Raw genomic sequence first — 112,739 nt, forward strand, 5'->3', positions numbered from 1 at the left:
CGCAGGACACGCTGAAGCTGCTGACGGAAGCACGCGGCGGCTACGTCGAGGTCGACACCTCCGAATCGCTCGACTGGACGTCGCTGCGTTCGCGGATCGCCGCGCACGGCATGCGCAACTCGAACTGCGTCGCGATCGCGCCGACGGCGACGATCTCGAACATCATCGGCGTGTCGGCCTGTATCGAGCCGACCTTCCAGAACCTGTACGTGAAGTCGAACCTGTCGGGCGAATTCACGGTGGTGAACGAGTACCTGGTGCGCGACCTGAAGGAGCGCGGCCTGTGGGACGAGGTGATGGTCGCCGACCTGAAGTACTTCGACGGCATGCTGTCGCGCATCGACCGCATCCCGGCCGACCTGCGCGCGATCTACGCGACCGCGTTCGAAGTCGACCCGACGTGGTTGGTCGAAGCGGCATCGCGTCGCCAGAAGTGGATCGACCAGGCGCAGTCGCTGAACATCTACATGGGCGGCGCGTCGGGCAAGAAGCTCGACGAGGTCTACAAGCTCGCATGGCTGCGCGGCCTGAAGACGACCTACTACCTCCGCACGATGGCGGCGACGCACGTCGAGAAGTCGACGGTCGCACACGGCGCGCTGAACGCAGTGCCGACGGGCGGCGGTTCGAGCAGCGGCGGCGCGCAAGGCGCGGCTGGCGGCTTCGGTGCGGCAGGCGGCGCGGCGTCGTCGGGCGCGGTCAACGCGGCACCGGCACTCGCACCGGTCGAGGCAGATGGTCCGGTGTGCACGATGCGTCCGGGCGATCCTGGCTTCGACGAATGCGAAGCGTGCCAGTAACGCAGTGCGCCTGACCTGAGAAGAAGGTCAGCGCGGCGCACACGACGACCGATCGAGGTTGAAGTGTGCGCCGCTCTCAACTAAAAAAATGATAAGGAATCTGTAACGCGGCACTTGCGTTGCAGGCAGTGACAAGCGATCGAAACATCCCCGACGACGTCGCGTTTCGATCAGCGTTCGATGCGTCGAGCGCACCTCGCGATACACGCGCGGCACACGTCGCGCGCTGCATGAACGACGATGCGTTGCTCAAAGTGTTGTATCGAGGTCGCAACGCGAATCGAAAAAAGGATTTTTCGTGAGCGAACCCTTTTATCGCTCAGGAAAAGATGGTACAAACCGTTCTAAATTGATGGTGAGAATTTATGCTCAACTGGGATGAAGAGAAGACTGCCGTAACTCCCGCGAGCGGAGCGCAGCAAAACGCGATGCGCACCTCCGCAGGAACGGCTGTCGGACTGCAGGCTGCAACGCCTGCCGCCCATCAGGTCCGCGACATTTTCGAAGGCGATCTTGCGGTGCCGCCGCAAGCATCGGCCGCTCCCGCCGGCGGTTCGGAAGCGCGGGTCAATGTCGCCGACAAGCGCATCATCAACGGCCAGACTGACGTCAATCAGCTGGTGCCGTTCAAGTACAAGTGGGCGTGGGAAAAGTATCTGGCCGGTTGCGCGAACCACTGGATGCCGCAGGAAATCAACATGTCCCGCGACATCGCTCTGTGGAAGGACCCGAATGGTCTGACCGAGGACGAGCGCCGCATCGTGAAGCGCAACCTCGGCTTCTTCGTGACGGCCGATTCGCTCGCGGCGAACAACATCGTGCTCGGCACGTACCGCCACATCACGGCGCCCGAGTGCCGGCAGTTCCTGTTGCGCCAGGCGTTCGAAGAGGCGATCCACACGCACGCGTACCAATACATTGTCGAATCGCTCGGTCTCGACGAAGGCGAGATCTTCAACGCGTACCACGAGGTCGCGTCGATCCGTGCGAAGGACGAATTCCTGATCCCGTTCATCCACACGCTGACGGACCCGGCCTTCAAGACCGGCACGCTCGAAGCGGATCAGAAGCTGCTGAAGTCGCTGATCGTGTTCGCCTGCATCATGGAAGGCCTGTTCTTCTATGTCGGGTTCACGCAGATCCTCGCGCTCGGCCGCCAGAACAAGATGACGGGTGCTGCAGAGCAATATCAGTACATCCTGCGCGACGAGTCGATGCACTGCAACTTCGGCATCGACCTGATCAACCAGATCAAGCTCGAGAACCCGCATCTCTGGACCGCCGAATTCCGCGCCGAGATCCGCGAGCTGTTCAAGCAGGCTGTCGAACTCGAATACCGCTACGCCGAGGACACGATGCCGCGCGGCGTGCTGGGTTTGAACGCGTCGATGTTCAAGAGCTATCTGCGCTTCATCAGCAACCGTCGTTGCCAGCAGATCGGCCTCGACCCGCTGTACCCGAACGAGGAAAACCCGTTCCCGTGGATGAGCGAGATGATCGACCTGAAGAAGGAACGCAACTTCTTCGAGACGCGTGTGATCGAGTATCAGACGGGCGGCGCGCTGTCCTGGGAATAACCCGCAGCAGCGAACCCGTCACATGATGGAGCAGCCGGCGGCCTCTTGGCCCCGGCCCAAGGTTTAGGAGCAAGAACGCCTGATGCAAAGCACGCCCGGTGCCTTAACGGCACGACGACACGACAGGCACTTTGCGAACCCTTCAGTGGGATGGGCAAACTTCCCTCCGGAAAAAGCGGACGGCTGTGTGGCGGTCCGCTTGATCAAGCGATTAGGGGTAGCGGCGCGAGGTGCGCCGGCTACCGACTTGATTTGGCGCGCGAGGCCGGGTGGTCACGCGCGCCATACCGTATTCATTAGCGTAAGCGCGTGGTATCCGCGTACGCCGATGAATAGCCCGCTTCGAAGCGCACGTCCTGAACAGCGTCCGCGGGAAGCGGGTTTTGACGAAGGGTGTAGTTTGAACTGACTCTCATCTGAACCTGAAGGAGAACAACATGGCTACCGCCAAGAAGAAACCGGCTGCTAAGAAGGTTGCTGCAAAGAAGACCGTTGCGAAGAAGGCTGCTGCGCCGGCGAAGAAGGCTGCTGCAGTGAAGAAGGTTGCTGCGAAGAAGGTCGCGGTGAAGAAGGTTGCCGCGAAGAAGGCAGCACCGGCCAAGAAGGCCGCAGCGAAGAAGGTTGCAGCGAAGAAGGTCGCAACGAAGAAGGTTGCAGCCAAGAAAGTCGCAGTGAAGAAGGTTGCTGCGAAGAAGGCCGCACCGGCCAAGAAGGCCGCAGCGAAGAAGGTTGCAGCCAAGAAAGTCGCAGTGAAGAAGGTTGCTGCGAAGAAGGCCGCACCGGCTAAGAAGGCTGCTGCGAAGAAGGCCGCGCCGGCGAAGAAGGCTGCTGCGAAGAAGGCTGCGCCTGCCAAGAAGGCTGCCGCGAAGAAGGCTGCGCCTGCTGCGAAGAAGGCTGCCGCTCCCGCGACGAAGGCCGCTGCTCCTGCGAAGAAGGCTGCCGCTCCGGCCAAGAAGGCTGCGGCTCCGAAGAAGGCCGTCGTGAAGAAGGCAGCGCCGGCAACGACCGCGTCGACCGCATCGGTTGCGCCGGCATCGGGCGTGAAGACCGCGCTCAACCCGGCAGCGGCATGGCCGTTCCCGACCGGCAGCCGTCCGTAATCGAGGCTGACCCGCACTACCCGGACACTCATGCGGTGTCCGTGGGTTGAGTAGCGCTACTCAATCAGTCCCGCCATCTGGTTCAGGTGGCGGGATTTTTTTCGCCCGTCCCTGCGGATGTGCGGGACGTCGGGTGCCCGTACCGGCACCGGCGAGTACGGACGAAAAAAAACGCATGTGCAGCTTCGCACATGCGTTCGACCGCGGCTTGCGCCGCGTGCTGAGGTACCCGTTAGTGCGTGACGCGCGTGATGCCGCCGCTCGACAGCAGTCGCACGCGCTCGCCGGCGCGGAACGCTTCGCCGCTTGCCGCCTGCGTGATCGAGCGCAGATCGCCGTTGTCGAGGCGCACGGTGATTTCGACACCGTTCGCCGTGCTGAGGTTTTCGCCGACCGCGTTGCCCGCGACCGCGCCGACGAGACCGCCGGCGATCGCGGTCAGGATCGACCCCTTGCCGCCGCCGATCGCGCTGCCTGCCACTGCGCCGAGTGCGCCGCCGCCGAGCGTGCCGATCGCGCTGCCGCCGCCGTCGGACTGGATGCGCACGGCGCGGACGCTTTCGACCGTCCCCATGCGAACCGTTTGTTCCCGCTGCGCCTGGCCGACGCTATAGACATCCGCCGAACCGGGTGCGGTGAAGCAACCGGTGAGCGTCAGCGAGGCCGCCAGCATGGCCGCGAACGTGAGGGTCTTTTTCGTCAACATCTTTGCTCTCCCACAAAATTCATTTGAGACTGTAACCGAATGCAGTCTCGAAGCGCGCGTCGATCTCGGCGCGCGTCAGTACGTAAGTCTGGGGCCCCTGGTGGGCGATCTTGATCGAGCCCATCAGGCTCGCGAGGCGGCCCGTGGTTGCCCAGTCGAGGCCATGCTCGATGCCGTACAGCAGGCCACCCCGGAAGGCATCGCCGCAGCCGGTCGGATCGGAAATGCGCTCCGCCGGTACGACAGGAATCTGCTCCGTGCCCTGCTTGTGGCGGATGGTCGCGCCGTGCTCGCCACGCGTAATGACGAGCGCGTCGACCCGGCTGGCGATTTCATCTTCGGACCATCCCGTCTTGTCGCTCACCAGCTTGGCCTCGTAGTCGTTGACCGCCACATAGGTCGCAAGTTCAATGCTGCGTCGCAGCGTCGCGCCGTCGAACAGCGGCAGGCCCTGGCCCGGATCGAACACGAACGGTACACCGGCCTGGGCGAGTTCCTCGACGTGCTGCACCATCCCGTCGAAGCCGTCGGGGCCGACGATCGCGAGCTTGATGTCCGGCGCGTCGCCCGCGTGGTTCAGGTGCGACTGCATCATCGCACCCGGGTGGAACGCCGCGATCTGATTGTTGTCGAGATCGGTCGTGATCATCGCCTGCGCCGTATACGTGTCGGGCAGCACGCGCACGTGGTCGCGGCGCAGGCCGAGCTGGTCGAGCCGGTCGAGATACGGCTGCGCGTCGAGCGCGCCCATCGTCCCCATCACGCGCGCATCGCCGCCGAGCAGGTGCAGTGCGTACGCGATGTTGCCCGCGCAGCCGCCGAATTCGCGACGCATCGTCGGCACGAGGAAGCTCAGGTTGATGAGGTGCACCTGGTCGGGCAGGATGTGCTCGCGAAACCGCCCTTCGAAGGTCATGATGGAATCGTAGGCGATCGAGCCGCAAATCAACGTAGCCAAGGTGTGCGTTCCTGTAGAAATGAGGGGCCCTGCGCGACAACGCCGCGCGAAAGGCGCGGCGCGGCAGGGGAAAGCGAAAGAAAGCTTACTTCAGTGCGGCGAGCGCTGCATCGTAGTTCGGCTCGTCCTTGATTTCGCCGACGAGTTCCGCGTGGATCACCTTGTCCTGCGCGTCGAGCACGACGACTGCACGTGCGGTCAGGCCGTTCAGCGGGCCGCTCGTCACGTCGACGCCGTACGCGTTCGCGAACGCGCGGCCGGTGCGGAACGTCGAAGCCGTCACGACATTCTCGAGGCCTTCGGTCGTGCAGAAGCGCGTAGCAGCGAACGGCAGGTCGGCGGACACGACGATGACAACCGTGTTGTCGAGCGACGATGCGGCTTCGTTGAACTTGCGGGTCGACGTCGCGCAGGTCGGCGTGTCGAGGCTCGGGACGATGTTCAGCACCTTGCGCTTGCCGGCGAAGCTGGCGAGCGACAGGTCGGCGAGGTCCTTGCCGACCAGCTTGAAATCGGCGCCTTGTGCGCCGACGACCGGGAACGTGCCGGCGAGATCGATCGGGTTGCCACCCAGCGTAACTTTGCTCATGTTCGTGCTCCGAAATAGCGCGCCGCTTCGGCGCGCGGGTTGAGACGGACGCGCAGGCGCGCGCCGCGGCGCGTCACGGATAGAAAATCTGGACGCGGAAATTCGAGGCGGGCGTGCCGTTCGTGTCGACGCGGACGACCATCGTCTGCGTCGTGCCAGGCGGCAGCCCGGCGTCGATCGGCGTGCCCGGGCGCACGTAGTCGCGCGGCGCAAGTACGCGGCGTACGGTCACGTGGTTGGTGTCGTCGAGCAGCGTCAGCTCGAGCGACGGATAGGCGAGTGCGACACGGTAGCGGTTCGTCAGCGGCACCTTCAGCTCGAGCTCGCGCGGGCCGTCGAGCTGGCGCAGGTCGGTCGCGTCGAGCCGCAGGCCGTCGATCGCGCGCGGCGGCGCAACCGTGCAGCCAAGCGGCGCACAGGCCTGCCGGAACCAGCCCTGTGTGACGGGCGCGTAGATCATCAGCGTTTCGCGCTGCCACCATGCGAGTTGCGCGACGAGCAGCACGGCGAGCACGGCGGCGACGAGGCCACCGAAAAAGCCGCCGAGCATTCCGCGTCGCTGCGGCGCGCGCGTCTCGCGCGTGACGGCGAAATGCGGACGATCGTCGTCGGTCAGCGCAGCGGGGAACGGCGCGGCCGGTGCGCTGGCCGCGGCGGAGCGCGTCTCGTCATGCCGTGTGGTGCCGGTATCAGGCTCGGCTTCGGCTTCAGCTTCAGCTTCGGTGACGGCTGACGCAGGAGCGAACGCAAAACGCGGTTCGCGCGGCGCGCGTTCGTCGTCCGGCACGGTGAAGCGTGCGGTGCCGACGGGTTCGGCGGCATCGCGAGCGGTCTCTGGGTCCGACGGAAGGTGGGCGACGAAGCGGGGCTCACGCGGGTCGCGTTCGACGGGTGCGGCCGATGGTCCGGTGTCTTGCTGCGTCTGCAGCGATTCGGCGGGTTGCGCGACGGCCGTGGAGGTGTCCAGCTCGGCCGGGGAGGGCGCGAACGGTGCGGGCGTACCCGACAGGTGAACGACGCCGGCTTCGGTGGACGGAAGTGCGAGCGGGATCAGCGGCTCGGTGCGCAGGGTCTGCACGCTGTGCTGCAGCGACGGGTCGACGCCGGCATCGAGCCACGGCGCCCACATGTCCCAGCCTTCCGGCTTGTAATCGGTGCCGGAAGGTAGTCCGGCCGGCGCTTCGGCAGTGAACAGCCGAGGCAGGGCCGGATGATGCGCGTCGCCGTCATCCGGCGCGGCAGCCGGTTCGGTCAGGGCCGGCTCGGGCTGCTGCGCGTGCTCGGGAACGAGCGACTCGGATGCGTTGAAGACTTCGTGGCAATGCCCGCAGCGCACGAGCCCTTGATGCAGCGAGAGCTGTTCCTGCTGCAGCCGGAAGACGGTTTCGCAATGAGGGCAGCGCGTCGCAAGAAGCATGTCGAGCCGGGCGGCCTGCTGGCCAGAGTGAAGGACAGCGCTATTCTAATGGCTTTCGCGTCGGGTTCCGGCGAGGCATACCCAACCTTCGTGCTCGCGCCAGACCGAAATGTCGACGTAGCGTGCGTAGACGGCCGCAACTTCGTCCGCCTGGCGCGCGAGCACGCCCGACAGCGCGATGCGCCCGCCCGGCTTGACCTTCGATGCGAGCATCGACGCCATCAGCTTCAGCGGATTCGACAGAATGTTCGCGACGACGATGTCGAATTCACCGTCCGGGCATGCATCGGGCAGCCCGTACGTGACATCCGCGCGGTTGCGTTCGCTGTTCTGCCGCGCCGATTCGACCGCCTGCGGATCGATGTCGATGCCGATGACGGGGTTCGCCCCGCATTTCTTCGCGAGGATCGCGAGAATGCCTGAGCCGCAACCGTAGTCGAGCACCGACTGGCCGGGCTTCACCGACTGCTCGAGCCATTCCATGCACAGGCGCGTGGTCGGGTGGCTGCCGGTACCGAATGCGAGGCCAGGATCGAGTTCGAGGACGAGCGCATCGGGATCGGGTGCGTCGTGCCACGACGGCACGACCCAGATCCGCTCGCCGATCGGGATCGGCTCGAACTGCGATTGCGTGAGCCGCACCCAGTCCTGTTCCTCGACTTCGCGGACGGTGAACGCCGGTGTCTCGGCGACGCCGATCTCGTTCGCGGCGGCCGCGAGCAGGACGGCCGGCTCGTGGTCGGCCGCGAGCAGCGCGACCACGCGCGAGTGCTGCCACGCGGTGCGATCGGGCACGAGGCCCGGCTCGCCGAAGAGCGGCTGTTCGTCGGGCGTGTCGGCGTCGGCGTCTTCCACGGACACCGACAGCGCGCCGAGTTCGAGCAGCGCGTCGGACAGCGCCTCCGCATGCTCGCGGGCCAGTTCGACGACGAGTTCGCGATAGCTCATGCTTACGCTTCTTCCGGTGCGACCTGCTGCTTCTGGGCGAGCCGGTTTTCGAGGTAGTGGATGCTGGTGCCGCCTTCGACGAACTTCGAATCGATCATCAGCTCGCGGTGCAGCGGGATGTTGGTCTGGATGCCTTCGACGACCATTTCCGACAGCGCGATGCGCATCCGGCTGATCGCCTGCTCGCGCGTCGCGCCGTAGGTGATCAGCTTGCCGATCATCGAATCATAGTTCGGCGGCACGAAATAGCCATTGTAGGCGTGCGAATCGACGCGCACGCCAGGACCGCCCGGCGTATGCCACGACGTGATCCGGCCCGGCGACGGCGTGAACTTGAACGGATCTTCGGCGTTGATCCGGCATTCGATCGCATGTCCGCGGAACTGGATGTCGCGCTGGCGCAGCGCGAGCTTCTCGCCGGCCGCGATGCGGATCTGTTCCTGCACGATGTCGACGCCCGTGATCAGCTCCGATACCGGGTGCTCGACCTGCACGCGCGTGTTCATCTCGATGAAGTAGAACTCGCCGTTTTCATACAGGAATTCGAACGTGCCTGCGCCGAGGTAGCCCATCTTCTTGCAGGCGTCCGCGCAGCGGTCGCCGATGCGGTCGATCAGGCGGCGCGGAATGCCGGGTGCCGGCGCTTCCTCGATCACCTTCTGGTGGCGGCGCTGCATCGAGCAATCGCGCTCGCCGAGCCAGATCGCGTTCTTGTACGCGTCGGACAGCACCTGGATTTCGATGTGGCGCGGGTTCTCGAGGAACTTCTCCATGTACACCTGCGGGTTGCCGAACGCACGGCCGGCTTCCTCGCGAGTCATGTTGACCGCGTTGACGAGCGCAGCCTCGGTGTGCACGACGCGCATCCCGCGCCCGCCGCCGCCGCCCGCCGCCTTGATGATGACCGGATAGCCGACCGCGCGCGCAATCTTGACGATCTCCTTCGGATCGTCCGGCAACGCGCCATCCGAACCCGGCACGCACGGCACGCCGGTCTTGATCATCGTCTGCTTCGCGATGACCTTGTCACCCATCATGCGAATCGTTTCCGGGCGCGGGCCGATGAACGTGAAGCCCGACTGCTCGACGCGTTCCGCGAAATCGGCGTTCTCCGACAGGAAGCCGTAGCCGGGGTGGATCGCCTCGGCGTCGGTGACTTCAGCGGCGCTGATCAGCGCCGGCATGTTCAGGTAGCTCAGGTTCGACGGGGCCGGGCCGATACAGACGGCTTCGTCCGCGAGGCGCACGTACTTGGCTTCCTTGTCGGCTTCCGAGTAGACGACCACCGTCTTGACGCCCAGTTCGCGGCACGCACGCTGGATGCGCAGCGCGATTTCACCGCGGTTGGCAATGAGGATTTTTTCAAACATAGCGAGTATTCGTCTCTTCGAGGGGCGCGCGAACGGCGCCTGGCGGGCATCGGCGGCGCGCGGCCCGCAGGCCGCGCGGCGGACTTAGCCGATCACGAAAAGCGGCTGGCCGTATTCGACGGCCTGGCCGTTCTCGACGAGGATTTCCTTGATCACGCCGGCTTTGTCCGACTCGATCTCGTTGAGCAGCTTCATTGCTTCGATGATGCAGATCGTCTGGCCTTCCTTGACCGTGTCGCCCACCTGGACGAACGGGTCGGCGCCCGGCGACGGCGCGCGATAGAACGTGCCGACCATCGGCGACGTCACGACGTGGCCCTGCGGGACAGCCGGAGCGGCTGCACCGCCTGCGGCCGGCGCGGCAGCGCCTTCGATCGGCAGCGCGGCCGACGGCGCGGGCGCGCTGACTTGCGGGGCATACCCAGCCGTCGGCTGCACGTAGACCGGCGGCGCGTTCTTGACGATGCGCACCTTGCCTTCGCCTTCCGTCACTTCCAGCTCGGAGATGCCGGATTCGGAAACGAGGTCGATCAGAGTTTTCAGCTTACGAAGATCCATCGGGAATTCCCCTTTCAATACGTGAAAGCGCCGGTTAGGGGCCGGCGCTGAATCTAGATCGCGAAATCAGCCGCGCGACGCGCCTTGCAGCTTGTCCAGCGCGTACTCGAGCGCGTACAGATAACCTTTCCAGCCGAGCCCGCAGATCACGCCTTCGGCCTGGTCGGAAAAGTAGGAGTGGTGCCTGAACGCTTCGCGGCGATGCACGTTCGACAAGTGAACCTCGACGAACGGGATGCCAACGCCGGCGATCGCGTCCCGGATCGCGACGCTCGTGTGCGTATACGCGGCCGGATTGATCAGGATGAAATCGGTCTGTTCCTCCCGTGCGGCCTGGATGCGGTCGACCAGCGCGCCTTCATGGTTGCTCTGGAACGACGACAGTTCGGCGCCGGCTTCCCGGGCACGCGCGGCAAGCGCCTGATCGATCTGGGCGAGCGTGACGCGGCCGTACACCTCCGGTTCCCGGGTGCCGAGAAGGTTCAGGTTGGGGCCGTGCAGCACCAGCAATCGTGTCATGGTCGCTTCTATTTCTGCGGAATTGCGCGAACTTTAGCGCTATTTAGAGAAATTTGTCTAGTTTTGCCGAACGGTCGAGCGCGCCCGACTTGCAAGAATTACCGGTGCGCACGCAAAGTATCGGCGAATTCACGCCAAATTGCGGCGATCCACGGGCAAATCGTCGCCAACTTGCGTGCCTTCGTCCGGGCCGGTTACAGCGCGTCGAGCGTCTTTTTCAGCTCGGTCGGTTGGATTTGTCCCAATTTTGTCTCGCGAATCTTGCCGGTTTCGTCGATGACGACCGTAAACGGCAGCGCGCCGGCGGTATTTCCGAAATTACGGGCCAGATCGGCGCCCGCATATCCGCTGATGAATACCGGATAGTCGACCTTCACCTTCTGCAGAAAGTTCTTCACGTTCTGTTCCGAATCGACGCCGATCCCGATGAAACGGATGCCCTTCTGCTTGTATTGATGCGACAGCGCGACGAGCTCCGGCATCTCCTCGACGCACGGGCCGCACCACGACGCCCAGAAATTGACGACGACCTTCTGGCCCTTGAAGGCGGACAGCGTGGCCGGCTTGCCGTCGGTGCCCGTCAGCGACGCCGCCCACAGCTGTTCGACCGGGCTGCCGTGTGCGGCGGGCGCGGCGACGGCGACACCGTCATCGGCAGTGCCGCGGAACCAGTGGCCGGCGGCGAGCCCGCCGGCAACGGCGGCGGCCGCGACCACCGCGAGCGCCAACATGCGTTTCATCATCATCGTTGAATCATTCCGGTTCGGAAGGGGTCTTGCCTGCTTCGACGAGCGCACGCAGTGCGGCGGCATCCGCACGGGCGACCCGGCCGCGCGCGTCGGCCTTGACCGCGCCGCGCAGGTCGTCGCTCGCATAGAGCGCGAGGTGGATGCCGATCGCGTCCACGTCGCGCCGCGGGCGCCACAGGAAACTGAGCGTCTCGACGTCGGCGCGGCCCGCGAAGTGCCGCGTCTCGGATACGTCGTACTGGATATTCTGGTTCAGCAGGTAGATCGCGACGTCCTTCGGGTTGTCGGTGAATGCCTGCAAATGGATATCCGAATGCGCGTTTGCGGTGCCGTTCAGCACGGCACCCGTCACATAAGGATGGAACTCGGCGAGCCGGCGCATCCAGTCGAGCGCGACTTCGCGCAGGCGGCGCAGTTCGTCCGGCTGCGTGTCACTCTGGAACAGGGCGAGGTACTCGCGCAGTTCTTCCTCGATCTGGTCGTTATCCGGCAGCCATTCGCCGGCAACGCGCGTATCGCCCAGCAACTGGCGTGCGGCCTTGCGTTTCGCGCCGGCATAGTCCAGGCCGTCCTCCGCGATCAGGCGCGCGGCGGACTGGGCGATTTCCTCGCGGACGCGCCGCGGGTCGAGAAGGGTTTTGCGAGACATGATCCGGCAATCATACTCGATCGCCGCAGGCCCCGAGCGCGGGTGCGGCGGCCTGCCGCCCGGCGTGCCGGCGCCGTTCGCGCGCAGCGTTCGGGCCGCCGGGCACGGCGGGCCGTCAGTTACAATAGTGTCCTTTGTGTCGCGGCAAAGGCCGTTGGCCGGGCGCCGGCCGCACGGCTCGTCCGGCGCGCCGCACCCACATCCTTTCCGAATCGACGGCGCCCGGCGGCGCGAAAGCATTCATCTATGCACATCCACATTCTTGGCATCTGCGGCACCTTCATGGGCGGTCTCGCCGTACTCGCGCGCGAGGCGGGCCACACGGTGACGGGTTGCGACGCGGGCGTCTATCCGCCGATGAGCACGCAGCTCGAGGCGCAGGGCATCACGCTGATCGAGGGCTACGGCGCCGAGCAGATCGACCTGAAACCCGACCTGTTCGTGATCGGCAACGTCGTCACGCGCGGCAATCCGCTGATGGAGGCGATCCTGGATCGCGGCCTGCCGTACGTGTCGGGCCCGCAGTGGCTCGGCGAGCACGTGCTGGCCGGCAAATGGGTGCTCGCGGTCGCGGGCACGCACGGCAAGACGACCACGTCGTCGATGCTCGCGTGGCTGCTGGAGGACTCGGGCCTGAATCCGGGCTTCCTGATCGGCGGCGTGCCGCTGAACTTCGGCGTGTCGGCGCGGCTCACCGATTCGAGCTTCTTCGTGATCGAGGCCGACGAATACGATACGGCGTTCTTCGACAAGCGCTCGAAGTTCGTCCACTACCGGCCGCGCACCGCGGTGCTGAACAATCTCGAATTCGATCATGCCGACATCTTCCCGGATCTCGCGGCGATCGAGACGCAATTCCACCATCTCGTGCGTACCGTGCCCGGTGTCGGCCGGATCGTCACGAACGGCCGCTCGGATGCGCTCGAGCGCGTGCTGGCGCGCGGCTGCTGGAGCGAGGTCGAGCGGTTCGGCGTCGACGGCGGCTGGCAGGCGCTGCCGGCCGAGGACGGCGTGCCGGTCGACGAGCGTTTCGCGGTGTATTCGCACGCGGAACGCGTCGGCGAAGTCGCGTGGCAGGTGCAGGGCGATCACAACCGGATGAACGCGCTGGCGGCGATTGCGGCTGCGCGCCATGTGGGCGTGCCGCCCGCGCAGGCGGCCGAATCCCTCGCGTCGTTCCGTAATGTGAAGCGCCGCATGGAAGTGCGCGGCAGCGTGGACGGCGTGACCGTCTACGACGATTTCGCGCACCATCCGACCGCGATAGAAACCACGATCGCCGGCCTTCGTGCCCGCATCGGCCGCCAGAATGCCCGCATCCTCGCGGTGCTCGAGCCGCGTTCGAACACGATGAAGCTCGGCGTGATGAAGTCGCAATTGCCGGCGAGCCTGGCCGACGCCGATCTCGTGTTCGGCTACGGCGCGCCGACCGGGCGCGACGCGCTCGGCTGGAACCTGGCCGAGGCGCTGGCGCCGCTGGGCGAGAACGCGCACGCGTTCGACGACCTGCACCTGCTGGTGAAGTCCGTCGTCGCAGCCGCGCGCCCGGGCGACCACGTGCTCGTGATGAGCAACGGCGGCTTCGGCGGCGTGCACCAGAAGCTGCTCGATGCGCTCGGGAGCCGCACGTGATCCTGTATCTGCACGGCTTCCGGTCGTCACCGGAATCGCAGAAGTCGCGCCAGCTCGCGGCGCGCATGGCCGAACTCGGCCGCACCGAAGAGTGGCGGTGCCCGTCGCTGTCGGTGTCGCCGCTCGAGGCGATCGCGGTCGCCGAAGCGGAGGTGGCCGGCGCGCGCGACGTGACCGTCATCGGCAGCTCGCTCGGCGGCTATTACGCCACGTGGCTGGCCGAACAGCACGGCTGGAAGGCCGTACTGCTGAATCCAGCCATCGTGCCGCAGCGCGATCTCGAGCAGCATCTCGGCGAACAGCCGCTGTACCACGGCGGCGGCACGATCGTCGTCGAGCGCCGGCACCTGCATGAACTCGATGCGCTGCGCGTGCCGGCGATCACGCGTGCCGAACGCTACTATCTGTTCGCGGCGACCGGTGACGAAGTGCTCGATTACCGCGAGATGCTCGCGCATTACCCGGGCGCGAAAACGCGCGTGATCGAAGGCAGCGATCACGGGATCAGCGAGTTTGCCGACTATGTCGACGACGTTCTCGCGTTTTGCGACGGAAAGACGTCTTAAACCGGCCATGTGCCGATCGAATTCCCATCATCATGCGGCGCCGCCGACGCGGCGCCCGGCAGTCTGAACGAGAGTACTGAGTGAACGTTTTCTTCGAGGAATCGGGCAGTTTCAAGGCGGGCAGCGTGCTGTCGCGCCAGGGCGACGCGTTTCAGGTCGAGTTGCCCGGCGGGCGGCGTGCGAAGGTGCGCGCGAAAGACGTGCTGATCGAATTCGACAAGCCGGCCGCAAGCGAACTGATGCAGGAGGCCGACACGGCCGCGCAGCAGATCGATCTGGATTTCCTGTGGGAATGCGCGCCGGCCGACGAGTTCGCGTACACGGCGCTGGCCGCGGAATACTTCGGCGCGACGTACGGCCCGGTCGAGCGTGCGGCGCTGGTGTTGCGACTGCACGGCTCGCCCGTCTATTTCCGCCGCAAGGGGCGCGGCCAGTACCAGCGCGCGCCGGAAGACCAGCTCAAGATGGCGCTCGCGTCGCTCGAGCGCAAGCGCCAGCAGGCGCTCGTCCAGGTGCAGTATGAAGAGGAACTGAAGGCCGGCAAGCTGCCGGACGCGTTCGTGGGCAAGGTGCTCGGGCTGCTGACGCGGCCGGACAAGAACGCGATCGAATACAAGGCGATGGAAGCGGCGGCCGGTGCGCGCGGCGTGTCGCCGGCGCGGCTGATGCTCGACTGCGGCGGCATCGCGTCGCCGCGTGCGCTGCATGAGGCACGCTTTCTCGCGGAGTTCTTCCCGCACGGCACGGGCTTTCCGCCCGTCACGGTCGGCGCGCTGCCCGACGACCTGCCGCGCGCGGACGTCCAGGCGTTCTCGATCGACGACGTCACGACGACCGAAATCGACGACGCGTTCTCGGTCGAGCACCTGGCCGACGGCCGTGTGCGGATCGGCGTGCACATCGCGGCGCCGGCGCTCGGCATCGTGCGCGGCGACGCGGTCGACGCGATCGCGCGCACGCGCCTGTCGACCGTCTACATGCCGGGCGACAAGATCACGATGCTGCCGGATGACGTCGTCGACGTGTTCACGCTGAAGGAGGGCGATTACCGCCCGGCGCTGTCGCTGTACATCATCGTCAACCGCGAAACCCAGGAGATCGTCGCGAACGAGACGCGCGCCGAGCTCGTGTTCGTGAAGAGCAACCTGCGCCACAACCACCTCGACGAGCTCGTCAACGAAGAGACGCTCGCAGCCGGCACCGGCGACTATCCGCACAAGGACGACATCGCCGTGCTGTGGCCGCTTGCGCAGGCGCTGTTCGAGAAGCGCCAGGTCGCGCGCGCGGGCTACGGCCTGAAGCGCGAGGTGCAGCGCAACACCGACTACAACTTCTACGTCGACGGCGAGCACGTGTCGATCACGCCGCGCCGCCGCGGCTCGCCGCTCGACCTGATCGTGTCGGAACTCGCGATCCTCGCGAACTCGACCTGGGGGGCATTCCTGCACGACCACACGGTGCCGGGCATCTACCGCTCGCAGCGCGGCTTCGGCGCGCCGGGCCCGAAGCGCACGCGGATGCAGACGACGGCCGCGCCGCACGAAGGCCTCGGCGTGGCGCAGTACGCGTGGAGCACGTCGCCGCTGCGCCGCTACGTCGACCTCGTGAACCAGTGGCAACTGCTCGCGTGCGTGCAGCATGGTGTCACCGCGAAGCTCGCCGCACCGTTCAAGCCGAAGGACGCCGATCTTTATGCGGTCGTGCAGGGCTTCGACGACACCTACACGGCCTATGCCGACTACCAGCGCCGGATGGAGTATTTCTGGTGCCTGCGCTGGCTTGCGCAGGAGCAGAAGAAGCAGGTCGTCGCGAGTGTCGTGAAGGGCGATCTCGTGCGCCTCGAGGAAATTCCGCTGCTGCTGCACGTGCCGGGGCTCGGCGTGCATGCGCGCGGCACGCGCGTGCTGCTCGACGTGATGTCGCTCGACGAGCTGACGATCGAGGCATCGGTGCGGTTGGTGAAGGTGCTCGACGCGCCGGCCGTGACGAGCGGCGACGCGGCCGAGGAAGAGGATGACGCCGAAGGTGGCGACGACACGCTGATCGACGCCGAAGACGCGACGGCCGAAACCGAGGCCGAAGCGATGGCGGAAGCGGAAGCGGAAGCGGAAGGCGCGGCGGCCGGTGAAGGCGGCGAAGCCGCGAACGGCAACGCCGGCGAAGAGGGGCGCGCATCATGAGCGCGGCTGCGTCGACGAGCGGCGCCGACCGCTATGTCGTGTTCGGCAACCCGGTGGCGCACAGCAAGTCGCCGTTCATCCACGCGCAATTCGCCGCGCAGACGGGCGAGCCGGTCGAGTATACGCACCGGCTCGCGCCGGTCGACGGCTTCGACGCTGCCGTGCGCGCGTTCGTCGCCGAAGGCGGGCGCGGCGCGAACGTGACGGTGCCGTTCAAGCTCGAAGCGCATGCGCTCGCCGACACGCTGTCGCCGCGCGCGGCGGCGGCGGGTGCGGTGAATACGCTGCGCTTCGACGCCGACGGCCGCATCCACGGCGACAACACCGACGGTGTCGGCCTCGTGCGCGACATCGAAGCGAATCTCGGCGTGTCGCTGGCGGGCGCGCGCATTCTGCTGCTCGGTGCGGGTGGCGCGGCGCGCGGCGTCGTGCTGCCGCTGCTCGACCGCGCGCCGCTGTCGATCACGATCGTGAACCGTACCGCGAGCAAGGCCGAGGCACTCGTCGGGCAGTTCATGCAGGCCGCGCACGATGCGGGCTGCACGCTCGCCGGTGGCGGCCCCGATGTCGTGCGCGCGGAGCCGTACGACGTGGTGATCAACGCGACGGCCGGCAGCCTCGATGCCGCGCTGCCGGAGTGCGACGCGGCCGCGTTCGGCGCGGGCACGCTTGCGTACGACATGATGTACGGCGCGCAGCCGACGGTGTTCATGCAGCATGCGGCGTCGCTCGGCGCGCGCACGGCCGACGGCCTCGGGATGCTCGTCGAGCAGGCGGCCGAATCGTTCTTCATCTGGCGCGGTGTGCGGCCGGACGGCGCACCGGTGCTGGCCGCGCTGCGCCAGGCGCTCGCGGCGAGCTGAACGGAGCGCGGCACGTGGTGGCGGTGAGCGGCACGCAGCCCACGCGGACGGTGAGCCCGATCCGCTGGATCGTCTATGCAGGCTCGGTGTTCGCGGGCGCGTGGTTCGCGACGCAACTGTTCTATCTCGTGCAGATCGCGTTGTGGTCGTTCGTGAACCCGGGCTCGACCGCGTTCATGCGTACCGACGCGTGGTGGCTGTCGCACGACAAGCCGCCCGCGCAGATTCAGCATCAATGGGTGCCGTACGACCAGATCTCGCGCAACCTGAAGCGCGCGCTGATCGCGTCGGAAGATTCGACCTTCGCGACCAACAACGGCTACGACGTCGACGCGATCCTGCAGGCGTGGGAGAAGAACAAGGCGCGCGGCCGGATCGTCGCGGGCGGCTCGACGATCACGCAGCAGCTCGCGCGCAACCTGTTCCTGTCGCGCGAGAAGAGCTACATCCGCAAGGGGCAGGAGCTCATCATTACGTGGATGCTCGAAACGGTGCTCGACAAGGAGCGGATCTTCGAGATCTACCTGAATTCCGTCGAGTGGGGACGCGGCGTGTACGGCGCCGAGGCAGCCGCACGCTATTACTACAGAATTCCCGCCAGCCGGCTCGGCGCGTGGCAATCGGCGCGTCTCGCGGTGATGCTGCCGAAGCCGCGCTGGTTCGACGCGCATCGCGGCTCGGCCTACCAGGCGCAGCGCGCGGCAGTCATTGCCCGCCGGATGGGTGCGGCCGAACTGCCGCAATCGGAGTGAACGGCGCGCTCGCGCCGTCGCATTGACCGTTTCGCCATCCGTGCGCCGCTCGTGCGTCGTTTGTGCGCTGCAGCGCATTCGTGTCGCGCGCATTTCGGGCCACATCCTTTAGACGAATTCGTCTATTTCGTTTTGCCGAGCAATGCCGCGCGCCGCGCGACTTTGTTAGCCGATATGGCACGAAATTCTGGGATTTTTAGTATTTCAGACTAAACGGGAAAGCAGGCGAAAGGTATGTGAAATGCAACGTTTCACGAACCGAAGCATTCCTGAAAGGTGTGCGCTGCACCGGCCGCGAGCCAAATATTTCAAAATTTTTCAAAGCTGACGGGCTCGCGTATATTGGCCAGCGCCTCGGCTTATCGGCCGCAATCGAGGCGGGGGGCGGCTTATCCGGCTGCTCGATACAAAAAACATCCGAGAGAAGGAAAGCAAACGATGCCAGCGAGCAAAGCGAAGCTGTTGTTGGGAGTGGTGTTTTCTTCGCTGATTCTGACGGCCTGCAACGACGACGTGACATCGTCCGCTGCTGCCAGCGCCGACAGCTCAGCCGATCCCGCCAGTCAGGTGGACAGGGCGTACAACGATCCGAACAGTTATTCGTCGAGCGCGAATGCGTCGCTCGACGCCTCCGCCGCGGTTGAAAAAGCCGCCGTCACGCATCACCAGATCACACTGAACGGCAAGACGATCCACTACACGGCCACGGCCGGCCACCTCGTCGCGCGCAATCCGCAGACCGGCGCGCCTGAGGCATCGTTCTTCTATGTCGCCTATACGGCCGACAACCAGCCCGCGGCGAAGCGGCCCGTCACGTTCCTGTACAACGGCGGCCCCGGCTCCGCATCGGTGTGGCTGCACCTCGGCTCGTTCGGCCCGCGCCGGATCCAGACGGGCGACCCGAATGCGAACACGTCGACGTTCCCGTTCGTCGACAACCAGGAAAGCCTGCTCGACACGACCGACCTCGTGTTCGTCGATGCGATCGGCACCGGCTTCTCCGAAGCGGTCGCGCCGAACACGAACCAGACGTTCTGGGGCGTCGACCAGGACGGCGGCGCGTTCCGCGATTTCGTGATGCGCTACCTGAGCGTGAACCAGCGCAACGATTCGCCGAAATACCTGTTCGGCGAGTCGTACGGCACGCCGCGCACCGACGTGCTCGCGAACCTGCTCGAGACGGCCGGCGTGAAGCTCGACGGCATCGTGCTGCAGTCGTCGATCCTGAACTACAACACGAACTGCGACATGGCGAGCGACTACATCGGCAACTCGAACAACGGTTCGAGCCCGGTGAGCTGCGCGGGCTTCGTGCCGTCGTACGGCACCGTCGGCGCGTACTACCAGCTCGACAATCCGAATCCGTCGAGCCTGCCGCAGTATGCGGACCAGATGCGCCTGTTGACGGCCGGCAGCTACGCGCCCGCCGTGAACGCGTACCTGGCGAGCCATACGCCGCCGCCGCCGACCCTCGTCACGACGATGGCGAATTCGACCGGCGTGAAGCAGTCGTTGTGGAATGCGAACTTCAACGTGATCCCGACCTTCTTCGACAACAGCTTCCAGCTGTCGCTGATCCCGGGCACGCTGATCGGCCGCTACGACGCGCGCGTGAACGTGCCGGTGTCGAGCCCGCTGGCATCGGGCGGCGACCCGTCGAGCACGTACATCACGCAGCCGTTCACCGACACGATCGGCAAATACCTGCCGAACGAGCTGAAGTACACCGCGCAGTCGGCCTACTCGTTGAGCAGCAATGCGATCAACACGTGGGACTGGACGCACGACGGCCTCGCGATGCCCGACACGATCCCCGATCTGGCCGCGGCGCTGTCGCTGAATCCGCAACTGAAGGTGCTGTCGCTGAACGGGTATCACGACATCGCGACGCCGTTCTACCAGACCGAGCTCGACCTCGCGCGGCTCGGGACGCAACCGAACCTGACGATCAAGGACTATCAGGGCGGACACATGGTCTATCTCGACGATACGTCGCGTCCGCAGGAGAAAGCCGACCTCGTGACCTTCTACAACGCGGCCGCGCACTGATGCGATGCGCAAGGCAGGCGACGCGCGCCCACGGTGGCGCCGCGCCTGCCGTCGACGACCTCATTCCAGACTGGAGCCTGATATGAAGAACCGTTTCATCGTCGTTGCCGCGGCGCTCGCATGCGTCGGCGCCGCAGCATCCGTATCCGCGTTCGCACAGGCGAGCGACGCCGCCGCGCCGGTGCGTGCGCGCCAGGCGCAGCTCGGCGACCCGTACGTGCCGCCGGCCGCACGCAAGCCGACCGCCGGCACGCAGACGACGGGCGCCGCGCTGCATGCGCAGGTGGTGCGCAAGCTCGCGCGGCAGTTCAGCGCAGCCGACGCGCAGAACACGGGTTCGATCACCGAATCGCAGGCGCGCGCGGCCGGCCTCGGCTATGTCGCGAACCACTTCCGGCAGATCGACTCGGGCGGCAGCGGCCGTGTGTCGTTCGCGGACGTCCAGCGCTACATGCAGGCACGCAGCACGAGCCAGCAGTAAGCGCGGCGCGCGGTGAGCAAACGGGGGCGGAACCTGCTGCGCAGCGGGTTCCGCCCCCGTTCACATGAAGCCGCCGTTACGTCGCGTACACGGCGGATTCGCACCGAATTCTCATTATCTGGGCAACGCATTCAAATATTGGAGGCGAGTGCGTGCGCTCCTACAATCCGAAGCACATCGACAGCTTCGGACCCATGCATCGCGCGGCGCCCGACGCACACGGAGACACCTTCCATGACGTTCGCCGGGCGCTTTATTCGGTGCATCGACCGCCGCCTCGTCGCGACGCCGGACGCAGTTCCGGCATCGTGCGAACGGCTTCACCGGTTCCGTTGAAGAAGCCCGCCCCATGACCAAGATGCCCGACACACTTGCCCTCGACGCCCGGCGCGCGACGCCGGACGATGCGTCGCTGACCGACAGCATCGGCGCGACCAGCACGCCGCTCGATCTCGCTGCGCAGCAGGCCGGCACGCAGACGCTGCTGCGCGGTCTTGCGATCCTCGAGGCGATCGCGAACGGCGCGCGCGACATGCGCGCGATCGGCGCCGCGCTCGGCACGACGCGCAGCACCACGCATCGCCTCGTGAGCAGCCTCGTGCAGGCGCGCTACCTGCGCCAGGTGCAGGGCGGCTACCTGCTCGGCCCGAAGCTGATCGAGCTCGGCACGATCGCGCTCGAGCAGATGCCGCTCACCGCGGTCGCGCGCCCGCACCTCGAAGCGCTCGCGGAAGCGACGCTCGACACGATCCATCTCGGCGTGCGCGACGGCGACGACGTGCTGTACATCGACAAGATTCCCGGCACGCGCGGCCTCGAGATGCGCTCGCGCGTCGGCCACCGGATGCCGCTCGCGTCGACCGGCATAGGCAAGGCGATGATGCTCGACACCGATCCCGACACGTGGCGCTCGCTGTTCGAGGCGGCCCGGCGTGCGCTTGCCGGCGTCAATTTCAAGCCGGACAACCGGCCCGAGACGAGCGCGTTCCTGCAGCGCATGGCGCATTACGCGGCCGGCGGCTATACGTTCGATCTCGAGGAGAACGAGGCGTCGATCCGCTGCGTGGCCGCGCCGATCCGCGACGCATCGGGCGCGATCGTCGCGGCCGTGTCGGTTGCGAGCACGATTCCGTACATGCCGCACGACCGGATGGACGAACTGATTCCGCTCGTGCAGCGCGAGGCGCGAGCCATTTCCGCGGAGCTGGGCTGGAGCCCGCCGCAGGGTACCCGCAGGATCAAACGATGACGACTTCGACCCGGCCCGTTCCGGATGCCAGCACCGCCACGCCGTCGCTGATCGCGCTCGACTGGGGCACGACGTCGCTGCGCGCTTACCTGTACGACGCGCACGGCGCGCTCATCGACACGCGCAGCCGCCCGGCGGGCGTGATGCACGTGCCGGGCGGCGGCGCGCGCGCGTTCGACGCGGTGTTCGAGGACGCGTGCGGCGACTGGCTCGACCGCACGCCGGGCCTGCCGGTGCTCGCCGCCGGAATGGTCGGCAGCGCGCAGGGCTGGCGCGAGGCGCCGTACGTCGCGGTGCCGGCCGGCGCCGATGCGCTCGCCGCGGGCCTCATCACGGTGACGACGTCGCGCGGCACGACGATCTCGATCGTGCCGGGCGTGATCGCGACGGGCGAACTGCCCGACGTGATGCGCGGTGAAGAAACGCAGATATTCGGTGCACTCGCGAGCGATCCCATGCTTGGCACCGATCGTTCAGGGCTACTGATCGGCTTGCCGGGCACCCACGCGAAATGGGCGTGGGTGAGGGAAGGGTTGATCGAGCGCTTCCAGACCTTCATGACGGGCGAGTTGTTCGCGGCGCTGCGCGACCACACGATCCTCGGCCGCACGATGCGAGCCGGCGCGTCGCCCGATCGCGCGGCGTTCGTGCGCGGCGTCTCGGTCGCGCGCGGCGCGCAGCGCACGGGGCTGCTCGCGACGATCTTCAGCACACGCACGCTCGGCCTGACCGACCGGCTCGCGCCCGATGCGCAGGGCGACTACCTGTCCGGGCTGCTGATCGGCCATGAGCTCAACGCGCTCGACGCGATGCTCGCGGAGCGCGGCATCGCGCTCGCGGACCAGCCGCTGCTGCTGATCGGCGATGACGGTTTGTGCGCGCGCTATATCGATGCGCTTCGCGTATTCGGCCACATGCACGCGCGGGTCGTCGCGCATGCGACCGAGCGCGGTCTGTGGCGGATCGCGTCGCGCGCCGGGCTCGTGCGCGCGGACGGCGAACCCGTCCTGGCCGACCAATGAACCGATTGCAGAGGAATCCCGACATGCCGTCCGACCTTACGTTGCCCGCGCCATACACGCCTCATGCCGCACTGATGCGCGCGTTCGACGCGTGCCCGCTGATCGCGATCCTGCGCGGGATCGCGCCTGCCGAAGCGGCCGACCACGGCCATGCGCTCTATGAAGCCGGCTTCCGGATCGTCGAGGTGCCGCTCAACTCGCCCGATCCGTTCGACAGCATCGCGGCACTGCGGCGCGCGCTGCCCGACGATGCGATCGTCGGCGCGGGTACCGTGCTGCGCGCCGAGTATGTCGACCGCGTGCAGGATGCGGGCGGCGCGCTGATCGTGATGCCGCACAGCGACGCGGCCGTGATTCGCCGCGCACGCGAGCGCGGCCTCGCGAGCGCACCGGGCGTCGCGACGCCGACCGAAGCGTTTTCGGCGCTCGCGAACGGCGCCGACGTGCTGAAGATGTTCCCGGCCGAGCAGCTCGGCGTGACGGTCGTGAAGGCGTGGCGCGCGGTGATCGACCGCGCGGTGCCGCTGGTTCCGGTCGGCGGCATCTCGCCCGACAACATGGCGCCGTTCCTCAACGCCGGCGCGAGCGGTTTCGGGCTCGGCTCGGCGCTGTACCGCCCCGGCCAGTCGGTCGACGCGACCGCGGCGAACGCGCGCGCGTTCCAGGCCGGCTTGCGCATCGCGCGCGGCGGAGCGGCATGATGGGCCGCCTCGCGGACAAGGTCGCGATGGTGACGGGCGCGGGCCGGGGCATCGGCGCCGCGATCGCCCGCGCGTTCGTTCGCGAGGGGGCGGCCGTCGCGCTCGTCGATCTCGATTTCCCGCAGGCGCAGCGCACGGCCGCCGAGATCGTGCACGAGATCGCCGGCGCACGCGTGCTGCCGCTGCAGGCGGACGTCGCGCGGCAGGATGCGGTGCGCGATGCGCTCGCGCAGACCGAGGCGGCATTCGGCCCACTCGACGTGCTCGTGAACAACGCCGGCATCAACGTGTTCGCCGATCCGCTGACGATGACCGACGACGACTGGCGCCGCTGCTTCGCGGTCGACCTCGACGGCGTGTGGCACGGCTGCCGCGCGGCGCTGGAGGGGATGGTCGAGCGCGGCCGCGGCAGCATCGTGAACATCGCGTCGACGCATGCGTTCCGGATCATCCCGGGCTGCTTTCCGTACCCGGTCGCGAAGCATGGCGTGCTGGGGCTCACACGTGCGCTCGGCATCGAATACGCGCCGCGCAACGTGCGCGTGAACGCGATCGCGCCGGGCTACATCGAGACGCAGCTCACGCGCGACTGGTGGGACGCGCAGCCTGATCCGGCCGCCGCGCGCGCCGCGACGCTCGCGCTGCAGCCGATGAAGCGGATCGGCCGGCCGGAGGAGGTTGCGATGACGGCCGTGTTCCTGGCGTCCGACGAGGCGCCGTTCATCAATGCCGCGTGCATCACCGTCGATGGCGGGCGTGCGGCGCTGTACCACGACTGACGCAACGATTCGAAAGACCGCACGTGCGACGGCCGCGCGCACGCTGCGTCGAAACCAACAAGCGGCCGCATCCTGTTCGATGAAGACAAGGAGACACTGGAGATGAAACGCAGAACGTTCGTAACGCTGGCCGCCGCGGCCGCGGTGGTGATCGGGAGCCCGGTCGTGCACGCGGCCGATCCGGTCAAGATCGGCTTCCTCGTCAAGCAGCCGGAAGAGCCGTGGTTCCAGGACGAGTGGAAGTTCGCCGAGATGGCGGCGAAGGACAAGGGCTTCACGCTCGTGAAGATCGGCGCGCCGTCCGGTGAAAAGGTGATGAGCGCGATCGACAACCTGTCCGCGCAGAAGGCGCAGGGCTTCATCATCTGCACGCCCGACGTGAAGCTCGGGCCGGGCATCGTCGCGAAGGCGAAGTCGCACAACCTGAAGATGATGACGGTCGACGACCGCCTCGTCGACGGCGCGGGCAAGCCGATCGAGTCGGTCCCGCACATGGGGATCTCCGCGTACAACATCGGCAAGCAGGTCGGCGACGGCATCGCGGCCGAAATCAAGAAGCGCGGCTGGGACATGAAGGACGTCGGTGCGATCGACATCACCTACGAGCAACTGCCGACCGCGCACGACCGCACGAGCGGCGCGACCGACGCGCTGGTGGCCGCCGGCTTCCCGAAGGCGAACGTGATCGCGGCGCCGCAGGCGAAGACCGACACCGAGAACGCATTCAACGCGGCGAACATCGCGCTCACGAAGAATCCGCAGTTCAAGCACTGGGTGGCGTACGGCCTGAACGACGAAGCCGTGCTCGGCGCGGTGCGCGCGGCCGAAGGGCGCGGCTTCAAGGCGGACAACATGATCGGCATCGGCATCGGCGGTTCCGATTCGGCGCTGAACGAGTTCAAGAAGCCGCAGCCGACGGGCTTCTACGGCACCGTGATCATCAGCCCGAAGCGCCACGGCGAGGAAACCTCGGACCTGATGTACGCGTGGATCACGCAGGGCAAGGCACCGCCGGCGCTGACGCTGACGACCGGCATGCTCGCGACGCGCGACAACGTGTCGAAGGTGCGCGAGGAGATGGGGCTCGCGTCGAAGTAAGCGGCCCGCCGGCTGCCGCGGCGATGCGGCGGCCGGCGGTCGATCGATCCGGAAGTGGGGAGACGACGTGTCAGCGGCACTGCGTTTTGACAATATCGGCAAGGTCTTTCCTGGCGTGCGCGCACTCGACGGCATTTCGTTCGACGTGCATGCGGGCGAGGTGCATGGCCTGATGGGCGAGAACGGCGCGGGCAAGTCGACGCTGCTGAAGATTCTCGGCGGCGAATACCAGCCCGATGCGGGCAGCGTGCTGGTCGATGGCCAGCCCGTGCAGTTCGCGAGTGCGGCCGCGTCGATCGCGGCCGGCATCGCGGTGATTCACCAGGAGCTGCAGTACGTGCCCGACCTGACGGTCGCGGAAAACCTGCTGCTCGGCCGCCTGCCGAATGCGTTCGGCTGGGTGAAAAAGCGCGAGGCGAAGCGCCACGTGCGCGAGCGGCTCGCCGCGATGGGTGTCGATCTCGATCCCGACGCGAAGCTCGGGCGGCTGTCGATCGCGCAGCGGCAGATGGTCGAGATCTGCAAGGCGCTGATGCGCAATGCGCGCGTGATCGCGCTCGACGAACCGACCAGCTCGCTGTCGCATCGCGAGACCGAGGTGCTGTTCAAGCTCGTCGACGACCTGCGCGCACAGGGCCGCGCGCTGATCTACATCTCGCACCGGATGGACGAGATCTACCGGCTGTGCGATGCGTGCACGATCTTCCGCGACGGGCGCAAGATCGCGTCGCACGAATCGCTGGCCGACGTGCCGCGCGAACGGCTCGTCGCCGAGATGGTCGGGCGCGAGATTTCGGATATCTACCATTACGCGCCGCGTGCGCTCGGCGACGTGCGCTTCGCGGCCGAAGGCGTCGACGGCCCGGCATTGCGCGAACCCGCGAGCTTCTCGGTGCGCGCGGGCGAGATCGTCGGCTTCTTCGGGCTCGTCGGCGCGGGCCGCAGCGAGCTGATGCGGCTCGTGTACGGCGCGGATCACCGGCGCGCGGGCGTGCTGACGCTCGACGGCGCGCGCATCGACGTGAAGCGCACCGGCGACGCGATCCGCCACGGCATCGTGCTGTGCCCCGAGGACCGCAAGGAAGAGGGGATCATCGCGATCGCGTCGGTCGCGGAGAACATCAACATCAGCTGCCGCCGCCATTCGCTGCGCGCGGGGCTCTTCATCAACCGCAAGGCGGAAAGCGAAACGGCCGACCGTTTCATCCAGCGGCTCAAGATCAAGACGCCGAACCGGCGGCAGAAGATCCGCTTCCTGTCGGGCGGCAACCAGCAGAAGGCGATCCTGTCGCGCTGGCTCGCGGAGCCCGACCTGAAGGTCGTGATCCTCGACGAGCCGACGCGCGGGATCGACGTCGGCGCGAAGCACGAGATCTACGACGTGATCTACCGGCTCGCGGAACGCGGCTGCGCGATCGTGATGGTGTCGTCGGAGCTGCCGGAAGTGCTCGGCGTATCCGACCGCATCGTCGTGATGCGCGAAGGCCGGATCGCGGGCGAGCTGCCGCGCGAACAGGCGAACGAACACGCGGTGCTGAGCCTCGCGCTGCCGCAGACGAGCGCCGTCGAGGCGGCTTGACGCAGGACACGACAATCGAATCGGACACGCGCGGCGCGGGCCGTGCAATGCAGGAGCAGGAGACACAACCATGCAAGTCAACGAAAACCTTGGCAGCGCCGCCGTGAAGCGATCGGCCGACGCGCCGGTGCCGCAGCAGAGCGACCGCCAGAAGTGGTGGCAGCATCTGACCGAATACAGCCTGATCGCGATCTTCGCGGTGATGTTCATCACGATGTCGCTCACCGTCGATCACTTCTTCTCGATCGACAACATGCTCGGCCTCGCACTGTCGATCTCGCAGATCGGCATGGTCGCGTGCACGATGATGTTCTGTCTCGCGTCGCGCGACTTCGACCTGTCGATCGGCTCGACCGTCGCGTTCTCGGGCGTGCTGTGCGCGATGGTGCTGAACGCGACCGACAACACGTTCGTCGCGATCGTCGCGGCGGTCGCGGCCGGTGCCGCGATCGGCTTCGTGAACGGCGCGGTGATCGCGTACCTGCGTATCAACGCGCTGATCACGACGCTCGCGACGATGGAGATCGTGCGCGGGCTCGGCTTCATCGTATCGAAGGGGCAGGCGGTCGGCGTGTCGTCGGATACGTTCATCGCGCTCGGCGGGCTGTCCCTGTTCGGCGTGTCGCTGCCGATCTGGGTCACGCTGCTGTGCTTCATCTCGTTCGGCGTGCTGCTGAACCAGACGGTATATGGCCGCAACACGCTCGCGATCGGCGGGAACCCGGAAGCCTCGCGGCTCGCGGGGATCAACGTCGAACGCACGCGCGTGTACATCTTCCTGATCCAGGGCGCGGTGACGGCGCTCGCCGGCGTGATCCTCGCATCACGCATCACGTCGGGCCAGCCGAACGCCGCGCAGGGCTTCGAGCTGAACGTGATCTCCGCGTGCGTGCTCGGCGGCGTGTCGCTGATGGGCGGCCGCGCGACGATCTCGGGCGTCGTGATCGGGGTGCTGATCATGGGCACCGTCGAGAACGTGATGAACCTGCTGAACATCGACGCGTTCTACCAGTACCTCGTGCGCGGCGCGATCCTGCTTGCTGCCGTGCTGCTCGATCAGCTGAAGAACCGCGGCGTTCGCGACTGACCGATCTGCTCTTACGGAGACGAACCGCATGACCATCGACACTTCCGCGCGCGACCCGCACACCGCGAGCCACGCACGCTATGCACGGTATCCGAGCCTCGAGGATCGCGTGGTGCTGATCACGGGCGGCGCGACCGGCATCGGCGCGGCGTTCGTCGAGCACTTCGCCGAACAGGGCGCGCGCGTCGCGTTCGTCGACCTCGACGCGGCGGCCGGTACCGCACTGGCGGAAAGCCTTGCGCACGTCCGTCATGCGCCGCTGTTCCTGCCGTGCGACCTGACCGACATCGGCGCGCTGCGCCATGCGATCGACGCGATCCGCGCGCGCATCGGTGCGATCGCGGTGCTCGTGAACAATGCGGCGAACGACGCGCGCCACGCGATCGGCGACGTGACGCCCGAATCGTTCGACGCGGGCATCGCGGTGAACGTGCGGCACCAGTTCTTCGCCGCGCAGGCGGTAATCGACGACATGAAGCAGCAAGGCGGCGGCGCGATCATCAACCTCGGCTCGATCAGCTGGATGCTGAAGAACGGCGGCTATCCCGTCTACGTGATGGCGAAGGCGGCCGTGCAGGGGCTGACGCGCGGTCTCGCGCGCGACCTCGGCCCGTTCGGCATTCGCGTGAATTCGCTGGTGCCCGGCTGGGTGATGACCGACAAGCAGCGCCGGTTGTGGCTCGACGACGCGGGCCGCGCGGCGATCAAGGCCGGCCAGTGCCTCGATGCCGAACTGCTGCCGGCCGATCTCGCGCGGATGGCGCTGTTCCTGGCAGCCGACGACAGCCGGATGATCACCGCGCAGGACGTGATCGTCGACGGCGGCTGGGCCTGACCGTTCGCACGACCTGCATCGTTTCTTCGACGAAGGAAAGGAGTTCACCATGACCGCCACGTCCTCGCACGCATCGTCGTCCACCAGCCAGTCGCGCCGCGCGCGCCTGGCCGCCGCCGCGCAGCCGGTCAGCCCCGGCCCGCAGACGGCTGCCTTCGCGCAGGGCGTCGGCGCCGCGCATGCGGCGGCCGTCACGCTGTCGAACGCGTCGCTGCGGCTCGACGTGCTGCCGCATCTCGGCGGCGGCATCGCGCGCTTCGACTGGCGCGGCGACAACGGCGCGCTGATGCCGGTGTTCCGCCGCTGCGAGCATCCGGAGATGGCGACGGACCCGAACGAACTCGCGTGCTATCCGTTGCTGCCTTACTCGAACCGGATCGGCGACGGGCGGTTCGAGTGCGACGGGCGCAGCGTCGCGGTGCCGCGCAACCGCCGCGACGAGCCGATGCCGATCCACGGCGACGGCTGGCTCGCGCCGTGGCAGGTGGACGATGCGACCGGCACGTCGCTGCAACTGTCGCTCGATCGCACCGCCGGCGCGCCGTATGCGTTCCGCGCGATCCAGTCGTTCGAGCTCGACGACGCAACGCTGTCGATCGCGCTGACGATCGAGAACGCGGGGCGCACGCGGCTGCCGTTCGGGCTCGGCGTGCATCCGTTCCTCGTGCGCGATGCCGCGACCGAGCTGGCCGCGGCCGCCGGCGGGCTGTGGCTGTCGGGCGCCGATTTCCTGCCGGTGCGGCACGTGAGCGTGCCGCCGGCCTGGCAGTTCGGCGTCGCGTATCCGCTGCCGGCCGTGCTCGTCAATCATGCGTTTACCGGCTGGGGCGGCCACGCGACGGTGAGCTGGCCGCGCCGCGGGCTGTCGCTGACGGTGGCGGCCGACGCCGACGCGTACGTGCTCTATACGCCGCCCGGCGAGGATTTCTTCTGCTTCGAGCCGGTCGATCATCCGATCAATGCGGTGAACCTGCCGGGCGGCGCGGCCGCCCACGGGATGACGCTGCTCGCGCCCGGCGAGCGGCTCACGCGGCGTTTCGCGTTCACCGTCGAGCGCGCCGATGCGCGCGGCAATGCCGCGACACGCGAGGCGCGCCGGCGACGCGGGTAAAATACGCGGTCTACCAACGGTTTGCCGCGAGTACCCGCCATGTCTTCCCCGCTTACTTTCATCGAATCGCTGCGCGCCGCGTGGCAGCGCACGAACTCGCTGCTGTGCGTCGGCCTCGATCCCGAGCCGTCGCGTTTCCCCGTGCAGTTCGACGGCCAGCCCGACGCGATCTTCGAATTCTGCCGGCAGATCGTCGACGCGACCGCGCAATACGCGAGCGCGTTCAAGCCGCAGATCGCCTACTTCGCCGCGCATCGCGCGGAAGACCAGCTCGAGCGGCTGATCGCGCACATCCACCTCCAGCATCCGGGCCTGCCCGTGATCCTCGACGCGAAGCGCGGCGACATCGGCAGCACCGCCGAGCAGTACGCGCGCGAAGCGTTCGAGCGCTACCGCGCGGACGCCGTCACGGTGAATCCGTACATGGGCTACGACTCGGTCGAGCCGTACTTCGAGCACGAAGGCAAGGGCGTGATCGTGCTGTGCCGCACGTCGAACCCGGGCGGTTCCGACCTGCAGTTCCTCGACACGAACGGCCGGCCGCTGTACCAGGTCGTCGCGGATCTCGCGGCGAACAAGTGGAACGCGAGGAACGGCCAGCTCGGCCTCGTGGTCGGCGCGACGTTCCCGAAGGAAATCGAGATCGTGCGCGGGATCGTCGGCGACATGCCGCTGCTGATTCCGGGCATCGGCGCGCAGGGCGGCGACGTGCAGGCGACTGTCAACGCGGGCCGCACGGCCGACGGCACCGGCATGATGATCAACTCGTCGCGCGCGATCCTGTACGCGAGCAAGGGCGAGGATTTCGCCGAAGCCGCGGCGCTCGCCGCGCAGAAGACCCGCGACACGATCAACGCGCATCGTTGATTGGCCGCATCGGCTGCCCGCCCGGGCAGCCGGTTCCGGCGGGCTCCCACGCGCGAGCCCGTCGCTTCCCTGCCGCTTTCCCGCTCCTCCCGCCGCCCGGCCCGCACTGGCGCACGCGGACAACTTCCCGTCGCTTGCGCACCGCATCCCCGCGCGCCAATCGCGCGATGCTGCCGCTTGTCATCGATCCGTAACGAAAATGTCAAGAAAGGAGCGACGCCATGCCCAAGTTGTCCCGATGTCTTCTGAGTGCGCTTGCCGCGTCGCTGTGCGTGAGCTTCGCCCATGCGGCGGATCTGACGCACTGGCCGGCCGACAGCGCGAAGGCGCTGAACGCGATGATCGCCGCGCACGCGAACCGTGGCGACTACGCGGTGTTCGACGCCGACAACACGACCTACCGCTACGACCTTGAGGAGTCGCTGCTGCCGTACCTCGAGAACCGCGGCGTGCTGACGCGCGACACGCTCGACCCGTCGCTGAAGCTGATCCCGTTCAAGGATTCCGCCGACTACCAGGAATCGCTGACGAGCTATTACTACCGGCTGTGCGAGATTGACGACCTGGTCTGCTACCCGTGGATCGCGCAGGCATTCGCCGGCCAGTCGCTGGCCGACCTGAAGCGCCACGTCGACGCGATGCTCGCCGACGGCAAGCCGATCCCGATCCGCTACTGGCAGGGCGACAAGGTGGTCGACGGCACGGTGAACCCGCCGCGTTTCTTCCGCGGGATGCAGGAGTTGTACAACGCGCTCCGCGAGAACGGAATCGAGGTCTACGTGATGACGGCCGCGCACGAGGAGCTCGCGCGGCTCGTGCTGTCCGACCCGAAGTACGGCTACAACGTGAAGCCGCAGAACGTGATCGGCGTGACGACGCTGCTGCGCAACCCGGCGACGGGCTCGCTGACCACCTCGCGGCTGCAGATCAAGGCCGACAAGTACGACGAGGCCGCGAACCGCGGTCTGGTGATCACGCCGTTCCTGATGAACCCGATGACGTGGTACGAAGGCAAGCTCGGCTCGATCGTCGGCTGGATCGACCAGTGGAAGAAGCCGGTGCTCGTCGCGGGCGACACGCCGACGTCCGACGGCTACATGCTGCTGAACGCGACCGACGTCGCGCGCGGCGGCGTGCGCGTGTGGGTGAACAAGAAGGACAAGCAGATGGCGCAGATCCGCGCGTGGTCGGATGAATCGGCCGCGCAGCAGAAATCGCTCGGCCTGCCGGTGACGGCGGACAAGAACTGGATCGTCGTGAAGCCCGACGCGATCCAGTAAGCGGGCAAGCGGGGGTGCGCTGCGCGCCCCCGGCTCGATCAGCCCTCGCGCTCGTCGAGCAGCTTCAGCAGCCCGCGCAGCGCATGCGCGGCCGCCTGCGTGCGGATCTGCTCGCGGTCGCCCTTGAACACGAGCGTCTCGACGTCGGTATGCAGCCGGTTGCTCCAGCCGAACGACACGGTGCCGACCGGCTTCTTCTCGCTGCCGCCGGCCGGGCCGGCGATGCCGGTGACGGACAGCGCGACCTGCGCGCGGCTGTTGCGCAGCGCGCCTTCGGCCATCGCGCGCGCGACGGGCTCGCTGACGGCGCCGTGTTTGTCGATCAGGTCGTGCGGTACGCCGATCATCTCGATCTTGGCCTGGTTCGAGTACGTGACGAAGCCGCGCTCGAACCACTGGCTGCTGCCGGAGATGTCGGTGATCGCCGCGGCGATCATGCCGCCGGTGCAGGATTCGGCGGTGGCGAGCGTCAGGTGCTCGTCACGCAACTTGTTGCCTGCGCGGATCGCAAGCTGGTGGACGACGGAATCGGTTGGCATGCGCGTCGGGAAACGGGAGTCGGAAAATCGGTCAGCCGACGACGGAGCGCCACAGGGCGATCACGAGCAGCGTCATGAACGCGGCGACCAGGTCGTCGACCATGATGCCGAGCCCGCCTTTCAGGCGGCGCTCGAAATAGCGGATCGGCGGCGGCTTGAGCATGTCGAAGCAGCGGAACGCGACGAACGCCCACAGCTGGCCGACGAAGGTCGCGGGCGTGACGAACAGCATCACGAGCCAGATCGCGACGATCTCGTCCCAGACGACGGCGCCCGGATCGGCCGAGCCCATCTTCCTCGCGGTGAAACCGGTGAGCCACGTGCCCGCCACGAAGCCGACCGCGATCAGCGCCCACCATTCGGGCACCGTCAGGTAGCGGTTGAGCACGACGAACGTGAGCCAGCCGAACAGCGAGCCGAACGTGCCGGGCATGATCGGCGCGAGCCCGCTGCCGAAGCCGAGCGACACGAGGTGCGCCGGGTGCGACAGCATGAAGCGCGCGGTCGCGCGCCGCGGCGCGTTGCCGCCGGATGCGGCGCCGGGCTCGGCCGCGGCGTGCGCGGGCGTCGGGTCAGTCTGCATGGAAGTGGTCGAAGCCGTGCAACGTGAGAGCGAGGGGCGCGCCGGCGGCATCGCGCCACGCGATCGCGGGCTGCTCCGACGGCGCGGACAACGCGCGTATTGTACCGATTCGGGTGACCGGCACGCCGGCCGTCACGCCGGCCGCTTCGACCGCCGCGCGGGCCGCCGCCGGCGCGGTGAAGCACAGTTCGTAGTCGTCGCCGCCGGCCAGGGTGCAGCGGCGCTGCACGTCGGGCGGCAGCGTGGCGAGCGCGGCCGAGCGTGGCACCGCGTCGGCATCGATTTCGGCGCGCACGTTCGAGCGGGCCAGGATGTGCTGCAGGTCGCCGGCGAGGCCGTCCGAGATGTCGAGCGCCGCGTGCGCGACGCCCGCGAGCGCCAGGCCGAGCGCAATGCGCGGTTCGGGGCGCTCGAGCGCCCGCCGGAACGCGGCTGCTTCGTTTGCGCCGGCCGCCCATTCGTCGCGCGCGACGCCGAGGCCGGCGCGCGCATCGCCGAGCGTGCCGGACACCCAGACGTCGTCGCCGTCGCGCGCGGCATCGCGGCGCAGCGCCGCGTCGGGCGCGACTTCGCCGAATACGGTCACGCACAGGTTCAGCGGGCCGCTCGTCGTGTCGCCGCCGATCAGCTCGCAACCGTAGCGCTCGGCGAGCGCGAACAGCCCGTTGCTGAATCCTTCCAGCCACGCCGCGTCGGCACGCGGCAGCGCGCACGCGAGCGTGAACGCGCGCGGCTCGGCGCCCATCGCCGCGAGGTCGGACAGGTTGACCGCGAGCGTCTTGTGGCCGAGCGCGTCGGGCGCGACGTCGGGGAAGAAGTGGCGGCCTTCCACCAGCATGTCGGTCGAAATGGCCAGCAATTTCCCGGATCGGGGCGTGATCAACGCGCAATCGTCGCCGATGCCGAGCGTCGACGCGCGTGCGCCCTGCGCGGCGCGGCGCGTGAAGAAGCGTTCGATCAGCGAAAACTCGGAGAGGGCGGCTGGCACGGCGGATGGATCCGAAACGATTGAGGAACGGCATTGTACGAGGCGAACGGCGGCGTTCCCGCACCGTTCGGCGCATTTTTGTCGCGGCTGTTGTACCCGAATCGCCGGTCTTGCGGCCGATGATTGGCGCTACAATGCCGTCGAAGAGTTATTCTAATCCGCCCGTCAAGAGACACATGTCCACCCAAGCCTCCTCCAAAGCCAAGCTCCGCGAAGCCGCGCTCGACTATCACGAATTCCCGACCCCCGGGAAAATCGCGATCGCCCCGACCAAGCAGATGATCAACCAGCGCGACCTCGCGCTCGCGTACTCGCCGGGTGTGGCGTACGCGTGCGAGGAGATCGTCGAGAATCCGCTCAATGCGGCGCGCTTCACCGCGCGCAGCAACCTGGTCGGCGTCGTCACGAACGGTACGGCGGTGCTCGGTCTCGGCAACATCGGCCCGCTCGCGTCGAAGCCGGTGATGGAAGGCAAGGCCGTGCTGTTCAAGAAGTTCGCGGGCATCGACGTGTTCGACATCGAGCTGAACGAGTCGGACCCGCACAAGCTCGTCGACGTGATCGCCGCGCTGGAGCCGACCTTCGGCGGGATCAACCTGGAAGACATCAAGGCGCCGGACTGCTTCATCGTCGAACGCGAAGCGCGCAAGCGGATGAAGATCCCGGTGTTCCACGACGACCAGCACGGCACCGCGATCGTGGTGGCCGCGGCCGTCACGAACGGGCTGAAGGTCGTCAACAAGGACATCAAGAAGGTCAAGCTCGTCGCGTCCGGCGCAGGCGCGGCCGCGCTCGCGTGTCTCGACCTGCTGGTCGACATCGGCCTGCCGCTCGAGAACATCACGGTGACCGACCTTGCCGGCGTGGTCTACAAGGGCCGCACCGAACTGATGGACCCGGACAAGGAGCGTTTCGCCCGCGAAACGGACGCCCGCACGCTGGCCGAAGTGATCGACGGCGCGGACATCTTCCTCGGCCTGTCGGCCGCCGGCGTGCTGAAGCAGGAGATGGTGAAGGGCATGGCCGAGCGCCCGCTGATTCTCGCGCTCGCGAACCCGACGCCGGAAATCCTGCCGGAACTCGCGCTCGAAGTGCGCCCGGACGCGGTGCTGGCTACCGGCCGCACCGACTACCCGAACCAGGTCAACAACGTCCTGTGCTTCCCGTTCATCTTCCGCGGTGCGCTCGACGTCGGCGCGACGACGATCACGCGTGAAATGGAGATCGCGGCCGTCAATGCGATCGCCGAGCTCGCGCAGCACGAGCAGAGCGACATCGTCGCGACCGCGTACGGCATCCAGGACCTGTCGTTCGGGCCCGAATACCTGATTCCGAAGCCGTTCGATCCGCGCCTGATCGTGAAGATCGCACCGGCCGTCGCGCAGGCCGCGATGGACGGCGGCGTCGCGACGCGCCCGATCGAGGACATGGAGGCGTACTGCGTCCACCTGCAGCAGTTCGTGTACCACAGCGGCACGACGATGAAGCCGATCTTCCAGATCGCGCGCGCAGCGCCGGAAGAGAAGAAGCGCGTGGTATTCGCGGAAGGCGAGGAAGAGCGCGTGTTGCGCGCCGTTCAGATCATCGTCGACGAAAAACTCGCGACGCCGATCCTGATCGGCCGTCCGGGCGTGATCGAGCACCGTATCCAGCGCTACGGCCTGCGGCTGAATCCGGGCGTCGATTTCACGGTCGTCAACACCGAGCACGACGCGCGCTACCGCGACTTCTGGCAGACGTACTACAAGATGATGGCGCGCAAGGGCATCAGCGAGCAGCTCGCGCGCGTCGAGATGCGCCGCCGCACGACGCTGATCGGCTCGATGCTGGTGAAGAAGGGCGAAGCGGACGGGATGATCTGCGGCACGATCAGCACCACGCACCGCCATCTGCACTTCATCGACCAGGTGATCGGCAAGCGCCCGGGTTGCAGCGTGTACGCGGCGATGAACGGCCTCGTTCTGCCGGGCCGCCAGATTTTCCTCGTCGACACGCACGTGAACGTCGATCCGACCCCGGAAGAGCTGGCCGAGATCACGATCATGGCGGCGGAAGAAGTACGCCGCTTCGGCATCGAGCCGAAGGTCGCGCTGCTGTCGCACTCGAATTTCGGCACGAGCAACGCACCTTCGGCGAAGAAGATGCGCGATACGCTCGCGATCCTGCAGGAACGTGCGCCGGAGCTGAAGGTTGACGGCGAGATGCACGGTGATGTCGCGCTCGACGCGGCGCTGCGCAAGGAAATCCTGCCGGAGTCGACGCTGGAAGGCGACGCGAATCTGCTGATCCTGCCGAACATCGACGCCGCGAACATCGCGTACAACCTGCTGAAGACGGCCGCGGGCAACAACATCGCGATCGGGCCGATCCTGCTGGGTGCCGCGCAGCCGGTGCACGTGCTGACCGAATCGGCGACCGTTCGCCGCATTGTCAATATGGCGGCGCTGCTGGTCGCCGACGTGAACGCCGCGCGCTGAGCCAAAACGAACGCGCCAGGCGGGTCGAACCGGCCTGGCGCGTCGGGCGAAATTGTAAACAAAAGCAAAAAGAGGCGTGCCCGCCATGGGCACGCCGTCGGGCAGGGCGCAAACGCGCTTCCCTCAAAGCAACAGCAGCATCTCTCCACTCCGGGTAGCGAGCGCGGCAAGGAGGCAGGGTCTTGCCGTACGAGAGATGCCGCCCGTATTTTATCCTATGTAAGATAAATGTAGTGTTATTTGGGTAAAAAATGCGCCATTCCGGGTATCGCGACACTTTCGATTCCCAAACGGACATTGATTCGCGCGGCCAATAACGCTACGCTAACGCCTTTGTTGGTCGTCAACTACTTGATTTAACAGCGGGAACCCTGGTTCATGGCACGCAAGTGGCTCCGCAACGGCGCGCTCGCGTCCGTCTTCGCGATGTTCGCGATGGGTATCGTCGGCACGCCGACGGGCAGTCTGGTTTCCGCCGCTTACGCACGGGAGGCCGTTTCGGCCGACGTGGCCGCCAGCGGGCTCGATACGATCCCGACCGCCCGTCTTCCGCGCGAGGCCGTGACCACGCTGGGCCTGATCGGCGCGGGCGGCCCCTATCCGTACGAGAAAGACGGCGTCGTGTTTGGCAACCGCGAGCGGATCCTGCCAAAAGCGAAGCGCGGCTACTACCATGAGTACACGGTGCCGACGCCGCGTGCCCGCAATCGCGGTGCGCGCCGGATCGTCTGTGGCGGGCCATTGCGCCGGATCGACAACTGTTATTACACGGGCGACCACTACAACAGTTTTAAACGTATTGTTGAATGACTTCGGGACGAATGGCATGAGCGACTCCATCTACGCGCACGATACGGCGGCGGCGGAACTGTTCGCGGCCGGCGATGGCAATCTGTTTCAGCGCGTGATCCAGCTGCACGCGGCGGCGCAGGCTGGCAGCACGCCGGAGCAACAGGAAGCCGAGCCCGGGCTTTCATCGAACGAGGAGCCTATGAGCCTTTTCACGACCGTGCGACCCAATCTCGTGCAGTCGATCCGCGCGTTCCGCGTGCAGGATCTCGCCGACGAAGCCGGTCGGCTCGGCCAGCATTTCCTGTATGCGTATTGCGGCGCCGCGCAGTCGAAGCAGGAAGTGATGGAAACGATCGCGACGTCGTTCCTGTTCCCGAAGCATTTCGGGAAGAACTACGACGCGCTGTACGATTCCCTGACCGACCTCGTCGCGAAGGCCGGCGCGCAGCCGGGTTTCGTGATCGTCCTCGAAGGGCTGCCGATCGCGCAGAAGTTCGACAAGGAAGGGCGCGAGACGCTGCTCGACGTGTTCCGCGAGGCGGCCGAATTCTGGGCCGAGCGCAAGGTCGCGTTCCGCGTGTTCTACTCGTTCGCGTAAGCACGCGTCGGCCAGCGGCCGATTCGACAACATTTCTAAGAGCCCGCTTCGAGCGGGCTTTTTTGCGTCCGCGCGATGCGCGCAGGCCGGCGCGGCGCTTCGCTCCCTGACGTCCGCCTTTTATCCGGCACCGTTTTCGAGCGCGACCGGGTGGCGTGCGGTCAGGGCGTGTCGCGCCGTCTTGCGGCGGCGCGACTGCCCGTCACCATCCGCCCCAACGCGCCGCGAGCGCCGCGAGCACGGCCGCGCCGGCCGTCTCGGTGCGCAGCACGCGGGGCCCGAGCGACAGCGCGGTGAACCCGCGCGCGCGGGCCGCGTTTTCCTCGTCGGGCGACAGCCCGCCTTCCGGTCCGATCAGCAGCGTGACGGTCGCAGCCGGCGGTGCGTCGGGCAGCGACGCGAACGGGATGCTCGCGCGCGGCGACAGCAGCAGCCGCAGCGCGCCGTCGGCCGGTGCGGCCGGCAGCGTATCGAGCCATGCGTTGAAGCCGGCGATGGGCGCGACGTCGGGTATGCGGTTGCGCCCGCATTGCTCGCACGACGCGCGCACGACGCCGCGCCAGTGCGCGACGCGCTTGTCCGCGCGCTCGCCGGAAAGCTTCACGACGCCGCGCGCGGTCGACAGCGGCACGACCGCCGCCACGCCGAGCTCGACGGCCTTCTCGATCACCCAGTCCATCTTGTCGCCGCCGGCGATGCCTTGCGCGAGCGTCACGCGATAGGGCGGCTCGGCTTCGGCCGGTTCGAACGCGTCGATCTGCGCGAGCGCGCTGCGCTTGTCGATCTCGACGAGCCGTGCGCGGTACTGGCCGCCGGTGCCGTCGAACAGGGCGAGCGCGTCGCCGGGCTGCAGGCGCAGCACCTGCGCGTGGCGCGCGACGTCGGCCGGCAACGCAAGCGTGGCGTCGGCGCGCAGTGCCGCGTCGACGAAAAAGCGCGGCACGGCCGCGGTGGTGGTGGCTTCGTTCATGCGTGTAACGGTTTGGGTCATGTGTCGAGACGGCGGCCGAGCGCCCATCGGTAGCCGTCGAGATCCTCGATCTGTGCGAACCGGTCGCCCCAGAACTGATCCTGCGGCGCGCTCAGCGATTTCGCGCCCGCGTCGAGCGCGCGCTGCCAGGTGGCGTCGACGTCGTCGACATACAGATAGAACGATTGCGGCGCGGTGGCGTTCGCACTCTTCGGGGTGAGCGCGGTCGAGCCGAATGCACCTTCGGGCGCGAACATCACGATCAGCTGGCCGCGATAGGCCATCTCGACGTGCATGATCGCGCCGTCTTCGTCGTGCACGTCGCGCAACTCGAAGCCGAATGCGGCCTTGAAGAAATCGATGGCCGCACGTGCATTGCGTACGGCCAGGTAGGGCGTCAACCAAGGCACGTTGGCCGGACGTGGATCGGTCATGAGAATCTCCTGTGGGGGCGCCTGGGCACGTGCTCTGATTCCATGCCTGGGCGTTCGTTCAGGGGGCGGCGCGGCGTCCGGGGCATTTCGCCGCGGTGCCGTGCATCACGAATCCTGCGAAGTCGTGAAGAAAAAACGGAAGCCGGGCGACCGCGCGGACGCTCAGCGGCGGACGCCCAGTGTATCGCGCAGCGCGCGCGGCAGGGCAAAGAGGGATGCATGCAGCCGCGCGTCGTAGTAGCGCAAACCCTGGACGCGGCGGGCCGCGAGCCGTTCGTCGATGTCGTGTGCGAACAGCGCGGCCGCGTCGAGCGTATCGCTCGCGATCGCCATCAGCCACTGCGAGCCGTACAGCGGCACGTGCGCGGACAACGGATCGACGACCGCGAAGCTCGCGCGCAGGTCGTCGAGCAGCGCGGCGATGCGCGTCGGGTGGAACACCGGCGAGCCGAGGTGCATCGAGATCGCGCCGCACGGCGTCAGGATCCGCTTGAGCCGCGCATAGAACGCGCGCGTATAGAGGCCGGCCGCCGGCGAATCGGGCGGCGTGAGGTCGAACACGACGAGATCGAAATGCTCGACGGTCGACTCGACGAAATGCGCGGCGTCGCCGATCACGACCTCGACGCGCGGGTCGTCGAGCGCACCCTGGTGCACGTCGTCGAGATAACGGCGCGCCATCCCGACCACTTCGTCGTCGAGTTCCGCGATCACGATCCGCTCGATGCATGCATGCTTGAGCAACTGGCGCGCCGCGCCGCCGTCGCCGCCGCCGAGCACGAGCGCACGGCGCGGCGACGGATGCGCGAGCGCGGCCGGGTGCGTCATGCACTCGTGATAGACGTACTCGTCGCCGACCGACGTCATCGGCCGGCCGTCCAGCGTAAACAGGCGGCCGAGCTGGGGGGTTTCCCAGACCTCGATCTGCTGGTGCGGGGACGCGACGTGCGCGAGCCGCCGCGCGTTCGGGAAGCCGTAGGCGGCATCGGGCGTAGGGTGAAAGAGAAGCGTCGTGCTCACGGGTGGGCCGCTCAGGGCTGGCAGTTCCGACGTCTGAATTATAGGAGGCGGGCGGTTTGACGGAAAACCGTGCCGGAACACCGTGCATGGACAAGGGAAATGTCAGCCCATCTGTTAAAATGACGAGCTTTGCAGCCCCGTCCGTAGGCTCCGTCCGCTTCGCGTCCGTCAGGCGCCGCACCGCGCGCCGGGAACGATTGACGCTCGAGCTTCCGGATGCCGCCGTGCCCCCGTTTCCTCGACTCGTTCTCCGGACTCGACATGACGACTTCGTCTCCCGCCTCCACCACCCTGATGGCCAACGCGATCCGTGCGCTCGCGATGGACGCCGTCCAGCAAGCGAACTCCGGCCACCCCGGCATGCCGATGGGCATGGCCGAAATCGGCGTCGCGCTCTGGTCGCGCCATCTGAAGCACAACCCGACGAACCCACACTGGGCCGACCGCGACCGCTTCGTGCTGTCGAACGGCCATGGCTCGATGCTGCTGTACTCGCTGCTGCACCTGACCGGCTACGACCTGCCGATGGAAGAGCTGAAGAACTTCCGCCAGCTGCACTCGAAGACGCCGGGTCACCCGGAATACGGCATCACGCCGGGCGTCGAGACGACCACCGGCCCGCTCGGCCAGGGTCTCGCGAACGCGGTCGGCATGGCGCTCGGCGAAGCGCTGATGGCCGACGAGTTCAACCGTGACGGCGCGAAGATCGTCGATCACCACACGTACGTGTTCCTCGGCGACGGCTGCCTGATGGAAGGCATCTCGCACGAAGCCTGCTCGCTCGCCGGCACGCTGAAGCTGAACAAGCTGATCGCGCTGTACGACGACAACGGCATCTCGATCGACGGCGACGTCGTGAACTGGTTCCACGACGACACCCCGAAGCGTTTCGAAGCCTACGGCTGGAACGTGATCCCGAACGTGAACGGCCATGACGTCGACGCGGTCGACGCAGCGATCGCGAAGGCGAAGCTGTCGGACAAGCCGACGCTGATCTGCTGCAAGACGGTGATCGGCCAGGGCGCGGCGACCAAGGCAGGCGGCCACGACGTGCACGGCGCGGCGCTCGGCGCGGAAGAAATCGCGAAGACGCGCGAAGCGCTCGGCTGGACGTGGGCGCCGTTCGTGATTCCGCAGGAAGTCTATGCGGCGTGGGACGCGAAGGAAGCCGGCAAGCGCGCGGAAACCGAATGGAACGCGACGTTCGCTGCCTATCGCGCGAAGTTCCCGGCGGAAGCCGCCGAATTCGAGCGCCGGATGGCCAACCAGCTGCCGGCCGACTGGGCCGAGAAGGCCGCGGCGATCATCGCCGGTGCGAACGAGCGCGGCGAGACGGTGGCGACCCGCAAGGCGTCGCAGCAGGCGATCGAAGGCCTGGCTGCCGCGCTGCCCGAACTGCTCGGCGGCTCGGCCGACCTGACCGGCTCGAACCTGACCAACTGGAAGGCATCGAAGGCGGTCCGTGCGAATCCGGAAGGCCCGGGCGTCCAGCTGGGCAACCACATCAACTACGGCGTGCGCGAATTCGGCATGAGCGCCGCGATCAACGGCCTCGCGCTGCACGGCGGCCACAAGCCGTTCGGCGGCACGTTCCTGACGTTCTCCGACTACAGCCGCAACGCGCTGCGCGTGGCCGCGCTGATGAAGGTGCCGTCGATCTTCGTGTTCACGCACGATTCGATCGGCCTCGGCGAAGACGGCCCGACGCACCAGTCGATCGAGCACGTGTCGAGCCTGCGCCTGATCCCGAACCACGACGTCTGGCGTCCGGCCGACACGGTCGAGACGGCCGTTGCGTGGACCCACGCGATCGCAGCCGACCGTCCGTCGAGCCTGATCTTCAGTCGCCAGAACCTGGCGTTCAACCCGCGTACCGATGCGCAGATCGCGAACATCGAGAAGGGCGGCTACGTGCTGAAGGACTGGGACGAAGAGATCGTCGCGCGCAAGATCATCCTGATCGCGACGGGCTCGGAAGTCGAACTCGCGATGAAGGCCGTCGAGCCGCTCGCGCAGCAGGGCATCGCGGCACGCGTCGTGTCGATGCCGTCGACCAACGTGTTCGATCGCCAGGACGCCGAGTACCGTGAGCGCGTGCTGCCGCACGGCGTGCGCCGCGTCGCGATCGAAGCGGGCGTGACGGCCTTCTGGCACAAGTACGTCGGCCTCGAAGGCGGCGTCGTCGGGATCGACACGTTCGGTGAATCGGCGCCGGCCGGCGTGCTGTTCAAGCACTTCGGCTTCACTGTCGAGCACGTCGTCGAGACCGCCAAGGCCGTGCTGGCCTAAAGACATACGCGACGCGCGCCGCCTCTCGCGCGCGTCGCACCGTGAAGCTGCACGAAACGAATTTTTTCAGCCATCAGGAGATAGACCATGACGATTCGCGTCGCAATCAACGGCTACGGCCGTATCGGCCGCAACACGCTGCGCGCGTTTTATGAAAACGGCAAGAAGCACGATCTCGAGATCGTCGCGATCAACGATCTGGGCGACGCGAAGACCAACGCGCACCTGACCCAGTACGACACCGCGCACGGCAAGTTCCCGGGTGAAGTGTCGGTCGACGGCGACTACCTCGTCGTGAACGGCGACAAGATCCGCGTGCTGGCGAACCGCAACCCGGCCGAACTGCCGTGGGGCGAGCTCGGCGTCGACGTCGTGATGGAATGCACGGGCTTCTTCACGACCAAGGAAAAGGCGAGCGCGCACCTGAAGGGCGGCGCGAAGAAGGTGATCATCTCGGCGCCGGGCGGCAAGGACGTCGACGCGACGATCGTCTACGGCGTGAACCACGACGTGCTGAAGGCCGAGCACACCGTCATCTCGAACGCATCGTGCACGACGAACTGCCTCGCGCCGCTCGTCAAGCCGCTGAACGACAAGATCGGCCTCGAAACCGGCCTGATGACGACGATCCACGCGTACACGAACGACCAGGTGCTGACGGACGTCTACCACGAAGACCTGCGCCGCGCGCGTTCGGCCACGCACAGCCAGATCCCGACGAAGACGGGCGCCGCTTCGGCCGTCGGTCTCGTGCTGCCGGAACTGAACGGCAAGCTCGACGGCTACGCGATCCGCGTCCCGACGATCAACGTGTCGATCGTCGACCTGTCGTTTATCGCGAAGCGCGACACGACGGTCGAGGAAGTCAACGCGATCATGAAGGAAGCATCGGAAGGCGCGCTGAAGGGCATCCTCGGCTACAACGACGCACCGCTGGTGTCGATCGACTTCAACCACAACCCGGCTTCGTCGACGTTCGACGCAACGCTGACCAAGGTGTCGGGCCGCCTCGTCAAGGTGTCGAGCTGGTACGACAACGAGTGGGGTTTCTCGAACCGCATGCTGGATACGGCTGTCGCATTCGCGAACGCGAAGTAATCCCGCACGTTGCGCGGCCGCCGCAACGCGGCCGGCGTAGCGAACGAGCCCGGCCCGGTTTTCCGGCCGGGTTTTTTTATTGCCCGCCGTTGTTGCCTGATGCTGGCGCCACCTCTTCGAGCGCGGCGACGAACGCGCGCTTGAGCGGGCTGTCGAGGTCGGTCCACGCGAGGCCGATGCCCGTTCGGTGCCCGGCCAGGTCGAGCGGCCGCGCGAGTACGTTCGGCGGCAGCGCGCTGGCGGCTTGCGCCGGAATCAGCCCGATTCCCATCCCCGCCGCGACGAGCGCCAGCATCGTCGTGAATTCCCCGAACTCCTGCGCGATCTCGAGCGTCGTGCCCGCGCGGCTCAGCGCGAGCAGCATGTCGTCGTGAAAGCCCGGCGCGTAGCGGCGCGCGAGCACGAACGCGGGCTGGCCGCGCAGCAGGGCCGGCGCGATCGCATCGTGCGCGGCGAGCGGATGGTCGAGCGGCAGCGCGACGACGAAGCCTTCCTCGAGCACCACGCGCGTGTCGATACCCGCATACGCGGCCGGCAGCCGGATCATCCCGAAATCGATCCGCCGGTCGCGCAGCGCGGCGATCTGGTCGGGCGTCGGCAGGTCCTTCAGTTCGAGCGTGATCAGCGGATAGCGCTCGCGCATCGTGCGCAGCACGGCCGGCAGCAGCACGGGCAGCACCGACGACACGAACGCGATCCGCAGCGTGCCGATCTCGCCGCGGCTCGACAGCCGCGCCATCTGCTCCGCGCGCGCGGCCTGCTGCAGCGTGGCGCGCGCCTCGGGCAGGAACACGCGCCCCGTATCGCTCAGTTCGACCTTGTGCCGGTCGCGCTCGAACAGGCGCGCGCCGAGTGCTTCCTCGAGCGCCTTGATCTGCATGCTCAGTGCGGGCTGCACGATGAACAGGCGCTGCGCGGCGCGCCCGAAATGCAGCTCTTCGGCGAGCGTGACGAAGGCGCGCAATTGCTTGAGTTCCATGGGCGGCGGGCCGAATTGGGCGGTAATCAAATTTCATGATAACCGGATCAAAAAAGACCATTGGCGCGGCAAGCGGCCGGTAGCCGAAGATACCGTCAACGCGAGACCGGCCGCGATGGGCCGCCGGCTCGACTGGCACGAGGAGGCACGCATGACCCACGCGCTTGAACGGTTCCGCCTCGACGGCCGCCGCGCACTGATTACCGGTTCCGGACGCGGGATCGGGCTGACGCTCGCCCGCGGGCTGGCCGAAGCGGGGGCGGCGATCGTCATCAACGATCGCAATGAGGAGAAGGCCGCGACGCTCGTGCGGCAGCTGCGCGAGGAAGGCTACACGGCCGACTACGCGGTATTCGACGTCGCCGAGCACGCACAGGTGCGCGCGGCGATCGACGAATTCGAGGCGCGCGTCGGCGCGATCGACATCCTCGTGAACAACGCGGGCATCCAGCGCCGCGCGCCGCTCGACGCCTTCGAGCCCGACGACTGGCATGCGCTGATGCGCGTGAACCTCGACGGCGTGTTCAACGTCGCGCAGGCCGTCGCGCGGCACATGATCGCGCGCGGCCATGGGAAGATCATCAACATCTGCTCGGTGCAGAGCGAGCTCGCGCGGCCGACGATCGCGCCATACGCGGCGACCAAGGGCGCGGTGCGGATGCTGACGAAAGGGATGTGTGCCGACTGGGCTCGCCACGGCATCCAGGCGAACGGCCTCGCGCCCGGCTATTTCGAAACCGAACTCAACCGCGCGCTGGTCGACGACGCAGCGTTCTCGGACTGGCTGTGCAAGCGCACGCCGGCCGGGCGCTGGGGGCGCGTCGACGAGCTGTGCGGTGCGGCGATCTTCCTCGCATCGGCTGCGTCCGATTTCGTGAACGGCCAGACGCTGTTCGTCGACGGCGGCCTGACCGCCGCCGTTTAGGACAGGGAGGAATGTCATGCGTATGCGTTGCATGTGTGTCGTGATCCACGGGCCGAACGACTTGCGGGTGGAAGAGCAGGACGCGGGCGAGATCGGCCCGGGCCAGGTGCGCGTCGATGTCGCGATGGGCGGCATCTGCGGCTCTGATCTCCATTACTTCCGGCACGGTGGCTTTGGCGCGATCCGGCTGCAGCAGCCGATGGTGCTGGGCCACGAGGTGGCCGGCACGGTCGCGGAAGTGGCGCCGGACGTGACGTCGGTGAAGGTCGGCGATCGCGTCGCGGTCAATCCGAGCCGGCCGTGCGGCGCGTGCCGCTACTGTCTCGAAGGGCTGCCGAACCAGTGTCTCGACATGCGCTTCTACGGCAGCGCGATGCGGATGCCGCACGTGCAGGGCGCGTTCCGCAACGCACTCGTATGCGATGCGGTGCAGTGCGTGAAGGTCGCCGATCACGTGCCGCTGTCGCTCGCGGCGCTCGCCGAACCGTTCGCCGTCGGGCTGCATGCGGTGTCGCGCGCGGGCCCGCTGCTCGGCAAGCGCGTGCTCGTGTCGGGCTGCGGGCCGATCGGCGTGCTGGCGGTCGCGGCGGCGCGCGTGCACGGCGCGGCGGAGATCGTCGCGACCGACGTCGTCGAGGCGCCGCTGGCAGTGGCGAGCGCGCTCGGCGCCGACCGCACGATCAATGTGGTGGCCGATGCCGGCTGGGTCGAGCGTTACGGTGCCGACAAGGGCACGTTCGACGTGATGATCGAGTGTTCGGGCAATGCGCGCGCGCTGCGCGACGGGCTGGACGTGATGCGTCCGCGCGGGGTCGTCGTGCAACTCGGGCTTGGCGGTGATGTCAGCCTGCCGCAGAACGTCGTGGTCGCGAAGGAGTTGTCGATCTGCGGGTCGTTCCGTTTTCACGCGGAGTTCGCGCTTGCGGTGCAACTCATCAATGCGGGGCGCGTCGACCTGCGCCCGGCCGTCACGCGCGTGTTCCCGATGCGCGATGCGAACCTTGCGTTCGAACTGGCCGGCGACCGCCAGCGCGCGATGAAGGTGCTGATCGACTTCGCGGACGAGGCTGCGTGACGATCGCGGTCACGCGCTAGCGCGCGACGGTCTCGACCCCATCGGAAAAAAGGCACGCCCGCGATTCGCGGGGCGTGCCTTTTCTCATGGTGGCAAGGAATCGACTGACCGCATTACTGCGTGACCTGCCGCGCGCCGATGCGCTGCGACACGAGCCACAGCGCGATCAACACACCGGCAAGCGCCGCGCCCGCGACGCACACGCCGCGCCAGCCGTCGACGCCGTACGCGACGCTCGCCGCGAACGACCCGAATGCGCCGCCGATGAAGTAGCTCGTCAGGTAGATCGTCGTCACGCGGCTGCGCGCGTTGCCGGCCAGCGCATAGATCACGCTCTGGTTCGAGATGTGCATGCCCTGCACGCCGACGTCGAGCAGCAGGATGCCCGCGATTAGCGCTGCCAGGGCGTGCGCGCCGGTCGCGATCAGCGCGAACGACGCGAGCACGGCCGCCGCGAACAACCCCGTCGCCGCATTGCCGTGCCCGCGATCGACGAGCCGGCCGGCCGACGTCGCCGCGAGCGCGCCCACCGCGCCGACGACGCCGAACAGGCCGATCTGCCCTTCGGAATAGCTGTACGGCGGCTGGCTCAACAGGAACGTGAGGCCCGTCCACAGCAGGCTGAAGCACGCGAACACGAGCGCGCCGTAGGTGGAGCGCAGTGCGATCAGCGGTTGCGCGCGCACCAGCGCGACGAGCGACTTCATCAGCGCCGCATAGTCGAGGCGCGCCTCGCGGCGATCCTTCGGCAGCTTCATGGCGAGCACGACGGTCAGCGCCGCCACCATCACCGCCGCGACGCCGTACACCGCACGCCAGCCGAACCCGTCGGCGATCGCGCCGGCCGCCACGCGCGCGAGCAGGATGCCGAGCAGCAGCCCGCTCATCACGGTGCCGACCGCGCGGCCGCGCGAGCGTGCATCGGCGAGCGATGCGGCGAACGGCACGAGCAGCTGCGTCGAACAGGTGACGAAGCCGACCGCGACGTTCGCGACGACGAACATCGTGAAGTTCGTGCTGAACGTGACCGCGACCAGCGCGACGACGTTGAGCATCAGCAGCCGCACGATCAGCGTATGACGGTTGACCGCGTCGCCGAGCGGGACGATCAGCAGCAGGCTCGCCGCATAGCCGAGCTGCGTCAGCGTGACGAGATAGCCGAGCTCGGCCGGCGCGCGCCCGAAGCTGCGCGCGATCGCGGCGAGCAGAGGCTGCGCGTAGTAGATGTTGCCGATGACGATGCCGCATGCGCAGGCGAACAGCAGCGTCATGCCGCGGGTGAGGGGAGGATGGGTGTCGTGATGCGGTTCCATGGTCGCGAAAAACGGCGGCGCCGTCCGGCGGCACGGGGCCGCCGGCTGCGCGGGGGGACGGAAATCGGGGCCGGCGTCGACGGATCGGCGGTGAGCCGATGCGCGCCGGGCGGATCGCGGCCGGGCCCGGATCGGGCGGGCGGCGGATCGTCGTGCGGCGGGCGGAGGCAGGGCGGGCCCGGGCGAGCCGTTCCGGTGCGGTGACAGCGGCGATGCAGCGGAACGGATGTGCGTATGATGCGGGAGTCGAACCATAGCGTCCAAGACTGGATCGTTATGGTCTCCATAGGTCAAACCAATACGTCGGCCGCCATGCTACTCCGCCACATCCGCTATTTCCTGGCCGTCGCCGAGCAGCGCAGTTTCACGCGCGCGGCCGACGCGCTGCACGTTTCGCAGCCGACGCTGTCGCAGCAGGTACGCCAGCTCGAGGAAACGCTCGGCGTGCAGTTGTTCGACCGCTCGGGCCGCACGGTGCAGCTCACCGAATTCGGCGAGGTCTATGCGCGCCATGCGCGCGCCGCGCTGCACGAGCTCGATACGGGGCGGCGCGCGCTGCACGACGTCGCCGATCTCGGCAGCGGATCGCTGCGGCTCGCGATGATGCCGACCTTTGCGGCCTACCTGAGCGGCTCGCTGATCGATGCGTTCCATACCGACTATCCGAACGTCACGCTGGCGATCGATGCGATGCCGCAGGAACGCATCGAGGCGCTGCTCGCCGACGATCGGCTCGACGCGGGCTTCGCGTTCATGCCGCCGCGCGCGCCGGACATCGACGCGTTGCCGCTGTGGGACGAGCCGCTCGCGCTCGTGACGGGCCGCACGCATCGTCTCGCGCGGCACCGCCGCGCACTGACGCCGGCCGAGCTCGGTGGCGAGCCGCTGGTGCTGCTGAGCCGCGCGTTCGCGACGCGCGAGCGCATCGACCGGTATTTCATCGAGCACGGCGCGCGGCCGAAGATCGCGATCGAGACGAATACGATCAGCGCGGTGCTGGCGCTCGTGCGGTGCGGCCGGCTCGCGACGGTGCTGCCCGACGCGGTCGCGCGCGCGAGCGCTGACCTGTGCGCGCTGGAGATCGATCCGCCGCTGCCCGCGCGCACGGCCGCGCTGCTGACACGCAAGGGCGCGTACCGCAGCGTCGCGGCGCGCGCGTTCATCGAGCGTGCGCTTGCGTATCGCGATCCGTCGGGAGCTTGACGGGTACGACCGGCCGGCGTGCGCGGCGGGTAGCCGCCCGAGCGCCCGGCCGCCCGGCCGCATTACGTGCGCGGCGTCGGGAAGAAGATGCCCGCGCGCTGCGCGGCGTTCGCGATGTGCGTTTCGATCGCCGTGCCGGCGGCGGCCGCATCGCGCGCGATCAGCGCGTCGACGATCGCGCGGTGCTCCTGCCACGTCGACAGCAGCAGCTCGCGCCGGTAGAACGGCATGCGCTGGCTTTCCTTCATGATGTCCGCGCTGCTGCGCAGTATCGATTCGATCGCCGCGTTGCCGGCGAGATGGATGATTCGCATGTGGAAGTCGAAGTCGAGCTGCGACGCCTCGTCGAGCGCGCTTTCGGTGAGCGCGACGTGCAGGTCGGCGAGGTTGTCCTCGAACCACGCGATGTCGTCGTCGCTGACGACGTGCGCGGCCATCCGCGCGGCGAACCCTTCGAGTGCATAGCGCATCTGGTACGTGTCGGGCGGCGACGACTCCTCGGCGAACTGCCATGCGTGCGCGGCCGTGGCCTGCGCGCTTTCGACATACACGCCCTTGCCGGCGCGGATGCGCAGCATCCCGAGCGCCTCGAGCGTCGAGAGCGCCTCGCGCAGCGATGCACGGCTGATCTCCAGCTCCTCGGAGAGCTGGCGCTGGGCCGGCAGCAGGCTGCCGACCGGATAAACGCCTGCCTCGATCCGGTCGCGGATCGTCGCAATGGCGGCGTCGGTCACGGTATGCGGAACGTTTTTCATGATGTGAACTTTGGCCGGTCTGACCGGCATTGTAATCCGCACGCAGGCGGTGCATGGCCGGCCTACGGGAAAGCCACGATCTGCCCCTGTCCGGTGCATCGAAACCCGGCGGGGCAGGGGCGGGAAATCCCTATTTTGTCCGTCCTTGACGCCACTATATCGGCTTCCTACTATCCCCCATAACATCACTGGTCTTACCAGTATGAACAGACGAAACTGCAACCGTTGGATCGGGAGAGCGCCGTGTCGAAATTCCTCAATTCGCTGTTTGGCCGGGTAGTCGTCGCACTTGTCCTAGGGATCGCGCTGGGCGCGTTCTTCCCGCATTTCGCCGAGTCGCTGCGACCGCTCGGCGACGGCTTCCTGAAGCTCATCAAGATGGTGATCGGTCCGATCGTGTTCTGCGTCGTGGTCAGCGGGATGGCCAACGCGGGCGACCTGAAGAAGGTCGGCCGGGTCGGCCTGAAGGCCGTCATCTACTTCGAGGTCATGACGACGCTCGCGCTCGGCATCGGGCTCGTGCTTGCGTGGCTCACGCGTCCGGGCGTCGGGATGAACATCGACCTGCGTTCGCTCGATGCGTCGTCGCTCGCGTCCTATGCGAAGAACGCCGAAAGCCTGAAGGACACGGCCGGCTACCTGATGAAGATCATCCCCGAGACCGCGATCGACGCGTTCGCGAAGGGCGACATCCTGCAGATCCTCGTGTTCGCGGTGCTGTTCGGCTCCGCGCTGTCGCTGCTCGGCGACAAGGCGCAGCGCGTCAACTCGCTGATCGAGGAACTGTCGCACGTGTTCTTCCGGATCATCGGCTTCATCATCAAGCTCGCGCCGCTCGGCGTGCTCGGCGCGATCGCGTTCACGACCGGCAAGTACGGCGTCGCGTCGCTCAAGCAGCTCGGCTATCTGGTCGCGGTGTTCTACCTGAGCTGCTTCGTGTTCGTCACGGTCGTGCTCGGCATCGTAATGCGGCTCGCGGGCTTCTCGGTGTTCAAGCTGATCCGCTACCTGCGCGAGGAACTGTCGATCGTGCTCGGTACGGCGTCGTCGGATGCGGTGCTGCCGCAGGTGATGCGCAAGCTCGAATACATGGGCGTGAAGGATTCGACGGTCGGCCTCGTGATCCCGACCGGTTATTCGTTCAACCTCGACGGCTTCTCGATCTACCTGACGCTCGCCGTGCTGTTCATCGCGCAGGCCACCAACACGCCGCTGTCGACGCATGACCTGATCGTCGTGCTGCTCGTGTCGCTCGTCACGTCGAAGGGCGCACACGGGATCCCGGGCTCGGCGATCGTGATCCTCGCGGCGACCCTGTCGGCGATTCCCGCGATTCCGGTGCTGGGCCTCGTGCTGATCCTGCCGGTCGACTGGTTCGTCGGCATCGCCCGCGCGCTGACCAACCTGATCGGCAACTGCGTCGCGACGGTGGTCGTCGCGGTGTGGGAGAACGACATCGATCGTGCCCGCGCGAACCGCGTGCTGAACCGCGAGCTGCGCTACGTGCCGGCCGAAGAGGAAGACCGCGCGGCGCCGGTCGCCGGCGACCAGGCTCACGCGCTCTGAGCGCCACCGCGCGGGGCGGCTTCCCCTGGTCGTCCCGCGCAACCGGAATTCATGCGGCCGGCGCCTCGATGCGCCGGCACGCCATCAAATATCAGGAGACGACATGGCAGCCCCCATCCTCGACCCGAATGCGCCGGCCTTCACGCGGCGTTACATGAATCTTGCCGACCCGCGCCTCGGGGCGCAGGCGCTCTTCGCCAGCGATGAATTCTTCGCGCCGAAGGAGCGCATGCTGAATCCCGAGCCGGCCGTGTTCATTCCCGGCAAGTACGACGACCACGGCAAGTGGATGGACGGCTGGGAAACGCGCCGCAAGCGCACGACCGGCCATGACTTCTGCGTGGTGCGGCTCGCGCGGCCGGGTGTGATCTACGGCGTCGACCTCGATACGAGCCACTTCACCGGTAACTTCCCGCCGGCCGCGTCGATCGACGCGTGCGTCGCCGAAGGCGACACGCCGCCCGACGACGCCGAATGGCGCCCGATCGTCCCGGCGACGACGCTGCAGGGCAATTCGCATCACTACGTGAGCGTCGACGATGCGCAGCCCTATACGCACCTGCGCGTGAACCTGTACCCGGACGGTGGCCTCGCGCGGCTGCGCGTGTACGGCTTGCCGCAGCGCGACTGGCGCGAGGTGCCCGCTGGCGAGCTCGTCGATCTCGCGGCAATCGAGAACGGCGGCTACCTGGTGGCCGCGAACAACCAGCACTTCGGCCCGGCGTCGCAGATGCTGATGCCGGGGCGCGGCGTGAACATGGGCGACGGCTGGGAAACGCGGCGCCGCCGCGAGCCCGGCAACGACTGGGCGATCCTCGCGCTCGCGCGGCCGGGCATCATCCGGCGCGTCGAGGTCGATACCGCGTTCTTCAAGGGCAATTTCCCCGACCGCTGCTCGCTGCAGGCCGCGCGGGTCATGGGCGGCACCGACGATTCGCTCGTCACGCAGGCGATGTTCTGGGCCGAACTGCTCGGCGAGCAGAAGCTGCAGATGGATCACGTCCACACGTTCGACCAGCTTGCCGCGCTCGGCCCCGTCACGCATGTGCGTTTCAACATCTTCCCGGACGGCGGCGTGTCGCGCCTGCGTCTGTGGGGCGAGCCGGCTTGAGGGAGGGCAACGGCATGAGCGAATCCCCCATCCTGCGCGTCGAGCGCCTGACGCGCGAAGCGTTTGCGCCGTTCGGCGACGTGATCGCGCTCGAAGGCGCGCGTCATTTCCCGATCAACGGCGGCACGACCGAGCGCTTCCACGATCTCGCGACGATCGACGTGTGCGCGGACGGCGGTCGCCCGCTCGTCAGCGTGTTCCGCGCGCAGCCGCGCGCGCTGCCGGTCGCGCTCACGCTGATGGAGCGCCATCCGCACGGCAGCCAGGCGTTCATTCCGCTCGCGGCCGTGTCGCGCTACGCGATCGTCGTCGCGCCGGCCGGCGAGTTCCGGCCCGACGCGATGCGCGCGTTCCTCGCGCAAGGCTGGCAGGGCGTGAATTATGCGAAGGGCGTCTGGCACCATCCGCTGCTTGCACTCGATGCGGTCAGCGATTTCGTGATCATCGATCGCGGCGGCACGCAACCGAACTGCGACGAGATCCCGCTCGAGCGCGCCTGGGCGCTCGAGTTCGAGCCGGCCTGCGCGGCCTGACGCAAGTGCAATGCCGGGCTCCGGCTGCCTGACGGCAGCCCGGGCGGACGTGTCGAAGGGTTGTCGAAAGCCTGGGGCACACGACGCACGCGCCGCCGCGCCGCCGCCATCCCGAAAAGAACACGGCCCGGGCGGCGAGATGCCGGCCGGGCCGTGCTGCGTGCGCGGAGCGCGAATCAGTGCTTGCGGTGCGGGCAGTTCTCGGTCGTGCAGGAACCGTACATCGCGAGCGAGTGCTCCTGAAGCCGGAAGCCGCGCTCCTTCGCGATCGCCTGCTGGCGGCCTTCGATCTCGGCGTCGAAGAATTCCTCGACGCGGCCGCAATCGAGGCACACGAGGTGGTCGTGGTGCGAGCCTTCGTTCAGTTCGAACACGGCCTTGCCGGATTCGAAGTTGCTGCGCGAGAGCAGGCCTGCCTGCTCGAACTGCGTCAGCACGCGGTAGACGGTGGCCAGCCCGATGTCGAGCTGCTCGTTGAGCAGGTTCCGGTAGACATCTTCTGCCGTCAGGTGGCGCACCGGGCTTTGCTGGAAGATCTCGAGAATCTTGAGGCGCGGTAGGGTGGCCTTTAGCCCGATATTCTTGAGATCCGTCGGATTGGTCATGGCTAGGCATCCCTAGAGTACAATGCAGGGCTTCAATGTTACCGGCTTTTCGCCGTTCCAGAAACACGCGCGGCCTGCGACGCGGGCCTGCACGGTGAGGGAAATGATTCCAGAATCTCTTTCGCACTTTCAGAGGAGCCGCATGCGGAGTGTCATCATCGCTGCCGCCGCCGTTGCCGCGCTGGCTGGTTGTTCGTCGTACGACAGCGTGACGCAGCGCATCGCGCAGAGCATCACCCCCTACCGGATCACCGTCGTGCAAGGCAACTTCGTGTCGCAGGAGAAGGCCTCGCAACTGCAGGTCGGCATGTCGCGCGAGCAGGTGCGCGCGCTGCTCGGCACCCCGTTGCTGGCCGACATGTTCCACGCCGACCGCTGGGATTACCTCTTCTACTTCAAGCGTGGCTCGACGGCAGTCGTCCAGCAGCGCGATCTCGTCGTGACGTTCGCGGGCGATCGCCTGGCGGGCTGGACGGGGGCGGACAACCTGCCTTCGGAGCTCGACCTGCTGGCCGATATCGACGGCGACCGCGGCGGCAAGAAGGCGAAGGCGGCCGCAGCGGCGAAGAAGGCCGCCGAGGCTGCCGCAGCCGCGAGCGCCGCGCAAGCGGCGGCGAGCGCGCCGGCACCGGAGGCTGTCGCGCCGGTGTCCGGGGCGGTGGTCGACCAGGATGCGAACGCGCAGGCCGCCCGTGCGGCGAACCGCGCGACCAACCAGGTGTCGGGTCAGGGCTCGAACGCGCGCCGCTTCGCGCCGGCCGCGCAGGCTGCCGGCGGTGCGCCGGTGCCGGGCGGCCAGCCGCCGGGCGCGGTGCCGGCGATCCAGCCGCAGTTCCAGTTCCATCGTCCGCCGCCGCCGAACGCGTCGAACGAGGCGTCGCCGCCGGTCGGCCCGCAAGGCTCGGATACGCTGCAGAACCAGCCGATCACCGCGCCGGCGCAGTAAGTCCGCGTGCGGAAACAGGGCGGCATGCGCCGCCTGCCTTTAGACCTGTCGTGTAGAAAGCCATGAAGATTGCGATTGCCGGGGCATCGGGCCGAATGGGCCGGATGCTGATCGAAGCCGTTCTCAACGATGCCGACGCGCAGCTCGTCGGCGCGCTCGACCGCGCCGATTCGCCGTTCCTCGGCCAGGACGCCGGCGCGTTCCTCGGCAAGGAAACCGGCGTCAAGCTGACCGCCGACCTCGACGCGGTGTTCGCGCAGGCCGACTACCTGATCGATTTCACGCGTCCGGAAGGCACGATGGCCCATATCGAGGCCGCGCTGCGCCACGACGTGAAGCTCGTGATCGGCACGACCGGCTTCACCGCCGAGCAGAAGGCCGCGTTGCAGGCCGCGGCGGGCAAGATCGGCATCGTGTTCGCGGCGAACATGAGTGTCGGCGTGAACGTCACGCTGAAGCTGCTCGAATTCGCGGCGAAGCATTTCTCGCACGGCTACGACATCGAGATCATCGAGGCGCATCACCGTCACAAGGTCGATGCACCGTCGGGCACCGCGCTGATGATGGGTGAAGCCGTCGCTGGCGCGCTCGGGCGCTCGCTCGACGATTGCGCGGTGTACGGCCGCCACGGCGTGACGGGCGAGCGCGATCCGTCGTCGATCGGTTTCGCTGCGGTGCGCGGCGGCGACATCGTCGGCGACCACACCGTGCTGTTCGCCGGGATCGGCGAGCGCATCGAGATCACGCACAAGTCGTCGAGCCGCGTGTCGTACGCGCAGGGCGCGCTGCGCGCGGTCCGCTTCCTGTCGGCCCGCGGCGCCGGCCTGTTCGACATGCAGGACGTGCTCGGCCTGCGCTGACACCACGGGGAAACTCCGATGGCGATACCCACCGGCGTTGTCCACTACCTCGAAAGCGGCGATGCGATCACGCATGCCGTCGCCTATGTGCTGCTGGCGATGTCCATCGCCAGCTGGTGCTTCCTCCTCATGAAAGCCTGGCTCCTGATCCGCGCGAAGCGGCAGGGGCCGCGCGCGCTCGCCGCGTTCTGGCGCGCGCCGTCGCTCGACGCGGGCATTGCCGCGCTCGCCGGCGCCGATCGCGAGCGTGTGTTCGTGCCGCTCGCCGAAGCCGCGCGCGATGCGGCGGACGATCACGACCCGGCCGCGCTGGCCGCGCGTGTCGAACGCAGCGAACGCGTGCTGCGCGCGTTGCGGCACGCGATGCTGCGCTCGCAGCGGCGCCTCGAATTCGGCCAGGTGCTGCTCGCGTCGATCGGCAGCACCGCGCCGTTCGTCGGGCTGCTCGGCACCGTGTGGGGCATCTACCACGCGCTCGGCAGCATCGCCGCGAGCGGGCAGGCGCAGATCGAGAACGTCGCGGGGCCGGTCGGCGAGGCGCTGATCATGACCGCGTTCGGGCTCGTCGTCGCGATTCCCGCGGTGCTGGCCTACAACATCCTCGGTCGGCTCGTGCGGCAGCTCGCCGAGGAACTCGACGGCTTCGCGCGCGACCTGCACGTATTCTTGTGCGCGCAGGAAGCCTGACGCGCGCATTCCGGAGGAGCGACCATGGCATTCGGCGGACTCGAGCACCACAAGACGTCCGCGCCGATGGCGGAGATCAACATGACCCCGCTGATCGACGTGATGCTGGTGCTGCTCGTCATCTTCATCATCACCGCGCCGCTGATGACGCACGCGATCCGGCTCGACCTGCCGAAGGTCGCGGCCAGCGTCGCGCGCGACACGCCGCAATCCGTCACGTTGTCGATCGACGACGCGGGCAAGCTGTACTGGGACGACGCGCCCGTGGCGCTCGATGCGCTGCCGGCGCGCTTCCGGGCCGCCGCCGCGGGCGGCGCGCCGCCCGAGCTGCGGCTGCGCGCGTCGCGTGCGACCCGCTACGACGTGATCGCGCAGGTGATGGGCGCCGCGCAGGCCGCCGGCCTCACGCGGATCGGCTTCGTGACCGACGTGCCGCCGCAGGCGGGCGGTTCCGCGGCGGCGCCTGCCGTGCCGGCCAACCGCTGAGCGGATCCGGCGGCCAGCCGCTGCCGCGGGATCGGGCCACACGCCGCAAGACCGGTCGAATGGGCCGGCGCGGGCGGTATAATCAACGTTTTTCCCGGTTGGCAGGCTTTTTTCAGGTAACCCGGAATTTTCCAGGCTACCCGGGCATGCTGCGGGTTACCCGGAAAATGCCCGGAAACCGCGAACAGGTCCGGCAACAGCGAACCTGCAGGTCCGCCGGGCAAGCACGATTTTCGATCCACTCCTGCGCGCGCGCCGTCGCGCCGCTTAAAGCCTAGTCCGAACCACACCATGCACGAGAGATACGTACCCGCCGACGTCGAAGCCGCCGCCCAGGGCGACTGGCGCGCAGCCGATGCCTACAAGACGAAGGAAGATTCGCAGAAGCCCAAGTTCTACTGCGTATCGATGCTGCCGTACCCGTCCGGCAAGCTGCACATGGGTCACGTGCGCAACTATACGATCAACGACGTGATGTACCGCTATCTGCGGATGAACGGCTACAACACGCTGATGCCGATGGGCTGGGACGCGTTCGGGATGCCGGCCGAGAACGCCGCGATGGCGAACGGCGTGCCGCCCGCGAAGTGGACCTACGACAACATCGACTACATGAAGGGCCAGATGCAGTCGATGGGCCTCGCGATCGACTGGTCGCGCGAGATCGCGACGTGCAAGCCCGACTACTACAAGTGGAACCAGTGGCTGTTCCTGAAGATGCTCGAGAAGGGCATCGCGTACAAGAAGACGGGCACCGTGAACTGGGACCCGGTCGACCAGACCGTGCTCGCGAACGAGCAGGTGATCGACGGCCGCGGCTGGCGTTCGGGCGCACTCGTCGAGAAGCGCGAGATCCCGATGTACTACCTGCGCATCACGCAGTACGCGGATGAGCTGCTGAACGACCTCGACGGCCTCGGCTGGCCCGAGCGCGTGAAGATCATGCAGCAGAACTGGATCGGCAAGAGCTTCGGCGTGAACTTCGGCTTCCCGTACGAACTCGACGGCGAGAAGAAGCTGCTGCGCGTGTTCACGACGCGCGCCGACACGATCATGGGCGTCACCTTCTGCGCGATCGCGGCCGAGCATCCGCTGGCCACGCGTCTGGCGCAGGACAAGCCGGAACTGCTCGCATTCATCGACGAATGCAAGCGCGGCGGCGTCGCCGAGGCCGACGTTGCGACGATGGAGAAGAAGGGCGTCGCGACGGGCTTCTCGGTCACGCATCCGCTGACGGGCGAGCCCGTCGAGGTGTGGATCGGCAACTATGTGCTGATGAGCTATGGCGAAGGCGCGGTGATGGGCGTGCCGGGCCACGACGAGCGCGATTTCGCGTTCGCGAAGAAATACGACCTGCCGATCAAGCAGGTGATCGCGGCCGAAGGCCAGCAGTACTCGCTCGACGCATGGCAGGAGTGGTACGGCGACAAGGAAGTCGCAGCCTGCGTGAACAGCGGCAAGTACGACGGCCTGCGCTACACGGAAGCCGTCGACGCGGTCGCGGCCGACCTGAAAGCCGGCGGCTTCGGCGACAAGCAGGTCACGTGGCGCCTGCGCGACTGGGGCGTGTCGCGCCAGCGCTACTGGGGCACGCCGATCCCGATCATCCACTGCCCGTCGTGCGGCGACGTGCCGGTGCCGGAGAAGGATCTGCCCGTCGTGCTGCCGGAAGACCTCGTGCCGGACGGCTCGGGCAACCCGCTCGCGAAGTCGGAAGCGTTCCTGAACTGCACGTGCCCGAAGTGCGGCGCGGCCGCGAAGCGCGAAACCGACACGATGGACACCTTCGTCGATTCGTCGTGGTACTTCTCGCGCTACACGGCGCCGGATGCCGAGACGATGGTCGACGCGCGCACTGATTACTGGATGCCGATGGATCAGTACATCGGCGGCATCGAGCACGCGATCCTGCACCTGCTGTATTCGCGCTTCTGGACCAAGGTGATGCGCGACCTCGGCCTCGTGAAGTTCGGTGAACCGGCGAAGAACCTGCTCACGCAGGGCATGGTGCTGAACGAGACGTTCTACCGTGAAGACGCTTCCGGCAAGAAGACCTGGTACAACCCGGCCGACGTGACGGTCACGCACGACGACAAGGGCCGCCCGGTCGGCGCGACGCTGAACACGGACGGCCAGCCGGTCGTGCTCGGCGGCATCGAGAAGATGTCGAAGTCGAAGAACAACGGCGTCGATCCGCAGGTGCTGATCGACCAGTACGGCGCCGATACCGCGCGCCTGTTCACGATGTTCGCCGCGCCGCCCGAGCAGCAGCTCGAGTGGTCGGGTGCGGGCGTCGAGGGCGCGAGCCGCTTCCTGCGCCGCGTGTGGAGCTTCGGCGCGGCGAACCGCGAAGCGCTCGCCGCGCGCGCGGGCTTCGACGCGGCCGCGCTCGGCGAAGCCGACAAGGCGCTGCGCCGCGAGATCTACAACGTGCTGAAGCAGGCCGATTTCGACTACCAGCGCTTGCAGTACAACACGGTCGTGTCGGCTGCGATGAAGATGCTGAACGCGATCGACGGCGCGAAGGGCGCGACGCCCGGCGTGCTGCGTGAAACGTACGGCGTGCTGCTGCGCGTGCTGTACCCGGTCGTGCCGCACGTCACGTTCGAGCTGTGGAAGGCGCTTGGCTACGCGGACGAATTCGGGCCGCTGCTTGACGCACCGTGGCCGAAGGTCGACGAGGCCGCGCTCGAGCAGGCCGAGATCGAACTCGTGCTGCAGGTGAACGGCAAGGTGCGCGGCGCGCTGAAGGTGGCGAAGGACGCGAGCCGCGAGGCGATCGAGGCCGCGGCAGTGGCCGACGACGCGTTCGCGAAGTTCAGCGACGGCAAGCCGGCGAAGAAGATCGTCGTCGTGCCGGGCCGCCTCGTGAACATCGTCGTCTGACGGCCGTTGGCCGTCGGACGTACCCAGAAGGAGCGAAGGTGATCCGCAGATCGTTTTTGATGCTCGCAGTCGGCAGCGCGGTTGCGCTGTCGGCATGCGGCTTCCAGTTGCGCGGCCAGCAGGACTACGCGTTCAAGCACCTGCTGATCGCCGGCGCGCCGGCGCCGGTCGAGGCGCGCCTCGTGCGCCTCGTCGAGGCCGGCAGCGACACGAAGATCGTCAAGTCGGCGGACGACGCCGATGCCGTGCTGCGCATGTGGGAGTCGCGTGGCCAGAACACGCTGACGCTCAACAAGTACGGCTCGGCGCAGGAATACGCGCTGTTCTACACGCTGAACTACACGTTGACGAGCAAGGACGGCACGGTGCTGATCCCGCCGAGCGCGATCGCGCTGAACCGCGCGATGACGTACAGCGACCAGTACACGAACGCGAAGGCGCAGGAAGCCGACATCCTGTACGGCGACATGCAGAACGATGCGGTCGACCAGCTGATGCGGCGTCTCGCGATCGTCCATTCGCTGACGCCGGCACCGGAAGACGTGGTACCGGGCGTCGCACCGCGCGCGCCGTTGCCGCCGCCGCCGCTCTGATCGACGGCGCACGTATCGATGCAACTGCGACTTGATGCACTGGAGCCGCACCTCGCGAAGGGGTTGGCCGGGCTCTATACCGTCTACGGCGACGAGCCGCTGCTCGCGCAGGAAGCGTGCGACCGCATTCGTGCGGCCGCGCGCGCGGCCGGTTTCACCGAGCGTTCGGTGCATACGGTCGAGCGCGGCTTCGACTGGAGCGTGCTGCTCGGCGCAACCCAGGCGATGTCGCTGTTCGGCGAGCGCCAGCTGATCGAGCTGCGCATTCCGTCGGGCAAGCCCGGCAAGGAAGGCGCCGATGCGCTGAAGTCGCTCGCGGCCACGCCGAACCCCGACGCGCTGATGCTCGTCACGTTGCCGCGCCTCGACGCGGCCACGCAAAAATCCGCGTGGTTCACCGCGCTGCAGAACGGCGGTGTCGCGCTGAAGATCGATCCGGTCGACCGCGCGCAGCTGCCGAACTGGATCGGCCAGCGCCTCGCGATGCAGGGCCAGCGCGCCGCGCCCGGCGAGGACGGGCGGCGCGCGCTGCAGTTCATCGCCGAGCGCGTCGAAGGCAACCTGCTTGCCGCACACCAGGAAATCCAGAAGCTCGGGCTGCTGTATCCGCAGGGGACACTGTCGTTCGAGCAGGTGCACGACGCGGTGCTGAACGTCGCGCGTTACGACGTGTTCAAGCTGAACGAAGCCATGCTCGCCGGCGACGCTGCGCGGCTCGCGCGGATGATCGACGGCTTGAAGGGCGAGGGCGAGGCGATCGTGCTCGTGATGTGGGCCGTCGTCGAGGAATTGCGCACGCTGCTGCGGATCAAGCGCGGCACGACGGCCGGCAAGCCGCTGGCGACGCTGCTGCGCGAGAACCGCGTGTGGGGGCCGCGCGAGCGGCTGATCGGCCCCGCGCTGAATCGCGTGTCGGAAGCCGTGCTCGAGAAGGCGCTGGCGTTTGCCGCGAAGCTCGACCGTCAGGTCAAGGGGCTCACGGCCGTCGCGCCGGGCCGCCGCACGCAGGACGAACCGCCGCCCGATCCGTGGGACGGGCTGTTCCAGCTCGCGATGACGGTGGCCGGTGCCCGCGGCGAGCGACCGCCGACCGCGGGGCGCGTGCGACGCTAAGTCCCGTTCGGGCCTTCAGCGCGCGCTGCGCAACCCGCTTACAATGTTTCGATAGCTGGCGCGGCTCTCCGGCCGCCGCCGCTCACGCTTCCCCACGAATTCATGCCGCCCAGCGCGGCGCGCTTCTCGAGTCACACGATGGATATCGATCAGTACATGACCGACCTGGGCCGTCGCGCCCGGCACGCTTCCCGCGCGATGGCGCGCGCCAGCACGGCCGCGAAGAACGCGGCGCTCGACGCCGTGGCGCGCGCGATCGAACGCGACGCGCAGGTGCTGAAGGACGCGAATGCCCGCGATGTCGCCCGTGCCCGTGAAAAGGGGCTCGATGCGGCGTTCGTCGATCGCCTGACGCTGTCGGACAAGGCGCTGAAGACGATGGTCGAGGGCTTGCGCCAGGTGGCGTCGCTGGCCGATCCGATCGGCGAGATCGGCAACCTCAAGTACCGCCCGAGCGGGATTCAGGTCGGCCAGATGCGCGTGCCGCTCGGCGTGATCGGCATCATCTACGAATCGCGCCCGAACGTCACGATCGACGCGGCTGCGCTGTGCCTGAAGTCGGGCAATGCGACGATCCTGCGCGGCGGCTCCGAAGCGCTCGAATCGAACGCGGCGCTCGCGAAGCTGATCGGCGAAGGGCTCGAGGCAGCCGGCCTGCCGCAGGACGCGGTGCAGGTCGTCGCGACGGCCGATCGCGCGGCGGTCGGCAAGCTGATCACGATGACCGAATACGTCGACGTGATCGTGCCGCGCGGCGGCAAGAGCCTGATCGAGCGCCTGATCAACGAGGCGCGGGTGCCGATGATCAAGCACCTCGACGGCATCTGCCACGTGTACGTCGACGAACGCGCCGATCTCGCGAAGGCGCTGACCGTCTGCGACAACGCGAAGACGCACCGCTACGGCACCTGCAACACGATGGAGACGCTGCTCGTTTCGAGCGGTATCGCGGCGACGCTGCTGCCGCCGCTCGGCAAGCTGTATCGCGACAAGCAGGTCGAACTGCGCGTCGATGCGGCCGCGCGCGCGGTGCTCGCCGATGCGGGTGTCGGCCCGCTCGTCGATGCCACCGAGGAAGACTGGCACACCGAATATCTCGCACCGGTGCTCGCGATCAAGGTGGTCGACGGCCTCGACGCCGCGATCGAGCACATCAACCATTACGGCTCGCACCACACGGACGCGATCGTCACCGAGGATCACGACCGCGCGATGCGGTTCCTGCGCGAGGTCGATTCGGCGAGCGTGATGGTCAACGCGTCGACGCGCTTCGCGGACGGCTTCGAATTCGGCCTCGGCGCGGAAATCGGCATCTCGAACGACAAGCTGCACGCACGTGGCCCCGTCGGCCTGGAAGGGCTGACGTCGCTGAAGTACGTCGTGCTCGGACACGGCGAAGGCCGCCAGTAAACAGCGAGGCACTCAACCGATGGCGATGCTCTGGGTCAAGACGTTCCATATCGTTCTGATCGCCGCGTGGTTTGCAGGATTGTTCTACTTGCCGCGCATCTACGTGAACCTGGCCATGGAAACCGATCCGGCCGCCGTGCGGCGCCTGCTGCTGATGGCGCGCAAGCTGTTCCGCTTCATGACGATGATCGCGGTGCCGGCGCTGGCCTGCGGGCTGTGGCTCTGGCTCGCGATCGGCATCGGGCAGGGGCAGGGCTGGATTCACGCGAAGGTGACGGTCGTGCTGCTGCTGATCATCTATCACGCGTATTGCGGGCACCTGCTGCGGGTGTTCGAGCGCGGCGAGAACCGCCGCACCGACAAGTGGTATCGCGTGTTCAACGAGCTGCCGGTGCTCGGCATGCTCGCGGCGGTCGCGCTGGTCGTGATCAAGCCGTTCTGAGCGGTTTGGCCGGAGAGGTTGCCGGCACCGCCCGATGTGCAACGGCGCCCCGCGGGGCGCCGTTTGTCGTTTACGCGCGGTCGGCAGCGGTGCCGGCTCAATCCTTCGCGCCGTCGTCGATCCGGCGGCGCGTGATCGCCTCCTTCGCGCGGCCGACCCGCTCCATCAGCGCCGGGCCGCGCGACAGCGCGACGCCGACCGCGAGAATGTCGCCGATCGCGAGATGCGACATCCGCGACGTCATCGGCGAGAACACGTCCGTTTCCTCCGCAACGTTCGACGCGAGGCTCACCGTCGCGAGCTTCGCGAGCGGCGAATGGCTCTGCGTAATCGCAACGACCTTCGCGCCGCACGCGAGCGCGGAGCGCGCGGCGTCGACGATGTCGCGCGTGCGGCCGGTGTTCGAGATCGCGACGACGACGTCGTGCGGGCCGAGCAGCGCCGACGACATCGAGAACGTGTGCGGGTCCGAATACGCGACGCTCGGCACGCCGAGCCGGAAGAACTTGTGCTGGATGTCCTGCGCGGCGATGCCCGAGCCGCCGGCGCCGTAGAACTCGATCCGCGATGCGTTCGACAGCAGCGCAATCGCCTCGGCAACGCTGCCCGCGGACAGGCTGTTGCGCACCTCGATCAGCGCCCCGATCGTGCGGTCGAACACCTTGCCGATGATGCCGGGCGCCGGTTCGTCGGGCTTGACGTCGCGATAGACCGACGACACGCCCGGCGCGACGCTCTGCGCGAGCCGGATCTTGAATTCGCGAAAGCCGCTGCAGCCGAGCGCCTGGCAGAAGCGGGCGATCGTCGGCTGGCTGACGCCCGCGCGCGTCGACAGCTCGGTCATCGCGAGGTCGAGCACCTCGCGCGGCGCGGCGAGGATGTAGTCGGCGAGCTTGCGCTCGGACGGGCGCAACTCGGCGCGGATTGCTTCAATGCGGGGCAACATGGGACGGCAGGCAGAAATCGGGTTCGGATGAGCGAGTGTATCGCAATCAAATTGTAGAAAATCTACATAAAAATACTAGCGTTATCACGGTGCTCTCGGCGCAGCGATGGCGAGGGTAATTAGGGTTTTTACTAGGTGAAGCCTTGCTGGTAGCGGGAATAAGGATTGCGCGCGAATCGATCGGCATTGCATGCTTGTAGTTTTTCTACTAGACTGGCTTCGTTCTGTCGATGCATTCGACCGTCCCCACGATTCCAACCGCCGGTGTCGGCCGGCATACAGGAGCGCCCAGCATGACGTCGCTGCACCCCACCCTGGCGAAGGTCACCGAACGCGTGATCGCCCGCAGCCAATCGACCCGTTCCGCCTATCTGCAGCGCATCGACGGCGCGCAGGGCAAGTTCCCGGCGCGCGGCGCGCTGTCGTGCGCGAACCTCGCGCACGGCTTCGCGGGCCTCGAAGGCAACGACAAGTTCGCGATCAAGGCGATTCGCGAGCCGAACATCGGCATCGTGTCGTCGTACAACGAGATGCTGTCCGCGCACGCGCCGTACAAGGATTTCCCCGACATCATCAAGGCCGCCGCGCGCGAGAACGGCGGTGTCGCGCAGTTCGCGGGCGGCGTACCGGCGATGTGCGACGGCGTCACGCAGGGCAACCCGGGGATGGAGCTGTCGCTGTTCTCGCGCGAGGCGATCGCGATGGGCACGGCAATCGCGCTCACGCACAACATGTTCGACGCGGCGCTCTGCCTGGGCATCTGCGACAAGATCGTGCCGGGCCTGCTGATCGGTGCGCTGCAGTTCGGCCACCTGCCGACGATCTTCGTGCCGGCCGGCCCGATGACGAGCGGCCTGTCGAACGACGACAAGGCGAAGATCCGCCAGCAGTTCGCGACCGGCCAGGTCGGCCGCGACGCGCTGCTCGAAGCCGAATCGGCCGCATATCACGGCCACGGCACCTGCACGTTCTACGGCACCGCGAACAGCAACCAGATGCTGATGGAGCTGATGGGGCTGCACCTGCCGGGTTCGGCGTTCGTCCACCCGCACACGCCGCTGCGCACCGCGCTGACGGCCGAGGCTGCGCGCCGCGTACTCGACCTGACCGTCGAGCGCGGCCACTATACGCCGATCGGCCATGTAATCGACGAGAAGGCGATCGTCAACGGGATCGTCGCGCTGCTCGCGACGGGCGGCTCGACCAACCACACGCTGCACCTCGTCGCGATCGCGCGCGCGGCCGGCATCCTGATCGACTGGGACGATTTCGACGAACTGTCGGCCGTCGTGCCGCTGCTCGCGAAGATCTACCCGAACGGCAAGGCCGACGTGAACCATTTCCACGCGGCGGGCGGCGTCGCGTTCCTGGTGCGCAACCTGCTCGAAGGCGGGCTGCTGCACGAGGACGTGACGACGGTGGCCGGCAAGGGACTGTCGCACTACACGAAGGAGCCGAAGCTGATCGACGGCAAGCTGACGTGGGTCGACGGCGCGGCCGAGAGCCACGACACGAAGGTGCTGCGCGGCATTGGCGACCCGTTCCAGCCGGACGGCGGCCTGCGCCTGATGCAGGGCCGGCTCGGCCGCGGCGTGATCAAGATTTCGGCGGTCGCGCCCGAGCACCGCAAGGTGAGCGCCCCCGCGATCGTGTTCGATTCGCAGGAAGCCGTGCAGGAAGCATTCGATCGCGGCGAGCTGAAGCGCGACTTCGTCGCGGTGGTGCGCTTCCAGGGCGCGCGCGCGAACGGGATGCCCGAGCTGCACCGTTTGACGCCGCTGCTCGGCGTGCTGCAGGATCAGGGCTTCCATGTCGCGCTCGTCACCGACGGCCGCATGTCGGGCGCGTCGGGCAAGGTGCCGGCCGTGATCCACGTGTCGCCGGAGGCGCTGCTGGCCGGCCCGCTCGGCAAGGTGAAGACGGGCGATACGCTCGTGATCGACGCGGAAGCCGGCGTGCTCGACATCGAGGTCGACGCCGCCGAGTGGCAGGCGCGCCCGGTCGCGCAGCCGCTGCACCAGGCCGAGAACGAGGTCGGTTTCGGGCGTGAACTGTTCGGCGTGTTCCGCGCGGCCGCCGCGCCGGCCGAACAGGGCGCATCGGTTTTCGGCGCGCTGGTCGGCGAAACGGCCGCCCACGTCGCCGCATGAATTTCAAGGAGCCAATTCAATGAAGACGATTGCTGAAATCGTGAAGCTGGGCCCGGTCATCCCGGTGCTCGCATTCGACTCGGTCGAGCAGGGCGAACACGTGTCGCGGGCGTTGCACGCGGGTGGCGTGAAGGTGCTCGAGATCACGCTGCGCACGCCGGCCGGCCTGGAGGCGATCCAGCGTGCGAGCCAGCTCGCGGACGACATCGTCGTCGGCGTCGGCACGATCACGAAGCCGGAGCATTGCGAGCAGGCGAAGCGCGCGGGCGCGAAGTTCGGCGTGTCGCCGGGCCTGACGAAGGAGCTGCACCTCGCGTCGCTCGACGCGGGCCTGCCGCTGCTGCCGGGCGTGATGACGCCGAGCGACATCATCCAGGCGCTCGAATTCGGCTACGAGATCGTGAAGTTCTTCCCCGCGCAGCAGGCGGGCGGCGTACCGATGCTGCAGGCGTTCCACGGCCCGTTCCCGGCGCTGAAGTTCTGCCCGACCGGCGGCATCACCGTCGAAACGGCGCCGAATTTCCTGAAACTGCCGAATGTCGTGTGCGTCGGCGGTTCCTGGCTCACGCCGAAAGCCGCGCTCGCCGCGCAGGACTGGGCCGAAGTCACGCGTCTTGCGCAAGCCGCGAGCCAGCTCCCCCGTTAAGACTTGTACGAAATGAAGGTTTGACCCTCGGAAAGCGAGCCTTAGTGCTTGTTTTGCCGAGGGTTTTTGCTGATGGAACCGGTTCTATCCGCGAACCGTAAAGATAAGTAAAATTCAGCGTCCTGACGGGGTGGGTACCCCCCGTGTTTCGGAGACCTGCTTAGCCGGGCATACTCGCAACAACTCGCCCGGCTCGAACAATTCTAGGAGGAGTGCCACATGGGGGCTGTCCAAGGCAGCATGCTGCTCGTATTCACGCTGATCGCGATCGCCGCGCTGATCCTGATGATCGCGCGCTTCAAGATCTACCCGTTCCTGGTGCTGATCATCGTCTCGCTCGGCCTCGGCCTGGTCGTCGGCATGCCGATGGACAAGATCGTCAAGTCGTTCGAGGCGGGCACCGGCGGCACGCTCGGCCACATCGCGATCGTCGTCGGCCTTGGCACGATGCTCGGCAAGATGATGGCCGAATCGGGCGGCGCCGAACGGATCGCGACCACGCTGATCGACTGGTTCGGTGAAAAGAACATCCACTGGGCGATGATGTTCGTCGCGATCATCGTCGGCCTGCCGGTGTTCTTCGAAGTCGGCTTCGTGCTGCTGATTCCGATCGCGTTCAACGTCGCGAAGCGCACCGGCAAGTCGCTGCTCGTCGTCGGCCTGCCGATGGTGGCCGGCCTGTCCGTCGTGCACGGCCTGATCCCGCCGCACCCGGCCGCACTCCTGGCCGTTCAGCAATACGGCGCCGATATCGGCAAGACGATCGCGTTCGGCCTGATCGTCGGCGTGCCGACCGCGATCATCGCGGGCCCGCTGTTCGCGCTGACGATCTCGAAGTTCGTGAAGCTGCCGGAGAACAATCCGCTCGCCGCCCAATTCGTCGACACGCACACGGATGGCCGCAAGCGTGAACTGCCGAGCTTCGGCATCACGCTGTTCACGATCCTGCTGCCCGTCGTGCTGATGCTCGTCGGCAGCTGGGCCGACCTGCTGTTCGCACCGAAGTCGCTGCCGAACAACCTGCTGCGCTTTGCCGGCAACTCGGACGTCGCGCTGCTGATCGCCGTGCTCGTGAGCTTCTTCACGTTCGGCAAGCTGCAGGGCTTCAACCGCGACCAGATCCAGAAGTTCTGCGGCGAGTGCCTGGCGCCGATCGCCGGCATCACGCTGATCGTCGGCGCGGGCGGCGGCTTCGGCGGCGTCCTGCGCGACAGCGGGATTTCGCAGCAGATCGTCGAAACCGCGAAGCACGCGCACCTGTCGCCGCTGCTGCTCGGCTGGTTCGTTGCCGCGCTGATGCGTCTCGCGACGGGTTCGGCGACGGTCGCGATGACCACGGCCTGCGGCATCGTCGCACCGATCGCGGCGGCGGCCGGCACGACGGTCAGCCCGGAACTGCTGGTGCTCGCCACGGGCTCGGGCTCGCTGATCTTCTCGCACGTGAACGACGGCGGCTTCTGGCTGATCAAGGAATACTTCGGGATGACGGTCGGTCAGACGTTCAAGACCTGGTCGTTGCTCGAAACCATCATCTCGGTGCTTGGGCTTGGCTTCACGCTGCTGCTGAGCATGGTTTTGTAACAAGGGGTAGTCAATGATTCTGATCGCAATGGGCGTGTCGGGCGCGGGCAAGTCGCGAATCGGCGAAATGCTGGCGGAACGCCTGTCGTGCAGCTATACCGATGGCGACGCGTTTCACAGCGCGGCGAACAAGGAAAAGATGCACAACGGCATTCCGCTGACCGACGACGACCGCTGGCCGTGGCTGCGCACGATTCGCGCGGCCATCGAGGAAAAGCAGCGGGCCGGCGAGACGGCCGTGTTCACGTGCTCGTCGTTGAAGCGGTCGTACCGCGACGTGCTGCGCGGCACCGATACCGACGTGCGGTTCGTGTATCTGAAGGGTTCGTTCGAGGTGTTGCACGAGCGCCTGAAGAGCCGCACCGGCCATTTCTTCGATCCGTCGCTGCTGAAGAGCCAGCTGGACACGCTCGAGGAGCCCGGCCCGGACGAAGCGATCGAGGTCAGCATCGAGCTGACACCCGAGCAGATCGTCGATCAGGTCATGCTGAAGATCGGCCTCGCGCAGCAGCACTGAGCGCGGTTCACGGCAATCGCCATGCAAAAGGCGCCCTGCGGGGCGCCTTTTTCGTTGGCGGACCTGGGCCCGCGGGCCGGTCAGGCCGCGCGTGCCTGCTTCGCGATGCCGTCGAGCAGCACGTCGAGCATCGTGTCATGCACGGCTGCCGGATCGAGCTGCGCATAGAGCGGGGCGGCTGCCTTGACGAGCGGATGCGCGGCGTCGGACAGCGCTGCCATTTCCGCGAGCTCGACGTCGTTCGCGGCGCGCGTGAGGCCGCCGGCTTCGGCCGCGGCAAGCCCGATCACGCTGGCATACCAGCCGACGCACACCGCCGGCAGCGCCGCGCGCGGGATGCCGGCGTCGGCCAGCGCGCGATGCACGGCCTCGATGTGCGCGAGATCGGCCGGCCCGGTACTCATGTGCCGCTGCAGCAGCGCGAACGCCGCCGGGTAGCGCAGCGCGAGCGCGCGGTACTGGCGTGCGAGGTCGCGCAGCCGTTCGCGCCACGGCAGCGCGGCGTCGACCGGCACGAGCGAGCGCGACAGCGCGTTCGCGATCGCGCGGCTCAGGCCTTCCTTCGACTTGAAGTGATACAGCACGCTCATCGGGTCGCAGCCGACCGACTGCGCGAGCTTGCGTACGCTGAACGCGGCTTCGCCGACGTCTTCGAGCAGCGCGAGCGCGGCTGCAACGATTGCATCCTTGTCGAGGCCGCGCGGGCCCTGGGCGGGTTTGTCTTTCATCGATGCGGGCTGGCGTGCCGATACGGCGCCGACTGGAAACTTGACGAAAGGATATTCTACACTGTAGAATTATTTCTGCGGTGTAGAAATTGGGTGTCCCGGCACCTTTCAAGACGTGCTTTCGCACAGTCCGGGATCCAGGCGGCACGAGCGTGCCCGCCGTCAACACGGGCCATCACGCCCCTTTTTTTCGTTGACACCCAAGTGGAACCGGCTGCCCCACCCGCGAAGCCAGAAGGCTCTTCGACAGGCGGCCCAAGACCATGCAAGTGCAATCATGACTTTCAACCATCAACCCCTGATCCAGGGCGAATCGCGTTTCGAACAAACGCAACTGAACATCGAAAAAGACAACTGGAACTGGTGCGAGCCGGCCCGCTACGATGGCGAGCGCCCGGCCAACTGGTACGAGGCGTCTCTGTCGCGTCACGCGAACAGCGCGCCGCTCGCGCACGATGCCGAATGCGACGTGCTCGTGATCGGCGCGGGCCTGCTCGGCGCGTCGGCCGCGCTGCATCTCGCGGAAGCGGGCGTCGACACGATCCTCGTCGACAAGCATCACGTCGGCTCGGCCGCATCGGGCCGCAACGGCGGGCAGCTCACGCCCGGCCTCGCGCGCTGGGAAGCCGCCGACATGATCGACTACCTGTCGCATGACGACGCGAAGCGGCTGTGGCGCTTCGCATCGGCCGAATCGATGGACCTGATCGATGCGATTGGCGCACGTTACGCGCTCGAACTCGACCGCAAGCGCGGCCACATTACGGCGGCGGTGCACCCGGGCCACATGAGCGCGCTGCTGGACGGCGCGGATGCGCGCCGTCATCTCGGCGATGCGGGCGTGACGCTCGTCGGCCGCCATCAGCTGCACGACGAATACGTGCGCTCGGGGCTGTACCACGGCGCGGCGATCGACGCGCTCGGCGGCCAGATTCATCCGCTCGCGCTGGTGCGCGGCCTCGTGCACGGCTTCCGGCTGAACGGCGGTGCGCTGTTCGAGGGCACCGAGGTGCTCGAACTCGACGAGACGCCGAACGGCGTCGTCGCAACGACGCCGGGCGGCACGATCACCGCGCGCAAGGGCGTCGTGCTCGCGCTGCACAACACGACGTTCCGGCTGCTCGACGACGGTGCCGCGACGACCGTGCCGTTCTTTACCTACGTGAGCGTGACGGCGCCGCTCGACGTCGATGTCGCGACGCTGATGCCGGCCGGCATGCCCGTGTACGACACGCAGTTCCAGATCGACTACTACCGTCCGGTACGCGGCAACCGCCTGCTGTTCGGCGGGCAGGGCACCGGCACGTGCTGGGCGCAGCCCGACGTGAACGCGTACCTGCTGACGCGGCTGAACGCCGTGTTCCCGCAGCACGACGGTCGGTTCGCGCTCGACTACTGCTGGAGCGGCGTCAGCGACTTCACGCTGAACGGCGCGACCGATAGCCGCAAGACCGACGGCCGCGTGCCGATGTACATGGTGCAGGGCTGGAGCGGTCACGGCGTCGCGCAGACGGTGCGGATCGGCAAGGCGATCTGTGACGATTTCGTCGGCCGTAACGACGATTTCTCGATGCTGACCGGCATCGACCATCGCGCGATTCCGCTCGGCCGCCAGTTGTCGCCGATCGCGATTCCCGCCGCGAAGGCCGCGATGAGCGTGATGAGCGCGCTCAACCCAGGGCGGATGATCTCGTTCTGACCGGCGGCTGCAGGCAACGAAAAAGCCCGATGCGATTGCTCGCATCGGGCTTTTTTACGTGCGGCGGCGGTGGCGCTTACGCGATCCGCTTCGCGAGTTCGACGGCCTTGCCGATGTACGACGCAGGCGTCATCGCGAGCAGGCGATCCTTCGCATCCTGCGGGATCGCGAGCGTGCCGACGAATTCCTGCAGCGCTTCGCGCGTGATGCCCTTGCCGCGCGTCAGCTCCTTCAGCTGCTCGTACGGGTTCTCGATGCCGTAGCGGCGCATCACCGTCTGCACCGGCTCGGCGAGCACTTCCCAGCAGTTGTCGAGGTCTTCGTTCAGGCGCTGCGGGTTCACTTCGAGCTTGTCGAGGCCGCGGATCAGCGAATCGTACGCGAGCAGCGAGTAGCCGAGCGCGACGCCCATGTTGCGCAGCACCGTCGAGTCGGTCAGGTCGCGCTGCCAGCGCGACACCGGCAGCTTGTCGGCGAGGTGGCGCAGCGTCGCGTTCGCGAGGCCGAGGTTGCCTTCCGAGTTCTCGAAGTCGATCGGGTTGACCTTGTGCGGCATCGTCGACGAGCCGATTTCACCGGCCTTCGTCTTCTGCTTGAAGTAGCCGACCGAGATGTAGCCCCACACGTCGCGGTCGAGATCGAGCAGGATCGTGTTCGCGCGCGCCACGGCGTCGAACAGCTCGGCCATGTAGTCGTGCGGCTCGATCTGGATCGTGTACGGGTTGAACGTGAGCTTCAGGCGATTCTCGATCACGTCGCGCGAGAACGCTTCCCAGTCGAATTCCGGATACGCCGAGAGATGCGCGTTGAAGTTGCCGACCGCACCGTTCATCTTGCCGAGGATCTCGACCTTCTCGATGCGCACGATCGCACGGGCGAGACGGGCCGCGACGTTCGCGAGTTCCTTGCCGAGCGTCGTCGGGCTGGCCGGCTGGCCGTGCGTGCGCGACAGCATCGGCTGCTCGGCGTGTGCGTGCGCGAGTGCGACGAGGCGCTGGTAGACCGTGCGCAGTGCCGGCAGGATCACGTGTTCGCGCGCGCCGGCGAGCATCATCCCGTGCGACGTGTTGTTGATGTCTTCCGACGTGCACGCGAAGTGGATGAATTCGCTGGCCTTTTCGAGTTCTTCCTGGCCCTTCACCGATTCCTTCAGCCAGTATTCGACGGCCTTCACGTCGTGGTTCGTCACGCGCTCGATTTCCTTGATGCGGGCGGCGTCGTGCGCGGTGAAGCGCTCGGCGAGCTGCAGCAGGAATTGTTCGGACGCATCGGAGAAGCGCGGGACTTCGGCGAAGCCGGCGCGCGACAGCGCGATCAGCCAGTGCACCTCGACGGTGACGCGGTGGCGCATGAAGGCGGCTTCGGAGAGCCAGTCGCGCAGCGCTTCGGTCTTGCTGGCGTAGCGGCCGTCGATGGGCGAAAGCGCGGTGAGGGCGAAAAGCGTATCGGGACGAGTGTCGGACATGATCGGGCGGGCCTTGGGGCCGGGTCGAGCGAGGGGAAGGAGAATCCGGCATTTTACCATCGGCGCGGGACAATCCCGGTCGCGCGCGGCCGGCGGGTGCTGCCGCGTGCGGACACCGCGCCGGCGCCCGTTCGCGGCGGGGCGCCGGGCCGCTCGCCGCACCGCCGGCCGGGCCGGCGCGCCGGTAGAATGCAGGCTTCTTCCCGACCGCCGCCCGCCGCGCCCGCCTGCATGGAACTGAAATGGCTCGAAGACTTCGTCTCGCTCGCGGAAACGCGCAGCTTTAGCCGGTCCGCCGAGCTGCGGCACGTGTCGCAGCCGGCGTTTTCGCGGCGCATCCAGGCGCTCGAGGCATGGCTCGCGACCGAACTGATCGATCGTTCGGTCTATCCGACGCGGCTCACGCAGGCCGGGCAGATCTTCTACGAACAGGCGCTGACGATGCTGTCGCAGGCGCACGAGGCGCGCACGCTGCTGCGCGGCCATGTCGGCGCGCCGGTGCCGACGATCGAGTTCGCGGTGCCGCACACGCTGTCGCTCACGTATTTCCCGCGCTGGCTGCAGCGGATCGAGGCGAAGATGGGCCAGGTCCACACGCGGCTGCGCGCGCTGAACGTGCACGACGCGGTGCTGTCGCTCGTCGAGGGCGGCTGCGATCTCGTGATGGGCTACCACCACCCGAGCCATCCGGTCGCGCTCGACCCGGCGCGCTACGACATGCTGATCCTCGGCAGCGAGCCGATCAGCCCGTTCTCGGCGCCGGGCCGCGCGGGGCGGCCGCGCTATACGCTGCCCGGCACGGCCGACGCGCGCGTGCCGTACCTGTCGTATACGCCGAACGCGTATCTCGGCCGGATGACGGAAGTCATCGTCGCGAATGCGTCGACGCCGCTGTTCCTCGATCGCGTCTATGAAACCGACATGGCCGAAGGGCTGAAGGCGATGGCGCTCGCGGGCCACGGCATCGCGTTCCTGCCGCACAGCGCGGTCGAGGATTCGGTCGCGGGCGGCCGCCTGATCCGGCTCGACCGGTCGGTGCGCGGCGGCGCGCATCCGTTCACGCTGACGATGGAGATCCGGCTGTACTGCGACAAGCTCGCGCTGCAGGGCGACGATCCGCGGCAGAAGCTCGTACGCGCGCTGTGGGACGTCGTGCGCGACGAACTGCGCGAAACCGCGGGTTAACCGTGGGCGGTTAACCGCGACCGCGCGGGCCGGCCGGCTGTCGTCCAGCTTGCGCCGCCTGTCGGGTGGCTGTCCGCTAGCCCTCCCGCATCCTGGAAACACGACTTTTCACGCACGCGATGCACGATCGATCGCGTGCGTTCTTGCGCAAATCGACTGCGGATTTGCGAAAAATCGCGATCATGCAAGAAACGCATAATCGAATAAGCAAACGGCATTGGATAAAAAAAACGGGTTTTTCGACAATGTGCGCACCTGTTGACCGTTGGAGCATCCATGTCTTCGCAATTGCAGTCCATCCCGTCCTACCTGCACGCCGACGATCTCGGCCCGTGGGGCAACTACCTTCAGCAAGTCGATCGCGTCGCGCCGTACCTCGGCTCGCTGTCGCGCTGGCTTGAAACGCTGAAGCGCCCGAAGCGCATCCTGGTCGTCGATGTGCCGATCGAGCTCGATAACGGCACCGTCGCGCACTTCGAAGGCTATCGCGTGCAGCACAACGTGTCGCGCGGCCCGGGCAAGGGTGGCGTGCGTTACCACCAGGACGTGACGCTGTCGGAAGTGATGGCACTGTCCGCATGGATGTCGGTCAAGAACGCGGCCGTGAACGTGCCGTACGGCGGCGCGAAGGGCGGTATCCGCGTCGACCCGCGCAAGCTGTCGCGTGGTGAGCTCGAACGCGTGACGCGTCGCTACACCAGCGAAATCGGCATCATCATCGGCCCGAACACCGATATTCCGGCGCCGGACGTCAACACCAACGAACAGGTGATGGCGTGGATGATGGATACCTTCTCGATGAACCAGGGCCAGACGTCGACCGGCGTCGTGACCGGCAAGCCGATCGCACTCGGCGGTTCGCTCGGCCGCAAGGAAGCAACGGGCCGCGGCGTGTTCGTCGTCGGCTGCGAAGCGGCGAAGAAGAAGGGCCTCGAAATCGCGGGCGCACGCATCGCGGTGCAGGGCTTCGGCAACGTCGGCGGCATCGCGGCGAAGCTGTTCCAGGAAGCGGGTTCGAAGGTGATCGCGGTGCAGGATCACACGGGCACGATCTACCAGCCGGCCGGCCTCGATTCGAACAAGCTGCTCGACCACGTCGCCCGCACGGGCGGCGTCGCGGGCTTCGAAGGTGCGGAGCCGATGCCGAATGACGAGTTCTGGACCGTCGAAACCGACATCCTGATCCCGGCGGCACTGGAAAACCAGATCACCGAGAAGAACGCAGCGAAGATCCGCACGAAGATCATCGTCGAAGGCGCGAACGGCCCGACGACGACGGCGGCGGACGACATCCTGACCGCGAACGGCGTGCTCGTGATCCCGGACGTGATCGCGAACGCGGGTGGCGTGACCGTGTCGTACTTCGAATGGGTGCAGGATTTCTCGAGCTTCTTCTGGACGGAAGACGAGATCAACCACCGTCTCGAGCGCGTGATGCGCGAAGCGTTCTCCGGCGTGTGGGCAGTCGCGGAAGAGCACAAGGTGTCGGTGCGTACGGCAGCGTTCATCGTTGCGTGCAAGCGCATCCTGATGGCGCGTGAAATGCGCGGCCTGTACCCCTGATCGGCGGTTGCCGATTTCAGATCGGTTGACTACGATCAATCCATGACGCAATCCATCCGGTTGCGTGCATGAACCCTCGCGGGCGGTGCCGAATCCGGCACCGCCCGCGTGCGCATTCAGGCGCCGGAAGGGGGGCGAAGCCGGGAGGAAGGCTTCGCGCGGCGCGATTCGCCGTGCGGTAAACAACCAGTACTTTCAAAAATATTACTTTGATACACTGGCGCGGGTTTTAGCCAAGGAGATGACCAAAATGAAATACCAAAAGGCAGTCCTGATGTTCGCGGCGCTTTGCGCGTTCGCAAGTGGCGCACATGCTCAGGAGACGGGCACGCTGAAGAAGATCAAGGACACGGGCGTGATCGCGCTGGGACACCGCGAGTCGTCGATTCCGTTCTCCTACTACGACGAAAAGCAGCAGGTGGTCGGTTATTCGCGCGACTTCCAGATGAAGGTGGTCGACGCGGTGAAGAAGAAGCTGAACCTGCCGAACCTGCAGGTGAAGAACATCCCGGTCACGTCGCAGAACCGCATTCCGCTGGTGCAGAACGGCACGGTCGACATCGAGTGCGGCTCGACGACCAACAACACCGAGCGCCAGCAGCAGGCCGCGTTCTCCGACACGATCTTCGTGATCGGCACGCGCCTGATGACGAAGAAGGATTCGGGCGTCAAGGATTTCGCGGACCTGAAGGGCAAGACGGTCGTGACCACCGCCGGCACGACGTCCGAGCGCCTGCTGCGCAAGATGAACAACGACAAGCAGATGGGCATGAGCATCATCAGCGCGAAGGATCACGGCGATTCGTTCAATACGCTGGAGTCGGGCCGCGCGGTCGCGTTCATGATGGATGACGCGCTGCTCGCGGGCGAACGCGCGAAGGCGAAGCAGCCGGGCGACTGGGTGATCGTCGGCACGCCGCAATCGGAAGAGGCGTACGGCTGCATGATGCGCAAGGGCGATGCGGACTTCAAGAAGGTCGTCGACGACGCGATCTCGCAAGTCGAGAAGTCGGGCGAAGCCGCGAAGATCTACACGAAGTGGTTCGAGAACCCGATCCCGCCGAAGGGGCTGAACCTGAACTTCCCGTTGTCCGATTCGATGAAGAAGCTGTACGCGAACCCGAACGACAAGGCGCTCGACTGAGCACACGGCCGTTGATGCAGAAATGACGCTAATGAGACGGAAGAGGCCCCGCTTCTTCCGTCTCTTTTTGCTGGAGTCTTGCCCATGTCTTACCACTGGAACTGGGGCATCTTCCTGAGCCCCGTGTCGACCGGCGAGCCGACGACTTATTTCGGATGGCTGATGTCCGGCTTCTGGGTGACCATCGAAGTGTCGCTCGTCGCCTGGGTCATCGCGCTGATCGTCGGTTCGCTGTTCGGCGTGCTGCGCACGGTGCCGAACAAATGGCTGTCCGCGATCGGCACCGTGTACGTGTCGATCTTCCGGAACATTCCGCTGATCGTGCAGTTCTTCGTCTGGTATCTCGTGATACCGGAGCTGCTGCCTGCGTCGATCGGCACCTGGATCAAGCAGTTGCCGCCCACCACGCAGTTCTTTACCGCGTCGATCATCTGTCTCGGCTTGTTCACGGGCGCGCGCGTGTGCGAACAGGTGCGCTCGGGGATCAACGCGCTGCCCAAGGGCCAGCGCGCCGCCGGCCTCGCGATGGGCTTCACGCAATGGCAGACGTACCGCTACGTGCTGCTGCCCGTTGCGTACCGGATCATCGTGCCGCCGCTCACGTCGGAATTCCTGAACATCTTCAAGAACTCCGCCGTCGCGTCGACGATCGGCCTGCTCGACCTGTCCGCGCAAGCGCGCCAGCTCGTCGACTACACCGCGCAGACCTATGAGTCGTTCATCGCGGTCACGCTCGCGTACGTGCTGATCAACCTCGTCGTGATGGCGTTCATGCGCTGGATCGAAGGCCGTACGCGGCTGCCCGGCTATATCGGAGGCAAGTGATGCATCAGTTCGACTGGAGTAGTATTCCCGGCGCGCTGCCGACGCTGTGGACGGGGGCCCTCGTCACGTTCCAGATCACGCTGATCGCGATCGTGGTCGGGATCGTCTGGGGCACGCTGCTGGCGCTGATGCGGCTGTCGGGCGTGAAGCCGCTCGCGTGGTTCGCGCAGGGCTACGTGACGGTGTTCCGCTCGATCCCGCTCGTGATGGTGCTGCTGTGGTTCTTCCTGATCGTGCCGCAGCTGCTGCAGGGCGTGCTCGGGTTGTCGCCGACGATCGACATCCGTCTCGCCTCGGCGATGGTCGCGTTCTCGCTGTTCGAAGCCGCGTATTATTCCGAGATCATCCGCGCCGGCATCCAGGCGGTGCCGCGCGGGCAGGTGAACGCCGCGTTCGCGCTCGGCATGAACTACGCGCAGGCGATGCGCCTCGTGATCCTGCCGCAGGCGTTCCGCGCGATGGTGCCGCTGCTGCTCACGCAGGCGATCGTCCTGTTCCAGGATACGTCGCTCGTGTACGTGATCAGTCTCGCCGACTTCTTCCGCACGGCGGCCAACATCGGCGATCGCGACGGCACGACCGTCGAGATGGTCCTGTTCGCCGGCGCATGCTATTTCGTGATTTGCTCGTTGGCGTCTGTTCTCGTCAAGAGTCTCCAGAAAAAGGTCACACGATGATTTCCATCAAGAACGTTTCCAAGTGGTACGGCCAGTTTCAGGTCCTCACCGACTGCACGACCGAGGTCAAGAAGGGCGAAGTGGTCGTCGTGTGCGGCCCGTCGGGTTCGGGTAAATCCACGCTGATCAAGACCGTGAACGGCCTCGAGCCGTTCCAGCAGGGCGAGATCCTCGTGAACGGCCAGTCGGTCGGCGACAAGAAGACGAACCTGTCGAAGCTGCGCTCGAAGGTCGGGATGGTGTTCCAGCATTTCGAGCTGTTCCCGCACCTGTCGATCACCGAGAACCTGACGCTCGCGCAGGTCAAGGTGCTCGGCCGCGGCAAGGACGAGGCGAACGAGAAGGGCATGAAGCTGCTCGACCGCGTCGGCCTGAAGGCGCATGCGCACAAGTTCCCGGGCCAGCTGTCGGGCGGCCAGCAGCAGCGTGTCGCGATCGCGCGCGCGCTGTCGATGGATCCGATCGCGATGCTGTTTGACGAGCCGACGTCCGCGCTCGACCCCGAGATGATCAACGAAGTGCTCGACGTGATGGTCGAACTTGCGCAGGAAGGGATGACGATGATGGTCGTCACGCACGAGATGGGCTTCGCGAAGAAGGTCGCCCATCGCGTGATCTTCATGGACAAGGGCGCGATCGTCGAGGACGACCGCAAGGACGATTTCTTCTCGAATCCGAAATCGGAACGCGCGAAGGACTTCCTCGCGAAGATCCTGCACTGAGCGTTCGCGCGCGTCGGCGCCGCATGCGCGCCGATACGAAAACCGCCCGGCCGAGCGCCGGGCGGTTTTTTTTCGTCCGCCGCCAGCAGGCGTTACCAGCTGTAGCGGTAGCCGACCTGCCCGACGATGCCGCGCCGGTAATCGCCGCCGATGTTGCGCGCGATCTTCGCGTTCGCGTACAGCTCGCCCGACTTGCCGAAGCCCGCGGTCACGCCGACGCCGAGCTCGTACCACGTGCGGCCGAGATGCGTGGCGAACGGTGTGCCGCCGACGACGGTCTGGCCCGGCGACAGGAAGTCGTGCAGCACGTCGGCCGTGAAGTACGGCGTGGCGGCACCGCTGCCCGAATCCGACTGGAGGTTCGGCCGGAAGATGCGCACGCCGACGCGGCCGCGCAGCGCGTTCGTCGTCGTGCCCGATACCGCCGACACGTTGTCGTTGAAGCCGTTCAGCTTCAGGTACTGATACATCAGCTGCGCCTGCGGCTCGACCGCGACCGGCAGCGCGCCGATGGCGAACGGCTTGCCGACTTCCTGCGACAGCGCGACGCCGAAGCCGTTCTGCGACGCCTCGTTGCCGTAGCTGTCGCGATAGCGGTTGCCGTAGTGCGTGACCTGCCCGACGCTGTCGAAGTACGTGCCGTCGGACCGATACTTCGTCCAGTAGCCGCCGATGCTCTGCGCGTGCATTTCGACCGAGCCCGTCGAGGTCGACAGGTTGGCCGAATCGGCGCGCGCCATATCGCTGAAGCTTGCGTTCGATACGCCGATGCTGGCCGTCACGCCCGCATGCGTGCTGCCGCCGCCGTTCGGCGCCTGGTCGAGTGTCCAGTCCTTGCCGAACTGCGCGAAGAACGTGCGCTCGTCGGCCGCGAAGCGGCCCGCGTTCGCGTCGAGACTCTGGCCGCCGATGCGCCCCCACACGCCGTCGCGATTGCCGGGCTGCTGCTTTTCGAGGTTGGTGATGTCGCCGACGCGTTCGTGCAGCTTGCCGAGCGTCGAGAAGCCGTAGTCGGCGTTGAGCAGCGGCGTGAGTGCATAGCCCGAGACACCGGGGCGATACGCGAGCGGGCCGCCGTTGTTGCCGTTCCCGGTGTTGCCGCCGTCACCGCCGCCGGACGGGTGGATCGGGTCGCCGGGGTCCGAGGGATCGAGTTGCGAGCGCAGGTACCAGCCGTTCGCGTCGCCTTGCCCGCCGCGATAGAGCCGGTATTCGTACGCGCCCGCCTGCACGGGGCCCGCGAGCTGGAATGCCGATGCGGTGGTCGTGCCGCCGTTGGCCGTGACGACCACCGGAATCCCGTCGCCCTTCGTCTGCGCGCCGGTGCCGGCCGTGTTGGCGATCTTCAGGCCCGTCGTGCCGCTCGCGGCGCCGCCATTCACGATCACCTGATCGGTTGGCGACGCGTCGGCGCCGAGGAACGTGTTGAGCGCGATCGTGCCGCCGTTGCCGACGTAGCTGCCGGTCGTCAGCGTCTTGTAGCTGCCCGCGAGCGTCGGCGAACCGGTCGGTGCGGCGAATGCGACGAGGCCCGCGTTGTTCAGGCTGCTCAGCACGGAGCTGCCCGTCATGCGCCACGTGCTGGTGTTGTCGACGGTCAGCGCGACCGGATCGATCTTGCCGGTCAGCGTTGTGCCGTTCGCAAGGAACACGTTGCCGGCGCTCGATGCGTCGGAGACGATGTCGCCGGTGAGGTTCACGGCCGATGCGGTGAAGGTGGCGTTGCTGCCGTTCGACAGGTCGAGCAACGTGCCATTGCCGGCCGTCACGACCGTGCCGTTGCGCACGGCGATGTCGGCCGTGCCGCCGCGCACGGCGAAGGCCGGCCCGGTGGCGGACGTGATGCTGCCGCCGTCGACGAGTACCGAGCTCGTCGCGCCGTTTGCGAGCGTATCGGACGCCAGTATGCCGGCCGTCGCGCCCTTGAGCGTCGTGCCGGTCAACGCGAGCACGCCGCCGCTGTCGGCGGTTGCGCCGTTGCCGGCGGCGCTGGCGACCGTCGAGCCCGTATCGCCGATGGCGCCGCCGTTCTGCGCGACGAGGCCGTCGGCCGCCGTGCCGGCCGTGGTGATCTTCGCACCCGACAGCAGTGCGGTCGCGCCGCCGGTCGTCACGATCGCGGCCGAACCCGCGCCGGTCGTCGCGACGGTCGTGCCGTTGGCCGCCAGCGTCGAATCCGCGCCCGACACGAAGAAGCCGCGCGCGTTGTCGCCGGTGGTGCTGACGACGGTCGCCGCATCGGCTGCGATGCGTGCGCCGGCGCCCGTCGACGACAGGCCGTCGGCGCCGCCGCCGGTCGTGCCGATCCGCGTGCCGGACAGCGCGATCGTTGCGTTCGTCCCCTGGTTGTCGATCCCCTTGCCCGAGCCGCCGGCCGCGATCGACGTCGCGCCGGCCGCGAGCCCGCCGCCCGTCACGGTCGAGTCGATCAGCACGCCGTCGGCGCGGCCGTTCGCGATCACGGTGCCGGCGCCCGACAGCGCGACCGATGCGCCGGTGCCCGTCAGGTGGACGCCCGCGGTCCCATCGTCAGCTTCGATCGAGCCTGCGTTGGCGAGCGTCGCCGACGCGCCCTGGACGAGCGCGCCGGTGCCGTCGGAGACGCGGATCGTCGACATGTTGTTCACGGTGCCGAGCGTGCCGATCGCGACGCCCGTCGAGCCGGCACCCGTCAGCAGCACGGTGTCGCGATTCTCGAGCGTGCCGAGGTTTTGTGCGACGAAGCCCGTCACGCCGGCCGTCGACGACGTGACGGCGGCGTGGTTGGTCAGTGTCGTCGCGACCGGTGCGCCGGCATTGGCGCCGGCGAGGTCGTGCGCCTGGCCGTCGACGACACCGGCGATCGCACCGGCCGCGTTCAGGTTGATCGTCGCGCCCGCGTCGATCGTGCCTTGCGCGCCGCCTTCGACCGCGATCGCGATGCCGTTCGCGCCGTTGACGTTGTAGGTTGCGTTGCCGGTCGACAGCACGGTGCCGGCATCGGTCGCGAGCACGCCGTGCGCGCGCTGGCCGTTGACGTCGGTCGTCAGCGCGCCGGCCATCGACGTGCCCGTGTAGGCCGCGCCGCCCGCGACGCGGAACAGCGTCGAATCGTCGGTGTCGACGCTGACGTGCTGCGCGGCAACGTTGATCTTCGAGCCCGCGCCATAGGCATAGAAGCCGATCTGGTTGGTGCCCGACATGAACGCGGGCACGGCATTGGCGCCGACGTCGATCGTCGCGCCCGAACGTGCATGCACGCCGATCGCGCCGGCGCCCGTCAGGTTGAGCGCACCGTCGAGCGTGGCTTTCGCGAGCGGCCCCTCGGCCCACACGCCGTAGTTGCGCGTGCCCGAGGCGGGATCGAGGCCGCCGGCCACGTTGATCGTGCCGGTCGAGGTCGCGGCCGTCGCGGTCGTGCCGGTCCCGACGACCATGATGCCGATGCCGTTGACGCCATTCAGCGTGATGGTGCCGGTGTTGGTCACGGTCGCGGCCGTGTTCGCCGCGAGCATGCCGACGTTGGCGAGCGGCGTGCCGGACGCCGCACCGTTGACGACGATCGCGCCCGCGTTGTTCAGCGTGCCGGACGACGAGCCGATGCTCGCCAGCGCGGCGCCGTTCTGCGTCTGCGAGCCGATCACGATCGTGCCGAGGTTGCTCGCGGTGCCCGATGCGCCGAGCAGGATGCCGTACGCGTGCGCGGACAGCGCGACGTCGTTTACGGCTTCCGGCGCACCGGCATCGTACTGGGCTGCGCGGCCGAGGTAGATCGTGCCGCCGGCTTCGTTCGTGAAGCTGCCGCCGGCGACGAGGCCGCCGATCACCTGGCTGTCGAGCGTCGTCGCGTTGACGCCGACGTTGATCGTGCCGGCGTTCGATGCGCTCGCGCCGTCGGTCGCGGCCACCGCGTAGTTCTGCAGGTCGAGCCGGTTGCGGATGAGATCCCATGCGCCGACGTTCATCACGCCGTTGTTGACGAACGTGGTGCCCGCGCCGTTTGCGTACACGCCGCTGCCTTCGACGTACGTGTCGAGGCCGAAGTTGTCGGGCCGCGCGGCGCCGCCCGTGCCGACGTTGTCGCCGATCGTATAGCCGGACGAAATCGAACCGTTGTTGACGCCGCTCGCGCCGCTCAGCAGGCGCACCAGCGTAAAGTCGCCCGACAGGCGTCCGTCGTTGATGAAGTGCGCGCCGTTCTCCGCGATGACGGCGGCGCTCGCATCGATCGTGTTGGAGCCGCGGAAGTCGATCTGGCCGTCCTTGCCGATGTGCAGTGTCGCGTTCGCGCCCGTGCCGTGCATCACGGACGGGTAGTTTCTGGGCAGCGCGTTCTTGTCGCCGGGCGACACGTCGTTCGCATACTCGAAGGTCTGCGGGGAGAGCGTCACGGCCTGGCCGAACGCGTTGTCGTAGGCGGCCTGCGAGCCGAGCGCGCCGTTCTCGACCGAGCGCACGAGAAAGTTGTTGTATGCGGCGAGCGACGCGGCGTCGGTGACGGTCCACGTGCTGCCGTCGAACGCGGTGAAGGTGCCCGCGTAGGTCGGCACGTCGAGCTGGACGCTGCCGACGGGGCCGCCGCTCGCGAGATAGTCGCCGGTGATGAACCAGATCTGGTTCCGCGAATTCCAGTTGATGACGCTCGGTGCCGAGCCGGTGCCATCCGCGTAGGCGAGGTCGGTCTGCTTGGCCGCGATCGTCATGACGTTGCCGGCCGCCGTGGGCGCGTTCGCCGGGTTGCCGATCGATATGTCGAGCGTGCCGCCCGAGTTCTCGACCGTGCCGATCCGCGTGTTCACGTACTGGTTGCCGTTCACGTCGTGGTAGACCTGCACGATGGTCGAGCCTGCGACCGACGAGGTGAACGCGGACGAATCGTAGGTGGCGACCGACGTGCGGCCGCCCGTGATCGAATCGGGGGTGCCGATGCTTTGCGTCTTGCCGCCGAGCGTCAACAGCGGCTGATTCGGGTTGCCCGAAATGATGGACGTGTTGCCGAGCGGCATCGGCGTGTAGCCCATGTCGCCGGTCGCGCCGGTCCATGGGCCGGTCAGGCTGACCCGGTCACCGCCCGACACGGTCGTGGCGCCGACCAGGTTGTCGTTGACGGTCGGACTGAAACTGCCGAGCGTGCAGGTGCCGCCGCTCGCGACGGCCGCGCCGCTGCCGCACGTCGAGGCGTACGCGGAGCTGGCCGACAGCGCGGCCAGCGCGGCGCCGACTGCCGCGATGCGAAGCGAGATCCGGCGCGTTGTCGCGTGTGCGGCGCGGCGGCTCGCGCGGGATGAGCTACCCGAACGTTTGCCGCGCGCCCGTGCCGTTTCCGCAACCGCGACCCAGCAGCCGGTGGTCTCGCTCCATATCGATCGAAATGAGTGATTCACGACAAGCCCCTCTCTCTTGTTTTGATGTGGTTTTCACCGCGGCGCAGTGAAATCGCATTCCGCGGTGGAGAATGGCGTGAATGGGGTGCGGCGGCCGTGGCCGTTTCTCCGCCAATCGCAATTCGTTACACCGAGGATGGGCGGAGTCTATTGATCGGGCCGGTGGTTGATTGTCGGGAAGCTAACAAATGCGGCAATCATGCCGTTTTCACCGGGTATTTTTTGGTTATGTGGTGAATCGAACTGAAAGCCCTGATGGATAAGGATTTGGCGGGCTTGAGCGATGCGAGGACGCGATTGCTGGATCGGTGATGTGGCGTACGGTTTGCGCCGGATTGGCGCGTTAAAATGCGGTTCCCCGGATTATGGGCAGACTGGGCGTCGCGTTTTGTTTTCTGTCTTTTGATTATTTTCGTTTGAAAATAAATCAAATCGGACAAATGTCGTGCGGCGTCGCTTTGATATGCCGGACTGTGATTCGGATGAAGCGAGGCCGGTGCCGGGGTGGGCCATTTGCTCCGACGGCAAGCGTTGCCATCTCGCCTGCGCGCGAAGCCACCGCCGCGATAGGACGCGGCGGGCCATCGACTTGCCGCGCAGCGGCGAAAAGGTGAAGGGAAGAGGGCGCGGGCGTGCCGGGCTCAGAAGTCGATCGCGTCGTCGGAATCGACTTCGGCGGCAGTGGCGAGCGCCTCGCGGGCGCCGCGCGGTGCCGACGCCGATGCGTCGAGCGCCGGATTGCGCAGCTTTTCTAGCACGCGTTCGGGCACCGGGATCCGCATCCGCGCGGCGACGTCGCCGCACTGGAACATGATCAGCTCGCCCGGCTCGAACGCGGTCCAGACCTCGTTGTCGGTGAGCGGCTGTGTCGCGATCACGGCGACCCGATCCTCGGGCGTCGTGTATTTCGCGAAGTCGATCGACAGGTCTTCGTCGACGAGGTGCGCCGTCGAGAACGGCCAGCGCCGCACGAGGTAGTGCAGCCGCGTCGAGCAATGCGCGAACAACGCCTGGCCGTTCGACATCAGGAAGTTGAACACGCCGTGATCGGTGATGCCGCGCGTCAGCTCGCCGACGCGCTCGAACAATTCGGGCAACGGCGGCTGCGCGCCGGGGAACGCTTCGCGCAGCCCCTGCATCAGCACGCAGAACGCCTGTTCGCTGTCGGTCGTGCCGACCGGATGATAGACGCTGCCGTCCATGTCCGGTGCGTAGTCCTGCAGGTCGCCGTTGTGCGCGAAGATCCAGTGCCGGCCCCACAGCTCGCGCATGAACGGATGGCTGTTCTCGAGCAGGATGTGGCCTTGCGTCGCCTTGCGGATGTGCGCGATCGTATTCTTGGACTTGATCGGGTAGCGCTTCACCATTTCGGCGATCGGCGACGTGGCCGAGGCCTGGTGATCGATGAACAGGCGGCAGGCCTTATCCTCGAAGAACGCGATGCCCCAGCCGTCGGCATGGTGATCGGTGAGCCCGCCCCGGGCCGCGAAACCTGTGAAGGAGAATGTGACGTCCGTCGGCGCGGCGCAGTTCATTCCTAAGAGTTGGCACATTTTACTTGGGGCAGCAGGCTGAGGCGGGGGGTAACGAACCGGGCGAACCCCGGTACAATGCGGCTTCTAGCATATCACCGAGCCCTGAGCGGTAAAAAGCGGATTCCGCCGGCCGAAGGCCCCGTGTTGCGGTTTGCCGTCAGTCGGCCCGCGCACGCGCGATCCGGCCCCGCCGATGGCCCGACCGTTCCTCACGACGCCTCCTATGACTGCCTCCAACGCTTCCTCCCCGGCGACGCTTTCGCTCGCCCGTCCCGACGACTGGCACCTGCACCTGCGAGACGGCGACATGCTGGCCGCCGTGCTGCCGCACACCGCACGCCAGTTCGGTCGCGCCATCGTCATGCCGAACCTGAAGCCGCCGGTGACGACCACCGCGCAGGCGCAGGCCTATCGCGAGCGCATCCTCGCCGCGCTGCCGGCCGGGATGACGTTCGAACCGCTGATGACGCTGTACCTGACCGACAACACGCCGCCGGACGAGATCCGCCGTGCGCGCGAAAGCAGCTTCGTGCACGGCGTGAAGCTGTATCCGGCAGGCGCTACGACGAATTCCGACCACGGCGTCACCGATCTCGCGAAATGCGCGAAGACGCTCGAGGCGATGCAGGAAACCGGCATGCCGCTGCTCGTGCACGGCGAGGTGACCGATGCGTCGATCGACTTGTTCGACCGCGAGAAGGTCTTCATCGACCGCGTGATGACGCCGCTGCGCCGCGATTTCCCGGGCCTGAAGGTCGTGTTCGAGCACATCACGACGAAGGACGCGGCCGACTACGTGCGCGACGCGGACGCGGCGCCCGGCCTGCTCGGCGCGACGATCACCGCGCATCACCTGCTGTACAACCGCAACGCGCTGTTCGTCGGCGGGATTCGCCCGCATTACTACTGCCTGCCGGTGCTGAAGCGCGAGACGCATCGCGTCGCGCTGGTCGAGGCCGCGACGTCGGGCAACCCGCGCTTCTTCCTCGGTACCGACAGCGCGCCGCATGCGCGCGACGCGAAGGAAGCCGCGTGCGGCTGCGCGGGCTGCTACACGGCGCTGCACGCGCTCGAACTGTATGCGGAAGCGTTCGATCACGCCGGCGCGCTCGACAAGCTGGAAGGCTTCGCGAGCTTCTTCGGTGCCGATTTCTACGGGCTGCCGCGCAGCGCCGAGACGGTCACGCTGCGTCGCGAGGCATGGGAACTGCCGCGCGAGATTTTCGCGGGCGATACGCCCGTCGTGCCGCTGCGCGGCGGCGAGACGATCGGCTGGAAACTGGCGTGACCTTCATGCCGCCGCACACACGTGTGGCATCGAAGTGAGTGCCGACTATTTTCGTGGTCCGATGCGCAACGCATCGCGGATGTCGACCCGCGCGTTGCGGCCGAGCGCGCGGCGCGCACACTGACGGGCCGCGCGTTCGCATCGCTCCCCGGGCTCGGCGTGCCGGGTTGGCGCGACGCGAATGCCGAGGCCGCGTTCTACGCCGATCCGGCCGTGTTTTGCAGCGGCCGCCGCTCGCGTGCTGCCGGCGGCGGCGCGCAGTGCTAGAATGCGCGTCGCAAAGCAGGCTAGGCAGTCGCGGCCTCGCCGCCTTCGGGCGCGCGGGGGCGAGGAAAGTCCGGACTCCACAGGGCAGGGTGATGGCTAACGGCCATCCGTGGCGACACGCGGAACAGGGCAACAGAAAGCAAACCGCCGATGGCCCGGCGCAAGCCGGGATCAGGTAAGGGTGAAACGGTGCGGTAAGAGCGCACCGCGGCGACGGCGACGTTCGCCGGCACGGTAACCTCCACCCGGAGCAATTCCAAGTAGGCAGGCGCGCATTTTCGGATGCAGGACGGGGCCCCCGTCTCGTCTGCGGGTAGGAAGCTTGAGCGCGTCAGCAATGGCGCGCCTAGAGGAATGGCTGCCACGCGTTGCGTGCTTCGGCGCGCGGCGTGCACAGAATCCGGCTTATCGGCCTGCTTTGCCGTTCGAATGTGAAAAGGCCGGCGTCTCCCCATGGAGCGCCGGCCTTTTTCGTGCGCGCTCGCCGCGCGTTCAGGCGGCGACGATGTCGAACGAGTGCGTGAGTTCCGCCGTCTTTGCGATCATGATGGACGCGGAGCAATACTTGTCGTGCGACAGGTTGATCGCGCGCTCGACCGTGGACGGGTTCAGGTTGCGCCCGGTGACGGTGAAGTGGAAGTGCACCTTCGTGAACACCTTCGGGTCTTCACTTGCGCGCTCGGCCTTCAGCGTGACCGAGCAGCCGCTGACTTCCTGGCGGCTCTTCTTCAGGATCAGCACGACGTCATAGGCCGTGCAGCCGCCGGTGCCGAGCAGCACCATTTCCATCGGGCGCGGCGCGAGGTTGTGGCCGCCGCCTTCGGGCGCGCCATCCATCGTAACGAGGTGGCCGCTGCCGGTCTCGGCGGAAAACGCCATGCCGTCCTGACCCATCCAGCTTACTTTGCATTCCATGCTTGCACTCCAGCGTTGCCTGATTCGGATTCGATCCGGCATTGTAGCCCGCTGCGCAACGGTCGGCTGATGCGCTGCACGACGCGCAATGCCGGCGCCTCGCGCGTGGCGCGCTGGACGGCCAATTCCCTCTCGTATTTAGGGGTTTTGCTCTAGAAGAGGGCGGTTACTGAACCTGACCGCCGGGATCAGATGATTGATTTTAAAGGGAAAACACATTTTTCAAACGCGCCGCGAGAAATTCCGCATTATGGTGTTTGATTTCGTAATGCAAATTTTCTTGTGAAGTCGGCGGCGCGTTTGTATAATGAGCCTCACTGGTTGTCGCGCTGCGGCAACCTCCGAATGTCTCCTCCACCCTCCTCCTATGGTGGATTAAGCCCGAACCAGCCGTTCGGGCTTTTTTTCGTCCCATGCAAGCATCGGCGCGCGGCTTGCGCGCCTCGGCATCGTTACACCGGCTGCTTTGCGGCCGGCTGAGATGTCGCGCCGCGCGGCGTGCCGGGCGAGCGTGCTTCAGGTGCCGGCGCGTGGACGGCCGACGCATGGCCCCCGCGTGCGCAGAAGTGGCGGACGCGTTCGCGCACTGCGCGCAGGCGGGCGACGCGATCCTCGGCATGGGCGGCGCGGGCTTCGGCAATGCGCGTATCGAGTGCGTCGAGCTTGGCTTCGCAGTCGGCGCGGGCGGCGACGGCAGGCGCCGCGGCGGCCAGCAGCGCGGCCGCAAGGAAGGACGTAAGTCGTTGATTCATCATGCTTGTTTGTTGTTTTCCGTATTCGGCCGGTCTGGCGCGGGAAGGTCATGCGCCGCGCTTCGATGGGTGCCTCCCCGGGCGCTCGGTTCGCCTGGCTTGTCGGGCCACGAACGGATTTTGGCCCATTTCGGCCGCCTTGGGCACGGGAAGCGGATTCCCTTTGACCGCGTTGCCGTATTTCCTTTATAATTCAGGGCTTTTCCGCATTCATGCCCACGGAAAAAGAACAGGGAGAGCCTGCACCGCGCCTCGAAGCGCACACAGACAAGCAGGAAGAACACATCGGGCAAAGCAATTTTTTTGGATCGATCATGAAGACGTTTTCCGCAAAAGCCCATGAGGTGACGCGCGAATGGTACGTGATTGACGCGACGGATAAGGTTCTCGGCCGTGTTGCCAGCGAAGTGGCACGCCGTCTGCGCGGCAAGCACAAGCCTGAGTTCACCCCGCACGTCGACACTGGTGATTTCATCATCATCATCAACGCAAGCAAGTTGAAGGTCACGGGCAACAAGACTCTGGACAAGAAGTACTACCGTCACTCGGGTTACCCGGGCGGTATCTATGAAACGACGTTCGGCAAGATGCAAGAACGCTTCCCGGGCCGCGCGCTCGAGAAAGCGGTCAAGGGCATGCTGCCGAAGGGCCCGCTCGGCTACGCAATGATCAAGAAGCTGAAGGTCTACGCTGAAGCGACGCATCCGCACTCGGCTCAACAGCCGAAAGCGCTCGAGATCTAAGGGGAGCCCACATGATCGGTAACTGGAACTACGGTACGGGCCGCCGCAAGAGCGCAGTCGCACGTGTCTTCATCAAGGCTGGCAAGGGCGACATCATCGTCAACGGCAAGCCCATCGCTGACTACTTCTCGCGCGAAACGTCGCTGATGATCGTGCGTCAACCGCTGGAACTCACGAACCACGGCCAGACGTTCGACATCAAGGTCAACGTCAACGGCGGCGGCGAAACGGGTCAGGCAGGTGCAGTGCGCCACGGCATCACCCGTGCACTGATCGACTACGATGCGACGCTGAAGCCGTCGCTGTCGAACGCAGGCTTCGTCACGCGCGATGCACGTGAAGTCGAGCGTAAGAAGGTCGGTCTGCGCAAGGCACGCCGCGCCAAGCAGTTCTCGAAGCGTTAATTCCGCTTCATGGCCTCGCCGCTCCCGGGCGGCGTCCGCCGGAAAAACCGCCAGCGTTCGCGCTGGCGGTTTTTTTATGTCCGTTTCCAGGCGCGTGCCGCCGCGGCCCGCGCGGGCGCGTTTGATGAAATCGACAAGAACCTATTGATTTCATGGACATCAGCACGATCTTCTGATCGGCCCTACAATAGCGGCTAAAGCTTTTTGGAGAGTTCGCAATGAACGCTGTTACCGAATCCGCAGCAACGACGGCCGAAATGCCGGTTCCGTTCGTCTTCACCGACGCCGCGGCCGACAAGGTCAAGCAACTGATCGACGAAGAGGGCAATCCCGACCTGAAGCTGCGCGTGTTCGTGCAGGGCGGCGGCTGCTCCGGCTTCCAGTATGGCTTCACGTTCGACGAGGAAGTCAACGAGGACGACACCGTGATGAACAAGAACGGCGTCCAGCTCCTGATCGACTCGATGAGCTACCAGTACCTGGTCGGCGCCGAGATCGACTACAAGGACGATCTCAACGGCGCCCAGTTCGTGATCAAGAACCCGAACGCGAGTACCACCTGCGGGTGCGGCTCGTCGTTCTCGGTCTGAGCGCACGCCAATTCCGCGCCGGTTCGCCGGAATGAAAAACGGGGCTTCATGCCCCGTTTTTTAATGCCCGCGCGCAATGGCGATGCGCCGCCCGCCGTGCGGCAGGCGTCGCGTCAGCGCGGATAGAGCGCGCCGAGCACGCGGTTGCCGGCCGCCCCGGTGACCGTCGCGAGATTGCCGGGCTGGCGTGCGGCGAAGCGGTACGCGAGCCAAGCGAATGCGAGCGCTTCGACCTGCTGCGGCGGCACGCCGAGCGCGGCCGTCGTATCGACCGTGGCCGGCACGCCGGCCGCGTGCAGCGCGTGCCGGAGCGCGTCGAGCAGCACCGGATTGCGTGCGCCGCCGCCGCATACGAACACGGCCTTGCAGCGCGCCGCGTGCTGCGCGATCTCGCGTGCGACCGACACGGCGGTGAGCGCGGCGAGGGTCGCCTGCACGTCCTCTGGCGCGACCTGTGCGAACGCGGCGAGCTTCGCGTCGAGCCATGCGGGATTGAACAGGTCGCGCCCGGTGCTTTTCGGCGGTGGTGCGGCGAAATACGGCTCGTCGAGCAGCGCGTCGAGCAGCGGCGCATGGACGGTGCCGCGCGCGGCGAACTTGCCGCCGTCGTCGTATGGCTTGCCGAGATGGCGAGTCGCCCATTCGTCGAGCAGCGCATTCGCGGGGCCGCAGTCGAAGCCGCGCACGTCGCCGCCTTCGCCGGGCAGGATCGTGATGTTGCTGATCCCGCCGAGATTGCAGACGACGCGCGTCTCGCCCGGGGCGCCGAACACCGTGGCATGGAAGGCCGGCGCGAGCGGCGCGCCATGGCCGCCTGCCGCGACGTCGCGGCTGCGGAAATCGGCGATCACGTCGACCTGGGTCAGCTCGGCGAGCAGTGCCGGGTTGTTGATCTGGCGTGTGTAGCCGCGCTCGGGGCGATGGCGCACGGTCTGGCCGTGCACGCCGATCGCGCGGATCTCGTCGCGCGACAGGCCGGCCGTGCGCTGCAATTCGTGGCAGCATACCGCATAGCGCGTGACCAGCGCGTTTGCCGCGAGCGACTCGCGGTCGATTTCGTCATCGCCGGGCTGCTGCAGTGCGAACAGCGCGTCGCGCAGCGATTGCGCGAAGCCGACGAACGCTTCCGCGAGCACGATCGGCGCCTTGCCGGCCTCGAAACGGACGGCGACGCCATCGACGCCGTCCATGCTGGTTCCCGACATCAGCCCGAAGTAGATGCCGTCGGCCGGATGGGCGTGTTGCGGCTGTCGTTGCGGCACGTTGGGTTCTCCTGGATCGTGCGGCGCGGGCCGGTGCCGCGCGCCTTGCGCCCGATTATCCGCGCAACGTGACGCGCCGTTAAGCGATGGGCGCGCAAGTTATGGGAAAATCCCTGTCTTTGCGACATTCTTCCTGGCACCGATGAGCACCGAACCCAGTTCCAAGCCCGTTTTCCCGATCACCGACGAAGTCCGGCATGCGCTCGCCGTCACGAAGCGCGGCGTCGACGAACTGCTGGTCGAGGAAGAGTTCGCGCAGAAGCTCGCGCGCAGCGCGGCGACGGGCACGCCGCTTCGCATCAAGCTCGGCCTCGACCCGACCGCGCCTGACATCCACATCGGCCATACGGTCGTGCTGAACAAGATGCGTCAGCTGCAGGACCTCGGCCACACGGTGATCTTCCTGATCGGCGATTTCACGTCGCTGATCGGCGACCCGTCGGGCCGCAACGCGACGCGCCCGCCGCTCACGCGCGAGCAGATCGAATCGAACGCGAAGACCTACTTCGAGCAGGCCGCGCTCGTGCTCGACCGCGACAAGACCGAAATCCGCTACAACAGCGAATGGTCGATGCCGCTCGGCGCGGACGGGATGATCAAGCTCGCGTCGCGCTACACGGTCGCGCGGATCCTCGAGCGCGAGGATTTCACGAAGCGCTTCCAGGGTGGCGTGCCGATCTCGATCCACGAATTCCTGTACCCGCTGATGCAGGGCTACGACTCGGTCGCGCTGAACGCCGATCTCGAGCTCGGCGGCACCGACCAGAAGTTCAACCTGCTGGTCGGCCGCGAGCTGCAGAAGCAGTACGGCCAGGAACAGCAGTGCATTCTCACGATGCCGCTGCTCGAAGGCCTCGACGGCGTCGAGAAGATGTCGAAGTCGAAGGGCAACTACGTCGGCATCAGCGAGCACCCGAACGACATGTTCGGCAAGCTGATGAGCATCTCGGACACGCTGATGTGGCGTTACTTCGAGTTGCTGTCGTTCCGCCCGATGGACGAGATCGCCGGCTTCAAGCGCGAGATCGAAGGCGGCCGCAACCCGCGCGATTTCAAGGTGCTGCTCGCGCAGGAAATCGTCGCACGCTTTCACTCGCAGGCCGACGCCGAGCGTGCGCTCGAGGACTTCAACCACCGCGCGAAGGGCGGCGTGCCGGACGACATTCCGTCGGTCACGCTCGCGGGCGCGCCGCTGGCGATCGGCCAGCTGTTGAAGCAGGCCGGCCTCGTGCCGTCGACGAGCGAGGCGCTGCGCAACATCGAGCAGGGCGGCGTGAAGATCGATGGCGCGACCGTGTCGGACAAGGGCCTGAAGGTCGAAGCCGGCGAGTTCGTCGTACAGGTCGGCAAGCGCCGCTTTGCACGCGTCACGCTGACCGCATGATCGCGCTGATCCAGCGCGTGAAGCGCGCCGACGTGCGCGTCGGCGACCGCACGACCGGCGAGATCGGCGCGGGCCTGCTCGCGCTGGTCTGCGCGGAGCGCGGCGACACCGACGCAGCGGCCGACAAGCTGCTCGCGAAGATGCTCGGCTATCGCGTGTTCAGCGACGCCGCCGGCAAGATGAACCTGCCGGTGTCGAATATCGACGGCGAGGGCCGCGCAGGCGGCCTGCTGCTCGTGTCGCAGTTCACGCTGGCGGCCGATACCAACAGCGGGCTGCGGCCGAGCTTCACGCCGGCCGCGCCGCCCGACGAAGGCGCGCGGCTGTTCGACTATTTCGTCGCGGCCGCGCGTGCGCGCCATCCGGTCGTCGAGACGGGCGAGTTCGGCGCCGACATGCAGGTGTCGCTCGTCAACGACGGCCCCGTGACATTCTGGCTGCAAGTGCGGCCCTGATTCTTCCCCGGAGACGCGCCGCGATGGCCACCACGCAGATTCTTTTCATCCGCCATGGCGAGACGGCCTGGAATCGCATCAAGCGCATCCAGGGTCATATCGACATCCCGCTGGCCGAAACGGGCCTCGAGCAGGCGCAGCGGCTCGCCGTGAGGCTCGCGCGTGAGGCGCGTGACGGCGCACGGCTCGACGCGATCTATTCGAGCGACCTGATGCGCGCGCAGCAGACCGCGCAGCCGTTCGCCGACGCGCTCGGGCTTTCGCCGCGGCTGCGAGAAGGGCTGCGCGAACGTTCGTACGGCCAGTTTCAGGGGCACGACAGCGCCGAGATCGAAACGTTGTTCCCCGACGCCTATGCGGCCTGGCAGACGCGCGACCCCGGCTTCGCGCCGGAAGGCGGCGAGTCGCAGCGCGAGTTCTACCACCGCGTGCTGCATGCGCTCGAACCGATCGTGGCCGAGCATCCGGGCGGCCGGATCGCGTGCGTCGCACATGGCGGCGTGCTCGACAGTGTGTACCGGTTTGCGAACGGCATCGAACTGTCGGCACCGCGCAACTATCCGCTGCTCAATACGAGCATCAACGTCGTCGATTACGTCGATGGCCGCGCGCAGATCGTGCAGTGGGCCGACGTGTCGCACCTGGACGCCGCAAGCGACGACGACGGGTACCGCAAGGTGCTCTGAACCCGCAGCCCCGTCCGGCGTCGCCGGCTGGGGCTTTCTTCCTGCGCGGCGCTGGCGGCTTATTGCGGCAGTGCGTGGCGCGTCTTGTAGTCGAGCGCGTACGCGATCTTGCCGGGCTTGTCCGCCGTGATCGGCTGGCGCAGCTTGTCGAATTCTCCCTTGTTGTACTTCTTCCCGCCGTTGATCGCGTCCGCGCGCCCGAGGTCGGCGCCCGTCTTGCCGCCGATCACCGGATCCGTGGCCGCGACCATGCGCGTCGACGCATTCCAGACCGCGTTCAGGTAGCCCGTGTCGGCCTTCGCCGGATCCGGGTCGGTCGTGCCGGCGCGCGTCAGGTCATAGCCGGCGAGCGCGAACGTGCCCGGTTGCGCGCGCAGCCAGTCGGCCCAGTAGAACTCGAGGTAGTCGGTGGCTTGTGCGGGCTTGCTGTAACCGATGTCACGCGTGAAATAGACGAGCGAGCGGTAGCGGTCGTTCGTCATCCCGAGCTTCAGGCCGAGCCCGGTCGGCAGTTGCGCGGTCGTGATCGCGTTGCCTTCGCCGTTCTTGAGGCGCAGATAGCCTCGGCTCTGCATCTGCTGCCAGAACGCGTCGCCCGAGTAGTCGCTGAGGTTCTCCTTGACGACGACGTGCACGTGCAGCGCCGGGCCGCCGTCGGGCGTCTCGTAGTAGGTCGACAGGCCGTGGTGGCCGTCGGTCAAGTACAGCGCATCGCCGTTCGGGCCGATCACGACCGGGTTCAGCACCGAGCGGTCGCGGGCGTTCGCGTCGGTCGTCGTGCACGTGTAGCTCGCGGGCTCGCGCAGCGTCGACCTGGCTGTGTAGCCGCCCGAAGCGACGCCGCCGAGCCCTTCGTCCGCGCAGAAGTCGTCGAATTTCTTGTCGGGCTGCAGTTCGTAGCGGCCGAGCTTGTAGTAGATCTGGTCGTAACCGATTGCGCCCTGCGTCGGGTGGAGGTCGCCGAGCGTCACGTCGATCAGGTCGCCCGCGCGAGCGGCCTTCCACTTGCCCGGTTGCGGCGTGACGGTGGCGGGCGGCGTGGGGGCTGGCGTGGTCGGGGTGCCGACAGAAGGCGTTTGTGCGTCCGAACGCGCGACGGCGGCGACATCGTCGCCTCCGCAGGCGGCGAGGGCGAAGACGGTGAACAGGCTGGCGGCAAGGGCGAAACGGATCGGCAGGCGTGGCATCGCTGGCATCGGGTGTCGGTCGGGTTGGCGGTACACCGCGCGGGTCATGGGCAGGCGCGACGTACGGCGCGTGCGACCGTGCGCGGGTGCAAGCTCGTCAGCTTGTCACAGGTATTTGACAGTAAATTGAAATAGTAAGAGGAAGCGGATCGTCAGGCGGGCGGGGTGCCGTCGGGCGGTGTCGCAGTGGCGCGGCGGCGCGCACGTTTTGACGCGCCGTTCACGAGCGCCCAGCGGAGCACGGGTGCGACGACCCGTATGCCGGGCCGGACCACCGCGCGCCGCAGCGGTGCGAACGCCGACACGCCGAGCATGCGCTGCGCCCACGGCGGCAGCAGGTCGATTCCCGCATGCATCACCAGCGACGCGGCCGGCCGCAGCGCGGGCTTCGCGACCGGCACGTTCAGCAGGATGGACATCACGTCGAACGTGCGCGGCCCGGCCTCGAGCGCGGGCTGCATGCGCGCGAGATAGGCGGCCACCTCGGCACGCGAACGGGGCACCTCGTGTGCGCCGAGCAGTTCGGCGATCAACGCCGTTTCGGCGTAGTAGCGGTCCTGCAACTCGCCCGGCAGCGCCGGATTCACGTAGCGCAGATGCGCGGCGAGGAAACTCGACACTTCCGCAACATGCACCCAGGTCAGCAGCGCCGGATCGTCCGCGCGGTATGGCCGACCGTCCGGCGCGGTACCCGATATGTGCGCGTGGATCGATTTCACGCGCTCGATCAGCGCGAGTGCGTCCGCGCGACTGCCGAACGTCGTCCCCGTGATGAACGTGGCGGTGCGCCGCAGGCGGCCGAGGATGTCGGTGCGGAACGACGAGTGATCCCAGACGCCCGCGAGGGCCAGCGGGTGGAGCGCCTGCAACAGCAGCGCGGCGATGCCGCCCGTCATCATCGACGTGAAGTCGGCATGCACGCGCCAGCAGACGGCATCGGGGCCGAACAGCCCCGGGTCTCCCGGCGGCGAAGAGAGGTCGAGTGACGGGCCGCCGCCGCCCGCTGTCAGGTGCGTGACGCCGGCCACTAGCCGCTTGCGGATGGGCTCGGCCCAGCGCGGGCCCGGCGCGGGTGCGGCAGGGTGGGAGCTGGGCGGTGTCGTCATGGTGGGTGCGGCTCGGGCGACGGGTTACTTCCCGTCGGGGGTATCCCACTCGCCGCGTTCGGTGCGGCCGGTGTCGGGCACGGAAAGCCCGAAGTGGCGATACGTGAGCAGCGTCGCGACGCGACCGCGCGGCGTGCGCTGCAGGAAGCCCTGCTGGATCAGGTACGGTTCGAGGACGTCCTCGATCGTGTCGCGCTCTTCGCCGATCGCCGCGGCGAGGTTGTCGATACCGACCGGGCCGCCGTCGAACTTGTACAGGATCGCCTCGAGCAGCTTGCGGTCCATCAGGTCGAAGCCGACCGGATCGACGTCGAGCATCGCGAGCGCGGCATCGGCGACGGCCGCGGTGATCTGGCCGTCGGCTTTCACTTCCGCGAAGTCGCGCACGCGGCGCAGCAGCCGGTTCGCGATCCGCGGCGTGCCGCGCGCGCGCTTCGCGATTTCGAGCGCGCCGTTCGGATCGATCTGCGCGTTCAGCAGCGACGCCGAGCGCCGCACGATGCGCGACAGTTGGTCGGCGTCGTAGAACTCGAGGCGCGCGACGATCCCGAAACGATCGCGCAGCGGGTTGGTCAGCATCCCGGCGCGGGTGGTGGCGCCGACCAGCGTGAACGGCTGCAGGTCGAGCTTCACGCTGCGCGCGGCCGGGCCTTCGCCGATCATGATGTCGATCTGGTAATCCTCGAGTGCCGGATACAGGATTTCCTCGACGACCGGCGACAGCCGGTGGATCTCGTCGATGAACAGCACGTCGTTCGCTTCGAGGTTCGTCAGCAGCGCCGCGAGATCGCCCGCGCGCTCGAGCACGGGGCCCGACGTCTGGCGCAGGTTCACGCCCATCTCCCGCGCGATGATGTGCGCGAGCGTCGTCTTGCCGAGGCCCGGCGGCCCGAACAGCAGCACGTGGTCGAGCGGCTCGGAGCGGCGCTTGGCGGCTTCGATGAAGATCTCGAGCTGGCCGCGCACCTTTTCCTGGCCGACGTAGTCGTCGAGCTGGCGCGGCCGCAGCGCACGTTCGAACACCTCCTCGTGCGACGAGGCGGGTGAGGCGGCGATGATCCGCTGCTCGGTGGCGAGTTTGTCGGTTTCAATCATGCGGCCATTGTACCGCGCGCCGCTGTCCCGCCTACCTGGCCGAACGGCCGACTGGCGAGCGCCGCGCGGCCGCGCGACACTGGCTTCAACGCACCGGCTGGCGGCGCGTCAAGCGGGCGTTACACCTTCGACAGCGCCTTCAAAGCGAGCTTGATGCCTTCGGATACGCCGGTGCCCGCCGGCACGTTCTTGATCGCGGCGAGGCCTTCCTTTTCGGAATAGCCGAGCGCAAGCAGCGCGTTGAGGATGTCGGTCGCGTGGTCGGACTGCGATGCGGCGCCGGCGAGCGCGCCGAGATCGGCGCCGAGCTTGCCCTTCAGTTCGAGCAGCAGGCGCTCGGCCGTCTTCTTGCCGATGCCGGGCACGCGCGTGAGGCGCGCGGCGTCCTGCATCGTCACGGCCTGCGCGAGTTCCTGCACGCTCATGCCGGACAGCACGGCGAGCGCCATGCGCGCGCCGATGCCGGTGATCTTCAGCAGCTCGCGGAAGGTCGTGCGCTCCTGCGGCGTGAGGAAGCCGTACAGCAGATGCGCGTCCTCGCGGACGATCTGCTGCGTGAGCAGCACGACGCGCTCGCCCGTCTGCGGCAGGTTGTAGAAGGTGCTCATCGGCACGTCGATTTCGTAGCCGACGCCGTTGCAGTCGACGAGCAGGTGAGGCGGGTTCTTTTCGAGCAGGATGCCGGCGATGCGACCGATCATGGATGGCGGGATACGAGGAAGAAAGCGCGAGTGTAGCGCACGCGCGGCGCTATGCCGACGGGATCGGCCATCGGGCCGGGGCGATGCGCGTCGCAAGTGCGTCGCGCGCGGGCGCGGCGGCCAATCCGGCGTGCCGCGTGAGGGCGCGCCGGTGTCAGCCGACCAACCGCCCGCGCCGCACGCGCAGCCCTTTCTTCGCGAGCGCGGGCGCGAGGCCGCCGAGCGCGCTGAGCGTGTTGCCGCCGTGCGCGTGGCAGATCGCCATGCCGAGCGCGTCGGCCGCGTCGGAGCCCGGTTGTCCGGAGAGGTTGAGCAGCCGCGTGACCATTTCCTGCATCTGCGTCTTGGTCGCGCGGCCGTAGCCGACCACCGCCTGCTTGAGCTGCAGCGCCGTGTATTCGGCCACGGGCAGGCCGCCCGCGACGAGGCCGCAGATCGCGGCGCCACGCGCCTGGCCGAGCAGCAGCGTCGACTGCGGGTTCACGTTGACGAACACTTTTTCGATCGCGGCCTGGTCGGGCGCGTGCTCGCGCACGATGGTCGATACGCCCTGGAAGATCGTGCCGAGCCGGGTGGCCAGGTCGGCGGTCGGCGTGCGGATCACGCCGCTCGCAACATACGCGAGCCGGTGGCCGCTGACGTCGATGATGCCGAAGCCGGTGACGCGCAGGCCGGGGTCGATGCCGAGAATTCGCATGGGTAGGGAGAAAAGCCTGATGCAGCGATACTACAACGAATGGTGCGGTGCGCTGGCCGCACGGCCGCGTACGAGGGCGCCGCGCAATAAAAAACCCGGCGGGTGCGATGCCGCCGGGTTGTCGTGCAGCGGCCGCGCGGGCCGCGTGCGATCAGTGACGGAAGTGGCGTACGCCCGTCAGGATCATCGCGATGTTGTGCTCGTCGGCTGCCGCGATCACTTCGTCATCGCGCATCGAGCCGCCCGGCTGGATCACGCAGGTCGCGCCGGCCGCCACGACGACGTCGAGGCCGTCGCGGAACGGGAAGAACGCATCCGATGCCACAGCCGAACCGGCCAGCGTCAGGCCCGCGTTCTGTGCCTTGATGCTCGCGATGCGCGCGGAATCGACACGGCTCATCTGGCCTGCGCCGACGCCGAGCGTCATGCCGTTGCCGCAGAACACGATCGCGTTCGACTTCACGTACTTCGCGACGCGCCAGGCGAACAGCAGGTCGTCCATTTCCTTCGGCGTCGGGTGGCGCTTCGTGACGACGCGCAGCTCGTGCGGCTGCACATTCTTCGAGTCGAGCGACTGCACGAGCAGGCCGCCGCCCACGCGCTTCAGGTCGAACGCGTTATGGCCGTCGCCCAGCGCGATTTCGAGCAGGCGCACGTTCTGCTTCGCGGCGAACACCTGCTTCGCGGCGTCGGAGAACGACGGAGCGATCAGCACTTCGACGAACTGCTTCGCAACCGCTTGCGCGGCCGCTTCGTCGACTTCGCGATTGAACGCGATGATGCCGCCGAAGGCCGACGTCGGATCCGTCTGGAACGCCTTCGCGTACGCGTCGGCCGAATCGTTGCCGACCGCGACGCCGCACGGGTTCGCATGCTTGATGATCACGCAGGCCGGCGCGTCGAACGTCTTCACGCATTCCCACGCCGCGTCCGAATCGGCGATGTTGTTGTACGACAGTTCCTTGCCCTGCAGCTGGCGGTAGTTCGCCAGCGCGCCGGCCGGCGTCGCGAGGTCGCGGTAGAACGCGGCGCTCTGGTGCGGGTTCTCGCCGTAGCGCAGGTCCTGCACCTTGTCGAACGCCATGTTCAGCGTCGCCGGGTACGCGCTGCGCGATGCGTGCTTCAGCTCGTCGGTCAGGCTCGTCAGGTAGTTCGTGATCGCGCCGTCGTATTGCGCGGTGTGCGCGAACACCTTCGTCGCGAGGCGGAAGTTGGTCGCATAGCCGACCGCATTGCCGTTCGCCTTCATTTCATCGAGCACGACCGCGTAATCGGCCGGATCGACGACGACCGTCACGTCGCGGTGGTTCTTCGCGGCCGAGCGCAGCATCGTCGGGCCGCCGATGTCGATGTTCTCGATCGCGTCGGCGAGCGTGCAGTCGTCCTTCGCGATCGTCGCGACGAACGGGTACAGGTTCACGACGAGCAGGTCGATCGTCGGGATGCCGTGCTGTTCCAGCGCCTGCATGTGCTCGGGCAGGTCGCGGCGAGCCAGGATGCCGCCGTGCACCTTCGGGTGGAGCGTCTTCACGCGCCCATCGAGCATTTCCGGGAAGCCCGTGTAATCAGCCACTTCGGTAACGGGCAGGCCCGCGTCGGCGAGCAGTTTCGCGGTGCCGCCCGTCGACAGCAGCTTGACGCCGAGGTCGGACAGCGACTTCGCGAAGTCGACGATGCCGGTCTTGTCGGAAACGGAAATGAGCGCTTGCTTGATCATGATGGAACCACCAATAGCCAGGGAAATGGGGACGGGACGGCCGCCTACAGCAGGCCGTGCTGCTGCAGTTTCTTGCGCAGCGTATTGCGATTGATGCCGAGGTACTCGGCGGCGAGCGACTGGTTGCCGCCTGCCTGTACGAGCACGACCTCGAGCATCGGCTTTTCGACGCAGGACATCACCATTTCATAGACGTCGTGCGGATTGGAGCCGTCTAGATCCCGGAAATACACGTCCAGGCTCTCGCGGACACATTGTTCGATGTTGTGCTTGCTCATGCTGCTAACTGGTTATGGTCGTCCGACTCGCCCTGGCCGTTTTCCTCTTCGTCATCGACGTAGACGAGGTGGTCCGACAGCGCCTTTTGCGCCTCGAAGAATGCATTGACGGCGGCGAGCTGCTCGCGGGTGGAATCGAGCGTGTTCATCCTGTGCCGGAACCCGTTGGCACCGGAAAGGCCGCGAGTGTACCAGCCGATGTGCTTGCGCGCAGTACGGACTCCCGTGAATTCACCATAGAAAGCGTAGTGGTCTTCCAGGTGTTCGTTCATTACGTGCTGGATCTCGTCGATCCGCGGCGGGGGCAGCAGCTCGCCGGTTTGCAGGAAATGGTCGATTTCGCGGAACAGCCACGGCCGACCTTGCGCGGCGCGACCGATCATCAGTGCGTCGGCGCCGGTTGCGTCGAGCACGGCCTTCGCCTTCGCGGGCGACGTGATGTCGCCGTTCGCGACCACCGGAATCCGCACCGCCGCCTTCACGGCCGCGATGGTTTCGTATTCGGCGTCGCCGCGGTACAGGTCGGCGCGCGTGCGGCCGTGCACGGTGAGCATCGAGATGCCGGCGGCTTCGGCCAGGCGCGCGACCGTGATCGCGTTCTTGTGCTCGCGATCCCAGCCCGTGCGGATCTTCAGCGTGACGGGCACCGCATCGGGCCCCGTGCCGACGGCCGCGACGACGGCCTCGACGATGCGCTGCACGAGCGGCTCGTTCTGCAGCAGCGCGGAGCCGGCCGCGACGTTGCAGACCTTCTTCGCCGGGCAGCCCATGTTGATGTCGATGATCTGCGCGCCGTTGTCGACGTTGTAGCGGGCCGCTTCGGCCATCATCGCCGGATCGGCGCCGGCGATCTGGACCGCAATCGGCTCGACCTCGCCTTCGTGGTTCGCGCGCCGCATCGTCTTCGCGCTTTTCCACAGCTGCGCATTGGACGCGACCATCTCGGACACGGCGTAACCGGCTCCCAGCCGCTTGCAGAGCTGGCGGAACGGACGATCCGTGACGCCGGCCATCGGGGCGACGAACAGGTTGTTACGCAATACGTGAGGGCCGATAACGGGCATCGCAATGGCACCGCCTGCGGCGGGCGCGGGCAGGGAAGGGGCAGACGGAAACGCGCATTTTACCGTATTCCCATGCCCCGCCGATTTGACCCGGTTTGAGTGGCGCGACTGTGTGCGCCGCGCGTCAGTTGCGCTGGCCGAACATCATCTGGCGCGCGATCACCTTCTTGAGCGGCGGCACGAACTCGAGCGCGGTGAGCGCGGCGCCGCGCAGCAGCGGGAGCGGGAGCGGGCCCGAGTCGATCGTGAACAGGCGAGCCAGCGTGTCGGTCGCGCCGATCGTGAGGCGCCGGTCGAGGGCGCGCCGCGCGTTGAAGGTGGCGAGCGCGGTGGCTTCGAAGCCTTGCGCGGACAGCGTATCGACGAGCGTATGCGCATCGCGCAGCCCGAGGTTGAGCCCCTGGCCGGCGACGGGGTGCAGGGTTTGGGCGGCATTGCCGACGATCGCGACGCGGCCGTTGACGAGCGTCTGCGCGGCGTTCAGGCCGAGCGGGAACGACGCGCGGCCCGCGATCGCGACGAACGCGCCCATGCGTTCGCCGAACGCGGCGCCGAGTTCGCGCAGGAACGCGTCGTCGGGCAGCGCGGCACGGCGCGCGGCTTCGTCGGGCGCGCAGCACCAGACGAGCGCGTACTCGGCCTGGCGCGGCCCGCCGAGCGGCAGCAGCGCGAGCGGGCCTTCGTGCGTGAAGCGTTCCCACGCGACGTTCGGGCGCGGCGCCGATACGGTGACCGTACCGACGAGCGCGGTCTGCCCGTAGTCGCGGCGATGCTTGGCCGTATCGGCCTGCTGTTCGTGGAACAGCCCGCCTTCGGCGTTGATGGCGATGCGTGCGCGCAGCGTGCGCTCGCCTTGCGGGCCGTCGAGCGTCAGCGTGACGCCGTCGGCGTCCTGCTGCGGCGCGCGCGCGGTGGTCGACGTGAGCCAGTCGACGCGCGTGCCGCGCACGGCGCCCGCGAGCGCCTGCATGAGCGAGCCGTAGCGCACGACATAGCCGAGCGCGGCGAGGTCGTGCTCGTCTCGGTCGATCAGCGTGCGGCCGAAGTGGCCGCGCTGCGAGACGTGGATGTGTTCGATCGGCGTCGCGTCGGCGGGCCACGCGAGGGTGTCGAGCAGCACGCGGCTGCCGTGCGACACGGCGATCGCGCGCGGGTCGTTCGCACTCGCGGCCGGTTCACGTGCATCGATCAGGGCGATCGATGCGCGCTGCGTCGCGCTGCGGCGCGCGAGCCAGCCGGCGAGCGCGAGCCCGACGGGGCCCGCGCCGACGATGGCGAGGTCATAGGCCGGCGTGGCCGGGGAGGATGCGGTCGTCATCTTGATTCGTGAAACGGAGGTAACGGTCGGCGATAGCCGGTCATGCGCCCGCGCGCATCAGCGCTTCGATCTCGTCCGCCGCGACGGGCACGCCGCGCGTGATCAGCTCGCAGCCGTGCTCGCGAACGATCGCGTCGTCCTCGATGCGGATGCCGATGTTCCAGTACTCGGGCGGCACGTCGTCGGCGGCGCGCACGTACAGGCCCGGTTCGATCGTCAGCGTCATGCCGGTTTTCAGCGTGCGCCAAGGCAGCGCGCCGTTGGCGTCACGCTCGGCGAGCCGCTCGCGGTAGTCGCCGCAATCGTGCACGTCCATGCCGATCCAGTGGCCGGTGCGGTGCATGTAGAAGCGCGCGTAGGCGCGCTCGGCGATCACGTCGTCGACGTTCGAGAAGCGCGTTTTCGGGATGATGCCGGTGTCGAGCAGCCCCTGCGCGAGCACGCGCACGGCGGCGTCGTGCGGCGCCTCGAACGGCACGCCGGCGCGGGTCGCGTCGATCGCGGCCTGCTGCGCGGCGAGCACGATGTCGTACAGCGTGCGCTGCGCGGGCGAGAAGCGCCCGTTGGCCGGGAACGTGCGCGTGATGTCCGACGCGTAGCCGTCGAGTTCGCACGCGGCGTCGATCAGGATCAGGTCGCCATCTTTCGCGACCGCGTTGCCGGCCGGGTAGTGCAGCACGCACGCGTTCGCACCGGCCGCGACGATCGAGCCGTACGCGGGCGACTGCGCGCCATGCTTGCGGAATACATACAGCAGCTCGGCCTCGAGTTCGTATTCGCGGATACCGGGGCGGCACGCCTGCATCGCACGGCGGTGCGCGAGCGCGGAGATGTGCGCGGCGCGCATCATGATCGCGAGCTCGTGCTCGTCCTTCACGAGCCGCATGTCGTCGAGCAGCGGCGTGAGGTCGAGCATCGCGTCCGGCGCGGCGACGCCGGTGCGCGCCAGCGTGCGCACCGCGTCGATCCAGCCCGCGAGCTGGCGGTCGAAGTCGGCCGATGCGCCGAACCGGTAGTGCACGGTGCCCGCGTCGGCGAGCAGGCGCGGCATCTCGGTGTCGATCACGTCGACCGCGAACGCCGCGTCGAAGCCGAACGCGTCGCGCGCGGCTTCGGGCCCGTAATGGAAGCCTTCCCAGATTTCGCGGTCGGCATTCTTGCCGCGGCAGAACAGGATCGACTCCGGCGCGCCGTGCGGCGCGGCCGCGTTCAGCACGAGGACGGCATCCGGCTCGCCGAAGCCCGTCAGGTAGTGAAAGTAGCTGTCGAACCGGTACGGATAGTCCGTATCGCGGTTGCGCGGCACTTCGGGCGCGGTGGGGACGATGGCGACGCCGCCGCCGGCGGCACGCAGTGCGGCAAGCACGCGTTCACGGCGCTGGCGGTAGACGTCGACGGCGATGGCGGTATCGAGGGGCGCGTTCATTCGTGCGATTGTAGCGCCGCGGGACGCCGTGCGTGAGAGAGGGGGCGGGAAGCGGCCCTGGAAGGGCCGCGCGGCGGTTGTTGCAAACCATCCACAGGCCATCCGGGCGATTTTCTGTCGCGCGACGCTGGCCGGTTATGATCGGCGACAACGTATACTCTCGGCGGTTCCCTTAAAAAGGCAGATGATGAAATTAATCGGTTCGCTCAGCAGCCCGTACGTCCGCAAGGCGCGGATCGTGCTGGCTGAAAAGAAGATCGACTACAAGCTGGAGCTCGAGAACGTGTGGGCGCCGGAGACGGATATTCATGCGTCGAATCCGCTCGGCAAGGTCCCGTGCCTCGTGATGGAAGATGGTGCCGCGGTGTTCGATTCCCGCGTGATCTGCGAATACGTCGATACGCTGTCGCCGGTCGGCAAGCTGATTCCGCCGTCGGGCCGCGAGCGTCTCGAGGTGCGGTGCTGGGAAGCGCTGGGCGACGGCGTGCTCGACGCGGCGGTCGCGATTCGTCTCGAACACACGATGCGCGACGAGGCGCAGCGCAGCGCGAGCTGGATCGCGCGCCAGCAGCGCAAGATCGACGACGGTCTCGTCGCGATGTCGCAGGGTCTCGGCGGCAAGACGTGGTGCGTCGGTAATCATTACTCGCTCGCGGACATCGCACTCGGCTGCGCGCTCGGCTATCTCGACTTCCGGATGCCCGAGGTCAACTGGCGCGATCGCCATCCGAACCTTGACAAGCACTTCGCGAAGCTGCTGCAGCGGCCGTCGTTCGCCGACACGCTGCCGCAGAACTGAGCCGCACGCGACGCATTCGCGCGTTGACGGATTCGGCAGACAAAAGAAAAGCGCCCCGCGGGGCGCTTTTCTTTTTGCCGGGCCTCCCCGTGGTGGGGGAGGTCGCCCGCGTCATTCGATCGACGCGTACACGGCCTCGCCGAGCGTGAACGAATCGCTGCGCGCAATCGGCCACCACTTGTCGTACAGCGTAAAGCCGCACGTGTTGCCGTCGAGCAGCGCGCCCGGCTTCAGGTACTTCAGCAACTGCGACATCAGCCGGACCTCGTGCGGCGCGATGCGCTGCACGATGTGATGCGCACGCAGCTCCGACGGATGCGCGAGGCCGGCTGCCTGCACGAGCTCCTGCAGCGCGTGCAGCGTATTGCGGTGGAAGTTGTACACGCGGTCGGCCTTGTCGGGCACGACGAGCGCGCGCTGGCGCACCGGGTCCTGCGTCGCGACGCCGGTCGGGCAACGGCCCGTGTGGCAGGTCTGCGCCTGGATGCAGCCGACCGCGAACATGAAGCCGCGCGCCGAGTTCACCCAGTCCGCGCCGATCGCGAGCGTGCGGGCGACGTCGAACGCGCTGATGATCTTGCCGCTCGCGCCGATCTTCACGCGATCGCGCACGCCGATCCCCACGAGCGTGTTGTGCACGAGCAGCAATCCTTCCTGCAGGGGCACGCCGACGTGGTCGGTGAATTCGAGCGGCGCCGCGCCCGTGCCGCCTTCCGCGCCGTCGACGACGATGAAGTCCGGCACGATGCCGGTCTCGAGCATCGCCTTCGCGATCCCGAAGAATTCCCACGGATGGCCGACGCACAGCTTGAAGCCGGTCGGCTTGCCGCCCGACAGCGTGCGCAGCCGTTCGACGAATTCGAGCAGCCCGCGCGGCGTCGAGAACTCCGAATGCGTCGCGGGCGAGATGCAGTCCTTGCCCATCGGCACGCCGCGCGTCTCGGCGATTTCCGGCGTGATCTTCGCGGCCGGCAGCACGCCGCCGTGGCCGGGCTTCGCGCCCTGCGACAGCTTCACCTCGATCATCTTGACCTGCGGATCGGCGGCCTGCTTCGCGAACCTGTCGGGGTTGAAGGTGCCGTCGTCATTGCGGCAGCCGAAGTAGCCGGACGCGATTTCCCAGATGATGTCGCCACCGTTTTCGCGGTGGTACTTCGACAGCGAGCCTTCGCCCGTGTCGTGCGCGAACCCGCCTTTCTTCGCGCCGAGGTTCAGCGAGCGGATCGCGTTCGCGGACAGCGAGCCGAAGCTCATCGCCGAGATATTGAAGATCGAAATGTCGTACGGCTGCGCGCGATTCGCGCCGACGCGGACGCGGAAATCGTGGTTCGGCAGTTTCGTCGGCGCGAGCGAGTGGCTGATCCATTCGTGCGCGACGGCCTTCACGTTCAGCTCGGTGCCGTACGGGCGATTGTCGGCGACGTTCTTCGCGCGCTGGTAGACGAGGCTGCGCTGCGCGCGCGAGAACGGCTTCTCGTCGGTGTCGTCCTCGACGAAATACTGGCGGATTTCAGGTCGGATGAATTCGAACAGGAAGCGGAAGTGGCCCCAGAGCGGGTAGTTGCGCAGGATCGCGTGGCGGTCCTGCCTCAGGTCGTACAGGCCGAGCACGACGAGGGCGAAGGGAATGATGACCCAGAACCAGGAAAGCGCGTGGATCGAGGCGAGCGCGGCCGCAGCGACGAGCAGCAGGACCGCAAACCACATCGCCAGATAGCGTCGTGAAAGCATGGGGACTCCGTAAGAATCTTGAAATACCGCCATGCGTGCGCTGCGCGGCGGCGTGCCGGCCGCGGCGGAATCGTGTTCTGCCGGGCGCGGCGTGCCGCAAGTCTAAACCGAATAGGTGTCAGCGTGCTTCGGCGAGCGCCCGCGCGGGGCCGTCCGCCGGGGCGGGCTGGCTGGCGGCCGCGGATTCGATGATCCCGCCGCCGAGGCAGATCTCGCCGTCGTACAGCACGGCGGACTGGCCGGGCGTGATGGCCCACTGCGCGTCGTCGAACGCGAGCGAGAAGCGCGCTTCGCCTGCCGGGCCCGGCGTGGCGGCGCCGAATGCGCACGCCGCGTCGGCCTGCCGGTAGCGGGTCTTCGCGCCGCACGTGAAGCCTTCGGCCGGCGGCTCCCCGGCGACCCAGCTCACGTTGCCGGCGACCAGCTCGCGCGCCAGCAGCCACGGGTGATCGTGCCCCTGCACGACGTACAGCGTGTTGGACGCGATGTCCTTCGCGGCGACGAACCACGGATCGCCGTTGCCGCTCTTGCTGCCTCCGAGGCCGATGCCCTTGCGCTGGCCGAACGTGTAGAACGCGAGACCGATGTGCTCGCCGACGACCTTGCCGTCCGGCGTCTTCATCGGGCCGGGTTTCGTCGGCAGATAGCGGTTCAGGAAATCGCGGAACGGCCGTTCACCGATGAAGCAGATGCCGGTCGAATCCTTCTTCTTCGCGTTCGGCAGCCCGATTTGGGCGGCGATCTCGCGCACCTTCGTCTTCGGGATCTCGCCGAGCGGGAACATCGACTTCGACAGTTGCGCCTGGTTCAGCCGATGCAGGAAGTACGACTGGTCTTTCGTATGATCGAAGGCCTTCAGCAGTTCGAAACGCCCATCACGCTCGCGCACGCGCGCGTAGTGGCCGGTCGCGATCATTTCCGCGTCGAGCGACATCGCGTGATCGAGGAATGCCTTGAACTTGATTTCGGCGTTGCACAGCACGTCGGGGTTCGGCGTGCGGCCGGCCGAGTATTCGCGCAGGAATTCGGCGAACACGCGGTCCTTGTATTCGGCGGCGAAGTTGACCGCTTCCACGTCGATGCCGATCAGGTCGGCCACCGACACGACGTCGATCCAGTCCTGGCGCGTCGAGCAGTATTCGCCGTCGTCGTCGTCTTCCCAGTTCTTCATGAACAGGCCGACCACGTCGTAACCCTGTTCCTTCAGCAGCCACGCGGTCACCGACGAATCGACGCCGCCCGACATGCCCACCACTACACGGCGCTTGCTCATTTGCTGACCGCCTGACGTTCGAATGATTCGGGGCGCGGCGCGACCGAATGCGTGTGCACGAAATCGAGCGGAATGCGCCGCCCGGCGAGGTAATCGTCGACGCAGCGCATCACCGCCGGCGAGCGATGGCGCTCGCCGCACGCGCGCAGTTCGTCGGCGGTCATCCACAGCGTGCGGACGATGCCGTCGTCGAGCGCATGGCCCGCGATCGGCTCGCCGGCCGTGCCGCAGAACGTGAAGCGCAGGTAGGTCGCGCCGGCGGTGCCGGGGCGGTCGTAGTGCGCGAGATAGACGCCGACGAGTGCATCGGGCGTGAACGGGTGCGCGGTTTCCTCGAGCGTTTCTCGGATCACGGCGTCGGCCAGCGTTTCGCCGGCTTCGAGATGGCCTGCCGGCTGGTTGATGCGCAGGCCCGACGAGGTTTCTTCCTCGATCATGAGAAAGCGGCCGGCGTGCTCGACGAGCGCGGCGACCGTCACATGCGGGGTCCAGATTTCGGGTTTCATGGTTCGGCATTTTACCGGTTGCGCCCGAACGCTGCCGGTCGCTACGCTAAACGAATCAGACCCTTTCAATTCGTTTGTCGTGCCGATACGCGGCGACACCGGACGGGCCGGCATCACTGTCTGGCGCGACCGTGCGGCGCCTGCCGGTACGGCCCTCGCTTTCGCCTAAAGTGAGAGTGGGTGCCGTTGCTCGTGAGCCGGTAGTGAGCCTGCCCGGCCGGTCGTGCAGCAGACGTCGTCAGAAGCGAAATACCGACAATGACTGGAGGGGCCGACGATGCATATTGGCGTGCCCGCTGAAACGCGGGCGAACGAGGCGCGTGTGGCTGCGACGCCGGAAACCGTGAAGAAATACGCGGCGGCCGGGCATCGGGTCAGTATCGCGAAAGGGGCCGGCATCGCAGCGAGTTATCCCGACGAGGCCTATGCGGCCGCCGGGGCCAACCTGACCGGCCAGGCGGCCGCTTTCGATGCCGACATCGTGTTGAAGGTCCAGGCGCCGACGGACGCGGAACTGCCGTTGCTCAAGCGCGGCTCCGTGCTGGTCGGCATGCTCGAGCCGTTCAACGGCGAGCAGGCGGCGACGCTCGCCGCGGCCGGCGTGACGGGCTTCGCGCTCGAAGCCGCGCCGCGCACGACGCGTGCGCAGAGTCTCGACGTGCTGTCGTCGCAGGCGAACATCGCGGGCTACAAGGCCGTGCTGGTGGCTGCGGCGCTGTATCCGCGCTTTTTTCCGATGCTGATGACGGCCGCGGGCACCGTGAAGGCCGCGCGCGTGCTGATTCTCGGCGCGGGCGTCGCGGGCCTGCAGGCGATCGCGACCGCGAAGCGCCTCGGCGCGGTGATCGAGGCGTCCGACGTGCGGCCGGCCGTGAAGGAGCAGATCGAGTCGCTCGGCGCGAAATTCGTCGACGTCCCGTATGAAACCGACGACGAGCGCGAGGCGGCGCAGGGGGTGGGCGGCTACGCGCGCCCGATGCCGCCGTCGTGGCTCGGCCGTCAGGCCGCGCTCGTGCACGAGCGCGCGAAGCAGGCCGACATCGTGATCACCACCGCGCTGATTCCCGGGCGCCCCGCGCCGACCTTGATTTCGGTCGAAACCGTGCAGTCGATGAAGCCGGGCTCGGTGCTCGTCGATCTGGCGGCCGGCCGCGGCCCGGAATTCGACGGGCGCAAGAGCGGCAATTGCCCGTTGACGGTTGCCGACCAGGTGATCGTGCACGGCGGCGTGACGATCGCGGGCTACACGAATCTCGCGTCGATGGTCGCAGCGGATGCGTCGGCGCTGTATGCACGCAACCTGCTCGACTTCATGAAGCTGATCGTCACGAAGGACGGCACGCTGAACATCGACCTGACCGACGACATCGTCGCCGCGACGCTCCTGTGCCGTGACGGCGAAGTCGTGCGCAAGTAACCGGGGGAGGAGGCGGCCATGGAAGTCATCAATCACACGGTGATCAACGTGATCATCTTCGTGCTGGCCGTGTACGTCGGCTATCACGTGGTATGGAACGTCACGCCGGCGCTGCATACGCCGCTGATGGCCGTGACCAATGCGATCTCGGCGATCGTCATCGTCGGCGCGATGCTGGCGGCGGCGTTGACCGTCGGCACGACCGGCAAGGTATTCGGCACGCTCGCGGTCGCCCTTGCGGCCGTCAACGTGTTCGGTGGCTTCCTCGTGACGAGGCGCATGCTCGAGATGTTCCGCAAGAAGGCGCCCAGGCAGGCCGGGGACGGCAAGGAGGGCGCGCGATGAGCATGAACGTCGTCACGCTGCTGTACCTCGTCGCGTCGGTGTGCTTCATCCAGGCGCTGAAAGGCCTGTCGAACCCGAAGAGCGCGCGGCGCGGCAACCTGTTCGGGATGGCCGGGATGGCCATCGCGATCCTCACGACGCTCGCGCTGATCGTCAGGCAGGCCGCGTGGCTCGGCGCGAACCTGCCGCTCGGCATCGCGCTGGTGCTCGGCGCGCTGATCGTCGGCGGCGGCGTGGGCGCGTTCGTCGCCGCGCGCGTCGAGATGACGAAGATGCCGGAGCTCGTCGCGGCGATGCACTCGCTGATCGGTCTCGCGGCCGTGTGCATCGCGTATGCGGTGGTGTCTGAGCCGGAAGCGTTCGGGCTCGTGCCGCAGGACGCCGTGTCGTCGAATTTCATCCCGTACGGCAACCGCGTCGAGCTGTTCGTCGGCTCGGTCGTCGGCGCGATCACGTTCTCCGGTTCGGTGATCGCGTTCGGAAAGCTGTCGGGCAAGTTCCGGTTCCGGCTGTTCCAGGGCGCGCCGGTCGTGTATGCGGGCCAGCACCTGCTCAACCTGATGCTCGCGCTCGCGATGCTCGGCTTCGGCATCCTGTTCTTCATCACGCAGTCGTGGCTGCCGTTCATCATCATGACGGCGATCGCGTTCGCGCTCGGCGTGCTGATCATCATCCCGATCGGCGGCGCGGACATGCCGGTGGTCGTGTCGATGCTGAATTCGTACTCCGGGTGGGCGGCGGCCGGCATCGGCTTCTCGCTGAACAACGCGATGCTGATCATCGCCGGCTCCCTCGTCGGATCGTCGGGCGCGATCCTGTCGTACATCATGTGCCACGCGATGAACCGGTCGTTCTTCAACGTGATCCTCGGCGGTTTCGGTGGCGACGCGGCGGCGGGTGGCGCGGCAGGTGCGAAGGAGCAGCGGCCGGTGAAGTCGGGCTCGGCTGAAGACGCGTCGTTCATGCTCGGCAACGCGGAAACGGTCGTGATCGTGCCGGGCTACGGGCTGGCCGTGGCCCGTGCGCAGCACGCGCTGAAGGAGCTGACCGACAAGCTGATCGAGAAGGGCATCGACGTGAAGTACGCGATTCATCCGGTCGCGGGGCGGATGCCGGGGCACATGAACGTGCTGCTCGCGGAAGCGGAAGTGCCGTACGAGATCGTGCACGAGATGGAGGACATCAACGGCGAATTCGGCCAGGTCGACGTCGCGCTCGTGCTCGGCGCGAACGATGTCGT

General features: G+C 67.2%; 105 protein-coding genes, 1 other RNA gene and 1 pseudogene (2 of these 107 cut by a window edge). 66 read left to right on the top strand and 41 right to left on the bottom strand.

All coding sequences use genetic code 11. The features are described 5' to 3' along the window. The 4 genes from LGN17_RS04370 to LGN17_RS04385 all read left to right on the top strand — a co-directional run. On the top strand, positions 1-800 hold the 3' portion of the coding sequence (locus LGN17_RS04370; protein ID WP_226195312.1) for a ribonucleoside-diphosphate reductase subunit alpha. It extends 2,194 nt beyond the left edge of the window; 800 of the gene's 2,994 nt are visible here — the last part of the coding sequence; the start codon falls outside the window, past its left edge; it ends in the stop codon at positions 798-800. A gap of 365 nt (positions 801-1,165) precedes the next feature. Further along, positions 1,166-2,377 (top strand): ribonucleotide-diphosphate reductase subunit beta, encoded by a 1,212-nt coding sequence (locus tag LGN17_RS04375; RefSeq protein WP_226195313.1) that lies wholly within the window; start codon positions 1,166-1,168, stop codon positions 2,375-2,377. Between the two features lie 82 nt (positions 2,378-2,459). Continuing rightward, positions 2,460-2,786, top strand: coding sequence for a hypothetical protein (locus tag LGN17_RS04380; RefSeq protein WP_226195314.1), 327 nt, complete (start codon positions 2,460-2,462; stop codon positions 2,784-2,786). Between the two features lie 28 nt (positions 2,787-2,814). Further along, a complete protein-coding gene (locus LGN17_RS04385; protein ID WP_175955594.1) occupies positions 2,815-3,477 on the top strand; it encodes a histone H1-like DNA-binding protein in 663 nt (220 codons plus the stop codon). Between the two features lie 232 nt (positions 3,478-3,709). Here LGN17_RS04385 and LGN17_RS04390 read toward each other — a convergent pair whose 3' ends face one another. The 10 genes from LGN17_RS04390 to LGN17_RS04435 all read right to left on the bottom strand — a co-directional run bounded on the left by LGN17_RS04390 (position 3,710) and on the right by LGN17_RS04435 (position 11,940). Further along, a complete protein-coding gene (locus LGN17_RS04390; RefSeq protein WP_226195315.1) occupies positions 3,710-4,183 on the bottom strand; it encodes a glycine zipper 2TM domain-containing protein in 474 nt (157 codons plus the stop codon). Between the two features lie 19 nt (positions 4,184-4,202). Continuing rightward, positions 4,203-5,141: a carbohydrate kinase family protein gene (locus LGN17_RS04395; RefSeq protein ID WP_226195316.1), complete on the bottom strand. Its 939-nt coding sequence runs from the start codon at positions 5,139-5,141 to the stop codon at positions 4,203-4,205. Between the two features lie 85 nt (positions 5,142-5,226). Then, on the bottom strand, positions 5,227-5,730 hold the full coding sequence (tpx, locus tag LGN17_RS04400; protein ID WP_175955600.1) for a thiol peroxidase: 504 nt from the start codon (positions 5,728-5,730) through the stop codon (positions 5,227-5,229). 73 nt (positions 5,731-5,803) lie between these two features. Then, positions 5,804-7,147 carry a zinc-ribbon and DUF3426 domain-containing protein gene (locus tag LGN17_RS04405; protein ID WP_226195317.1) on the bottom strand — a complete coding sequence of 448 codons (1,344 nt, stop codon included), beginning with the start codon at positions 7,145-7,147 and terminating at the stop codon, positions 5,804-5,806. Positions 7,148-7,192: 45 nt separating this feature from the next. Then, a complete protein-coding gene (gene prmA, locus LGN17_RS04410) occupies positions 7,193-8,095 on the bottom strand; it encodes a 50S ribosomal protein L11 methyltransferase (protein WP_226195318.1) in 903 nt (300 codons plus the stop codon). A 2-nt stretch (positions 8,096-8,097) separates the two neighbouring features. After that, a complete protein-coding gene (gene accC / locus LGN17_RS04415) occupies positions 8,098-9,465 on the bottom strand; it encodes an acetyl-CoA carboxylase biotin carboxylase subunit (RefSeq protein WP_226195319.1) in 1,368 nt (455 codons plus the stop codon). An 84-nt stretch (positions 9,466-9,549) separates the two neighbouring features. Next, complete coding sequence (accB, locus tag LGN17_RS04420) at positions 9,550-10,023, bottom strand: acetyl-CoA carboxylase biotin carboxyl carrier protein (RefSeq protein ID WP_175955606.1); 474 nt, start codon at positions 10,021-10,023, stop codon at positions 9,550-9,552. Positions 10,024-10,089: 66 nt separating this feature from the next. Then, positions 10,090-10,542, bottom strand: a complete 453-nt coding sequence (aroQ, locus tag LGN17_RS04425; RefSeq protein WP_027783493.1) for a type II 3-dehydroquinate dehydratase — start codon at positions 10,540-10,542, stop codon at positions 10,090-10,092. A gap of 194 nt (positions 10,543-10,736) precedes the next feature. After that, complete coding sequence (locus LGN17_RS04430; RefSeq protein WP_226195320.1) at positions 10,737-11,288, bottom strand: TlpA family protein disulfide reductase; 552 nt, start codon at positions 11,286-11,288, stop codon at positions 10,737-10,739. A gap of 7 nt (positions 11,289-11,295) precedes the next feature. Continuing rightward, the gene (locus tag LGN17_RS04435; protein WP_226195321.1) at positions 11,296-11,940 is read right to left on the bottom strand and encodes a UDP-N-acetylmuramate--alanine ligase; all 645 of its coding nucleotides are present in this window, start codon (positions 11,938-11,940) and stop codon (positions 11,296-11,298) included. A 246-nt stretch (positions 11,941-12,186) separates the two neighbouring features. Here LGN17_RS04435 and mpl point away from each other — a divergent pair, with 246 nt between their 5' ends. From mpl to LGN17_RS04525, 18 genes are all read left to right on the top strand, one after another. Beyond that, entirely contained in the window at positions 12,187-13,572 is a 1,386-nt protein-coding gene (mpl, locus tag LGN17_RS04440; protein WP_226195322.1) for a UDP-N-acetylmuramate:L-alanyl-gamma-D-glutamyl-meso-diaminopimelate ligase, read from the top strand. Further along, positions 13,569-14,138: a YqiA/YcfP family alpha/beta fold hydrolase gene (locus LGN17_RS04445; protein ID WP_226195323.1), complete on the top strand. Its 570-nt coding sequence runs from the start codon at positions 13,569-13,571 to the stop codon at positions 14,136-14,138. Before mpl ends, LGN17_RS04445 begins: the two co-directional genes overlap by 4 nt. A gap of 80 nt (positions 14,139-14,218) precedes the next feature. After that, positions 14,219-16,318 (top strand): ribonuclease catalytic domain-containing protein, encoded by a 2,100-nt coding sequence (locus tag LGN17_RS04450; RefSeq protein ID WP_226195324.1) that lies wholly within the window; start codon positions 14,219-14,221, stop codon positions 16,316-16,318. Beyond that, positions 16,315-17,181, top strand: a complete 867-nt coding sequence (aroE, locus tag LGN17_RS04455) for a shikimate dehydrogenase (protein ID WP_175955614.1) — start codon at positions 16,315-16,317, stop codon at positions 17,179-17,181. Before LGN17_RS04450 ends, aroE begins: the two co-directional genes overlap by 4 nt. Positions 17,182-17,195: 14 nt before the next feature. Further along, positions 17,196-17,933, top strand: coding sequence for a monofunctional biosynthetic peptidoglycan transglycosylase (mtgA, locus tag LGN17_RS04460; RefSeq protein WP_226195325.1), 738 nt, complete (start codon positions 17,196-17,198; stop codon positions 17,931-17,933). Between the two features lie 438 nt (positions 17,934-18,371). Then, positions 18,372-19,982 carry a S10 family peptidase gene (locus tag LGN17_RS04465; protein ID WP_175955618.1) on the top strand — a complete coding sequence of 537 codons (1,611 nt, stop codon included), beginning with the start codon at positions 18,372-18,374 and terminating at the stop codon, positions 19,980-19,982. A gap of 82 nt (positions 19,983-20,064) precedes the next feature. Then, positions 20,065-20,463: an EF-hand domain-containing protein gene (locus LGN17_RS04470; protein WP_226195326.1), complete on the top strand. Its 399-nt coding sequence runs from the start codon at positions 20,065-20,067 to the stop codon at positions 20,461-20,463. 349 nt (positions 20,464-20,812) lie between these two features. Continuing rightward, entirely contained in the window at positions 20,813-21,712 is a 900-nt protein-coding gene (locus LGN17_RS04475) for an IclR family transcriptional regulator (RefSeq protein ID WP_011350890.1), read from the top strand. Beyond that, positions 21,709-22,734, top strand: coding sequence for a 2-dehydro-3-deoxygalactonokinase (locus LGN17_RS04480; protein WP_226195327.1), 1,026 nt, complete (start codon positions 21,709-21,711; stop codon positions 22,732-22,734). The genes LGN17_RS04475 and LGN17_RS04480 overlap by 4 nt, the downstream gene beginning before the upstream one ends. A 23-nt stretch (positions 22,735-22,757) precedes the next feature. After that, positions 22,758-23,435: a 2-dehydro-3-deoxy-6-phosphogalactonate aldolase gene (locus tag LGN17_RS04485; protein WP_226195328.1), complete on the top strand. Its 678-nt coding sequence runs from the start codon at positions 22,758-22,760 to the stop codon at positions 23,433-23,435. Continuing rightward, entirely contained in the window at positions 23,435-24,214 is a 780-nt protein-coding gene (locus LGN17_RS04490; RefSeq protein WP_226195715.1) for an SDR family oxidoreductase, read from the top strand. The genes LGN17_RS04485 and LGN17_RS04490 overlap by 1 nt, the downstream gene beginning before the upstream one ends. A gap of 102 nt (positions 24,215-24,316) precedes the next feature. Then, positions 24,317-25,312 (top strand): arabinose ABC transporter substrate-binding protein, encoded by a 996-nt coding sequence (locus tag LGN17_RS04495; protein ID WP_175971378.1) that lies wholly within the window; start codon positions 24,317-24,319, stop codon positions 25,310-25,312. A 67-nt stretch (positions 25,313-25,379) separates the two neighbouring features. Next, positions 25,380-26,891 carry an L-arabinose ABC transporter ATP-binding protein AraG gene (araG, locus tag LGN17_RS04500; protein WP_226195329.1) on the top strand — a complete coding sequence of 504 codons (1,512 nt, stop codon included), beginning with the start codon at positions 25,380-25,382 and terminating at the stop codon, positions 26,889-26,891. Positions 26,892-26,961: 70 nt separating this feature from the next. Then, complete coding sequence (araH, locus tag LGN17_RS04505; protein ID WP_226195330.1) at positions 26,962-27,978, top strand: L-arabinose ABC transporter permease AraH; 1,017 nt, start codon at positions 26,962-26,964, stop codon at positions 27,976-27,978. A gap of 28 nt (positions 27,979-28,006) precedes the next feature. Continuing rightward, a complete protein-coding gene (locus LGN17_RS04510) occupies positions 28,007-28,813 on the top strand; it encodes an SDR family NAD(P)-dependent oxidoreductase (protein WP_226195331.1) in 807 nt (268 codons plus the stop codon). Positions 28,814-28,862: 49 nt separating this feature from the next. Further along, the gene (locus LGN17_RS04515) at positions 28,863-29,924 is read left to right on the top strand and encodes an aldose 1-epimerase (protein ID WP_226195332.1); all 1,062 of its coding nucleotides are present in this window, start codon (positions 28,863-28,865) and stop codon (positions 29,922-29,924) included. A gap of 39 nt (positions 29,925-29,963) precedes the next feature. Beyond that, positions 29,964-30,791, top strand: coding sequence for an orotidine-5'-phosphate decarboxylase (gene pyrF / locus LGN17_RS04520; protein WP_050013849.1), 828 nt, complete (start codon positions 29,964-29,966; stop codon positions 30,789-30,791). A gap of 221 nt (positions 30,792-31,012) precedes the next feature. After that, positions 31,013-32,071, top strand: coding sequence for a haloacid dehalogenase-like hydrolase (locus tag LGN17_RS04525; protein ID WP_226195333.1), 1,059 nt, complete (start codon positions 31,013-31,015; stop codon positions 32,069-32,071). Positions 32,072-32,109: 38 nt separating this feature from the next. Here the strand turns inward: LGN17_RS04525 and LGN17_RS04530 are convergent, their stop codons facing one another. The 3 genes from LGN17_RS04530 to thiL are packed head-to-tail and all read right to left on the bottom strand — an operon-like array spanning position 32,110 to position 34,181. After that, the gene (locus LGN17_RS04530) at positions 32,110-32,610 is read right to left on the bottom strand and encodes a CinA family protein (RefSeq protein WP_175955645.1); all 501 of its coding nucleotides are present in this window, start codon (positions 32,608-32,610) and stop codon (positions 32,110-32,112) included. A gap of 31 nt (positions 32,611-32,641) precedes the next feature. Beyond that, the gene (locus tag LGN17_RS04535) at positions 32,642-33,193 is read right to left on the bottom strand and encodes a phosphatidylglycerophosphatase A (protein ID WP_226195334.1); all 552 of its coding nucleotides are present in this window, start codon (positions 33,191-33,193) and stop codon (positions 32,642-32,644) included. Further along, on the bottom strand, positions 33,183-34,181 hold the full coding sequence (gene thiL / locus LGN17_RS04540) for a thiamine-phosphate kinase (protein WP_226195335.1): 999 nt from the start codon (positions 34,179-34,181) through the stop codon (positions 33,183-33,185). Before thiL ends, LGN17_RS04535 begins: the two co-directional genes overlap by 11 nt. A gap of 134 nt (positions 34,182-34,315) precedes the next feature. Here thiL and LGN17_RS04545 point away from each other — a divergent pair, with 134 nt between their 5' ends. The 3 genes from LGN17_RS04545 to LGN17_RS04555 all read left to right on the top strand — a co-directional run bounded on the left by LGN17_RS04545 (position 34,316) and on the right by LGN17_RS04555 (position 38,048). Continuing rightward, positions 34,316-36,658 (top strand): NADP-dependent malic enzyme, encoded by a 2,343-nt coding sequence (locus LGN17_RS04545; RefSeq protein WP_319000806.1) that lies wholly within the window; start codon positions 34,316-34,318, stop codon positions 36,656-36,658. Between the two features lie 378 nt (positions 36,659-37,036). Continuing rightward, positions 37,037-37,468, top strand: a complete 432-nt coding sequence (locus LGN17_RS04550) for a ribonuclease domain-containing protein (RefSeq protein ID WP_034182701.1) — start codon at positions 37,037-37,039, stop codon at positions 37,466-37,468. Positions 37,469-37,484: 16 nt separating this feature from the next. Continuing rightward, positions 37,485-38,048 (top strand): barstar family protein, encoded by a 564-nt coding sequence (locus LGN17_RS04555; RefSeq protein ID WP_175955652.1) that lies wholly within the window; start codon positions 37,485-37,487, stop codon positions 38,046-38,048. A gap of 202 nt (positions 38,049-38,250) precedes the next feature. On the opposite strand, the gene LGN17_RS04560 is transcribed toward LGN17_RS04555, so the two are convergent. The 3 genes from LGN17_RS04560 to speE all read right to left on the bottom strand — a co-directional run bounded on the left by LGN17_RS04560 (position 38,251) and on the right by speE (position 40,472). Next, the gene (locus LGN17_RS04560) at positions 38,251-39,018 is read right to left on the bottom strand and encodes a 16S rRNA (uracil(1498)-N(3))-methyltransferase (protein WP_226195337.1); all 768 of its coding nucleotides are present in this window, start codon (positions 39,016-39,018) and stop codon (positions 38,251-38,253) included. A gap of 17 nt (positions 39,019-39,035) precedes the next feature. Next, entirely contained in the window at positions 39,036-39,452 is a 417-nt protein-coding gene (locus LGN17_RS04565; RefSeq protein ID WP_175955656.1) for a VOC family protein, read from the bottom strand. A gap of 162 nt (positions 39,453-39,614) precedes the next feature. Then, positions 39,615-40,472, bottom strand: a complete 858-nt coding sequence (gene speE / locus LGN17_RS04570; protein ID WP_226195338.1) for a polyamine aminopropyltransferase — start codon at positions 40,470-40,472, stop codon at positions 39,615-39,617. Positions 40,473-40,688: 216 nt separating this feature from the next. On the opposite strand from speE, the gene tkt reads away from it, so the two are divergent. Both tkt and gap read left to right on the top strand, forming a co-directional pair. Then, a complete protein-coding gene (gene tkt / locus LGN17_RS04575; protein ID WP_175955660.1) occupies positions 40,689-42,761 on the top strand; it encodes a transketolase in 2,073 nt (690 codons plus the stop codon). Positions 42,762-42,848: 87 nt separating this feature from the next. After that, positions 42,849-43,859 carry a type I glyceraldehyde-3-phosphate dehydrogenase gene (gene gap, locus LGN17_RS04580; protein ID WP_006485712.1) on the top strand — a complete coding sequence of 337 codons (1,011 nt, stop codon included), beginning with the start codon at positions 42,849-42,851 and terminating at the stop codon, positions 43,857-43,859. Between the two features lie 76 nt (positions 43,860-43,935). On the opposite strand, the gene LGN17_RS04585 is transcribed toward gap, so the two are convergent. Further along, complete coding sequence (locus LGN17_RS04585; protein WP_226195339.1) at positions 43,936-44,838, bottom strand: LysR substrate-binding domain-containing protein; 903 nt, start codon at positions 44,836-44,838, stop codon at positions 43,936-43,938. Positions 44,839-44,989: 151 nt separating this feature from the next. On the opposite strand from LGN17_RS04585, the gene LGN17_RS04590 reads away from it, so the two are divergent. Beyond that, positions 44,990-45,763 carry an SDR family NAD(P)-dependent oxidoreductase gene (locus LGN17_RS04590; RefSeq protein ID WP_226195340.1) on the top strand — a complete coding sequence of 258 codons (774 nt, stop codon included), beginning with the start codon at positions 44,990-44,992 and terminating at the stop codon, positions 45,761-45,763. Between the two features lie 16 nt (positions 45,764-45,779). Next, complete coding sequence (locus LGN17_RS04595; RefSeq protein ID WP_226195341.1) at positions 45,780-46,838, top strand: L-idonate 5-dehydrogenase; 1,059 nt, start codon at positions 45,780-45,782, stop codon at positions 46,836-46,838. 113 nt (positions 46,839-46,951) lie between these two features. Here the strand turns inward: LGN17_RS04595 and LGN17_RS04600 are convergent, their stop codons facing one another. Further along, positions 46,952-48,151 carry an MFS transporter gene (locus tag LGN17_RS04600; RefSeq protein ID WP_226195342.1) on the bottom strand — a complete coding sequence of 400 codons (1,200 nt, stop codon included), beginning with the start codon at positions 48,149-48,151 and terminating at the stop codon, positions 46,952-46,954. A 312-nt stretch (positions 48,152-48,463) separates the two neighbouring features. On the opposite strand from LGN17_RS04600, the gene cynR reads away from it, so the two are divergent. Beyond that, entirely contained in the window at positions 48,464-49,354 is an 891-nt protein-coding gene (gene cynR / locus LGN17_RS04605) for a transcriptional regulator CynR (protein WP_226195343.1), read from the top strand. Positions 49,355-49,416: 62 nt separating this feature from the next. Here cynR and LGN17_RS04610 read toward each other — a convergent pair whose 3' ends face one another. Then, on the bottom strand, positions 49,417-50,139 hold the full coding sequence (locus LGN17_RS04610; RefSeq protein ID WP_226195344.1) for a FadR/GntR family transcriptional regulator: 723 nt from the start codon (positions 50,137-50,139) through the stop codon (positions 49,417-49,419). Between the two features lie 213 nt (positions 50,140-50,352). Here LGN17_RS04610 and LGN17_RS04615 point away from each other — a divergent pair, with 213 nt between their 5' ends. From LGN17_RS04615 to LGN17_RS04625, 3 genes are all read left to right on the top strand, one after another. Beyond that, on the top strand, positions 50,353-51,675 hold the full coding sequence (locus LGN17_RS04615) for a C4-dicarboxylate transporter DctA (RefSeq protein ID WP_226195345.1): 1,323 nt from the start codon (positions 50,353-50,355) through the stop codon (positions 51,673-51,675). 103 nt (positions 51,676-51,778) lie between these two features. Beyond that, positions 51,779-52,786, top strand: a complete 1,008-nt coding sequence (gene alc / locus LGN17_RS04620; protein WP_226195346.1) for an allantoicase — start codon at positions 51,779-51,781, stop codon at positions 52,784-52,786. Between the two features lie 14 nt (positions 52,787-52,800). After that, positions 52,801-53,319, top strand: a complete 519-nt coding sequence (locus tag LGN17_RS04625; RefSeq protein WP_175955678.1) for an ureidoglycolate lyase — start codon at positions 52,801-52,803, stop codon at positions 53,317-53,319. A 176-nt stretch (positions 53,320-53,495) separates the two neighbouring features. Here the strand turns inward: LGN17_RS04625 and fur are convergent, their stop codons facing one another. Then, on the bottom strand, positions 53,496-53,924 hold the full coding sequence (gene fur, locus LGN17_RS04630; protein ID WP_034182711.1) for a ferric iron uptake transcriptional regulator: 429 nt from the start codon (positions 53,922-53,924) through the stop codon (positions 53,496-53,498). A 142-nt stretch (positions 53,925-54,066) separates the two neighbouring features. Between fur and LGN17_RS04635 the strand changes: the two genes are divergently transcribed. The 9 genes from LGN17_RS04635 (at position 54,067) to LGN17_RS04675 (ending at position 63,347) form a co-directional block, all read left to right on the top strand. Next, on the top strand, positions 54,067-54,870 hold the full coding sequence (locus tag LGN17_RS04635) for an outer membrane protein assembly factor BamE (protein ID WP_226195347.1): 804 nt from the start codon (positions 54,067-54,069) through the stop codon (positions 54,868-54,870). 62 nt (positions 54,871-54,932) lie between these two features. Continuing rightward, complete coding sequence (gene dapB, locus LGN17_RS04640; protein WP_226195348.1) at positions 54,933-55,730, top strand: 4-hydroxy-tetrahydrodipicolinate reductase; 798 nt, start codon at positions 54,933-54,935, stop codon at positions 55,728-55,730. A gap of 18 nt (positions 55,731-55,748) precedes the next feature. After that, positions 55,749-56,417 (top strand): MotA/TolQ/ExbB proton channel family protein, encoded by a 669-nt coding sequence (locus LGN17_RS04645; protein ID WP_226195349.1) that lies wholly within the window; start codon positions 55,749-55,751, stop codon positions 56,415-56,417. 24 nt (positions 56,418-56,441) lie between these two features. Then, entirely contained in the window at positions 56,442-56,903 is a 462-nt protein-coding gene (locus LGN17_RS04650; RefSeq protein ID WP_059706681.1) for an ExbD/TolR family protein, read from the top strand. Between the two features lie 291 nt (positions 56,904-57,194). After that, positions 57,195-59,789: a leucine--tRNA ligase gene (gene leuS / locus LGN17_RS04655; RefSeq protein ID WP_226195350.1), complete on the top strand. Its 2,595-nt coding sequence runs from the start codon at positions 57,195-57,197 to the stop codon at positions 59,787-59,789. Positions 59,790-59,827: 38 nt separating this feature from the next. Beyond that, complete coding sequence (gene lptE / locus LGN17_RS04660; protein WP_039361502.1) at positions 59,828-60,382, top strand: LPS assembly lipoprotein LptE; 555 nt, start codon at positions 59,828-59,830, stop codon at positions 60,380-60,382. Between the two features lie 18 nt (positions 60,383-60,400). Continuing rightward, positions 60,401-61,495: a DNA polymerase III subunit delta gene (gene holA, locus LGN17_RS04665; RefSeq protein WP_226195351.1), complete on the top strand. Its 1,095-nt coding sequence runs from the start codon at positions 60,401-60,403 to the stop codon at positions 61,493-61,495. A gap of 138 nt (positions 61,496-61,633) precedes the next feature. Beyond that, positions 61,634-62,905: a glutamate-5-semialdehyde dehydrogenase gene (locus LGN17_RS04670; protein WP_226195352.1), complete on the top strand. Its 1,272-nt coding sequence runs from the start codon at positions 61,634-61,636 to the stop codon at positions 62,903-62,905. Between the two features lie 19 nt (positions 62,906-62,924). Next, the gene (locus LGN17_RS04675) at positions 62,925-63,347 is read left to right on the top strand and encodes a CopD family protein (RefSeq protein WP_144245423.1); all 423 of its coding nucleotides are present in this window, start codon (positions 62,925-62,927) and stop codon (positions 63,345-63,347) included. A gap of 97 nt (positions 63,348-63,444) precedes the next feature. On the opposite strand, the gene LGN17_RS04680 is transcribed toward LGN17_RS04675, so the two are convergent. Further along, positions 63,445-64,293: a MurR/RpiR family transcriptional regulator gene (locus tag LGN17_RS04680; protein WP_175955689.1), complete on the bottom strand. Its 849-nt coding sequence runs from the start codon at positions 64,291-64,293 to the stop codon at positions 63,445-63,447. 293 nt (positions 64,294-64,586) lie between these two features. Here LGN17_RS04680 and edd point away from each other — a divergent pair, with 293 nt between their 5' ends. The 4 genes from edd to LGN17_RS04700 all read left to right on the top strand — a co-directional run bounded on the left by edd (position 64,587) and on the right by LGN17_RS04700 (position 69,187). Further along, the gene (gene edd / locus LGN17_RS04685) at positions 64,587-66,443 is read left to right on the top strand and encodes a phosphogluconate dehydratase (RefSeq protein WP_226195353.1); all 1,857 of its coding nucleotides are present in this window, start codon (positions 64,587-64,589) and stop codon (positions 66,441-66,443) included. Between the two features lie 19 nt (positions 66,444-66,462). Further along, positions 66,463-67,089: a bifunctional 4-hydroxy-2-oxoglutarate aldolase/2-dehydro-3-deoxy-phosphogluconate aldolase gene (gene eda, locus LGN17_RS04690; protein ID WP_011350938.1), complete on the top strand. Its 627-nt coding sequence runs from the start codon at positions 66,463-66,465 to the stop codon at positions 67,087-67,089. A 219-nt stretch (positions 67,090-67,308) separates the two neighbouring features. Next, positions 67,309-68,670, top strand: a complete 1,362-nt coding sequence (locus tag LGN17_RS04695; RefSeq protein ID WP_175955693.1) for a GntP family permease — start codon at positions 67,309-67,311, stop codon at positions 68,668-68,670. A 13-nt stretch (positions 68,671-68,683) separates the two neighbouring features. Next, a complete protein-coding gene (locus LGN17_RS04700; protein WP_226195354.1) occupies positions 68,684-69,187 on the top strand; it encodes a gluconokinase in 504 nt (167 codons plus the stop codon). 80 nt (positions 69,188-69,267) lie between these two features. Here the strand turns inward: LGN17_RS04700 and LGN17_RS04705 are convergent, their stop codons facing one another. Beyond that, positions 69,268-69,915 (bottom strand): TetR/AcrR family transcriptional regulator, encoded by a 648-nt coding sequence (locus tag LGN17_RS04705; protein ID WP_226195355.1) that lies wholly within the window; start codon positions 69,913-69,915, stop codon positions 69,268-69,270. A 277-nt stretch (positions 69,916-70,192) separates the two neighbouring features. Here LGN17_RS04705 and LGN17_RS04710 point away from each other — a divergent pair, with 277 nt between their 5' ends. Then, entirely contained in the window at positions 70,193-71,614 is a 1,422-nt protein-coding gene (locus LGN17_RS04710) for an NAD(P)/FAD-dependent oxidoreductase (protein ID WP_226195356.1), read from the top strand. 76 nt (positions 71,615-71,690) lie between these two features. Here LGN17_RS04710 and purB read toward each other — a convergent pair whose 3' ends face one another. Further along, positions 71,691-73,079: an adenylosuccinate lyase gene (purB, locus tag LGN17_RS04715; protein WP_226195357.1), complete on the bottom strand. Its 1,389-nt coding sequence runs from the start codon at positions 73,077-73,079 to the stop codon at positions 71,691-71,693. Positions 73,080-73,310: 231 nt separating this feature from the next. Here purB and LGN17_RS04720 point away from each other — a divergent pair, with 231 nt between their 5' ends. The 6 genes from LGN17_RS04720 to LGN17_RS04745 all read left to right on the top strand — a co-directional run bounded on the left by LGN17_RS04720 (position 73,311) and on the right by LGN17_RS04745 (position 79,195). After that, complete coding sequence (locus LGN17_RS04720; RefSeq protein WP_226195358.1) at positions 73,311-74,264, top strand: LysR substrate-binding domain-containing protein; 954 nt, start codon at positions 73,311-73,313, stop codon at positions 74,262-74,264. 276 nt (positions 74,265-74,540) lie between these two features. Then, entirely contained in the window at positions 74,541-75,827 is a 1,287-nt protein-coding gene (locus LGN17_RS04725) for a Glu/Leu/Phe/Val family dehydrogenase (protein WP_175955703.1), read from the top strand. 250 nt (positions 75,828-76,077) lie between these two features. After that, positions 76,078-76,971, top strand: a complete 894-nt coding sequence (locus LGN17_RS04730; RefSeq protein WP_226195359.1) for a glutamate/aspartate ABC transporter substrate-binding protein — start codon at positions 76,078-76,080, stop codon at positions 76,969-76,971. An 84-nt stretch (positions 76,972-77,055) separates the two neighbouring features. Next, entirely contained in the window at positions 77,056-77,796 is a 741-nt protein-coding gene (locus LGN17_RS04735; protein WP_226195360.1) for an amino acid ABC transporter permease, read from the top strand. Beyond that, entirely contained in the window at positions 77,796-78,473 is a 678-nt protein-coding gene (gene gltK / locus LGN17_RS04740; protein ID WP_175971343.1) for a glutamate/aspartate ABC transporter permease GltK, read from the top strand. Before LGN17_RS04735 ends, gltK begins: the two co-directional genes overlap by 1 nt. Then, positions 78,470-79,195, top strand: coding sequence for an amino acid ABC transporter ATP-binding protein (locus LGN17_RS04745; protein WP_011350949.1), 726 nt, complete (start codon positions 78,470-78,472; stop codon positions 79,193-79,195). Before gltK ends, LGN17_RS04745 begins: the two co-directional genes overlap by 4 nt. A 92-nt stretch (positions 79,196-79,287) precedes the next feature. On the opposite strand, the gene LGN17_RS04750 is transcribed toward LGN17_RS04745, so the two are convergent. Together LGN17_RS04750 and LGN17_RS04755 are read right to left on the bottom strand one after the other, a co-directional pair. Next, entirely contained in the window at positions 79,288-84,558 is a 5,271-nt protein-coding gene (locus LGN17_RS04750; RefSeq protein ID WP_226195361.1) for an autotransporter outer membrane beta-barrel domain-containing protein, read from the bottom strand. A gap of 641 nt (positions 84,559-85,199) precedes the next feature. Next, the gene (locus LGN17_RS04755) at positions 85,200-86,111 is read right to left on the bottom strand and encodes a class II glutamine amidotransferase (RefSeq protein WP_226195362.1); all 912 of its coding nucleotides are present in this window, start codon (positions 86,109-86,111) and stop codon (positions 85,200-85,202) included. 205 nt (positions 86,112-86,316) lie between these two features. Here LGN17_RS04755 and pyrC point away from each other — a divergent pair, with 205 nt between their 5' ends. The 3 genes and pseudogenes from pyrC to rnpB all read left to right on the top strand — a co-directional run bounded on the left by pyrC (position 86,317) and on the right by rnpB (position 88,072). Next, entirely contained in the window at positions 86,317-87,381 is a 1,065-nt protein-coding gene (pyrC, locus tag LGN17_RS04760) for a dihydroorotase (RefSeq protein WP_226195363.1), read from the top strand. 13 nt (positions 87,382-87,394) lie between these two features. Further along, positions 87,395-87,648, top strand: a pseudogene (locus LGN17_RS04765) (DUF3025 domain-containing protein); the annotation flags it as partial. A gap of 12 nt (positions 87,649-87,660) precedes the next feature. Continuing rightward, positions 87,661-88,072: RNase P RNA component class A (rnpB, locus tag LGN17_RS04770), an RNA gene on the top strand. A gap of 68 nt (positions 88,073-88,140) precedes the next feature. Here rnpB and LGN17_RS04775 read toward each other — a convergent pair. Continuing rightward, a complete protein-coding gene (locus LGN17_RS04775) occupies positions 88,141-88,605 on the bottom strand; it encodes an OsmC family protein (protein ID WP_081436573.1) in 465 nt (154 codons plus the stop codon). A gap of 410 nt (positions 88,606-89,015) precedes the next feature. Beyond that, entirely contained in the window at positions 89,016-89,318 is a 303-nt protein-coding gene (locus LGN17_RS04780; RefSeq protein WP_226195364.1) for a DUF1090 family protein, read from the bottom strand. 311 nt (positions 89,319-89,629) lie between these two features. Between LGN17_RS04780 and rplM the strand changes: the two genes are divergently transcribed. The 3 genes from rplM to erpA all read left to right on the top strand — a co-directional run bounded on the left by rplM (position 89,630) and on the right by erpA (position 91,052). Next, the gene (gene rplM / locus LGN17_RS04785) at positions 89,630-90,058 is read left to right on the top strand and encodes a 50S ribosomal protein L13 (protein ID WP_009687896.1); all 429 of its coding nucleotides are present in this window, start codon (positions 89,630-89,632) and stop codon (positions 90,056-90,058) included. 11 nt (positions 90,059-90,069) lie between these two features. Beyond that, positions 90,070-90,462 (top strand): 30S ribosomal protein S9, encoded by a 393-nt coding sequence (rpsI, locus tag LGN17_RS04790; protein WP_011883283.1) that lies wholly within the window; start codon positions 90,070-90,072, stop codon positions 90,460-90,462. A gap of 218 nt (positions 90,463-90,680) precedes the next feature. Next, complete coding sequence (erpA, locus tag LGN17_RS04795; protein WP_011350956.1) at positions 90,681-91,052, top strand: iron-sulfur cluster insertion protein ErpA; 372 nt, start codon at positions 90,681-90,683, stop codon at positions 91,050-91,052. A 113-nt stretch (positions 91,053-91,165) separates the two neighbouring features. Here the strand turns inward: erpA and LGN17_RS04800 are convergent, their stop codons facing one another. Next, entirely contained in the window at positions 91,166-92,314 is a 1,149-nt protein-coding gene (locus LGN17_RS04800; protein WP_226195365.1) for an anhydro-N-acetylmuramic acid kinase, read from the bottom strand. A 142-nt stretch (positions 92,315-92,456) separates the two neighbouring features. On the opposite strand from LGN17_RS04800, the gene tyrS reads away from it, so the two are divergent. Genes tyrS through LGN17_RS04815 form a run of 3 tightly spaced genes read left to right on the top strand, consistent with a single transcriptional unit; the run spans position 92,457 to position 94,839 of the window. After that, on the top strand, positions 92,457-93,698 hold the full coding sequence (gene tyrS, locus LGN17_RS04805; RefSeq protein WP_039361454.1) for a tyrosine--tRNA ligase: 1,242 nt from the start codon (positions 92,457-92,459) through the stop codon (positions 93,696-93,698). Further along, on the top strand, positions 93,695-94,153 hold the full coding sequence (gene dtd, locus LGN17_RS04810; protein ID WP_011350959.1) for a D-aminoacyl-tRNA deacylase: 459 nt from the start codon (positions 93,695-93,697) through the stop codon (positions 94,151-94,153). The genes tyrS and dtd overlap by 4 nt, the downstream gene beginning before the upstream one ends. Positions 94,154-94,176: 23 nt before the next feature. After that, a complete protein-coding gene (locus LGN17_RS04815; protein WP_175955722.1) occupies positions 94,177-94,839 on the top strand; it encodes a histidine phosphatase family protein in 663 nt (220 codons plus the stop codon). A gap of 59 nt (positions 94,840-94,898) precedes the next feature. Here the strand turns inward: LGN17_RS04815 and LGN17_RS04820 are convergent, their stop codons facing one another. The 10 genes from LGN17_RS04820 to LGN17_RS04865 form a co-directional block, all read right to left on the bottom strand. Continuing rightward, the gene (locus tag LGN17_RS04820) at positions 94,899-96,026 is read right to left on the bottom strand and encodes a ParB/Srx family N-terminal domain-containing protein (RefSeq protein ID WP_226195716.1); all 1,128 of its coding nucleotides are present in this window, start codon (positions 96,024-96,026) and stop codon (positions 94,899-94,901) included. Between the two features lie 152 nt (positions 96,027-96,178). Continuing rightward, positions 96,179-97,132 carry an oxygenase MpaB family protein gene (locus LGN17_RS04825; RefSeq protein WP_175955723.1) on the bottom strand — a complete coding sequence of 318 codons (954 nt, stop codon included), beginning with the start codon at positions 97,130-97,132 and terminating at the stop codon, positions 96,179-96,181. 24 nt (positions 97,133-97,156) lie between these two features. Beyond that, positions 97,157-98,227 carry a Holliday junction branch migration DNA helicase RuvB gene (gene ruvB, locus LGN17_RS04830; protein ID WP_175971332.1) on the bottom strand — a complete coding sequence of 357 codons (1,071 nt, stop codon included), beginning with the start codon at positions 98,225-98,227 and terminating at the stop codon, positions 97,157-97,159. A 119-nt stretch (positions 98,228-98,346) separates the two neighbouring features. After that, the gene (ruvA, locus tag LGN17_RS04835) at positions 98,347-98,928 is read right to left on the bottom strand and encodes a Holliday junction branch migration protein RuvA (RefSeq protein ID WP_175955727.1); all 582 of its coding nucleotides are present in this window, start codon (positions 98,926-98,928) and stop codon (positions 98,347-98,349) included. 154 nt (positions 98,929-99,082) lie between these two features. Continuing rightward, positions 99,083-99,625 (bottom strand): crossover junction endodeoxyribonuclease RuvC, encoded by a 543-nt coding sequence (gene ruvC, locus LGN17_RS04840; protein WP_175971331.1) that lies wholly within the window; start codon positions 99,623-99,625, stop codon positions 99,083-99,085. 151 nt (positions 99,626-99,776) lie between these two features. After that, the gene (gene purH / locus LGN17_RS04845) at positions 99,777-101,342 is read right to left on the bottom strand and encodes a bifunctional phosphoribosylaminoimidazolecarboxamide formyltransferase/IMP cyclohydrolase (protein ID WP_175955731.1); all 1,566 of its coding nucleotides are present in this window, start codon (positions 101,340-101,342) and stop codon (positions 99,777-99,779) included. Positions 101,343-101,386: 44 nt separating this feature from the next. Then, positions 101,387-101,620 (bottom strand): Fis family transcriptional regulator, encoded by a 234-nt coding sequence (locus tag LGN17_RS04850; RefSeq protein ID WP_006476892.1) that lies wholly within the window; start codon positions 101,618-101,620, stop codon positions 101,387-101,389. Then, positions 101,617-102,684 (bottom strand): tRNA dihydrouridine synthase DusB, encoded by a 1,068-nt coding sequence (gene dusB / locus LGN17_RS04855; protein WP_085041740.1) that lies wholly within the window; start codon positions 102,682-102,684, stop codon positions 101,617-101,619. Before dusB ends, LGN17_RS04850 begins: the two co-directional genes overlap by 4 nt. A gap of 124 nt (positions 102,685-102,808) precedes the next feature. Beyond that, a complete protein-coding gene (locus tag LGN17_RS04860) occupies positions 102,809-104,002 on the bottom strand; it encodes a UbiH/UbiF/VisC/COQ6 family ubiquinone biosynthesis hydroxylase (RefSeq protein WP_226195366.1) in 1,194 nt (397 codons plus the stop codon). Between the two features lie 40 nt (positions 104,003-104,042). Beyond that, positions 104,043-105,428: an aminopeptidase P N-terminal domain-containing protein gene (locus LGN17_RS04865; RefSeq protein WP_226195367.1), complete on the bottom strand. Its 1,386-nt coding sequence runs from the start codon at positions 105,426-105,428 to the stop codon at positions 104,043-104,045. Positions 105,429-105,612: 184 nt separating this feature from the next. Between LGN17_RS04865 and LGN17_RS04870 the strand changes: the two genes are divergently transcribed. After that, positions 105,613-106,227 carry a glutathione S-transferase family protein gene (locus LGN17_RS04870; RefSeq protein ID WP_226195368.1) on the top strand — a complete coding sequence of 205 codons (615 nt, stop codon included), beginning with the start codon at positions 105,613-105,615 and terminating at the stop codon, positions 106,225-106,227. 111 nt (positions 106,228-106,338) lie between these two features. Here LGN17_RS04870 and LGN17_RS04875 read toward each other — a convergent pair whose 3' ends face one another. The 3 genes from LGN17_RS04875 to LGN17_RS04885 all read right to left on the bottom strand — a co-directional run bounded on the left by LGN17_RS04875 (position 106,339) and on the right by LGN17_RS04885 (position 109,737). Beyond that, complete coding sequence (locus LGN17_RS04875; protein WP_226195369.1) at positions 106,339-107,958, bottom strand: FMN-binding glutamate synthase family protein; 1,620 nt, start codon at positions 107,956-107,958, stop codon at positions 106,339-106,341. Positions 107,959-108,076: 118 nt separating this feature from the next. After that, positions 108,077-109,231: a tRNA 2-thiouridine(34) synthase MnmA gene (mnmA, locus tag LGN17_RS04880; protein ID WP_226195370.1), complete on the bottom strand. Its 1,155-nt coding sequence runs from the start codon at positions 109,229-109,231 to the stop codon at positions 108,077-108,079. Then, positions 109,228-109,737: an NUDIX hydrolase gene (locus tag LGN17_RS04885; protein WP_226195371.1), complete on the bottom strand. Its 510-nt coding sequence runs from the start codon at positions 109,735-109,737 to the stop codon at positions 109,228-109,230. The genes mnmA and LGN17_RS04885 overlap by 4 nt, the downstream gene beginning before the upstream one ends. Before the next feature lie 277 nt (positions 109,738-110,014). On the opposite strand from LGN17_RS04885, the gene LGN17_RS04890 reads away from it, so the two are divergent. The 3 genes in view from LGN17_RS04890 to LGN17_RS04900 are tightly spaced (at most 18 nt apart) and all read left to right on the top strand, a layout consistent with a single transcriptional unit that may run on beyond the window. Then, on the top strand, positions 110,015-111,154 hold the full coding sequence (locus LGN17_RS04890; RefSeq protein ID WP_226195372.1) for a Re/Si-specific NAD(P)(+) transhydrogenase subunit alpha: 1,140 nt from the start codon (positions 110,015-110,017) through the stop codon (positions 111,152-111,154). A gap of 18 nt (positions 111,155-111,172) precedes the next feature. Next, entirely contained in the window at positions 111,173-111,499 is a 327-nt protein-coding gene (locus LGN17_RS04895; RefSeq protein WP_226195373.1) for an NAD(P) transhydrogenase subunit alpha, read from the top strand. Then, positions 111,496-112,739, top strand: the 5' portion of a protein-coding gene (locus LGN17_RS04900) for an NAD(P)(+) transhydrogenase (Re/Si-specific) subunit beta (protein ID WP_226195374.1). The gene runs 211 nt beyond the window's last position; 1,244 of the gene's 1,455 nt are visible here — the first part of the coding sequence; its start codon is at positions 111,496-111,498; the stop codon falls past the right edge of the window. The genes LGN17_RS04895 and LGN17_RS04900 overlap by 4 nt, the downstream gene beginning before the upstream one ends.

It is taken from the genome of Burkholderia sp. AU30280 (assembly GCF_020420125.1).
Lineage (GTDB): Bacteria > Pseudomonadota > Gammaproteobacteria > Burkholderiales > Burkholderiaceae > Burkholderia.

Bases quoted from the DNA above. Each gene is read 5' to 3' on its own strand.
- LGN17_RS04375 (WP_226195313.1), top strand. From the start codon at position 1,166: ATGCTCAACTGGGATGAAGAGAAGACTGCCGTAACTCCCGCGAGCGGA.
- LGN17_RS04380 (WP_226195314.1), top strand. From the start codon at position 2,460: ATGCAAAGCACGCCCGGTGCCTTAACGGCACGACGACACGACAGGCAC.
- LGN17_RS04385 (WP_175955594.1), top strand. From the start codon at position 2,815: ATGGCTACCGCCAAGAAGAAACCGGCTGCTAAGAAGGTTGCTGCAAAG.
- LGN17_RS04390 (WP_226195315.1), bottom strand. From the start codon at position 4,183: ATGTTGACGAAAAAGACCCTCACGTTCGCGGCCATGCTGGCGGCCTCG.
- tpx (WP_175955600.1), bottom strand. From the start codon at position 5,730: ATGAGCAAAGTTACGCTGGGTGGCAACCCGATCGATCTCGCCGGCACG.
- LGN17_RS04405 (WP_226195317.1), bottom strand. From the start codon at position 7,147: ATGCTTCTTGCGACGCGCTGCCCTCATTGCGAAACCGTCTTCCGGCTG.
- prmA (WP_226195318.1), bottom strand. From the start codon at position 8,095: ATGAGCTATCGCGAACTCGTCGTCGAACTGGCCCGCGAGCATGCGGAG.
- accC (WP_226195319.1), bottom strand. From the start codon at position 9,465: ATGTTTGAAAAAATCCTCATTGCCAACCGCGGTGAAATCGCGCTGCGC.
- accB (WP_175955606.1), bottom strand. From the start codon at position 10,023: ATGGATCTTCGTAAGCTGAAAACTCTGATCGACCTCGTTTCCGAATCC.
- aroQ (WP_027783493.1), bottom strand. From the start codon at position 10,542: ATGACACGATTGCTGGTGCTGCACGGCCCCAACCTGAACCTTCTCGGC.
- LGN17_RS04430 (WP_226195320.1), bottom strand. From the start codon at position 11,288: ATGATGATGAAACGCATGTTGGCGCTCGCGGTGGTCGCGGCCGCCGCC.
- LGN17_RS04435 (WP_226195321.1), bottom strand. From the start codon at position 11,940: ATGTCTCGCAAAACCCTTCTCGACCCGCGGCGCGTCCGCGAGGAAATC.
- mpl (WP_226195322.1), top strand. From the start codon at position 12,187: ATGCACATCCACATTCTTGGCATCTGCGGCACCTTCATGGGCGGTCTC.
- aroE (WP_175955614.1), top strand. From the start codon at position 16,315: ATGAGCGCGGCTGCGTCGACGAGCGGCGCCGACCGCTATGTCGTGTTC.
- LGN17_RS04465 (WP_175955618.1), top strand. From the start codon at position 18,372: ATGCCAGCGAGCAAAGCGAAGCTGTTGTTGGGAGTGGTGTTTTCTTCG.
- LGN17_RS04470 (WP_226195326.1), top strand. From the start codon at position 20,065: ATGAAGAACCGTTTCATCGTCGTTGCCGCGGCGCTCGCATGCGTCGGC.
- LGN17_RS04475 (WP_011350890.1), top strand. From the start codon at position 20,813: ATGACCAAGATGCCCGACACACTTGCCCTCGACGCCCGGCGCGCGACG.
- LGN17_RS04480 (WP_226195327.1), top strand. From the start codon at position 21,709: ATGACGACTTCGACCCGGCCCGTTCCGGATGCCAGCACCGCCACGCCG.
- LGN17_RS04485 (WP_226195328.1), top strand. From the start codon at position 22,758: ATGCCGTCCGACCTTACGTTGCCCGCGCCATACACGCCTCATGCCGCA.
- LGN17_RS04490 (WP_226195715.1), top strand. From the start codon at position 23,435: ATGGGCCGCCTCGCGGACAAGGTCGCGATGGTGACGGGCGCGGGCCGG.
- LGN17_RS04495 (WP_175971378.1), top strand. From the start codon at position 24,317: ATGAAACGCAGAACGTTCGTAACGCTGGCCGCCGCGGCCGCGGTGGTG.
- araH (WP_226195330.1), top strand. From the start codon at position 26,962: ATGCAAGTCAACGAAAACCTTGGCAGCGCCGCCGTGAAGCGATCGGCC.
- LGN17_RS04510 (WP_226195331.1), top strand. From the start codon at position 28,007: ATGACCATCGACACTTCCGCGCGCGACCCGCACACCGCGAGCCACGCA.
- LGN17_RS04515 (WP_226195332.1), top strand. From the start codon at position 28,863: ATGACCGCCACGTCCTCGCACGCATCGTCGTCCACCAGCCAGTCGCGC.
- pyrF (WP_050013849.1), top strand. From the start codon at position 29,964: ATGTCTTCCCCGCTTACTTTCATCGAATCGCTGCGCGCCGCGTGGCAG.
- LGN17_RS04525 (WP_226195333.1), top strand. From the start codon at position 31,013: ATGCCCAAGTTGTCCCGATGTCTTCTGAGTGCGCTTGCCGCGTCGCTG.
- LGN17_RS04530 (WP_175955645.1), bottom strand. From the start codon at position 32,610: ATGCCAACCGATTCCGTCGTCCACCAGCTTGCGATCCGCGCAGGCAAC.
- LGN17_RS04535 (WP_226195334.1), bottom strand. From the start codon at position 33,193: ATGCAGACTGACCCGACGCCCGCGCACGCCGCGGCCGAGCCCGGCGCC.
- LGN17_RS04545 (WP_319000806.1), top strand. From the start codon at position 34,316: ATGCCGTCGAAGAGTTATTCTAATCCGCCCGTCAAGAGACACATGTCC.
- LGN17_RS04550 (WP_034182701.1), top strand. From the start codon at position 37,037: ATGGCACGCAAGTGGCTCCGCAACGGCGCGCTCGCGTCCGTCTTCGCG.
- LGN17_RS04555 (WP_175955652.1), top strand. From the start codon at position 37,485: ATGAGCGACTCCATCTACGCGCACGATACGGCGGCGGCGGAACTGTTC.
- LGN17_RS04560 (WP_226195337.1), bottom strand. From the start codon at position 39,018: ATGAACGAAGCCACCACCACCGCGGCCGTGCCGCGCTTTTTCGTCGAC.
- LGN17_RS04565 (WP_175955656.1), bottom strand. From the start codon at position 39,452: ATGACCGATCCACGTCCGGCCAACGTGCCTTGGTTGACGCCCTACCTG.
- tkt (WP_175955660.1), top strand. From the start codon at position 40,689: ATGCCGCCGTGCCCCCGTTTCCTCGACTCGTTCTCCGGACTCGACATG.
- gap (WP_006485712.1), top strand. From the start codon at position 42,849: ATGACGATTCGCGTCGCAATCAACGGCTACGGCCGTATCGGCCGCAAC.
- LGN17_RS04585 (WP_226195339.1), bottom strand. From the start codon at position 44,838: ATGGAACTCAAGCAATTGCGCGCCTTCGTCACGCTCGCCGAAGAGCTG.
- LGN17_RS04590 (WP_226195340.1), top strand. From the start codon at position 44,990: ATGACCCACGCGCTTGAACGGTTCCGCCTCGACGGCCGCCGCGCACTG.
- LGN17_RS04595 (WP_226195341.1), top strand. From the start codon at position 45,780: ATGCGTATGCGTTGCATGTGTGTCGTGATCCACGGGCCGAACGACTTG.
- LGN17_RS04600 (WP_226195342.1), bottom strand. From the start codon at position 48,151: ATGGAACCGCATCACGACACCCATCCTCCCCTCACCCGCGGCATGACG.
- cynR (WP_226195343.1), top strand. From the start codon at position 48,464: ATGCTACTCCGCCACATCCGCTATTTCCTGGCCGTCGCCGAGCAGCGC.
- LGN17_RS04610 (WP_226195344.1), bottom strand. From the start codon at position 50,139: ATGCCGGTCAGACCGGCCAAAGTTCACATCATGAAAAACGTTCCGCAT.
- alc (WP_226195346.1), top strand. From the start codon at position 51,779: ATGGCAGCCCCCATCCTCGACCCGAATGCGCCGGCCTTCACGCGGCGT.
- LGN17_RS04625 (WP_175955678.1), top strand. From the start codon at position 52,801: ATGAGCGAATCCCCCATCCTGCGCGTCGAGCGCCTGACGCGCGAAGCG.
- fur (WP_034182711.1), bottom strand. From the start codon at position 53,924: ATGACCAATCCGACGGATCTCAAGAATATCGGGCTAAAGGCCACCCTA.
- LGN17_RS04635 (WP_226195347.1), top strand. From the start codon at position 54,067: ATGCGGAGTGTCATCATCGCTGCCGCCGCCGTTGCCGCGCTGGCTGGT.
- dapB (WP_226195348.1), top strand. From the start codon at position 54,933: ATGAAGATTGCGATTGCCGGGGCATCGGGCCGAATGGGCCGGATGCTG.
- LGN17_RS04645 (WP_226195349.1), top strand. From the start codon at position 55,749: ATGGCGATACCCACCGGCGTTGTCCACTACCTCGAAAGCGGCGATGCG.
- LGN17_RS04650 (WP_059706681.1), top strand. From the start codon at position 56,442: ATGGCATTCGGCGGACTCGAGCACCACAAGACGTCCGCGCCGATGGCG.
- leuS (WP_226195350.1), top strand. From the start codon at position 57,195: ATGCACGAGAGATACGTACCCGCCGACGTCGAAGCCGCCGCCCAGGGC.
- holA (WP_226195351.1), top strand. From the start codon at position 60,401: ATGCAACTGCGACTTGATGCACTGGAGCCGCACCTCGCGAAGGGGTTG.
- LGN17_RS04670 (WP_226195352.1), top strand. From the start codon at position 61,634: ATGGATATCGATCAGTACATGACCGACCTGGGCCGTCGCGCCCGGCAC.
- LGN17_RS04675 (WP_144245423.1), top strand. From the start codon at position 62,925: ATGGCGATGCTCTGGGTCAAGACGTTCCATATCGTTCTGATCGCCGCG.
- LGN17_RS04680 (WP_175955689.1), bottom strand. From the start codon at position 64,293: ATGTTGCCCCGCATTGAAGCAATCCGCGCCGAGTTGCGCCCGTCCGAG.
- edd (WP_226195353.1), top strand. From the start codon at position 64,587: ATGACGTCGCTGCACCCCACCCTGGCGAAGGTCACCGAACGCGTGATC.
- eda (WP_011350938.1), top strand. From the start codon at position 66,463: ATGAAGACGATTGCTGAAATCGTGAAGCTGGGCCCGGTCATCCCGGTG.
- LGN17_RS04695 (WP_175955693.1), top strand. From the start codon at position 67,309: ATGGGGGCTGTCCAAGGCAGCATGCTGCTCGTATTCACGCTGATCGCG.
- LGN17_RS04700 (WP_226195354.1), top strand. From the start codon at position 68,684: ATGATTCTGATCGCAATGGGCGTGTCGGGCGCGGGCAAGTCGCGAATC.
- LGN17_RS04705 (WP_226195355.1), bottom strand. From the start codon at position 69,915: ATGAAAGACAAACCCGCCCAGGGCCCGCGCGGCCTCGACAAGGATGCA.
- LGN17_RS04710 (WP_226195356.1), top strand. From the start codon at position 70,193: ATGACTTTCAACCATCAACCCCTGATCCAGGGCGAATCGCGTTTCGAA.
- purB (WP_226195357.1), bottom strand. From the start codon at position 73,079: ATGTCCGACACTCGTCCCGATACGCTTTTCGCCCTCACCGCGCTTTCG.
- LGN17_RS04720 (WP_226195358.1), top strand. From the start codon at position 73,311: ATGGAACTGAAATGGCTCGAAGACTTCGTCTCGCTCGCGGAAACGCGC.
- LGN17_RS04725 (WP_175955703.1), top strand. From the start codon at position 74,541: ATGTCTTCGCAATTGCAGTCCATCCCGTCCTACCTGCACGCCGACGAT.
- LGN17_RS04730 (WP_226195359.1), top strand. From the start codon at position 76,078: ATGAAATACCAAAAGGCAGTCCTGATGTTCGCGGCGCTTTGCGCGTTC.
- LGN17_RS04735 (WP_226195360.1), top strand. From the start codon at position 77,056: ATGTCTTACCACTGGAACTGGGGCATCTTCCTGAGCCCCGTGTCGACC.
- gltK (WP_175971343.1), top strand. From the start codon at position 77,796: ATGCATCAGTTCGACTGGAGTAGTATTCCCGGCGCGCTGCCGACGCTG.
- LGN17_RS04745 (WP_011350949.1), top strand. From the start codon at position 78,470: ATGATTTCCATCAAGAACGTTTCCAAGTGGTACGGCCAGTTTCAGGTC.
- LGN17_RS04755 (WP_226195362.1), bottom strand. From the start codon at position 86,111: ATGTGCCAACTCTTAGGAATGAACTGCGCCGCGCCGACGGACGTCACA.
- pyrC (WP_226195363.1), top strand. From the start codon at position 86,317: ATGACTGCCTCCAACGCTTCCTCCCCGGCGACGCTTTCGCTCGCCCGT.
- LGN17_RS04775 (WP_081436573.1), bottom strand. From the start codon at position 88,605: ATGCCGGATCGAATCCGAATCAGGCAACGCTGGAGTGCAAGCATGGAA.
- LGN17_RS04780 (WP_226195364.1), bottom strand. From the start codon at position 89,318: ATGATGAATCAACGACTTACGTCCTTCCTTGCGGCCGCGCTGCTGGCC.
- rplM (WP_009687896.1), top strand. From the start codon at position 89,630: ATGAAGACGTTTTCCGCAAAAGCCCATGAGGTGACGCGCGAATGGTAC.
- rpsI (WP_011883283.1), top strand. From the start codon at position 90,070: ATGATCGGTAACTGGAACTACGGTACGGGCCGCCGCAAGAGCGCAGTC.
- erpA (WP_011350956.1), top strand. From the start codon at position 90,681: ATGAACGCTGTTACCGAATCCGCAGCAACGACGGCCGAAATGCCGGTT.
- tyrS (WP_039361454.1), top strand. From the start codon at position 92,457: ATGAGCACCGAACCCAGTTCCAAGCCCGTTTTCCCGATCACCGACGAA.
- dtd (WP_011350959.1), top strand. From the start codon at position 93,695: ATGATCGCGCTGATCCAGCGCGTGAAGCGCGCCGACGTGCGCGTCGGC.
- LGN17_RS04815 (WP_175955722.1), top strand. From the start codon at position 94,177: ATGGCCACCACGCAGATTCTTTTCATCCGCCATGGCGAGACGGCCTGG.
- LGN17_RS04820 (WP_226195716.1), bottom strand. From the start codon at position 96,026: ATGCCACGCCTGCCGATCCGTTTCGCCCTTGCCGCCAGCCTGTTCACC.
- LGN17_RS04825 (WP_175955723.1), bottom strand. From the start codon at position 97,132: ATGACGACACCGCCCAGCTCCCACCCTGCCGCACCCGCGCCGGGCCCG.
- ruvB (WP_175971332.1), bottom strand. From the start codon at position 98,227: ATGATTGAAACCGACAAACTCGCCACCGAGCAGCGGATCATCGCCGCC.
- ruvA (WP_175955727.1), bottom strand. From the start codon at position 98,928: ATGATCGGTCGCATCGCCGGCATCCTGCTCGAAAAGAACCCGCCTCAC.
- ruvC (WP_175971331.1), bottom strand. From the start codon at position 99,625: ATGCGAATTCTCGGCATCGACCCCGGCCTGCGCGTCACCGGCTTCGGC.
- purH (WP_175955731.1), bottom strand. From the start codon at position 101,342: ATGATCAAGCAAGCGCTCATTTCCGTTTCCGACAAGACCGGCATCGTC.
- LGN17_RS04850 (WP_006476892.1), bottom strand. From the start codon at position 101,620: ATGAGCAAGCACAACATCGAACAATGTGTCCGCGAGAGCCTGGACGTG.
- dusB (WP_085041740.1), bottom strand. From the start codon at position 102,684: ATGCCCGTTATCGGCCCTCACGTATTGCGTAACAACCTGTTCGTCGCC.
- LGN17_RS04860 (WP_226195366.1), bottom strand. From the start codon at position 104,002: ATGACGACCGCATCCTCCCCGGCCACGCCGGCCTATGACCTCGCCATC.
- LGN17_RS04865 (WP_226195367.1), bottom strand. From the start codon at position 105,428: ATGAACGCGCCCCTCGATACCGCCATCGCCGTCGACGTCTACCGCCAG.
- LGN17_RS04870 (WP_226195368.1), top strand. From the start codon at position 105,613: ATGATGAAATTAATCGGTTCGCTCAGCAGCCCGTACGTCCGCAAGGCG.
- LGN17_RS04875 (WP_226195369.1), bottom strand. From the start codon at position 107,958: ATGCTTTCACGACGCTATCTGGCGATGTGGTTTGCGGTCCTGCTGCTC.
- mnmA (WP_226195370.1), bottom strand. From the start codon at position 109,231: ATGAGCAAGCGCCGTGTAGTGGTGGGCATGTCGGGCGGCGTCGATTCG.
- LGN17_RS04885 (WP_226195371.1), bottom strand. From the start codon at position 109,737: ATGAAACCCGAAATCTGGACCCCGCATGTGACGGTCGCCGCGCTCGTC.
- LGN17_RS04890 (WP_226195372.1), top strand. From the start codon at position 110,015: ATGCATATTGGCGTGCCCGCTGAAACGCGGGCGAACGAGGCGCGTGTG.
- LGN17_RS04895 (WP_226195373.1), top strand. From the start codon at position 111,173: ATGGAAGTCATCAATCACACGGTGATCAACGTGATCATCTTCGTGCTG.